The sequence below is a fragment of the Nocardia farcinica genome, from assembly GCF_001182745.1.
GTDB classification, from domain to species: Bacteria; Actinomycetota; Actinomycetes; order Mycobacteriales; family Mycobacteriaceae; genus Nocardia; species Nocardia farcinica.
Window position 1 is genome coordinate 1 of record NZ_LN868939.1, and the last position, 110,745, is coordinate 110,745.

137 protein-coding genes, 7 tRNA genes and 2 pseudogenes (1 of these 146 only partly in view) are annotated in these 110,745 nt (G+C 64.5%); 59 read left to right on the plus strand and 87 right to left on the minus strand.

The features are described from left to right. Positions 1–30 precede the first annotated feature (30 nt). The 9 genes from AMO33_RS30410 (at position 31) to AMO33_RS17015 (ending at position 5,550) form a co-directional block, all read left to right on the plus strand. On the plus strand, positions 31–849 hold the full coding sequence (locus tag AMO33_RS30410) for an N-acetylmuramoyl-L-alanine amidase (RefSeq protein ID WP_082668735.1): 819 nt from the start codon (positions 31–33) through the stop codon (positions 847–849). Between the two features lie 2 nt (positions 850–851). After that, on the plus strand, positions 852–1,115 hold the full coding sequence (locus tag AMO33_RS16995; protein WP_139337597.1) for a phage holin: 264 nt from the start codon (positions 852–854) through the stop codon (positions 1,113–1,115). Positions 1,116–1,118: 3 nt separating this feature from the next. Continuing rightward, complete coding sequence (locus tag AMO33_RS17000; RefSeq protein WP_060593544.1) at positions 1,119–1,448, plus strand: DUF2746 domain-containing protein; 330 nt, start codon at positions 1,119–1,121, stop codon at positions 1,446–1,448. Next, positions 1,449–2,144 (plus strand): hypothetical protein, encoded by a 696-nt coding sequence (locus AMO33_RS31525; RefSeq protein WP_139337596.1) that lies wholly within the window; start codon positions 1,449–1,451, stop codon positions 2,142–2,144. Continuing rightward, the gene (locus tag AMO33_RS17005) at positions 2,141–2,440 is read left to right on the plus strand and encodes a hypothetical protein (protein ID WP_060593545.1); all 300 of its coding nucleotides are present in this window, start codon (positions 2,141–2,143) and stop codon (positions 2,438–2,440) included. The genes AMO33_RS31525 and AMO33_RS17005 overlap by 4 nt, the downstream gene beginning before the upstream one ends. A 1-nt stretch (position 2,441) precedes the next feature. Further along, positions 2,442–3,674, plus strand: a complete 1,233-nt coding sequence (locus AMO33_RS31530) for a hypothetical protein (protein WP_139337595.1) — start codon at positions 2,442–2,444, stop codon at positions 3,672–3,674. A gap of 13 nt (positions 3,675–3,687) precedes the next feature. Continuing rightward, entirely contained in the window at positions 3,688–4,029 is a 342-nt protein-coding gene (locus AMO33_RS31065) for an LtfC-like domain-containing protein (protein ID WP_060593546.1), read from the plus strand. A 479-nt stretch (positions 4,030–4,508) separates the two neighbouring features. Further along, complete coding sequence (locus AMO33_RS32190; RefSeq protein ID WP_174520488.1) at positions 4,509–5,042, plus strand: phage upper tail fiber protein; 534 nt, start codon at positions 4,509–4,511, stop codon at positions 5,040–5,042. 109 nt (positions 5,043–5,151) lie between these two features. Further along, positions 5,152–5,550 carry a hypothetical protein gene (locus AMO33_RS17015; RefSeq protein ID WP_139337594.1) on the plus strand — a complete coding sequence of 133 codons (399 nt, stop codon included), beginning with the start codon at positions 5,152–5,154 and terminating at the stop codon, positions 5,548–5,550. A gap of 36 nt (positions 5,551–5,586) precedes the next feature. Here AMO33_RS17015 and AMO33_RS17020 read toward each other — a convergent pair whose 3' ends face one another. Next, the gene (locus AMO33_RS17020) at positions 5,587–5,778 is read right to left on the minus strand and encodes a hypothetical protein (RefSeq protein WP_060593548.1); all 192 of its coding nucleotides are present in this window, start codon (positions 5,776–5,778) and stop codon (positions 5,587–5,589) included. Positions 5,779–5,925: 147 nt separating this feature from the next. Here AMO33_RS17020 and AMO33_RS17025 point away from each other — a divergent pair, with 147 nt between their 5' ends. Continuing rightward, positions 5,926–7,407 (plus strand): recombinase family protein, encoded by a 1,482-nt coding sequence (locus AMO33_RS17025; RefSeq protein WP_082668696.1) that lies wholly within the window; start codon positions 5,926–5,928, stop codon positions 7,405–7,407. Between the two features lie 95 nt (positions 7,408–7,502). On the opposite strand, the gene AMO33_RS17030 is transcribed toward AMO33_RS17025, so the two are convergent. From AMO33_RS17030 to AMO33_RS33030, 47 genes and pseudogenes are all read right to left on the minus strand, one after another. After that, positions 7,503–7,841 (minus strand): hypothetical protein, encoded by a 339-nt coding sequence (locus AMO33_RS17030; RefSeq protein WP_060593204.1) that lies wholly within the window; start codon positions 7,839–7,841, stop codon positions 7,503–7,505. 254 nt (positions 7,842–8,095) lie between these two features. Further along, on the minus strand, positions 8,096–9,352 hold the full coding sequence (locus tag AMO33_RS17035) for an RNA ligase family protein (RefSeq protein WP_060593549.1): 1,257 nt from the start codon (positions 9,350–9,352) through the stop codon (positions 8,096–8,098). 82 nt (positions 9,353–9,434) lie between these two features. Further along, positions 9,435–10,031 carry a phosphatase domain-containing protein gene (locus AMO33_RS17040; RefSeq protein WP_139337593.1) on the minus strand — a complete coding sequence of 199 codons (597 nt, stop codon included), beginning with the start codon at positions 10,029–10,031 and terminating at the stop codon, positions 9,435–9,437. Positions 10,032–10,635: 604 nt separating this feature from the next. Next, the gene (locus AMO33_RS31535) at positions 10,636–10,806 is read right to left on the minus strand and encodes a hypothetical protein (protein ID WP_159005673.1); all 171 of its coding nucleotides are present in this window, start codon (positions 10,804–10,806) and stop codon (positions 10,636–10,638) included. A 10-nt stretch (positions 10,807–10,816) separates the two neighbouring features. Further along, positions 10,817–11,224: a deoxycytidylate deaminase gene (locus tag AMO33_RS30415; RefSeq protein ID WP_307584754.1), complete on the minus strand. Its 408-nt coding sequence runs from the start codon at positions 11,222–11,224 to the stop codon at positions 10,817–10,819. After that, positions 11,176–11,355 carry a hypothetical protein gene (locus AMO33_RS31540; protein ID WP_139337592.1) on the minus strand — a complete coding sequence of 60 codons (180 nt, stop codon included), beginning with the start codon at positions 11,353–11,355 and terminating at the stop codon, positions 11,176–11,178. Before AMO33_RS31540 ends, AMO33_RS30415 begins: the two co-directional genes overlap by 49 nt. Before the next feature lie 26 nt (positions 11,356–11,381). Then, complete coding sequence (locus AMO33_RS17045; RefSeq protein ID WP_139337591.1) at positions 11,382–11,609, minus strand: hypothetical protein; 228 nt, start codon at positions 11,607–11,609, stop codon at positions 11,382–11,384. Between the two features lie 4 nt (positions 11,610–11,613). Next, on the minus strand, positions 11,614–13,419 hold the full coding sequence (locus AMO33_RS17050) for a DNA polymerase (RefSeq protein ID WP_060593550.1): 1,806 nt from the start codon (positions 13,417–13,419) through the stop codon (positions 11,614–11,616). Next, positions 13,420–13,575, minus strand: coding sequence for a hypothetical protein (locus tag AMO33_RS31545; RefSeq protein WP_159005675.1), 156 nt, complete (start codon positions 13,573–13,575; stop codon positions 13,420–13,422). A 5-nt stretch (positions 13,576–13,580) separates the two neighbouring features. Further along, positions 13,581–13,745 (minus strand): hypothetical protein, encoded by a 165-nt coding sequence (locus tag AMO33_RS31550; RefSeq protein ID WP_159005677.1) that lies wholly within the window; start codon positions 13,743–13,745, stop codon positions 13,581–13,583. A 3-nt stretch (positions 13,746–13,748) separates the two neighbouring features. After that, entirely contained in the window at positions 13,749–14,048 is a 300-nt protein-coding gene (locus AMO33_RS17055; protein ID WP_060593551.1) for a helix-turn-helix domain-containing protein, read from the minus strand. A 146-nt stretch (positions 14,049–14,194) separates the two neighbouring features. After that, a pseudogene (gene thyX, locus AMO33_RS17060) lies at positions 14,195–14,863 on the minus strand (FAD-dependent thymidylate synthase); the annotation flags it as partial. A 440-nt stretch (positions 14,864–15,303) separates the two neighbouring features. Continuing rightward, positions 15,304–15,837 carry a hypothetical protein gene (locus tag AMO33_RS17070; RefSeq protein ID WP_076574148.1) on the minus strand — a complete coding sequence of 178 codons (534 nt, stop codon included), beginning with the start codon at positions 15,835–15,837 and terminating at the stop codon, positions 15,304–15,306. After that, positions 15,834–16,073, minus strand: a complete 240-nt coding sequence (locus tag AMO33_RS33125) for a DUF7427 family protein (RefSeq protein WP_420846022.1) — start codon at positions 16,071–16,073, stop codon at positions 15,834–15,836. Before AMO33_RS33125 ends, AMO33_RS17070 begins: the two co-directional genes overlap by 4 nt. 87 nt (positions 16,074–16,160) lie before the next feature. Beyond that, on the minus strand, positions 16,161–16,595 hold the full coding sequence (locus tag AMO33_RS33025) for an SLOG family protein (protein WP_082668737.1): 435 nt from the start codon (positions 16,593–16,595) through the stop codon (positions 16,161–16,163). Further along, positions 16,592–16,849: a hypothetical protein gene (locus tag AMO33_RS17075; protein WP_060593554.1), complete on the minus strand. Its 258-nt coding sequence runs from the start codon at positions 16,847–16,849 to the stop codon at positions 16,592–16,594. Before AMO33_RS17075 ends, AMO33_RS33025 begins: the two co-directional genes overlap by 4 nt. Before the next feature lie 9 nt (positions 16,850–16,858). Beyond that, positions 16,859–18,904: a ribonucleoside-triphosphate reductase, adenosylcobalamin-dependent gene (gene nrdJ, locus AMO33_RS17080; protein ID WP_060593555.1), complete on the minus strand. Its 2,046-nt coding sequence runs from the start codon at positions 18,902–18,904 to the stop codon at positions 16,859–16,861. Positions 18,905–18,914: 10 nt separating this feature from the next. After that, entirely contained in the window at positions 18,915–19,109 is a 195-nt protein-coding gene (locus tag AMO33_RS17085; protein WP_060593556.1) for a hypothetical protein, read from the minus strand. Position 19,110: 1 nt separating this feature from the next. Beyond that, a complete protein-coding gene (locus AMO33_RS31555) occupies positions 19,111–19,272 on the minus strand; it encodes a hypothetical protein (protein ID WP_159005679.1) in 162 nt (53 codons plus the stop codon). Beyond that, positions 19,273–20,022 carry a hypothetical protein gene (locus tag AMO33_RS17090; protein ID WP_444980011.1) on the minus strand — a complete coding sequence of 250 codons (750 nt, stop codon included), beginning with the start codon at positions 20,020–20,022 and terminating at the stop codon, positions 19,273–19,275. Then, positions 20,007–20,777, minus strand: a complete 771-nt coding sequence (locus AMO33_RS17095; protein ID WP_060593558.1) for a metallophosphoesterase — start codon at positions 20,775–20,777, stop codon at positions 20,007–20,009. Before AMO33_RS17095 ends, AMO33_RS17090 begins: the two co-directional genes overlap by 16 nt. Positions 20,778–21,145: 368 nt before the next feature. Beyond that, the gene (locus AMO33_RS30425; protein WP_082668738.1) at positions 21,146–21,580 is read right to left on the minus strand and encodes a DUF3310 domain-containing protein; all 435 of its coding nucleotides are present in this window, start codon (positions 21,578–21,580) and stop codon (positions 21,146–21,148) included. A 131-nt stretch (positions 21,581–21,711) separates the two neighbouring features. Beyond that, entirely contained in the window at positions 21,712–21,975 is a 264-nt protein-coding gene (locus AMO33_RS17100; RefSeq protein WP_060593559.1) for a glutaredoxin family protein, read from the minus strand. Between the two features lie 5 nt (positions 21,976–21,980). Beyond that, complete coding sequence (locus AMO33_RS17105) at positions 21,981–22,340, minus strand: hypothetical protein (protein ID WP_060593560.1); 360 nt, start codon at positions 22,338–22,340, stop codon at positions 21,981–21,983. Then, positions 22,341–22,736 (minus strand): hypothetical protein, encoded by a 396-nt coding sequence (locus tag AMO33_RS31560; RefSeq protein WP_139337588.1) that lies wholly within the window; start codon positions 22,734–22,736, stop codon positions 22,341–22,343. It lies immediately after the preceding gene. Then, a complete protein-coding gene (locus AMO33_RS30430) occupies positions 22,733–23,227 on the minus strand; it encodes a toprim domain-containing protein (RefSeq protein ID WP_082668739.1) in 495 nt (164 codons plus the stop codon). Before AMO33_RS30430 ends, AMO33_RS31560 begins: the two co-directional genes overlap by 4 nt. Positions 23,228–23,243: 16 nt before the next feature. Beyond that, on the minus strand, positions 23,244–23,642 hold the full coding sequence (locus AMO33_RS32610; RefSeq protein WP_082668740.1) for a CHC2 zinc finger domain-containing protein: 399 nt from the start codon (positions 23,640–23,642) through the stop codon (positions 23,244–23,246). A 220-nt stretch (positions 23,643–23,862) separates the two neighbouring features. Further along, entirely contained in the window at positions 23,863–24,339 is a 477-nt protein-coding gene (locus tag AMO33_RS17110; protein ID WP_060593561.1) for an endonuclease VII domain-containing protein, read from the minus strand. Then, positions 24,302–25,147, minus strand: a complete 846-nt coding sequence (locus tag AMO33_RS17115) for a DnaB-like helicase C-terminal domain-containing protein (protein WP_060593562.1) — start codon at positions 25,145–25,147, stop codon at positions 24,302–24,304. The genes AMO33_RS17110 and AMO33_RS17115 overlap by 38 nt, the downstream gene beginning before the upstream one ends. 2 nt (positions 25,148–25,149) lie before the next feature. After that, entirely contained in the window at positions 25,150–25,518 is a 369-nt protein-coding gene (locus tag AMO33_RS17120) for a hypothetical protein (RefSeq protein ID WP_060593563.1), read from the minus strand. Continuing rightward, entirely contained in the window at positions 25,515–25,868 is a 354-nt protein-coding gene (locus AMO33_RS17125) for a hypothetical protein (protein ID WP_060593564.1), read from the minus strand. The genes AMO33_RS17120 and AMO33_RS17125 overlap by 4 nt, the downstream gene beginning before the upstream one ends. Continuing rightward, positions 25,868–26,224, minus strand: coding sequence for a hypothetical protein (locus AMO33_RS17130; RefSeq protein ID WP_060593565.1), 357 nt, complete (start codon positions 26,222–26,224; stop codon positions 25,868–25,870). Before AMO33_RS17130 ends, AMO33_RS17125 begins: the two co-directional genes overlap by 1 nt. 3 nt (positions 26,225–26,227) lie before the next feature. Next, on the minus strand, positions 26,228–26,995 hold the full coding sequence (locus tag AMO33_RS17135) for a DUF7275 domain-containing protein (RefSeq protein ID WP_060593566.1): 768 nt from the start codon (positions 26,993–26,995) through the stop codon (positions 26,228–26,230). Beyond that, entirely contained in the window at positions 26,992–27,300 is a 309-nt protein-coding gene (locus tag AMO33_RS17140; RefSeq protein ID WP_060593567.1) for a hypothetical protein, read from the minus strand. Before AMO33_RS17140 ends, AMO33_RS17135 begins: the two co-directional genes overlap by 4 nt. A gap of 216 nt (positions 27,301–27,516) precedes the next feature. Further along, positions 27,517–27,801, minus strand: a complete 285-nt coding sequence (locus AMO33_RS17145; protein WP_060593568.1) for a hypothetical protein — start codon at positions 27,799–27,801, stop codon at positions 27,517–27,519. 2 nt (positions 27,802–27,803) lie between these two features. Further along, positions 27,804–28,346 (minus strand): phosphoribosyltransferase, encoded by a 543-nt coding sequence (locus AMO33_RS17150; RefSeq protein ID WP_060593569.1) that lies wholly within the window; start codon positions 28,344–28,346, stop codon positions 27,804–27,806. 90 nt (positions 28,347–28,436) lie between these two features. Continuing rightward, complete coding sequence (locus tag AMO33_RS17155) at positions 28,437–29,225, minus strand: RecB family exonuclease (protein ID WP_060595020.1); 789 nt, start codon at positions 29,223–29,225, stop codon at positions 28,437–28,439. 290 nt (positions 29,226–29,515) lie between these two features. Continuing rightward, on the minus strand, positions 29,516–30,019 hold the full coding sequence (locus tag AMO33_RS30440) for a hypothetical protein (protein WP_076574140.1): 504 nt from the start codon (positions 30,017–30,019) through the stop codon (positions 29,516–29,518). Positions 30,020–30,384: 365 nt separating this feature from the next. Continuing rightward, positions 30,385–30,642: a hypothetical protein gene (locus AMO33_RS17160; protein ID WP_076574138.1), complete on the minus strand. Its 258-nt coding sequence runs from the start codon at positions 30,640–30,642 to the stop codon at positions 30,385–30,387. 83 nt (positions 30,643–30,725) lie between these two features. Further along, entirely contained in the window at positions 30,726–31,037 is a 312-nt protein-coding gene (locus AMO33_RS17165) for a hypothetical protein (protein WP_060593571.1), read from the minus strand. Positions 31,038–31,322: 285 nt separating this feature from the next. After that, positions 31,323–31,553, minus strand: a complete 231-nt coding sequence (locus tag AMO33_RS17170; protein ID WP_060593572.1) for a hypothetical protein — start codon at positions 31,551–31,553, stop codon at positions 31,323–31,325. 31 nt (positions 31,554–31,584) lie between these two features. Then, a tRNA-Lys gene (locus tag AMO33_RS17175) sits at positions 31,585–31,657 on the minus strand. A 14-nt stretch (positions 31,658–31,671) separates the two neighbouring features. Beyond that, complete coding sequence (locus AMO33_RS17180) at positions 31,672–31,878, minus strand: hypothetical protein (RefSeq protein ID WP_060593573.1); 207 nt, start codon at positions 31,876–31,878, stop codon at positions 31,672–31,674. Positions 31,879–31,936: 58 nt separating this feature from the next. After that, complete coding sequence (locus AMO33_RS17185) at positions 31,937–32,308, minus strand: hypothetical protein (RefSeq protein ID WP_060593574.1); 372 nt, start codon at positions 32,306–32,308, stop codon at positions 31,937–31,939. A gap of 530 nt (positions 32,309–32,838) precedes the next feature. Next, positions 32,839–33,174 carry a divalent-cation tolerance protein CutA gene (gene cutA, locus AMO33_RS17190; protein ID WP_060593575.1) on the minus strand — a complete coding sequence of 112 codons (336 nt, stop codon included), beginning with the start codon at positions 33,172–33,174 and terminating at the stop codon, positions 32,839–32,841. A 263-nt stretch (positions 33,175–33,437) separates the two neighbouring features. Further along, on the minus strand, positions 33,438–34,172 hold the full coding sequence (locus AMO33_RS17195; protein ID WP_062954307.1) for an IS5/IS1182 family transposase: 735 nt from the start codon (positions 34,170–34,172) through the stop codon (positions 33,438–33,440). A gap of 61 nt (positions 34,173–34,233) precedes the next feature. Next, positions 34,234–34,641: a helix-turn-helix domain-containing protein gene (locus AMO33_RS33030; RefSeq protein ID WP_060593576.1), complete on the minus strand. Its 408-nt coding sequence runs from the start codon at positions 34,639–34,641 to the stop codon at positions 34,234–34,236. 102 nt (positions 34,642–34,743) lie between these two features. Here AMO33_RS33030 and AMO33_RS31565 point away from each other — a divergent pair, with 102 nt between their 5' ends. Further along, positions 34,744–34,950, plus strand: coding sequence for a hypothetical protein (locus AMO33_RS31565; RefSeq protein ID WP_139337604.1), 207 nt, complete (start codon positions 34,744–34,746; stop codon positions 34,948–34,950). A gap of 525 nt (positions 34,951–35,475) precedes the next feature. On the opposite strand, the gene AMO33_RS17205 is transcribed toward AMO33_RS31565, so the two are convergent. From AMO33_RS17205 to AMO33_RS17220, 5 genes are all read right to left on the minus strand, one after another. Further along, positions 35,476–35,751: a hypothetical protein gene (locus AMO33_RS17205; RefSeq protein ID WP_060593577.1), complete on the minus strand. Its 276-nt coding sequence runs from the start codon at positions 35,749–35,751 to the stop codon at positions 35,476–35,478. Between the two features lie 152 nt (positions 35,752–35,903). After that, positions 35,904–36,230 (minus strand): hypothetical protein, encoded by a 327-nt coding sequence (locus tag AMO33_RS31570; RefSeq protein WP_139337603.1) that lies wholly within the window; start codon positions 36,228–36,230, stop codon positions 35,904–35,906. Between the two features lie 64 nt (positions 36,231–36,294). Then, positions 36,295–36,783, minus strand: coding sequence for a hypothetical protein (locus AMO33_RS17210; protein WP_060593578.1), 489 nt, complete (start codon positions 36,781–36,783; stop codon positions 36,295–36,297). A gap of 99 nt (positions 36,784–36,882) precedes the next feature. Continuing rightward, on the minus strand, positions 36,883–37,173 hold the full coding sequence (locus AMO33_RS17215; RefSeq protein ID WP_060593579.1) for a hypothetical protein: 291 nt from the start codon (positions 37,171–37,173) through the stop codon (positions 36,883–36,885). Between the two features lie 62 nt (positions 37,174–37,235). Further along, positions 37,236–37,496, minus strand: coding sequence for a hypothetical protein (locus AMO33_RS17220; RefSeq protein ID WP_060593580.1), 261 nt, complete (start codon positions 37,494–37,496; stop codon positions 37,236–37,238). A gap of 670 nt (positions 37,497–38,166) precedes the next feature. Between AMO33_RS17220 and AMO33_RS17225 the strand changes: the two genes are divergently transcribed. The 8 genes from AMO33_RS17225 to AMO33_RS30450 all read left to right on the plus strand — a co-directional run bounded on the left by AMO33_RS17225 (position 38,167) and on the right by AMO33_RS30450 (position 40,717). Further along, positions 38,167–38,237 (plus strand) — tRNA-Gln (locus AMO33_RS17225). A 70-nt stretch (positions 38,238–38,307) separates the two neighbouring features. Next, positions 38,308–38,384, plus strand: a tRNA-Gly gene (locus tag AMO33_RS17230). 179 nt (positions 38,385–38,563) lie between these two features. Beyond that, a tRNA-Pro gene (locus AMO33_RS17235) sits at positions 38,564–38,637 on the plus strand. A gap of 41 nt (positions 38,638–38,678) precedes the next feature. Next, positions 38,679–38,750, plus strand: a tRNA-Trp gene (locus AMO33_RS17240). A 23-nt stretch (positions 38,751–38,773) separates the two neighbouring features. Then, positions 38,774–38,860 (plus strand) — tRNA-Leu (locus AMO33_RS17245). A gap of 518 nt (positions 38,861–39,378) precedes the next feature. Continuing rightward, positions 39,379–39,451: transfer RNA gene (locus AMO33_RS17250), tRNA-Asn, on the plus strand. A 675-nt stretch (positions 39,452–40,126) separates the two neighbouring features. Further along, a complete protein-coding gene (locus AMO33_RS33035; RefSeq protein ID WP_390502710.1) occupies positions 40,127–40,312 on the plus strand; it encodes an HNH endonuclease in 186 nt (61 codons plus the stop codon). A gap of 153 nt (positions 40,313–40,465) precedes the next feature. Continuing rightward, entirely contained in the window at positions 40,466–40,717 is a 252-nt protein-coding gene (locus tag AMO33_RS30450) for an Acb2/Tad1 domain-containing protein (RefSeq protein WP_076574168.1), read from the plus strand. Positions 40,718–40,787: 70 nt separating this feature from the next. Here AMO33_RS30450 and AMO33_RS17255 read toward each other — a convergent pair whose 3' ends face one another. Beyond that, entirely contained in the window at positions 40,788–41,111 is a 324-nt protein-coding gene (locus AMO33_RS17255) for a hypothetical protein (RefSeq protein WP_139337602.1), read from the minus strand. 495 nt (positions 41,112–41,606) lie between these two features. Here AMO33_RS17255 and AMO33_RS31575 point away from each other — a divergent pair, with 495 nt between their 5' ends. The 26 genes from AMO33_RS31575 (at position 41,607) to AMO33_RS17345 (ending at position 65,036) form a co-directional block, all read left to right on the plus strand. Continuing rightward, positions 41,607–41,861: a hypothetical protein gene (locus AMO33_RS31575; protein WP_159033819.1), complete on the plus strand. Its 255-nt coding sequence runs from the start codon at positions 41,607–41,609 to the stop codon at positions 41,859–41,861. Continuing rightward, entirely contained in the window at positions 41,791–43,278 is a 1,488-nt protein-coding gene (locus tag AMO33_RS17260; RefSeq protein WP_076574166.1) for a terminase large subunit, read from the plus strand. Before AMO33_RS31575 ends, AMO33_RS17260 begins: the two co-directional genes overlap by 71 nt. Before the next feature lie 20 nt (positions 43,279–43,298). Continuing rightward, the gene (locus AMO33_RS30455) at positions 43,299–44,759 is read left to right on the plus strand and encodes a phage portal protein (RefSeq protein WP_076574164.1); all 1,461 of its coding nucleotides are present in this window, start codon (positions 43,299–43,301) and stop codon (positions 44,757–44,759) included. After that, entirely contained in the window at positions 44,740–45,447 is a 708-nt protein-coding gene (locus AMO33_RS31580) for a VG15 protein (protein WP_139337601.1), read from the plus strand. The genes AMO33_RS30455 and AMO33_RS31580 overlap by 20 nt, the downstream gene beginning before the upstream one ends. 64 nt (positions 45,448–45,511) lie before the next feature. Continuing rightward, entirely contained in the window at positions 45,512–46,105 is a 594-nt protein-coding gene (locus AMO33_RS31585; RefSeq protein ID WP_082668743.1) for a hypothetical protein, read from the plus strand. A 26-nt stretch (positions 46,106–46,131) separates the two neighbouring features. Further along, positions 46,132–46,533, plus strand: a complete 402-nt coding sequence (locus tag AMO33_RS17275) for a head decoration protein (RefSeq protein WP_060593585.1) — start codon at positions 46,132–46,134, stop codon at positions 46,531–46,533. Positions 46,534–46,572: 39 nt separating this feature from the next. After that, positions 46,573–47,586, plus strand: a complete 1,014-nt coding sequence (locus AMO33_RS17280; RefSeq protein ID WP_159005667.1) for a major capsid protein — start codon at positions 46,573–46,575, stop codon at positions 47,584–47,586. 62 nt (positions 47,587–47,648) lie between these two features. Then, entirely contained in the window at positions 47,649–47,900 is a 252-nt protein-coding gene (locus AMO33_RS31590) for a hypothetical protein (RefSeq protein ID WP_139337600.1), read from the plus strand. Between the two features lie 368 nt (positions 47,901–48,268). After that, the gene (locus AMO33_RS31595; protein WP_139337599.1) at positions 48,269–48,604 is read left to right on the plus strand and encodes a hypothetical protein; all 336 of its coding nucleotides are present in this window, start codon (positions 48,269–48,271) and stop codon (positions 48,602–48,604) included. A gap of 2 nt (positions 48,605–48,606) precedes the next feature. Further along, entirely contained in the window at positions 48,607–48,777 is a 171-nt protein-coding gene (locus AMO33_RS31600; RefSeq protein WP_159005665.1) for a hypothetical protein, read from the plus strand. A 251-nt stretch (positions 48,778–49,028) separates the two neighbouring features. Further along, a complete protein-coding gene (locus tag AMO33_RS31605) occupies positions 49,029–49,439 on the plus strand; it encodes a hypothetical protein (protein ID WP_139337598.1) in 411 nt (136 codons plus the stop codon). Between the two features lie 41 nt (positions 49,440–49,480). Then, positions 49,481–50,077: a phage tail tube protein gene (locus AMO33_RS17290; RefSeq protein ID WP_060593588.1), complete on the plus strand. Its 597-nt coding sequence runs from the start codon at positions 49,481–49,483 to the stop codon at positions 50,075–50,077. 118 nt (positions 50,078–50,195) lie between these two features. Next, complete coding sequence (locus AMO33_RS17295; protein ID WP_060593589.1) at positions 50,196–50,516, plus strand: hypothetical protein; 321 nt, start codon at positions 50,196–50,198, stop codon at positions 50,514–50,516. 411 nt (positions 50,517–50,927) lie between these two features. After that, entirely contained in the window at positions 50,928–55,811 is a 4,884-nt protein-coding gene (locus AMO33_RS17300) for a tape measure protein (protein WP_060593590.1), read from the plus strand. A 120-nt stretch (positions 55,812–55,931) separates the two neighbouring features. After that, positions 55,932–56,747: a phage tail protein gene (locus tag AMO33_RS17305; RefSeq protein WP_240327547.1), complete on the plus strand. Its 816-nt coding sequence runs from the start codon at positions 55,932–55,934 to the stop codon at positions 56,745–56,747. Positions 56,748–56,755: 8 nt separating this feature from the next. Further along, on the plus strand, positions 56,756–58,423 hold the full coding sequence (locus tag AMO33_RS17310; protein ID WP_060593592.1) for a Gp37-like protein: 1,668 nt from the start codon (positions 56,756–56,758) through the stop codon (positions 58,421–58,423). After that, on the plus strand, positions 58,424–58,990 hold the full coding sequence (locus AMO33_RS30470; RefSeq protein ID WP_076574152.1) for a phage gene 29 protein family protein: 567 nt from the start codon (positions 58,424–58,426) through the stop codon (positions 58,988–58,990). Positions 58,991–59,054: 64 nt separating this feature from the next. Beyond that, positions 59,055–60,335, plus strand: a complete 1,281-nt coding sequence (locus AMO33_RS32615; protein WP_060593594.1) for an N-acetylmuramoyl-L-alanine amidase — start codon at positions 59,055–59,057, stop codon at positions 60,333–60,335. Between the two features lie 2 nt (positions 60,336–60,337). After that, positions 60,338–60,601: a phage holin gene (locus AMO33_RS17325; protein ID WP_139337597.1), complete on the plus strand. Its 264-nt coding sequence runs from the start codon at positions 60,338–60,340 to the stop codon at positions 60,599–60,601. 3 nt (positions 60,602–60,604) lie between these two features. Continuing rightward, entirely contained in the window at positions 60,605–60,934 is a 330-nt protein-coding gene (locus AMO33_RS17330) for a DUF2746 domain-containing protein (protein ID WP_060593544.1), read from the plus strand. Next, entirely contained in the window at positions 60,935–61,630 is a 696-nt protein-coding gene (locus tag AMO33_RS31610) for a hypothetical protein (RefSeq protein WP_139337596.1), read from the plus strand. After that, a complete protein-coding gene (locus AMO33_RS17335) occupies positions 61,627–61,926 on the plus strand; it encodes a hypothetical protein (protein WP_060593545.1) in 300 nt (99 codons plus the stop codon). Before AMO33_RS31610 ends, AMO33_RS17335 begins: the two co-directional genes overlap by 4 nt. A 1-nt stretch (position 61,927) precedes the next feature. Beyond that, complete coding sequence (locus AMO33_RS31615; protein WP_139337595.1) at positions 61,928–63,160, plus strand: hypothetical protein; 1,233 nt, start codon at positions 61,928–61,930, stop codon at positions 63,158–63,160. 13 nt (positions 63,161–63,173) lie between these two features. Next, complete coding sequence (locus AMO33_RS31090) at positions 63,174–63,515, plus strand: LtfC-like domain-containing protein (protein ID WP_060593546.1); 342 nt, start codon at positions 63,174–63,176, stop codon at positions 63,513–63,515. A gap of 479 nt (positions 63,516–63,994) precedes the next feature. Further along, complete coding sequence (locus tag AMO33_RS32195; RefSeq protein ID WP_174520488.1) at positions 63,995–64,528, plus strand: phage upper tail fiber protein; 534 nt, start codon at positions 63,995–63,997, stop codon at positions 64,526–64,528. A gap of 109 nt (positions 64,529–64,637) precedes the next feature. Continuing rightward, on the plus strand, positions 64,638–65,036 hold the full coding sequence (locus tag AMO33_RS17345; RefSeq protein ID WP_139337594.1) for a hypothetical protein: 399 nt from the start codon (positions 64,638–64,640) through the stop codon (positions 65,034–65,036). A 36-nt stretch (positions 65,037–65,072) separates the two neighbouring features. On the opposite strand, the gene AMO33_RS17350 is transcribed toward AMO33_RS17345, so the two are convergent. Then, positions 65,073–65,264 carry a hypothetical protein gene (locus AMO33_RS17350; RefSeq protein WP_060593548.1) on the minus strand — a complete coding sequence of 64 codons (192 nt, stop codon included), beginning with the start codon at positions 65,262–65,264 and terminating at the stop codon, positions 65,073–65,075. 216 nt (positions 65,265–65,480) lie between these two features. Continuing rightward, positions 65,481–65,768, minus strand: coding sequence for a MarR family winged helix-turn-helix transcriptional regulator (locus tag AMO33_RS31620; RefSeq protein WP_261307352.1), 288 nt, complete (start codon positions 65,766–65,768; stop codon positions 65,481–65,483). 213 nt (positions 65,769–65,981) lie between these two features. On the opposite strand from AMO33_RS31620, the gene AMO33_RS31625 reads away from it, so the two are divergent. Beyond that, on the plus strand, positions 65,982–66,221 hold the full coding sequence (locus AMO33_RS31625; RefSeq protein WP_062954269.1) for a DUF2530 domain-containing protein: 240 nt from the start codon (positions 65,982–65,984) through the stop codon (positions 66,219–66,221). 4 nt (positions 66,222–66,225) lie between these two features. On the opposite strand, the pseudogene AMO33_RS32625 reads toward AMO33_RS31625, so the two are convergent. Beyond that, positions 66,226–68,309 (minus strand): annotated as a pseudogene (locus AMO33_RS32625) (neutral/alkaline ceramidase). Positions 68,310–68,430: 121 nt separating this feature from the next. Between AMO33_RS32625 and AMO33_RS17370 the strand changes: the two are divergent. Further along, positions 68,431–69,057: a TetR/AcrR family transcriptional regulator gene (locus AMO33_RS17370; RefSeq protein WP_011207178.1), complete on the plus strand. Its 627-nt coding sequence runs from the start codon at positions 68,431–68,433 to the stop codon at positions 69,055–69,057. A 13-nt stretch (positions 69,058–69,070) separates the two neighbouring features. Here the strand turns inward: AMO33_RS17370 and AMO33_RS31100 are convergent, their stop codons facing one another. Both AMO33_RS31100 and AMO33_RS17380 read right to left on the minus strand, forming a co-directional pair. Next, positions 69,071–71,914, minus strand: a complete 2,844-nt coding sequence (locus tag AMO33_RS31100; protein WP_107103127.1) for a sacsin N-terminal ATP-binding-like domain-containing protein — start codon at positions 71,912–71,914, stop codon at positions 69,071–69,073. Between the two features lie 44 nt (positions 71,915–71,958). Further along, positions 71,959–72,993 carry a DUF3027 domain-containing protein gene (locus tag AMO33_RS17380; protein ID WP_060593597.1) on the minus strand — a complete coding sequence of 345 codons (1,035 nt, stop codon included), beginning with the start codon at positions 72,991–72,993 and terminating at the stop codon, positions 71,959–71,961. 17 nt (positions 72,994–73,010) lie between these two features. On the opposite strand from AMO33_RS17380, the gene AMO33_RS17385 reads away from it, so the two are divergent. The 3 genes from AMO33_RS17385 to AMO33_RS17395 all read left to right on the plus strand — a co-directional run bounded on the left by AMO33_RS17385 (position 73,011) and on the right by AMO33_RS17395 (position 76,255). After that, positions 73,011–73,784, plus strand: coding sequence for a glutaminyl-peptide cyclotransferase (locus tag AMO33_RS17385; RefSeq protein ID WP_060593598.1), 774 nt, complete (start codon positions 73,011–73,013; stop codon positions 73,782–73,784). 77 nt (positions 73,785–73,861) lie between these two features. Further along, positions 73,862–75,655, plus strand: a complete 1,794-nt coding sequence (locus AMO33_RS17390) for an MFS transporter (RefSeq protein ID WP_060593599.1) — start codon at positions 73,862–73,864, stop codon at positions 75,653–75,655. Between the two features lie 42 nt (positions 75,656–75,697). Next, positions 75,698–76,255, plus strand: a complete 558-nt coding sequence (locus AMO33_RS17395) for a DUF2771 domain-containing protein (RefSeq protein ID WP_011207172.1) — start codon at positions 75,698–75,700, stop codon at positions 76,253–76,255. Here AMO33_RS17395 and AMO33_RS17400 read toward each other — a convergent pair. Continuing rightward, a complete protein-coding gene (locus AMO33_RS17400) occupies positions 76,249–76,665 on the minus strand; it encodes a cold-shock protein (protein ID WP_011207171.1) in 417 nt (138 codons plus the stop codon). The genes AMO33_RS17395 and AMO33_RS17400 overlap by 7 nt on opposite strands. Before the next feature lie 202 nt (positions 76,666–76,867). On the opposite strand from AMO33_RS17400, the gene AMO33_RS17405 reads away from it, so the two are divergent. Together AMO33_RS17405 and AMO33_RS17410 are read left to right on the plus strand one after the other, a co-directional pair. Next, positions 76,868–77,080 carry a hypothetical protein gene (locus AMO33_RS17405; protein ID WP_041559821.1) on the plus strand — a complete coding sequence of 71 codons (213 nt, stop codon included), beginning with the start codon at positions 76,868–76,870 and terminating at the stop codon, positions 77,078–77,080. 382 nt (positions 77,081–77,462) lie between these two features. Beyond that, positions 77,463–78,089, plus strand: a complete 627-nt coding sequence (locus AMO33_RS17410) for a resuscitation-promoting factor Rpf1 domain-containing protein (protein ID WP_060593600.1) — start codon at positions 77,463–77,465, stop codon at positions 78,087–78,089. Positions 78,090–78,165: 76 nt separating this feature from the next. Here the strand turns inward: AMO33_RS17410 and AMO33_RS17415 are convergent, their stop codons facing one another. Further along, positions 78,166–78,354 carry a hypothetical protein gene (locus AMO33_RS17415; RefSeq protein WP_011207168.1) on the minus strand — a complete coding sequence of 63 codons (189 nt, stop codon included), beginning with the start codon at positions 78,352–78,354 and terminating at the stop codon, positions 78,166–78,168. Positions 78,355–78,426: 72 nt separating this feature from the next. On the opposite strand from AMO33_RS17415, the gene AMO33_RS17420 reads away from it, so the two are divergent. Further along, the gene (locus AMO33_RS17420) at positions 78,427–80,724 is read left to right on the plus strand and encodes a helicase-associated domain-containing protein (protein WP_060593601.1); all 2,298 of its coding nucleotides are present in this window, start codon (positions 78,427–78,429) and stop codon (positions 80,722–80,724) included. Between the two features lie 35 nt (positions 80,725–80,759). Here the strand turns inward: AMO33_RS17420 and AMO33_RS17425 are convergent, their stop codons facing one another. Then, positions 80,760–81,287: an LppU/SCO3897 family protein gene (locus AMO33_RS17425; RefSeq protein ID WP_041559820.1), complete on the minus strand. Its 528-nt coding sequence runs from the start codon at positions 81,285–81,287 to the stop codon at positions 80,760–80,762. Positions 81,288–81,548: 261 nt separating this feature from the next. On the opposite strand from AMO33_RS17425, the gene AMO33_RS17430 reads away from it, so the two are divergent. Next, complete coding sequence (locus AMO33_RS17430; protein ID WP_060593603.1) at positions 81,549–82,493, plus strand: coiled-coil domain-containing protein; 945 nt, start codon at positions 81,549–81,551, stop codon at positions 82,491–82,493. Between the two features lie 33 nt (positions 82,494–82,526). On the opposite strand, the gene AMO33_RS17435 is transcribed toward AMO33_RS17430, so the two are convergent. From AMO33_RS17435 to AMO33_RS17450, 4 genes are all read right to left on the minus strand, one after another. Further along, the gene (locus tag AMO33_RS17435; protein ID WP_060593604.1) at positions 82,527–83,933 is read right to left on the minus strand and encodes a M1 family metallopeptidase; all 1,407 of its coding nucleotides are present in this window, start codon (positions 83,931–83,933) and stop codon (positions 82,527–82,529) included. Positions 83,934–84,004: 71 nt separating this feature from the next. Continuing rightward, positions 84,005–84,640, minus strand: a complete 636-nt coding sequence (locus AMO33_RS17440; protein ID WP_060593605.1) for a LysE family translocator — start codon at positions 84,638–84,640, stop codon at positions 84,005–84,007. 27 nt (positions 84,641–84,667) lie between these two features. Continuing rightward, positions 84,668–85,333: a DUF3239 domain-containing protein gene (locus AMO33_RS17445; protein WP_060593606.1), complete on the minus strand. Its 666-nt coding sequence runs from the start codon at positions 85,331–85,333 to the stop codon at positions 84,668–84,670. Positions 85,334–85,373: 40 nt separating this feature from the next. Beyond that, positions 85,374–87,032, minus strand: a complete 1,659-nt coding sequence (locus AMO33_RS17450; RefSeq protein ID WP_060593607.1) for a DNA repair helicase XPB — start codon at positions 87,030–87,032, stop codon at positions 85,374–85,376. 273 nt (positions 87,033–87,305) lie between these two features. On the opposite strand from AMO33_RS17450, the gene AMO33_RS17455 reads away from it, so the two are divergent. Continuing rightward, a complete protein-coding gene (locus AMO33_RS17455) occupies positions 87,306–87,950 on the plus strand; it encodes a LysE family translocator (RefSeq protein WP_060595022.1) in 645 nt (214 codons plus the stop codon). Between the two features lie 145 nt (positions 87,951–88,095). On the opposite strand, the gene AMO33_RS17460 is transcribed toward AMO33_RS17455, so the two are convergent. Together AMO33_RS17460 and AMO33_RS17465 are read right to left on the minus strand one after the other, a co-directional pair. After that, complete coding sequence (locus tag AMO33_RS17460) at positions 88,096–88,650, minus strand: dihydrofolate reductase family protein (protein ID WP_011207159.1); 555 nt, start codon at positions 88,648–88,650, stop codon at positions 88,096–88,098. 44 nt (positions 88,651–88,694) lie between these two features. Next, positions 88,695–89,873, minus strand: a complete 1,179-nt coding sequence (locus tag AMO33_RS17465) for a pyridoxal phosphate-dependent aminotransferase (RefSeq protein ID WP_060593608.1) — start codon at positions 89,871–89,873, stop codon at positions 88,695–88,697. 190 nt (positions 89,874–90,063) lie between these two features. On the opposite strand from AMO33_RS17465, the gene AMO33_RS17470 reads away from it, so the two are divergent. Next, positions 90,064–90,282, plus strand: a complete 219-nt coding sequence (locus tag AMO33_RS17470; RefSeq protein ID WP_011207157.1) for a hypothetical protein — start codon at positions 90,064–90,066, stop codon at positions 90,280–90,282. Positions 90,283–90,351: 69 nt separating this feature from the next. Here the strand turns inward: AMO33_RS17470 and AMO33_RS17475 are convergent, their stop codons facing one another. The 4 genes from AMO33_RS17475 to AMO33_RS17490 all read right to left on the minus strand — a co-directional run bounded on the left by AMO33_RS17475 (position 90,352) and on the right by AMO33_RS17490 (position 93,716). Next, the gene (locus tag AMO33_RS17475; protein WP_060593609.1) at positions 90,352–90,879 is read right to left on the minus strand and encodes an SAM-dependent methyltransferase; all 528 of its coding nucleotides are present in this window, start codon (positions 90,877–90,879) and stop codon (positions 90,352–90,354) included. Between the two features lie 9 nt (positions 90,880–90,888). Beyond that, a complete protein-coding gene (locus tag AMO33_RS17480) occupies positions 90,889–91,971 on the minus strand; it encodes a 3-deoxy-7-phosphoheptulonate synthase (RefSeq protein ID WP_011207155.1) in 1,083 nt (360 codons plus the stop codon). A gap of 273 nt (positions 91,972–92,244) precedes the next feature. Beyond that, on the minus strand, positions 92,245–92,718 hold the full coding sequence (locus AMO33_RS17485; protein WP_060593610.1) for a carboxymuconolactone decarboxylase family protein: 474 nt from the start codon (positions 92,716–92,718) through the stop codon (positions 92,245–92,247). Positions 92,719–92,840: 122 nt separating this feature from the next. Then, positions 92,841–93,716 carry an oxidoreductase gene (locus AMO33_RS17490; RefSeq protein WP_060593611.1) on the minus strand — a complete coding sequence of 292 codons (876 nt, stop codon included), beginning with the start codon at positions 93,714–93,716 and terminating at the stop codon, positions 92,841–92,843. A gap of 85 nt (positions 93,717–93,801) precedes the next feature. Here AMO33_RS17490 and AMO33_RS17495 point away from each other — a divergent pair, with 85 nt between their 5' ends. After that, positions 93,802–95,412 (plus strand): (2,3-dihydroxybenzoyl)adenylate synthase, encoded by a 1,611-nt coding sequence (locus AMO33_RS17495; protein ID WP_011207152.1) that lies wholly within the window; start codon positions 93,802–93,804, stop codon positions 95,410–95,412. Between the two features lie 98 nt (positions 95,413–95,510). Here AMO33_RS17495 and nbtS read toward each other — a convergent pair whose 3' ends face one another. Further along, positions 95,511–96,827 carry a nocobactin biosynthesis salicylate synthase NbtS gene (gene nbtS / locus AMO33_RS17500; RefSeq protein WP_011207151.1) on the minus strand — a complete coding sequence of 439 codons (1,317 nt, stop codon included), beginning with the start codon at positions 96,825–96,827 and terminating at the stop codon, positions 95,511–95,513. Between the two features lie 213 nt (positions 96,828–97,040). On the opposite strand from nbtS, the gene AMO33_RS17505 reads away from it, so the two are divergent. Further along, entirely contained in the window at positions 97,041–99,485 is a 2,445-nt protein-coding gene (locus tag AMO33_RS17505; protein ID WP_050767943.1) for a glycerol-3-phosphate 1-O-acyltransferase, read from the plus strand. Further along, positions 99,482–100,882, plus strand: a complete 1,401-nt coding sequence (locus tag AMO33_RS17510; protein ID WP_060593612.1) for a 1-acylglycerol-3-phosphate O-acyltransferase — start codon at positions 99,482–99,484, stop codon at positions 100,880–100,882. The genes AMO33_RS17505 and AMO33_RS17510 overlap by 4 nt, the downstream gene beginning before the upstream one ends. A 1-nt stretch (position 100,883) precedes the next feature. Here AMO33_RS17510 and AMO33_RS17515 read toward each other — a convergent pair whose 3' ends face one another. The 14 genes from AMO33_RS17515 to AMO33_RS17570 form a co-directional block, all read right to left on the minus strand. Next, positions 100,884–101,585: a polyprenol monophosphomannose synthase gene (locus tag AMO33_RS17515; RefSeq protein ID WP_060593613.1), complete on the minus strand. Its 702-nt coding sequence runs from the start codon at positions 101,583–101,585 to the stop codon at positions 100,884–100,886. A 235-nt stretch (positions 101,586–101,820) separates the two neighbouring features. After that, on the minus strand, positions 101,821–102,006 hold the full coding sequence (locus tag AMO33_RS17520) for a hypothetical protein (protein WP_060593614.1): 186 nt from the start codon (positions 102,004–102,006) through the stop codon (positions 101,821–101,823). A gap of 101 nt (positions 102,007–102,107) precedes the next feature. Continuing rightward, positions 102,108–103,031 (minus strand): hypothetical protein, encoded by a 924-nt coding sequence (locus AMO33_RS17525; protein ID WP_060593615.1) that lies wholly within the window; start codon positions 103,029–103,031, stop codon positions 102,108–102,110. Next, positions 103,024–103,815 (minus strand): hypothetical protein, encoded by a 792-nt coding sequence (locus AMO33_RS17530; RefSeq protein WP_060593616.1) that lies wholly within the window; start codon positions 103,813–103,815, stop codon positions 103,024–103,026. The genes AMO33_RS17525 and AMO33_RS17530 overlap by 8 nt, the downstream gene beginning before the upstream one ends. Positions 103,816–104,138: 323 nt before the next feature. Beyond that, complete coding sequence (locus AMO33_RS17535; protein WP_060593617.1) at positions 104,139–105,260, minus strand: tyrosine-type recombinase/integrase; 1,122 nt, start codon at positions 105,258–105,260, stop codon at positions 104,139–104,141. Next, complete coding sequence (locus tag AMO33_RS17540) at positions 105,260–105,478, minus strand: excisionase (RefSeq protein WP_060593618.1); 219 nt, start codon at positions 105,476–105,478, stop codon at positions 105,260–105,262. The genes AMO33_RS17535 and AMO33_RS17540 overlap by 1 nt, the downstream gene beginning before the upstream one ends. An 8-nt stretch (positions 105,479–105,486) precedes the next feature. Beyond that, positions 105,487–107,169, minus strand: coding sequence for a replication initiator (locus AMO33_RS17545; protein ID WP_060593619.1), 1,683 nt, complete (start codon positions 107,167–107,169; stop codon positions 105,487–105,489). Continuing rightward, positions 107,166–107,750 (minus strand): hypothetical protein, encoded by a 585-nt coding sequence (locus AMO33_RS17550; protein ID WP_060593620.1) that lies wholly within the window; start codon positions 107,748–107,750, stop codon positions 107,166–107,168. Before AMO33_RS17550 ends, AMO33_RS17545 begins: the two co-directional genes overlap by 4 nt. Next, positions 107,747–107,902, minus strand: coding sequence for a hypothetical protein (locus AMO33_RS32095; protein WP_167547535.1), 156 nt, complete (start codon positions 107,900–107,902; stop codon positions 107,747–107,749). The genes AMO33_RS17550 and AMO33_RS32095 overlap by 4 nt, the downstream gene beginning before the upstream one ends. Beyond that, complete coding sequence (locus tag AMO33_RS17555) at positions 107,899–108,096, minus strand: hypothetical protein (protein ID WP_060593621.1); 198 nt, start codon at positions 108,094–108,096, stop codon at positions 107,899–107,901. The genes AMO33_RS32095 and AMO33_RS17555 overlap by 4 nt, the downstream gene beginning before the upstream one ends. After that, on the minus strand, positions 108,096–108,422 hold the full coding sequence (locus AMO33_RS17560) for a hypothetical protein (RefSeq protein WP_060593622.1): 327 nt from the start codon (positions 108,420–108,422) through the stop codon (positions 108,096–108,098). Before AMO33_RS17560 ends, AMO33_RS17555 begins: the two co-directional genes overlap by 1 nt. Next, positions 108,419–109,723 (minus strand): FtsK/SpoIIIE domain-containing protein, encoded by a 1,305-nt coding sequence (locus AMO33_RS17565; RefSeq protein WP_082668746.1) that lies wholly within the window; start codon positions 109,721–109,723, stop codon positions 108,419–108,421. The genes AMO33_RS17560 and AMO33_RS17565 overlap by 4 nt, the downstream gene beginning before the upstream one ends. 1 nt (position 109,724) lies before the next feature. Next, positions 109,725–110,297, minus strand: a complete 573-nt coding sequence (locus tag AMO33_RS30490; RefSeq protein WP_159033820.1) for a DUF2637 domain-containing protein — start codon at positions 110,295–110,297, stop codon at positions 109,725–109,727. Positions 110,298–110,353: 56 nt separating this feature from the next. Further along, on the minus strand, positions 110,354–110,745 hold the 3' portion of the coding sequence (locus tag AMO33_RS17570; RefSeq protein WP_060593624.1) for a hypothetical protein. 52 nt of this gene lie beyond the right edge of the window; the window shows 392 of its 444 coding nt (coding positions 53–444); its start codon lies off the right edge, out of view — the gene reads right to left on this strand; it ends in the stop codon at positions 110,354–110,356.

The following is a 110,745-nucleotide window of genomic DNA, read 5'->3' on the forward strand; positions in this document are numbered from 1 at the left end:
GGCTTTGTGCCCGCCGAAAAAAGGTTGCCTATGTCCAAGCCTGCATTTACCGAAATCGACCGAATGACGGGCGGAGGGCGGAGTAATCGCACCCGCCCACCGGTCAACTTCCTTCTTCACACCGAGGAAGGAAACTCGAGTGCTGAAGCGCTCGCCCGATACTGTGATGGAAGCAACGGAGTCTCATACCACTACACGGTCCGCGACGGCATTGTGTGTGACGTAGTGGATACCGACTACGCGTCGTGGTCCGTCTTGGATGCGAACGCGTACACCATCAATCTGTGTTTTGCCGGGTCGCGTGCAAGCTGGTCGCGTGCTGAATGGCTCATGCGGGAACGCGATATCGAGATTGCCGCGTACCTAGCCGTCCAAGATTGCCGGAAATACGGCATCCCAACAGACGTTATCGCGCCGCCCTATAGGCGAGCGCCGGGCATTTCCGATCACCGATACGTGACCCGGGTTCTAGGTATCGGGACCCATACAGACGTAGGCGACGGATTCCCCTGGGACGTTTTCACCACCTACGTGAACAAGTACGCCGGTACTGGCGAAAGTGAGGATGAATTGAGCTGGGGCGAAATTATCGAAAACAAGGAGGGCCAGAAGGTCAGCCGTGAGGACATGATTAAGTGGATTGACTTCCGCTTGGTTCGTATGGAACGAATGCTTATGGCTGCCCTGGATCAACTCAGCGGTGCTGGCGTCGCAGAGGCCATTCGAGACGGTAAGGCTGCGAAGTTCGACGGATTCGCACAAGGCGGAAATCGGTCTGCCTACGACCTCCAAGCGGCCATTGCCGCGAAGCTCGAAGTTCCCGGAACCAAGGATATGAAGGCGGCCTAGTGATGTACGAGAAGAATTCGGCTATCCGCCTGGTGATCTACAGCGTCGCTGGTGTTGCGTGTGGTGTGCTTATGCTCCTGGGCGTCATTACCGCCGACCAGTCCGACACCATCATGAACGCGGTCGGACCTGCTATCGGCACTCTGATTGCCATGCTGGCCGCTTTCAACGTGAACCGGTCGGATAGTGCCGACAACGCCCCTGCCGCCTCCCCGGCGGAGGATGGTCCGGGCGCTACGGTCGGCGCTTTCCAAATTCGGGAGTGACGTTTGATCGACATTCCCGCTGGCGCTCCTGGCTGGCTGGCCGCGCTGATGATCGTTGCCTACGTCGTATCGCAATGGCTTCAGACGCGCGGCCTCCGGGCCTCCCAGGAAGAGCAGAAGCAGACAATCACCGAAGTTCACGAGCAGGTAGCGAATACGCACGACACAAATCTTCGGGACGACCTGGACGCGATTCGAGATGAGTTCCGGGATTTCCGGGATGAGCATCGAGACTTCCGAGACGAGTACCGCAAGGACATGGCGAGTATTCGCGAGCACCTTCGAGACACGCACGGTCGTCTACGAGAGTTGGAACGACCGAAGGGGATCTAGGTGAGTTACCCCGTAGGCCCTAAGCCCGATGGCGCGTGGCAATTGGGGGACAGTGGCCGGTACGGCCAAGGGATCGAAGAGGATGCCGTACTGGGCATCGTCACCAACGGTGCCAAGACAAAGGCGATCAAGGCCCAAGACGAGCACCGGACCAATGTCCGGGAACGTATTGACAATACGTATTCCATCGCACAGGCGGCTTCCGGGGCCGCCGGACAGGCCGTTACCGAAGCTCAGGCAGCGGTCAACGCTGCCGCTGCGGCTGAAGCTACCGCCGCCACCGCCTACAACGCAGCCTCATACTGGGAAGCTGAATTCGTTGCGGCATCTGCCGCCGTAGTGCTGGGCGAGAATGAGCTACTGATCGGCCTCTGTCAGAACGTACCCGCTGGACTGAAGCGGAAAGTGACAGATATTCACGTCGCCTTGCTGTCGCAGCCGAACGGTATGACGTTCGAGCTGAAGAAGTGGAATGCTGCCGGAACCGTTAATTCCGTGGTCGAGACGTACACGCTGACTGCGAATCAAACCCGCGCGAACTGGCAGATTCTCGGTGGACACGAAGTGTCCAACCGCGAGCGACTATACGTAAACGTCACTTCGGTTACCGGTTCTGTCGCTCCGGTAGTCCTGCAAATTCTGGTCTTCGGCGTCCTGTACGACCCGAATATCCAAGAGCCTTCAGAGGTGGCATGAAAGAGTTTGAAATCATCTCCAACGGCGGAGTGATGGCGGACCATATCCGCATCCCTCCCCAGTTCGAGCCGATCATCAATGATCTTTTCGATGGGCGAGTGTTCGACATGGACACTGCCGCCGTCGTCATCCCGTGCATTGATGACGCAAAGGCGAAACTACAAGCCGACCCGGACCGCTACCGGCAGCACCTAGAGGGCCTAGGGCTCCGGCAGGTGCGTCAGATGCTCGACAGCATGAGGGACATCCTCGTGACGTTCCCGGATGCCACGGTCAGCGGACTAGTGGAGCCGTGACGTGTTTCTTCTAAGGCGCAACCTGCCCCTAGCGTGGGCAGGTTGGCGGGACGAGTTCGACTATCTACCAGGGCCGTTGCAGCGGCCCTGGGTCCACCTGGGCGATGGAGCAAGCGCTTTCACCGGTAGCTCTCTACTCGTCAACGGCAACTTTCTCACCGTCAACGGCGGAGGCCCGTCGTACCAGTGGCAGCCCTTCACCCCGAATTGGGGCCTGGACTTTGAAATCTATTGGCCCGTAGAGGGGCTGGCCTCTCAGGGCTTCTCAACGTACTTCACCGATTCATGGTCGCGGATCGGCGCGTCCTTTCAGAACGTGGTCGGCGTTCGGTTGATGTACGCGCCTGCCGCTGGCGGTAATCAAGTGATGGTCAGCCACTTCCAAAACGTCATGTCCTGGGATGGTGACGCCGCGACATGGGCGTCCCCGGTGCCGTTCGGTGGCAGTGGGAACGTCTGGCTGCGGGTGTGGTGCGAGCGGGACGAGTGGGTTCGGATTTGGGTAAACGGGACCTATGTCGGGTCCTGCATGATCAAGCCATCGTTCAAACTAGGGCCTGATCGTCGCTGTGTCCGATTCCTGAATACCGCGCTGGCAAACGCACAGATGCTCTGGTTGGACCACTACGACCGGCCGTCTTCGATCCCGCCGAAACAGGTGTGGTCGGAAGTCTTCTACGACGACTTCAACCGGCCCGATGGTGAGGCCGGGAACGGCTGGACTCAGATAGGCCAGAATGCGGCGCTCCGAAGCGGAGAGTGGTCGACCATCGGAACTACAGACGGTTCCCGAGGACTCATCCGCGATACCGGGATCACGTCGGGAATGGTCCGTGTGGAAGCCACAGCGGGAACCTTCAGCGCCCCGAAGACCGGTGCGGATTCGTCTCTCATCCTGTGCTCTAACGCGGCTGGCACGGAAGGTCTATCCGCGAACATCTTCGCCGGTTCCCTCTACATTGCTCGCTACTCCGGATCGCTCACCAACCCGTCCATGATCGACTTTGATCAGCTCACCAGCGGAGTATCGGTCAGCCCAGGGGACAAGGTGGCGTTCTGTGTCTATCAGGGTATTGCATGGATCGAAATTAACGGCACTCCACGTTTGTACACAGGCAACGCCCATCGAGTAATACCCCCGACCAATACGTTCGCGGGTCTGCGCGTCAGCCGAGCGTCATTCGCGGACTCGAATTCTTGGAACGATGTCCGAATTTTCTCGGGTATCGGATAAGGAAGGGGCTTCAATGGCTGGACGTAAGATCAAAGCCGAAAAACTGTATCTGATCGTCAATGACGATTTCGAGATCGTCTATACGTGGAAGGTGAACGGCGTTCCCGCGCCGTATCCTACCGGCCACGAACTGTATTACCAGTTCCAGAACGGCACGGATGGCGATTGGTCCGGGGGGACCAAGTGGCCGTTCACCATCACCGGGAGCACGGCGTATTGCCGTGTCGAGTCCGAAGCGGCGCGAGCCGCCATCGAGGACCGGACGCCGTATCAACTGATATTCAAGCACACGGATGAAACCCCGTCCCTCGACCGGGTGCTGCTACAAGGAAAAGTCGAATGGGTGGTGCCGTAGTGATCATCATCGAAGAGTCCGGGACCGCCCCGCCGTCCATCGGACCTGAATCCGTTGCTCCAGCCGAAGGCGTCCTAGTGCCCATGCCCGGCCCACCCGGGCCGAAGGGTGATCCAGGAGTGCCCGGCGAGCAAGGCCCTCCGGGTGACGGCCTTGCGCTGGCCGGACAGGTCCCTACCTACGCAGACCTACCGGCTTCCGCCCCCGATGGGTCGGTGTGGTTGGCAGGCGGGAAGTTGTACCGCCGCACCGGTGGTGCATGGCCTACCGAGTCCGAAGGGACATACCCGGGACCTCAAGGTCCCCAGGGTGTTCCCGGCCCACAAGGTGATCCGGGACCCCAAGGTGATCCCGGTCCACCCGGACCGACAGATTTCGAGCTTCTGACCAACAAACCGAGCACGTTCCCACCAACCGCACACACGCATTCAATCGGGGAAGTCTCCGGCCTCCAGTCGGCCCTAGATGGCAAGGAATCCATGGCTAACCGTGGCGTGCCCGGTGGGTACGCACCGCTGGACTCGTCGGCGCTGATCCCATCGACCTATCTCCCGTCCTACGTGGACGATGTGGTCGAAGGCTCAGCACTGGAGACCTTTCCGACGACCGGGGAAGGCGGGAAAATCTATGTGGCCGTGGACACCGGCAAGATTTACCGCTGGAGCGGGTCCGGCTACGTCGAAATCTCACCTTCCCCAGGGTCAACAGATGCTGTCCCGGAAGGCAGCGCGAACAGGTACTACACCGATGCTCGCGTGACCACGCGCGTTCAAAGCATGTTCGGCACCTCGGCCGGAACCGTCTGCCAAGGCAACGATGCCCGGCTATCGGACTCGCGTCCGCCGACTGCGCACACGCACCCTCAATCGGAGGTCACCGGGCTCACCACAGCGCTTGCCGGGAAGGTGGGCACTGACGGGACCGTGCTCAACGTCGTTCGGCTGACTCAGGCCGCATACGACGCTTTAGGCGCTGGCCGTCCGTCCACCACGCTCTACGTGATCGTGGGGTGATCGGATGCCGACTCGACTAGGCGACGCCACCCCTACGTTCCGGGTGGGTGATTCGAGCGTGTCTCGAATATATGCCGGGGACACAATGGTTTTCGCGTCATTCCTGCCGGTGTCGATGTACAAGGACGGGAATCACGCCATCCCGGGTAATACCTTCACGGACGTTCCGGACTGGATTGCTGATCCGGCCTACACCGGGACCACGTTGGACGGCACGACTGGCCTAGTGGTCGCCAGCAACAAGACCGGAGCGACCATCACGGGCAGCGTGAGGATTCAGAACGGCTCGGCTATCTCAAGGACGTACCGGACCCAGTTGCTCTACAACGGCGCGATCATCGCCACGCACGCATCGGTGTCTGTCTCAGCAGGAAAGACACAGACTTTCACACTCCAGGTGACACAGGATGTGACTGCTGGCGCGATCATCAAGCTCCAGGCGGCAGCGAGCAGTTCGGCCGGCGCTAGTCTTCTCGGAGGTGCGGACTCGTACGTCCGGGTGACATGAGAAAGCCCCTACCTTTCGGTAGGGGCCTTTTTCGTCTTACGGCTCGCGCCGTGGAAGCGGTGTGTCTGTTCGGGTACTCCCCCGGTGCTCGATGGCGTCGAAGATCACCCAGAGCACCAGCACACCACCCAGGACGGTGACCCACCAAGCTTCTTCGAAGTCCGACAGGCCAAGCCACACCATCACCAGACCTAGGACGACAAGGCCCGCACGGAACAAAGATGTCATGCCGGGAGCCTATCGCGCCCAGGGCCTGCACGCATAGCCCGATTCGTGGCCCGACACGTTCCGCCATGTCAGGGGTTTCGTGTTTTCCCAGGTCATTCATTGGAAGTCTGTTTGATTCGGCTGTCCGAGACTGATAGAGTTCCCATTATGGCAGCCACATCACTCCGCGCGCTGGTCGGCGCGCGTGTCTCCGTCCTGAAGGGCGCGGAGAAAGTCAGCAACCTAGCACAGATCGGCACCGGGTCAAGTTGGGTCGTGTCTCGAGGACACCGTATCGTCGGTACGTTCGAAGACCTGGACGTGTCGGCGGACAAGTACACCCCGTTTGATCGTCCAGACCTGGGCCGGTGGCTGACCGATGAGCGCGCCCACGAGTGGGACATGCTCGTCTTCTCGAAGGTCGACCGGGCGTTTCGATCCATCCGGGACACGGTGGACCTTGCTCGCTGGATCGAAGCGCGGAAGAAGATTCTTGTCTTTGCCGAGGACGGGATGGTCCTCAACTACCGCGACGACGTGGACAGTTTCGAGCGTATGATGTCTGAGTTCTTCATCATGGTTGCGAGTTTCTTCGCACAGATGGAACTGAACCGTTTCAAATCCAGGGCCAAGGATGCTCACCGCATCATCCGGCAAACGGACCGATGGGCGAACGGCGTACCGCCGTACGGGTTTTGGACCGCCCCGCACCCGTCCGGTAAGGGTCGGTGCTTGGTCCCGGACCCGGAGGGGCGGCGAGTCCTCCGGGAGGTCATCGCGCCCCGATTGCTCGCCGGAGACTCCTTTTCGTCCATCGTGGCCCATCTCAACGCGACAGGCGTCTTGACGAACATGAACCGGGCGAAGGTGGAGGCCGGAAGGGAGCCGAAGGCTGATCCCTGGACTGTGACGAATCTCCGTGACATGCTGACTTCCCTTCGTACCCAGGGAATCAAGATGTCCCAGGGCAAGCCGGTGCTGACCGAAGACGGGTCGATGATCCGCCTTGCTGATCCGACTTTTGATGACGAGACGTGGACGCGAATCCAGGAAGCCGTTGCGGCCCGGTCCCACTCAGGCAAGCGCCGCGTGAACAGTCCTAACCCGTTACTCAGCGTTGGATTCTGCGGAAAGTGCGGTAGCAATCTCTCGCACCAGGTCCAGCAGAACGTTCCGGGAGGCAAGGAATTCCGGTACTACCGGTGCCAGAAGTGCAAGCTTCGAACCCGTGCCGATGAGGCGGAATTTCTACTAGAGGAACTATTTATCGAGACGTACGGACAGCAGGCGGTCACCCGTCGAATCTTTGTCCCCGGGTCGGACAACTCGCGAGAGCTGGAAGAGGTTGAAGCAGCCATAAAGCGATTGCGAATGGAATCCGACGCCGGACTCATCACAACCGAGGAAGACCAGAATCTCTACATGACCCGTCTTTCGTCTCTCGTTGGCCGCAGGAACGCCTTGCAGGCCAATCCGGTAGTTGCACCTACCTGGAGGGAGGAAACGACCGGAGAGACGAACGCTGAAGTGTGGGCGCGGTCCTCCCAGGAAGAGCGGAGGAAGCTACTCCAGGAACGCGGTATCCGGTTCGTCCTCCACCCCGGCAAGCGTTGGGAACTGGTAGACATCATGGGCGAGAAGATCACATAGCCCCGAGACGACGAAAGCCCCCTACCGGGGTGGTAGGGGGCTCTCTTCGTCTATGATCCTGGTTGACCGGGCTAGGTACCAGCTAGCCCGGTCTCTCAGTTGCCGCTCAGGATGTAGGCCCGACGCCGGTCCTTAAGGTCCCGGTTGATGTCCGCCATTTCATAGCGGTTCTTCTTGGCCTCATAGTCCGCGATCTTCAGGCTCATCGGGGAAAACGTGGTCTGGAGTTCCAGACGCTTACGCTTCACCGTCAAGGCCATCGGATTCGTCGGGTCCAGGTAATCAACGTGCTCATCACTGCCGTAGACGAAGCGGTGAGCCTCGATGCTTTCCTCCGCCAGGGCCTCAATCTCGGCCCAGACCTGGGAAGCTTCCTGGTAACCATCCTCGGACTGAGCAAGCGACTCGTACGCGGCAATCATGTCCTTGATCATGGTCTGACCTTTCACTCTGGAGTTTTCAATGTCCCGTCTTGGTGACATCTAGAAGATTACCCCATCGCTTGTTTTGTGTCAACAATCAGATTGAAAATACCGGTCTAGCTGGGGAAACAGTGAGTCCAAGGGCGCCTTGGAAACGAGAAAAACCCCCTACCGTGCGAGTAGGGGGTTTCTCTGGTATCCGATCGGGTAATCGGGCGTCAGCCGCTCGGGTCGAGAATAGCTGACACCTTCAGGGTAGCACCGGCTTACGCCACTGCCGACTCCAGGTCGACGGTGCCAGCGTCGAGCATCTTCGTTTCGTGCTCCAGAAACGCCGGGCTCTTCGCCTTCAGCAGAAGCGGTGTGATGCCCTCACGACGGATAACGACACCTTCGTCCACGGTTCCGTTCTCGTCCAACGGGACGGCGGTCCGCCATCCGGCATCTCGGTACCTGATGTCCATGAGGTCGTTCACATCGAGGTCCATTGCATAGCCCTCGTACAGCGTGGGGACGACCTCCAGGCCGCGCTCCGCGCAGAATTCGCGGACGGCGGGCCACGACAGATCGACCGTCAAGCCCTGGTCGTTGATCGTTGCCACGCGGTAGACGTAAAGGCGGCTCTGCCCCTTCGGAATCTGGTAGGTGTAGCCCTTCTGGATGGGCTCACCGTCCGGTGTCCACCCCACCAACTCACCGAAGACCAGGAAGCCATCCGGGATCAAACCGTCAAGCTCTCGGCCCTTCTGGGTCCAGATATCCGACTTGTAGAAGTGCCGCTGATTCGGGTCGTTCGCGTCCTTGGTCACCCGGCGCGAGCCGTACACCTGGTCATACTCGGTGGTCTGGACTCGCACACCCATCCGCCGAGCAAGGCGCTCGCGGATCGTCAGCTTGCGGTTCACCAGAGTTCGGCCGACTCGGATACTCGTGCCGTGAAGCTTCTGCGTCACGTACACGTAATCAGCGTCGTTGATCTGATCGGCGTTGCGGAAGTAGCTCGCAGTGCTCAGGTGCTCGGGGAACATCCTCGGGTCGACGCGCCCGGGGCGCTTCGTGACCGGCTGGTTGCCGGTGGCCGTTTTCGGCTCCCGGATCACGTACTTACGGCAGACTTCCTGGCCGTTGATCGTGTCGAAGGTGTCACCTTCCCGAAGGTCGGCCGGGTCGATGCCGAACACTTCCAGCGAGGACAGCGGCATGAAAATCGCGTTCGACCGCTGGCCGCCAAGCTTGATCGCCTTCACCCGGCGGTTGTCCTCCAGGTACCCGGTGACCGTGCCGTCTGCGTTGTTCTCGGCGTGCCGATACATGTTGTTGGCACTGGCGTACTCGTGGGAGAGCTGGACCTCTGCGGGGAAGAAAACCCCCAGGTCCCCCACATTCCAGCCCTTCTGCACGATGGCGGTATGACCGAAAATCGGAATCATGACGATTCGGTCCCGGCCGATAATCGGGACGACGGCGGGCACTCGGGCGACAACCGCCGCGTAGTTCTCGTTTTTCGGCTTGTCAAAGTTCAAAATCGCTACCTCTGTTTCTTGGTTATCTAGTCGCGGATTGGCGGCAGATTGCAGGACATCTATGTTCTCCCCGTGACAAACGTCAGAAATCCCCTGGCTGAACCTGGAAGCACTTCAGATTCAATCGCCGCCACATTGAGACAACCCGGTCCCGGTCATCGAATACACCGAGGACGGTGTATCGGTCCCGAATGTGCTCGTTGAAGATTTCGAGCTTCACCACCGCGTCATCTCGGGTATCGCCCGCCTTGCGCATAAGAAGGGCGTCGACCCGGAAGCCCATAGCCGCAAGCCAGTGCTGAGTAACGTCCCGGCATTCCTCGTTACGACCAGACACGAAAAGGTGCTTCGCATCCGGAATTCCGTCACAGATACCCCAGTGAAGAGCCCGGACGTATACGTCCTCGGCGTCCTCACCTACGCGGCTGTAGTCGTATGGGCTCCGGCCGGTCATGTGCGCCACCGTCCCGTCAATGTCCCAGATATAGGCGTTCTCGCTGCCGATTCCGGTCACAGGCTCGATATCGAGTCGGAATTTGGGTGTGACCGGCTTCCAGTCGCGTAGTGGGTACCGCTTCGCCATGCGGTCGATGACCTTCTCCGGGACGTATCGACCGCCGTTTGCCCGGCGCAGTTCATTGCGCCGCTTACACTCGTCGGGCGGTACCGGGAAGTCCACGCAGACGAACGGAGTGCCTTTACTAGAAACGCGTCATCAATGTAGAAGTTCGCAGTATCGGTGCTTCCAGTGAGCTTGATTGCGACCTTCCGAGAGTCCCCATTAATTGACTCGATCAATCGCAGCCCCCGGAGCTGGACGAAGACGAGTCACACGAACTCGAAGAGGAAGAGGAAGAGGAAGACGCGCTGTAGTAGCCCGAATAGGTGGTGTCGTACGGGGTGCTCGTGTTGCTCGATCCTGCACGGCGGTTCTTGGCCGCCTGCTGGCGTCGCTTGGCGTCACGGAGAGACATGGGGGCATTACCTTTCGATGGAACAGAAAAGCCCGGCTCAGAGGCCGGGCTGGGGAGTATATCTGTTGGGTCAGAACGTTGGAGGGGTGGAGTCGAATCCATCTGAGATTCCTGCCCTATCAGCACACTTGCCCCGATGCACATCCCACTTCGCGCCTTCGGAATCCACGATGTGGTCCCCCTCCCGGATCGACTCGTAACAGATGCAGCACATGCCTGCGAATAGCGGCATGGGAGAACTCATAAGAAGTCCTTCGTGGGTCGTAGTTATCAGGCCGGGTCAGTGCAATCCCAGCAGTTCAGAGCCGGTCACATCAAGTCCGAATCGGCGACGACGTACATTACAAGGAATGATAAAGCCGCCGCAATCACGTTAGCCGACACAAGGGCGGGGTCGTTTCCATACGCAACGACCATCGGGATGCACAGAAGATTCAAGATGCCGAAAAATGCGTTCAGGCCGAAAAGGAAAATACCCATCTTCTAATCCTTAAGGGGTGACGACGCGGGTAATGCCCGCGCCGGAAATCAGCTTGTAGCACGCGTAGCAGGGTGCTCGCGTTACGTAGAGAGTCGCGTCAATGAGGTCTTCCCGATCACAGTGGAGAAGGGCATTCGCCTCCGCGTGGATTGCAATGCAATTATCGTACGAACTGCCGGGCGTGCAGTTGGAAGTACGGCGCGGACAGGTGTGGCAACCTGGCCACCCCGCTGGAGCGCCGTTATATCCAGTGGCCCGGATTCGGTGGTTCCGAACAACGACGGCTCCAACCTTGTCCCGCTCGCAATCCGAGCGGGCAGCGACAGCCCGAGCAATGCCGATAAAGTACTCATCCCAGGTCGGTCGGCTCACTGAAGCACCTTCGGGAATGGCACGCCGGGGTTGGCGGCTCTCCACTCGTCGCGCAGCACGTAAAACTCGTTGGCAACTCGATCAACCTGTGCTTTTGCCTCGCGGAATTTGGGAACCCACTCGTCATTTGCTGCCATCAATGCGGCGGCCCGCTCCCGGTATTCGTCTTCGGTCACTTGTCGTCCCGCCTTTCCGTCATCGCCTAGAAACGGTCTTCTATGTTGCGCTCGATGAGCGCGAGTTGATATTCCCGCATCCGACCGCTCTCGGCTATCTGCGTAGTGGTGCATCGGAAGAATCGGTGCAAGAACTCGTCTTCGGTTACCGGCTCCCAGAACGGCGGCGCATCTTTATCGAGCCAGCCGTCCGGGTCCCAGATCACATGCCCTCTCAATGCCGCCCACACCTGGGGCGGAAGCTTGACACTCAATCTCTCAGCCTTTCATATAGCCATGTCCCCAGGACGGCCCGTACACTTCAGGGTCCGTGTCGATGTCGACACCCCGGAAATTCATCCGCATCAGCCGCGCGATTTCCCGCGCGCCCCACTCCGCTTTTGTGATGGGGACCGATGCGACTACTTCGTCGTGTACGGGTAGGCGTAGGTACGGGGTAAACCCGGCGTCGTGTAGGCGGATCAGGCCCCGGCACGTCACGTCCCGCGAAGTGCTCTGGATCATGTAGTTCAGCGCCGAGTACGCCCGGTCTCGGTCGACCGGGAGCCGACGACCGGTCGGCGTGATGATCCGGCCCGTCTGCCGGGCCTCCGCCTGGAGCTTCACCGAGAGGTCCTTTACGCGCGGGTACCGCGCTTCGAATCCCTCGATCACCCGTTTAGCGACCGCGACCGTGATACCGCCTTGCTCAGCGATGTTCCTCGGTCCAGAGCCGTAGACGTAGGCGAAGTTCACCATCTTTCCGATCTTGCGATCCACACCCGACGCGTCGGCGGTCATCTGGTGTAGGTCAGCGTCGGTAGCGAATGCCTCCCTCATCGTCGGGTCACCGGAAAGCGCCGCGAGAACGCGCAATTCCTGAGCCTTGTAGTCGACGGAGACAATCGTTTGTCCCGGGTCCGCGATGAAGCATCGCCGGACCATCCAATCGCCACTAGGAAGCGTCTGGGCCGGAATACCGGTGATCGACATTCGCGCCGTGCGGGCGCGAAGATGGTTGATGCTCGGGTGTACACGCCCGGCGCTGTCCGCGCCGCTCAGGAACCCGTCAATCCAAGTGGTTCGCCACTTCCTTGCCCGCTTGGCTTCAATCACGGCGGCCGCGAGATGGGCGGGACTCCCGATCGGAGGATCGTCGGTTGCAATGGATTCCAGAAGGGCTTTATCCACCTTGCGTTTACCGGTCGTCGTCCGACCGGGAATCTTCACCCCCAGGTCTTCGAGAGCGTCCGCTACTTGCTCCGTGGAGTTGACGGACTCGACTCCGAAGAACGCCAGTGCGTGAAAAGCGGCCTCTTCTTCCTCGGCCCGGAGCCGGGCCGAGAGGCCCTTGGTGTACTCCAGGTCCAACAGGAAGCCGGTCCGCTCCATCTCAGAACAGATTTCGGCTAGTCGGTGCTCGTATTCGATGAGGTGTCGAGACTCGGGCGGGACCATCGGGTCGAGCTTGCGGCACAGCCTTACGGCTAGAACAGGGTCCATACCGCCGTATCTGTTGAAATCTGGATGATCAAGGTCGATCACAGACCAGATATTCGCCTTCGTGGTCTTGTGCTCTTTGGCAAGGCGAGTCATCAGGCCCTTGACCTCTTCGGCCACCTCCGGCGAAATGTGGACCCGCACAAGTTGTTCTAGGCCGTGGCCGGTGCCGCCTTCCTCCTGGCCCCGGGGATCGACCAGATGAGCAAGGATGCGGGTATCGGTGACCCTGGGCCACATTTCCCGCATCGGCACGCCTAGGTGCTGGTCGAAGACGGCAAGGTCGAAACTGGCGTTGTGGAGGATCATTCTCGGGATGCGGCGGAGGTAGTCCGCTGCGAGCACCCGGAGAGTTGCCGATCTCTCCACGGGCAGGACCCACCCGTCCGTATCAGTCCCGAACTGGACTGTGCGGAGGCGGTCCCCGCTGTACGTGGCAAGGCCCGTGGTCTCGGAGTCGACTCCGATCGGGCCACGGGCCATCTCCTGATCTAGCCACGTGCGGAACGCCTCTACGTCCGCCGCGTTCTCGACTACCCGCGCGGTGACCGTCTCTCGTCCGATCTTATACGGGTAGGTCTTCAATTAGCCCCTTGCCTTGTAGAGGTCAAGCAACCGTTCTGTGAAATCAGCATAGATGTCCGACAGCGCGGAGTCGCCGCTGAGCGCCAGCCCCATAGCCCTGCCAGTACTGCGAAGAATGTCGTCCAGGACGAACTTCGGAATATTGGTGTTCGCCATTTTCGCTATGCCCCCTGCTTCGCCAAATCGAAATGGTCAACGAGCTTGTTGCCGAAATCTAGGTAGATTTTCGCAAGAACGTGGTCGTCTGCCAGGATCGCGTTAACACCAACTGCAAGCGCGTGCTTAATGTCCTCGGGGACGAAATCGGGCGGGGAGGTGTATTTCATGTGTCAGTCCTCTTTGTGGTATTCACCGGAGATGATCCGGCTAATGGTGGCGCGGTTGACCTCGAACGAATCGGCCAACTCCTGGTGCGTGACTCCCGCCGTCTTGGCGAATCGGCGAATGAGCGCAACGTCCCGCTTCGAGAGCTTCTTACGGTTGTCGGTCTTGGCTTTCAGTCGAGTGTTCTCGTCGCTCAGGTTTCGAATGATGGCGTCCTTTTCCATTACTTCCCGCTCCAAGATTTCGATCTTGTCCTGAAGCGCGGTCACCTGGGCGGCATCACCCAGATCAGCTGCAATGCTCACTGACTTCTTCTCTCGTAGTTTCAACCGTTTCGCCTTAAAAACGATTTGGCACTTTTGAGTTCCCGATGAACCTTGTCCAGCTCCGCACGGAGCAACGCGTTTACCTCTTCGAGCGCTCGAATGATGTCCTCGGGGTTGTGGTCCGCGTAGGTGTACGGCTCGTCAGGGATGTCCTGGTAGGTGTGGGGAGCAATCTCCCGGAGCTGACGAAGCAGCTCACCCGCCAATTCGCGGATTTCCGCGTCCGCCGCTTCGTGCCAACGAGCTTTGATGACGTATCTCCATGCGCGGTGGTTTCCGGTAACGACCATCGGGGAATTGGTCATGTTCGGGAGTACCGCCCTAGCGGCTTCACGAGCTTTCTTGCGGGGAAGTCCCGCGTTGGTCAACAGCTCCAAAAGTGAGTTGTACGCGTTGGACGACTCGCGCTGTGCGTATGAAATGTAATTCAACGCTTGACGACGAAGGTCGTCTTGTTCGATTTCAACGAGCGCGGGGGGAATATGTATCCCCAGCGGCATAGGGTCTACGTACCGCTGAGACACCACGCTGAAACTCAGGTGCCGGTGACGCTCCAGTTCGGTCAGGACAGACCGACTCGCCTCGATATAAAACGTGGCACTGGCGTGCTCTAGTACGGATTCGTGACCTACATCAAGAATGTGACGTAGATAGGTCTGGTTCGTCGCTGTCGCCGGATTCGGCCGGTCGAAGCTTTGATAGCAATTCCGCCCCGCGAACTCCGCGAGTTCGTCCGCTGGGTGCTCGGTGGAGAACCGATACGGGCTACCGTCGTGGTGCAGGTTGTAGCCGATTTCCTCAAGGGCTTCACCGTCGATGAAAGTTCGCGCAATCAGTACGGCTTTCAAGCCTTCGCGCCCCCGGGTCGCTGGGCCGCAATCTCGGGCGATACAGAATAGGTCGCCCACGTGATGACTTTGTCAAAGTTGAAGTTCAGCAACGCGGTATCGGTAGGCCGATCGGGGTAGAGGATCAACACCCCATCCGCAACGTCGTGGACTGCGTATGCGTGGGGAACTGTAATCTTGCCGCCCTCGTATACCACCGTAGTGATAGTGACGGAATCGTCGTTGTCGTGGCCCACGCCGGTACGCGGCGGGGTGGAAATTGGAGGCTCAGAAGTAACCACTATGTCCCTTTGCTGTTGGGTGGAAGGCGGGTGGCCCGGGACAACTCACCGGGCCACCCTGGAAACGGGTAGGGCCGTACCTACCCGTTTTGTGTCAACATTCGGTCAGAAGAAAATGGGCTTATCGGTCGAACCGCGCGGAGGGAAGTAGCCCTTCCAGGGCTTCTGCGTCTTCTGCGAAAAGCCCGTCTTGAACTCCCAGCCCGGAGGGCACTCGGGCGAGCCGGGAGGTGCCTGGGTCGCGCCTGCCGGTGCGGCCTGTCGCGGTGCAGGCTGGTTACCACCCTGGGCGGGCTTGTTCGGTGCCAGCTCTACGAACTTGGCCGCCGCCCGGTGAGTCTTGTCCATGAGGTCGAGCAAGTCCTGACCGATCTGCGCCGCCGCGTCGGCGGGGCTGTCGGCGTGGATCACGATCCACGGAGCATCGAAGCCGGTGCCGCCCTTCAGCGTCACCACCACCTTGCCCTCTCCATCCGTCGTGACCGGCGTAGCAGCCTTGGCCGCTGGCTTGCGCGGAGCGGTCTTTTTGGCGGGCTCCGGTGCAGGCATCGAAGAAATCTCAGGCTCCGGGGTAGGTGCAGCGGTCTGTGCCTCGTCCTCGGGGGCAGAGGCGAAAGGGTCGTAAACGTCGTCGGTCAAAGAATCCTCTTTCGAAGGTTCACCACGAGACGGCCCGCCCCGTGGTATGGGTCAATAGCACGCGGCAGCAGGTTGTACAGATGTGCCGCTGTGATCGCACCGAAGGCAATCGTTGCCCACCGGTGCGAAATAAGTTGCCGATCTACTTCCTCGGAAAGGAGTTCACCCGGCTTCGCTGTGATTTCGTGGACTACCACTATCGAGAACAGCAGTGTCCACGCTTGCTTTGCCGTCATTGTCTCCGAAGGGTTCCGGGTGGACACCGTAGTAAAAGAGTGGGACGGCAACCGTCCACCACCAAACAAACAGCTTCTGTCGAATTGTTAGAGTTCTAATACTGGGATTCTCTCCTCTATCGCCCGTGTCATACAGTCACGGGTCCCTGTAGATTTTCCTCGCGGGAACGCTAGACACTCGTTAGCGCCCAGCCTCACCATGCGGTCATTGCGGTAGTTTCCTGCCGCAGGACAGTACATCTGGCCGTCCCAGCGGAACCGTGGCGCGTGATTGCACTCTGGGACACAGTTCCGCCAGTCTGCCGGGTGTCTTTCCTCGTCCACCAGTGCGCCCATATTGGCGCACCAGTCAGAGGCGTGTTTATCGGCCCCTGATTCGCACGCTCCGTGCCGAACAACCATCCGATAACCCCGGACAAGGCAAAAGTTGTATCGGGCGTCTAGAGCGGCCCAGACGGGCCGATAATCCTGGAGTAGCCTAGAACCGGTGACGAGGACCACCCACGGTGGTCCATCGCTCACGAGAGGTTGTCAACCGTAAGAGCGTTGATCAGTTCGTAGATGTCGCTGGTGAATGATCGGAGCTGTCTCCTGCCGGTCGTGTCCCGGTAGGTGATATCCAAGTATGTCTCAGAGTTCCAACATGTCCCTTCGCAGCACTCCCACACCTCTTCGCGCTCTTTCACGCCGAGGACGGTACGAACGTCCGACCAACCAAGCTCTGATCGGACGTATTCAGCTATGGACTCATGGAACTTCTCGCGGTAGTCCGCCAAAGTTTCCCCTTATCGAATCGGGCACGCGCCGTTGGCGCATTCCTCGTCAACTCCGTCAGCCACCGCCGCGACGGTGGAAGCCTCGTATTCCTCCCGGGTCATGGCCTCGTACGGTGCTTGCGGTCGCGACTTCTTCGGAAAGATCGTTGCGCCCTTCAGCCACCCGCCGAAGTCCTCCAGAACTTCCGCGACTTCTTCAGCGGTGTACGCTTCCGGGTCCACGTTCGCGGTGTAGCTGACCGCGTTGTCCGCCCACCAGGTCTGATAGGTCGCCTGCATGTCGAGCATTTCCCTCAACGTGAGTTCGTCTGTGCCCTGGACAATTTCGTCCGCCCGGCCCTCTCCGTGGATGCGGTCGACGGCCTCGACAAGAATGTCCTTGGTAGGGATCGAGACCACGGCGGTGTTCGCCGCGTACTGGTCGTCTTCTACCGCGTACCCCTGCCGGACAAGCTCCGCCATCTGGGCGCGCTGATCCGCGTCCACGGTCGAGAACCTGACCCGCCGAATGAAGTAGCGGGCGAAAATCGGGTGAATGCCCTCCGAGACGCCGGGCATCTTGGCGATAGTCCCAGTAGGCGCGACGGTGCGCTTCTTCACCGGCTCCGGGATACGCAGTTGCCGGGCGTACCGCCGTGCCTCACCGTCCACCACGTCCGCCATTGTCCCCAGAAGCTCTAGGAACCACTGATCATCCGACGCGTCGGAGTACCGCCGCCCGGTCATCGCGAGCATGGAGGCCACACCGAAGTGCCCGACGCCGATACGCCGGTTCCGGTCCAAGACTTCACGAGACTTCGGATCGTTCACCGGAGCAAAGGTTGCCCGGATCAGGAACCGCGTCATCAGCCGGTGAGCTTCCGCCAGGGCGAAACGATCCAGGATACCGCGCTCGTCCACGAATGCTGCGAGGTTGATGTGCCCCAAATTGCACGGCTCCCACGGCTCCAGCGTGATCTCGCCACAGGGATTAGTGCAAACTACGGTGTTGGGCTCGTTGATATTGGACAACGAGGAATCCCAAAATCCAGGCTCCCCGTTATTCACCATGCCATCGGCAATCTCACCGAGTACCGCTTTGGCGTATCGGTGCATCCGATCGTTGTAACTACCCTCCGGCGCGCCGTCGAGTTCAAGGAAGTGCCAGAAATCCGAATCGACCTCCACGGAAATATTCGTGGTCCAGTGAAGACCTGTGTCGGTCTTGGCGCGGATGAATTGTACGATCTGCGGATCACGCCAGTGCATCATTGCCATTCGGGCCGACCGTCGAACACCGCCCGAGACCACGCATTCAGCCAACGCGTGGTCAATCTCCATCGCCCCGATGCCGTCCAGTCGAGCGCCTTGCCTATCGGACAGGATTTCGGCAACCCGGATCAGCATCCGTGCAAGCGGCTCCGGGCCGCTCGCAGTACCGCCGAACGTCTTCAGCCGTGCGCCAGAGGGGCGCACCCGGGACACGTCGTACACCCTGTATCGGTGCTTCACGTCCGGCCGATAGAAGGTCTCCACCAGATCAGCCAGCGCAGCGGCCCAGCCTTCGCGGCTGTCCTCAACCTCCCAGGCTCCCGCCCAGTCGGCCGCATACTGGTCGGACAGGACGCCTGCCTTCTGCATAGACTCGTAATCCGGGTGAGTCGGATCGCAGACGATCTGTACTGATAGCTCCTGTTGAATCTCCGGGTAGTTCTCAAGGTATCGGTTCGAGTAATTCGCCCCGACTCCCCCGCCCTCCATCAGTCGAAGAAAGGTAAAAGTGAAGTGGTCGGCCGGGGCATCAGTCCAGTGACTTACCCAGCAATTGAAGATGCACGGGGAGTTCTTGACTCCCGATGCCCACAGGTGCCGCCCGGCCGGGATGATGCGATGCTGAAGAATGAAGTCCCGCAACTGCTCGCGCTCACCGGGGAAATGATGCCGCTCATCGACAAAGCTCAGATTGCCGTCAACGACCCGGCTAACCGTCTCTTCCCAGGTCTCTTTAGAGCCGTCAGACTTGATCCTGCTATAGGTCCGGTCGTAAATCAGTTTGCCGGTTTCAGTGAATTCCAAGTGCTACCTTTCAATCGTTCGCGATTGTCGCGATAAAGAAGAGGATTACCAGGGACACCACGACCAGCAGGAAGGGAATCCAAAGGGGCGCGGTAATCCACCACCAGGACCAGGCGATGACACCAGTCAGCTTCAGGACCAGGAAGACCAGGAAAAGAGCGCCGCTAAAACCGACTCCACCGCTTCCGGCATTACTCGACTCCATTTCATCCCTTCCTTGCCTTGAGCCCGGCAGAAACCAGCCTGAAAACGCCCTCGAAAATAAGGAACAGAGCGGCCCACAAGGCAATATTCGCCCAGCCCCAGGCCAGTACACCGAGGACTTTCAGCATCACCAGCAAGGCCAGAGCTGGAATGACGAATGACATTTACCTGCCTCCAAAGTCTTCTTGTGCGTACTCGTCCCACTGGTGGATCATCGCGGGTTTCACTTCCGGGTATGACTCTGGCAGGACCCACCCCCGGTAAAGCTCCATTTCCTCACCCCGGAACTCATCATCGAAGACAGTCCGAACGGGCGGCTTCACGTCGACCGGGAACGCCCGCGAACGAGTCCCCGGACCATCCCCTAGGGTTCGGCCAGGTGAGGCGTCGAGTCGGGCGAACTTCGCCCGAACCTGGCGGTTCACTTCCTCGGTGAGCGCTTCCAGCGCCCTGCTCAGCCGCTTCCTATCAGCGTCCGGGCCGGGGTTGATCCGCTCGAAGTAGCGGAGCCGAATAGCCTCCGCGTAGTTCTCGCTCCGCTCCCGCAACGACTCCAGGCCAGCGGCTAAGTCGTCCAGCAACGCACCCCAGAGTGTATGCCCGCTCAGCGCGGCCTTGATGTCGTCTACGGAGTACTGCACTTGGTTCGAGAACCGGGCATTACTGTTCCGGTACCGTGCAGCGATACGGTGTCCCATTCGCGCAAGAAGATTAAGCATCTCCCGGGAGTTCTTACCTGCAAGAACCTTTTGCGTTGCCGGGCTCTCCAGAATCTCTACCCAAAGTTCCTGCGCCAAGTCATCAACACCAACAACCCCTGGCCATTCCGACACCACAGCCGATGCCGCGCGACGCACAGCGGCATTTACAGTTTCGTTATCCAAAACCCCTACACCTTTCACGACACCGACCACGTTTCACCGCCGACGACGAACCGCTTTCGCTCAATCGGGATAATGGACGGTGTGACTGTTTGCCCATCGACCTCCAGGATTCCGAAGCCCTGTTGCCAATTCGCGGTGCCACCTTTCAGGTAGGCGGCCTGCCGCTGGTCCATCAAGTTTCCGACTTCCATACCAGTCACTTGCTGGACAATCTTCCCGTCGAATCCAGACGTGTGAGAGCCGATACCGAGACGGTGTGTATGTCCCATGACGACGGACTTGCCGAACTTCCTCGCAGCATTGAGCGCGGTATTTCCGGCCACCTGGTGAATGCGGATTCCGCCCCGATGTCCGTGGGTCGAAACCCACCCTGGCGCGATGTAGTGGAAATCCGGCAACAGCTCGATACCGAATCCATCGAAGTCACAGAGCGTATCGACATGGAATGCGCGGGTCCCGCTCAGCGCGGGACTGTACTTGTCCAGGTAAGTCCGTGGTCGTTCATCGTGGTTGCCCTCGTGGAACTTCACCGGGCCGCTGTAGACCTCTCGCAGCGGGCCGAAAAGTTGCGACTTGGCCAGCTCTACATCCTGGTAAATCGATCCCTCGAACTCGCCGCGCGTGTCCTTGTTCCAGCGCGACGGCTGCGGGAAGTCGAGAACATCACCGATGAAAACCACTTCATCAGGTTGAGTGTCCCCGATGAAGCGAATGACCGCCCGAGTGGCCTTACGGTCGTGAAATGGAATCTGTAGGTCCGGGACAATGACGATTCGTTTAGTCACTCAACCCCCGGGTACAAGTGTTCAGTAGTTCCCACCGCACGCCCCCAGCTAAATTCGGCGTCCTGCTTCCCCTGGACGAAATTCACCCAGCTGAGCTGCAAATCTTTCAGATCGAAGGTGATTTCAGGACCAGCCCCCAACCGGTGGCATAATTCGGTTGCCTCAACGACAGCCCGGAAACAGTCTGAACCGAAGTCCTCCAGCACGGACGTAGACACGCCCAGGTTATGAAGTGCTGTCCCGACAATGCACACCGGTTCACCCGTGGCACCGTCCACATATTCACATTTAGCAATACGGTCCGGGTGTTGCTTCGCGAGTCGTCGGATTTCCGCGACGAGTGCGCTACCCTCGATAACCATCATTAGTCAGGGCCTTTCCGTAAAAGGTCTGAAGGCGTTCGTGGAACGGGTCCATCTGCCGTCCGCATTTCGGTAGAACCACCAACCATCCCGGTAATCGTTCCGGTCGCCTGCGCTGTCCCACACAGCAAGAACGTCACTGGGAATGTCCTCCAGCCTGGACCAAACTCGGCATCCGGCCGCTTCCTCGGTGTAGGTGTCGGCGGTAGTATCTACCTGGGGGGTATCCACCTTCCTACCCTCGATCTTCTCGATTTCGAATTCGATGAATCGAATTGCCTTGCGCAAGTCCTGGACGGCGGGGTTTCCGTCCTTCTGACCGTTGCGCCAAAGGTATTTGATTGCGGAGCCGACGAAGAACGGGAAGTGCCCGAGGAAGTCCTTTGGCTCGATACCGCTCGGGTGGCTCTGATAGTGACCCGGATTCACTGGATCAGGCATAACAGTCGTCCTCTTCGCACTCGTCAAAGTCGTAATATCCGTCGTCGTAGTCGCCTTCGTAGTCGTCCTCGTAGTCCTCGTGACCGCCGTAAACGAACGCCACCGCGCTACCTTTCGTTTTGTGTCAACATTCAGCCGTGAATAAGGTACTTGAGAGCTTCCAAGTCATCGGACCGATGTCCGGTCCATGCGCCCTGATCGCCATTCACGTTCCACTCGACCACGGGCAATTCGCGGTAGCCCTGTTCGATCAGGGCATCCGCAACCATCGGGTTGTTCGTCGTGTTGATTTCCGCGAAGTTGATTTCGTACTTTCGCAAGTAGGCTTTCGTCGCGGCGCAGGGACCACAGCCGTCCCGGGTGTATACGACGACTTCGTAATAGCTGTCTGTCACTTGGCTTAATCTCTCTCGAACTCGTCACCGTGCCGGATAGACATAACCTCATCGGCGAACCGCCGGAATTGTTCTTTCCGGCCGTACCACTGGGTAGCATGGTCAAACTCACTGAAGAACCGCTTCAGCTCTTCGAGATTGTCAAACCACCGAGCCTCGCGGAGGTATTCGACAGGGCTATTCAACCCGTATCCGATGGTCAGATATCCGAACTTCTTTTTCTGATCAACCCGCCAATAACAGTCCGGCCCCTGGACGATGGCCGTGACACTGCCTTGGTAATCTTCGTCCAGGTCGCGACTGACTACGGTTCTGACGCCCGCCGCATTCAGAATATTCAGAAACCCGTAGGCTCCACTGCTCAACTACCGATCCCCTCCATATTCACGTATTCCACCGGGCCATACTTGGACGTATCGCCCATCCTTCACGCCCCAGACAAACGCGGTATTCGCGCCGAGAGCCCAGAACTCCGCGCCGTGCTTCTCGCAGAGCGCCACCGCGTTCGCCACCCGCTTGTTGTGCTTCACCGTGCCGTCCCCAGGCTTAGGCTTCGGGAACTTTGATCGCCGGAAACTGGTTGACACGCGGGTTGTCACTTGGCATAACTCGTACTCGTGCGGGAGCATTTCATACCCGCGCCGCTTCGCCGCCCGTTCGCGCTCCGCGAGGATGGCAGCCGCCACCTCATCCACCGATTCGGTTCCGTCCAGGCGGAACCGCCCCACGTTTCGCGGGTCCTCGCTCGGTAAGTACTTCACAGTCCCATCCTGTCGAGCAATGCCCTAGCGCCCTGAGCAATGAATATCGAATTGACGTCCTCGCCGGGTGGCATCGGAATTACCTTCCCGTTGGGCAGGCCCTTGCTGACGTTCTCCGCGAATTTCTTACCCGCGTCGTCCCCGTCGTGGAGGATGAAGACGTTTCGGTACCCGAGTAGTGGTGCCTTCCAGTGCTTCTGCCATGTATCCGAACCGGGAGCGCCGACAGTGGGCACTCCCGCAAGGCACATCGTAATGGCGTCTAATTCGCCTTCTACGACACAAACGTCCGGGGAAGGGTCCTGGAGTACCGACGCGTTATAGAGCCGCGTACCGCCGCCCGGAACGGTTAGATATTTCCCGTGCCCCCGGTGCCTCTCCTTGCCCCCGTCCTCCGCCGACTGGAGGCATTCCGGTGCCAGACACCGGAAGCGCATCGACACCACCGTCAGCCTTTTGTCCGGCAGTTTCCGCATGTACGGGATGGACAAGAACCCCCGGTATGTCTCATGACCAGGGAGCGGGTCGGCTACGTATCCGAGAGCGTATCGGCGGTCCGGCGCTCCGTCCGGTAGCAGCCCCCGGCTCTCCAAATACTCTTCTGCCGGGCTTCCTGGCAGGTTGTTCGCGTATTTCCTTGTGGCTTCCTGGAGATATTGTCTCTGCGATGCGCTTAGCCTTTGCAAAGCTCACCCGCTCCTGATTCCTGATGATTCCGTAAACGTCCCCTTTCACCCCGCATCCGTGGCATACGAACGCGTCGTGCTCGTACGAAATGCCCGCGCTCGGTACACGCTCCGCGTGGAACGGGCACAAACATTTGATCCACTCCCGACCGGTGTCCACGGGAGGACACCAATCCGGGTAGTAGTGCTGGATTACGTCCGCAATCGCTGGGCCTGCCATAGGCTCATGCAGCCCTTACCGGTTCGCCTTACCGCGATACTCAGTGAACGGTCCCCACTGGTTGTATAGCGCTTCCTTGCTCGGGCTCGTCGCATTCCAGAATCCGATAACGTCCCTAAATCCCCAGACACCATGCCGCCACTCCCAAATAGCGCCGTCGCGGTCACGAGCACGCACGGAAGTTGGAATGTCGGACAGTCGCCGGTATTGTCTCGCGGGCTTACGTCCCATCACTAACGCCTTTCTGGTTGGGTACCGCCCGCCTGCCGACGACTGCGAAGGCGGGCGGATTGGTGAGGTAGTCAGCCCCGCGCCGCAAGGCAGCGGGATCGTCACGAAGGTGGCCGATTACGTTCAGGTTGCACGGCTTACAGAGCAAGCCCCGGACGTAACCGGTTGTGTGGTCGTGGTCGACGCTGAGCCGCTTCCGGCCCGTGCCCTTGGCGCGGCGGCAGATGTAGCAACAGCCGCCCTGAGCGGCGTAGATGCGCTGGTATTCGTCCTCGGTGATCCCGTAGACCGCTTCTAGGCGGGAAGCGCGGGCGCGTTCCCGCACTGCCGACCGCTTCGCGCGATGATGGGTGGCGCACCGTGGCCCCGGGTGCGGTGCTGGTCTCCGGGTCGTCACGCCTTCGGCAACACAGTCCTTGCACCGGGACCTAGCTGCCAAAGTCGAAATCCTGTTCTGTGTCAACATTCGGCGCTGAAGTAGCGTCCCGAATCTGCATCGTGTCACCAACAAATTCCAGCTCGGCGTACGTCGCACCAGACGCGTCGGCTTTGCCTCCACGATTCTTCACTGTGGAGACACAAAGCGTTTCCTGTCCGAACGCCGATGTGCGCTTGTGGAGGGTCAGGACCATTTCCGGTACGCGGGTGATCTGACCTTTCACGCCGGACAGTGGGATTGGTTCGTTCGCGTCGTTGTACTTGCCGGTCACGTGATGAAGGCCCCACGTACACGCTTCGGTCTGCCGAGCCATCGTGTGAAAGTAGTCCATGAGCGATTCCAGCCCGGAGAACGGATCATCTCCGTCTGCCGATTCAGCCCGGACGTTTGTCACGTTGTCCACGATGACGAGGGCCGGGTAATCCCCGTACACCTCTTCGTAGGACTCCATCAAACTCTCGATGGTGTCCAGGCTCGGAGACGCGTCGTAGCTGAGCCGGATAGGTACCTTCTCCAGGTCCGCCGCATAGGCGGCTAGGTTCCCCTCCAGTACGTGACGCGCGGATTCCTCAAGGGGCAATCCGACAAGGTTGGAAATTGATCGGGTCAGCTGGGTAAAGGCATCGGAATCCGCCGAGAAATACAGGGTGGGGACTTCGGACTGTAGCGCGTAGCTCAGGGCAAACGCGCTCTTCCCAGTCCCCGGACCTGCACAAATCAGGTTCAGCTGTCCTTGTCGGAAAACTGTTCCCTGAGCGGCTAGCGAATGCCAGACCGTAGGTAGTGGCTCCCCCGCTGACCCGCGAACTAGAGCGCTCTGTGTCAGCGTGTAAATTGCTACTCCTTGCCGATCCTCTCGAAGTCGAACACGACCTTTTCGACCGGGCGGACTTCGTAGAAGTCGCCATGATCGTAGGAGACGCCACCGTACGAGTCGTACTCACCTTCCTTGCGGAAATGTCGAGTCGTAAAGTCCGGGTATTCGACCTCGAACGTGATGCCCGCCTTTGCGGTCGACCCGGAGCCGTAACCGTCCCCGTAGTAGTCTGTGCGGTTGTCCTCGATCACGTCCACAACACGCACCTTGCCGAGACCGGTAATAGTCTCCGACGAGGGCCGCCCGTGCATGTGAACCCACCATCCCCACGATTTCTTATGATGGTGGATCAGATAGAACGCCTTGTACAGCTCGTGATCATCACTCACAGGCTAGAACCTCCGTCGATCTTCTTGTACACCGTAGTGACGTGCTTGGTCACAATGACCTGCTCGGCTGGCCGGACCTCGAAGAATCCCCCATCCCAGTCTGTTCCGTCGTAAGACGAGTAATAGCCGTTCTTCTGGAAATAGCGGACATTACCGTCTGGGTCAGTAACGGAGACGATCATTCGGCGGCTGTTGTGCTCAACGATCTGCACCGTGCCGATCTCGTCCAAACCGACCACAGCGTCCGGGAAGTCCTGAAAGAACCAATCCAGACCAGTCCACCCGGTGTATATTTCGTTTTGGCGGAAATCGTCCAAGAGGGATTCGAGTTCCTGAACGGAGTAAGTCACTACCCCACCTTTTCGTATACCGTAACCCAGTGCTTCATAGGCCGGACTTCGTAAAATCCGCCGTCCCAATCGGTACCGTGGAACGAAGCGTAATAGCCGTTCTTTCGGAAGAACCGCATACGATAGGGATTGTCCGAGTCCTGCACCTGAAAAATCAGGTATGCGCTGTCTCCCTGGCCTTCTCCGCCGAAACTCTCGATAACTTTCACGGCCCCGAGTCCGGGGACATCAACCGTCTCGGTTGCTACTGCTACATCGTCCCAGTAAAACCACCCCACATCCCCGTATCCGTCCTCGTATCCAGACAACTTCGCTTCGATGTCGATAACGGAAAGGTCTTTCAGTGTCGCTGTCAATTGCTACCCTTCGAATGGTCTCAGCCTGTCCGACCTGGACAGGTGCCGTTTCACGTAGTCCACATCGGGGATGCGGAACGTCTTGTAGTTCTCCGCCAAGAACCGGGCCGATCGGCCCTTGGTCAAGCTGGTAATCGTCCGACGCAACGCCCAGGCGTAAGCACCGCGAGGACTCGCGGTGTAGTCGGACGGAATCACGATCCGCTCCAGGGCAGTCACATAGACTTCCTCGCGGAAGAGCTGAATCTGTCGCTCTACCGGCATGGCCCAGACCTTCGCCATGTCCATGAGGACCGTCCGGCCGTCCTTGAGGCATTCCTCATAGATCGGCCGATCACCGTAGGCCACCGATTCGTGCAGCGAATCATGGTCGTACTTCCGTTGCACGGCGTCAGAAAAGAACTCGTCAGCCTCCTTGGTGAGGTCGACCACCTTCCGCCCGTGCTCCAGCTCCCAGACCGCATAAAGCAGATCGTGAAGCGGGTCAATCGCCTTCGCCCCGGCGTCCTGGAGGACCACCAGGTCCGCCATGTGCTTGTCCCAGGACCCGTTTCGGAGCTCCCAGTACGCATGACTGAGCTTGATGGTGTACAGCTCATCGAGGGTGGCGAAGCGGGAAGTACCGTCCGGCCACCAGTCGCCCATACTCGGATGCCAATACGTATCCGCCTCTGCCACGGGCTCATCCGTGATCAGGTCCAGGTCTTTAGGCTCCCGCGTAGCGATGCCGTGGTAGCGCATTGCCGTCGACCCGATGACGATCCGCCTCACAGCGCACCGTCCAAGGTCAGATCCTCGTAGCGCCGTTCAGCCTTCTTCAGCCGCCTACGGGCGGCGTCAAGCTCTTCGGCGAAGATTGCCACGATGCACACACCGGCCATCAACAGCAACCCACCGATGGCCACACAAACCCACCCGTAGGTACTTCCGCCCACGCCGACGAACGCGCCGGTCGTCGCTACAGGGGCACCGATGGCCGACGCGCAAAGACCGACCCGCACACCGGTGCGGAGGTACACCACTTCGTCCCGTGCGTCGTCCAGGTCCCGAAGGGCCTTCCGTGTCTCCCGGTTCATCGTTGTGTCCTCCCCTTCCTTGGCGCTCCGGGTTCGGTGCATGACAGCTTGTGTCGCCCGGACATGTGGCACTGCGGGCACTCCGCATCGGCGGGCCGTTCGTGTTCCCGGAGGAAGCGGACGGCATCGCGTAGCACGGTGGCGTATTCCTCGGCAGCGTCGAGGTTGTTGTTCAGGCCGATACTGCGGACAATGGCGTCAGCCTGCTCCCAGGTCTCAACGGCCATAGCGGGCCGCCAACGTGCGGTACAAGTTCAGTTCGCGCCGAAGACGTTCACATTCGTCCCGAGCTTCCAGCCAGAACAAGCCCGCGAACATGGCGACCACGATTCCGGCCACGACCAAGACACCGAAACCGCTACTCACCGAAGCGGAGAGCGGGCCGGTGATGGTGAGGGTGCTCAGCGCGCCCCAGGTAATGGCGGCGTTCTGGAACCGCCGATGCTCAGCCGATTCCAGCTCGGCGCGGTACAGCCGAATGTGGGTGTCAAACGAACCCATGATTAAGCCGCCTTCCTAATGAGGGGTGTCAGGCTGCCGTGAATCGTCTTGGCAGGGGGGAGTTCGGCCGGGGTAATCAGACCCCATGTACTGCTGACCCGGTAGTCGTGTTTCTCGTACAATTTCAGTTCTTCTTCCAGGTCGAAAGGGAGCCTTAGCGAAGGCCCCACGAGTTCGTAGAGCCACGCACCGACGAATTCCGTTTCCCACCGGTTGGCTTCCGAGGCATATGACACATGGCAAAAGACGTTGTTGAACGTGCTACCGGTGTCAATGAAGTCATCTACGAACAGCCACCGCCGCCCAAGATTGCCTTCGAACTCGCTACTGGAGTGACTACCGTCCCCGGGCTTGCGGATGATCAGGAAATCCACATCGAACCATTCAGCCAACCTCGGCACCACGAGGGCACCAGAAAGGCCGGTGCCGACTACGGTGTCGAACTCCAGCCCGTCAAGGTCCCGATTCGCCTTCCGGCGCAGTACGCCGGTGTTGTACGCCTGGTCCATGTACCCGGCCCGAAGGTCCAAACTCGTCCGTGCCATGCTTCTTCCTCTGTTTTGTGTCAACATTGGGCGATAAAAAATACCCCTGTCCAACACAGACAGAGGCTATTGCTTGTTTTGTGTCAACATTTACGCCTGAGAAAAAGCGCATGAATATGCCACTGCACAAAACATGCACTTCTTAGGCTCCGGGTCTGGGTCGAATCGCTCCGCCCGAATGTTGTCCGCCAGCTCGTGAAACTTCTCGGCAACCCGATCACGCGACCACTCGCTGAGATCGTACGGGAAAGTCGGCTTTCCGCTTACGCCCATCCAATAATCGCCAGTATCGGGCGGCTCGATGTCGTAGGTCTCCGCCAGCGCAACACCGTACGTGCCGAGCTGGAAGTCATCGCCGGGAACCTTGCCGGTCTTGTCGTCTCGGACGACGACGTACCCGCGCCGATCAATCACAGCGTCAATGAATCCGCGTACGCGCACCCCGTCTAGATCAATATCGAATTCGAGTTCGATGCCGGGGGTGCCATCGGGGGCAATCCAAATGACCTCTTCCGGGTGGCGTTCGTACCATGCCGGGTATCGGGGAATCTGCTCTAGGCCGATATGGTATCGGCGCTCTACATCCTGCGGCCCCCGGTAAGGGCCGGACGGAAACCACCATTCCATGTTTGGCGTGTCCTCGGTGTATTTCGCAATCTCCCGGGCGTACTCAACCAGGAATAGGGCTTTCATCTCCTCGACAGTCATCGAGCGTCCAGAGCGCTCGTAAGCCTCGAAAACGGTGTGCTCTGCTGACCCTTGCGCCAGCCACGCGGCGGGCCTCTGCCAAACCTTGTCAACCCTTGCCAGCTTCCACGCGTACGGACATTCCTCATATGTCTTGTACTGGGAAACGCTTAGGCTGCGTTCGCCTTCGATGGTATGACACCTCCAATCCTGTACATGTCGCGAATCCCGCGACCACCACACATTGCCGTGTCCTCCTTTTCCTCGGAGGACACGAGCGTGTGAGGGAAGTCCGAAAGAAAGGCGACCACCGGCGCATAAAGGTACCCATCGACCTTTACGTGTATCGACCTGTAAGCCATTAGCAACAAGCCGTGTGCTGTCGCTAGCAACTGCACATCTAGAAGTCCGTCGATGGACGTATCGACGTTCCTTGCTATAGCTTCTGCGGCCATCTCTAACACAGTGGTTGTATCCCCTCGTTACGGAACCACATCCGGCAGAACGTAGACTGTTCGCGCGTAATCGGTCAGCGTCGTGTATTCATTCACTCGGATGATAAGGTTCCCGTCTTTTTCTTCGCGCGGTCGGTAGGCCCACCCGCCCTTAGAGCTGACACCCTCCACGGGAGGTAGGTTCGGGTCGTATTCAACGACCCAGTTGTTTTCGATCAGCTTTCGGTAAAACGTTCTGAGACGTTTTATCCTGGCCTCGCTCATCCCCTTCCCCTTGGTGAACATGTATTCCCCATGATCACGCAACCGCTGATATGGGTCCTGTTGGAAAATAACTGGAACCTCAAACGGGAAATCCTTGTTTCCCAGCTCCCGAGGACCCGGCTCCCGGGCCGTCATACCGTGGCGCTTGAGTGCGACGGAAACGGCGGCCCGGGTTACTCCCTTAATGTCTGCGATCTCCTGCTGAGTGAATCCCGCTCGCAAGAGCGCTTCGACTTCATCAAGCGACAGAATCGGCTGCCTACCCATGTCCTTGTTACCTTTCCAGCCTAACGTGACCCATTGTTTACACACAACAATGCGCCACGCACGCGTTCGGCGTCAAGTACATAGGTTGTCAAGTGGTGTAGCTTACCCCCGCCTTTCTTAAGCTCTAGCGTTATCCGGTTAATCCGTTGAATGGAGCTTAGAACATGTGTTCGATCTAGAACAAGCAGGATCGAAACATACTCGCGGTTGGTCAACCCCCCTATGTACTGCCATCCGTAGCGACCTGGGCTAACGCCCAGCATCTCCCCATTGCCTGTGACCAAGATCACGGTTTAGAGCCGTGATCCCGTGTCTCTCGATGCGGTGGAGAGACCTGACCCCACCTAGGGACCGAAGAGCCCCAGTCAACCCACGGCGTCACCGCGAGTCTCCAGGTACTTCGCGCCTGCCAGCAGGGCAGCGGCAACGGCGCGTGCTTCCTCCGGGCTACCGAGGATCGACGGAATGCCGTCCAGCGCAAGGCGATTGTCCGACTTCCTGACGACTACCCGGCACCGGTCCCACCGTCCTTCACCCGCGTCGAAGTACTTGAAACCGTCCTGGTCTACTTCGACCGGCGGGAGCGTCACGACGGCGTTCGCCATGCTCGCTTTCGTTTCCATCTGGTTCCTTTCTCGTTCCTACTGGAGTGGGAAGCCGGGGAGTCGAACCCCGGCACTGGGCGGCCTGTCCGCCTTCCCTGTTACTAGCCCTTCGGCCTGTTCCCCTCCAGCGCTGCACGCAGCTCCGGGGGAAGGTCAGAACAGGCAGGGTTGATCGTCGTCAAGTTGCCCAGGCCCCCGGTCTTACGCCACAACCGACCGGTGACCATGATCTTGTCGACTTCCCAGCCTGAGCCTTCATCGAGGTAGACGAAGCTGCCATAGGCAGGGTCCACGGACCTCCCAGTCTCGGATTCCTCGATCGCCCGGTCTCGCGACAACTCGCTAGCTTCATCGAATCTGAAATAGACTTCCTGGACTTTCCCGTACACCTGGAAATCCGGGTAGAGACTCACGGACTAGTCACCTTCCTGGCTGCATGACCGACCCTTATCGGTCAGCTCCGCCACCCACGACCGCACAGCGGGCGGTCTGGACATACCTTCCTCGTGCATGGTCGGTGCGTAGTACACATCGACCTTGCACAGCCCGCGCGCCTCCAGCGCGCGGACCGTCGACAACTGGAACCCATGCCCATCGGTCAGATGGGCGTATTCCGGCCCTCTAGGACCCTCGTACAGCGGCTTGGTTTCCCGTAGGTACATGTACCCGTAGGCAATCCCGCTGAGCGGCTGTGAGCTTCACGCTCCGGCCGCTTTATCGTTGAGCATCATCAACACCGCCGCGTGGTCCCATTCGGCTGCGATGAGGTCAGAGACCACCTTGGATCGGTCGGCCACGACCTTTACCCCGCTCGTCACCATTGCGAGCCGATCGGTCACAACTACCTTTCCGTAGTCGATCCCGATTGCAAGGTCGTCACCCCAGCCCGAAAGAACTTCGAGCAGATGCCTAACTTCGATCTTGTCCATGCTGGTTTCCTTTGTTGTAGGTTGTCCTGCGTGGACCGCCCGGGGCTCGAACCCGGAACCCACCGGTTAAAAGCCGGTTGCTCTGCCAATTGAGCTAGCGATCCTGCCTAGTTACTGACTACACCACGTCGGACTTGCGGAGTCCACGCATCGACGCGATCCGGTCTCGCGCGTGGTCCCGAACCTGGGTGAAGTGGTCAATAACTTCATGCTTGGCTTCCTGAAACGTGGTCGCGTACTCGTCATCCTCGTCGGCCCGAACAATCTCCGGGTAAGACTCGTCCGACCAATCGGCCTTGTAACGGTCTGCACCCTTACGAGGCACCTACGTACTCCCTCCCTGTTCGGAGAGAACCGGAGCCCGTAGGCTCCGGTTCGTCCTGCTAGCCGAAGATGACTTCGCCATACACCGCGAGCTGAAGAACCACGTCCGCGTCGCTGGCGTCCATGTCGCACTCGTCTACGTTGAAGATCAGGTTGTTGCACTCTTTTCGGAGCGTTTCCCTGTGGCCCGAGTCCTTTCGGGCAACCACCCGAACCGCCCTCATGAGATCGGTGTGACCGATTTCCTTGGTCACGGTGGCTTGCTCGTCCTTCGGGTGTTCCGCCGTTACGGTGTATCTCCAGTCGTCCGGGGCTTCCGAACTCGGGTCGAAGTTCGGTTCGAACGACTTCCACCACGTGTAGTAGTTGGGGATTCCCGCACCGAAGATGATCGTATCGGTGTCGCGCGGAGTGGCCGCCTTGATTGCCATTGTCGACCTTTCTCGATATTGGTTGGTCGTGGTCGGTCGGGTAACGCCCCCGACGCGCGATCGGTTCTGACCGATCGGTCGCGCCCGACTTCGGGCCGACCTCCGCTGATTCGATAACGGGCGCTTGTGCCCGCCACGGTACCGCGCCTAGCGCGTCCATACCGCTCGAATCTTTCGGCTCACTCTATGTAGTTCTCAAGTTTCGTGCGGAGCCCGGTCCCTGTCGGCTTGGCCTCTAGTTGTTCCGTCCCGCTGTTGTCTCCAACTTTAGCGCGTGGATCGTTTTGTGTCAACATTGAATTTCGTTCCTTGTTGCGCCCGTAGTGTTGCTGCATCAGCTCTCGAACCCTGCGTGCTTTAGGGCTCCCGGTCGCCGGGGGAAACTCGCTGTCTCGCGTTTTCCGATCCGCTCTGAAGTTGTGCCGATAGCTTCGCACGATTCTTGTTTTGTGTCAACTTATCTGACAAAGACCCTGGTCAGGGCAGCAAAAAGGGCTCCCCGAAGGGGGCCCGATAGGTGCGTCCTGGGTCTACGCCTCCCCGGTGGCCCAGTCGAGTATCCAACGCCGGTAGCCCTCCAGCGCGCCGACGACAGGCACCGCGAGCACTTGCGGGGTGTCGTACGGGTGCAGCTCTCGGACACGCTCGACCACCCGGTCCACGAGCGCGGCGCTCGTGTGCAGGATTAGCAACGCCTCTTCCTCGTCCTCGATCTCGCCTTGCCACGCGTAGACGGAACGCACGCCGCCGATGATGTTCCCGCACGCGGCAAGTCGCTCCCGGACCAACGTCCGGGTGATGTCGGCTAGGTGCTCGTCGTCCTCGGCGGTGATGGAAATGCTTACGATGTCGACACTTTCGGCCATGCCAGCCAGTCTCCCCTACTCTGCCCGATCTCATGCATAAGGGCCTCCAGGTGGTCGCGGTGGCGTGCGATCCCGGCCCATCCTCGAACGGCCGGGCCTTGCGTAGAGAGGCCGATCCAGCCGCCGAGCATGTGAAGTCCGTGCGGGTGTATCGACATGTAGAGCACGCCTTTCGAGCGCGTAGCGCCGTCCTTGGCGCGGTACCACCCTAAGGGTTGTCCCGTAAGTCCGACCCGGCGATGACGACCTGCCCCTGGCTGGGGTCAGCGGGCGTGGGCGAGGTTGGCCAGGGTGGCGACTCCGGCCATCGCGACAGCGACACCGTTGCCACGTAGACGGCAGTCCCGCAGGATCTTCCAGGTCTTCATCCGGGAGAAGGTGTGCTCGACACGAGCACGGACCTTGCGATGGGAGGCGTTGTGGGCCTGTTTCCACTCCGGTAGGTCCCGGCCCGGGACACGGCGGTGCGGGATGATCGCGCTCGTGCCCTGGTAGCCGCCATCGGCGATCACCACCGCGTTGCGGCAGGCATGGGCCGCGCCTGACTCGCCGTAGGCGCGGCAATCGTTGCGGTTGCCCGGCAGCGGCCGGCCGAGAGCGACGACGAGTTCGGTGTCGGCGTCGATGACGACCTGATGATTGGTCGAGTACCGGTAGTTCTTGCTGGGTGCAGCCACATCGTGGTCCCGGGTCGGGACCAGGGTGCCGTCCACGATCAACACCGCGCCATGCGGAAACCGGACACGGGGACGTAAACCCAGGGCCGGGCCGAGATCTTCGATCACTCTGGCCGCGGCGGACTTCGATACCCCGAACACCGCTGCCAGCTGCCGCATCGTGAGGTTGGTGCGCCAGTAGGTGGCCACCAGCAACACCCGGTCCTCGAAGCACAACCCCCAGGGCCGGCCCCGCAACGGCCGGTCGGCGCCCTCACGCCGCAACCGCGTGATCAGGCGGGCGAACTTGCGTGGCCGCAGCCCACTGAACAACTCCACCATCACCGGATCGGCCGCCGAGATCACCGCCACGGGAACACGATAACGGCTGGCGCTCAACAACTTACGGGACAGCCCTTAGAAGCACCTCCGAGTCCCACATACGAGCCTCACCGACCCAGGCGTACGAACCGTCTTCGACAGACCGGGCGCGGTCGCCATCGAGCTGTAGGAACTCGCCATCTTGGCGAATCCGTAGCTCATGGAAGTCCACACGCGGAATGTCGTCTTTGAGGGTCTGCCACGCCGCCCACCAATCACCGGACAGGTCTATTGGACCCGGCATCTTGCCCGCCAACTCCGTGAGGGACACCCCGTACGCCTCTGAGATGCGTACGGCCTGGGCCAAGGTCAATTCCGCGTCGCCGGACTCCAGACGCGAGACCTGCCGCTGTGTCAGCCCTGCCGGTGCTCCCCACTCACCTTGCGGTCGGTCCCCGCGTAATCGCCGGATCGTCTCGGGGGTGCTCACGGTCGAATCCTTCCTACGAACCTCTTCCCCCCAGGGTAGGGCGTGACGTACTCTCAGACAATCTTGTCTAGCTCAGACGAGAGTGTCTAACAGGGGAATCGGATGCACTCGACCAGCACGGTACTACCCAGACGAACCGCCTTCACCGGCCCGCCCCAGCGGCACGACGGCCCGCCGCTGGAAGTTCTGGCGCTGGTGGCCTTCCATCTGCGCTACGGGGAAGCGGCCGACGAACGTCCCGGGGCCGGGGTGAACCATCCCCCAGTCCCGGAGACCATCACCAGAGCGCCGGGTGACGGTGGGAAATGACCGCCCGGGAGCATCGCACATACGCCGATGGCGTCGAAGTGCTCTGGAGCGTGGACCACGGCGTGATCCGTGTCCACCAGATCACCTACCCAGACGGGCACGTGGAAGTTCTCGGCCTGCCCACTCTCGGGGAGTGCTGCGACATCATGCCGCGAGCGACGTGGAACCGGGTTCGGTCCCACTACGAGAACGAGATACGACCACCCGGCCCGGCAGCACGGCAGATCGAAGCCACCCGCGAGCACTGGAGGCGAAGCCGTGGGCAATGAGTCACCAGTACCCGCCGACCCGGACGTTCGGCTCGCTGTGCGAATCGGCGGAGCCCGGCCCGTCACGCTCGTCTATCGGGCCTGTCTCACTGCCGCACTCACTTTCGCCCAGGACAACGCCTTACACCGCTACGTGGACGCTGTAGCCGTGAGCCCTATCGGCCTAGGGAAATACCCGCGCCTGCCGAATGAACGGCTCTACGTTTGAGATAGGGGGTAAAAGAAAACCCCCGGACCGGAGTCCGGGGGTTCTCGTTCATCGGCGTCCTAGAAGTTCCTCCAGGGCCGCCATGATCGCGGAGTGTCGGGCGTCTGCCTCTCGGCGGTACCCGGCAAGTTCGGTCTGTACCTCCGTGATCCGCTGATCCACGTACGACCGGAGTTCGCTTACCCCCGCGTGGAGGTTCCCGAACTCGTCCATGATCGCAGCGTGCCGAGCCTCGAGTCGGTCCCGCTCGTCCCCGTGCTGGGTGATGATCCCAGCGACCAGGGTCTCAAGGTTGGTGACGCGGCTCTCGATAGGTGCAGGCATGGTCGCGTGTCCTCTCGCTCGGTGGGTAGTCTACCGGTGACCGGGCCAGCTAGACCCTGGCCCGGTCCTCCCGGCCTACCGTGTCCCACTCTGGAATTTTCAATCTGCTGTCGTAATGACAAAGACGACTTTACCCGGCGGCTCGTTTTGTGTCAACTTACCGCGCGGTGTTTCCGATGGCGCGGGTATCGACCACGCTCACGCTTGACCGGAGGACGGCCGGAAATGTCGTAACCTTCGCCCGCAAGCGCCAGAAGCCGCCTGCCGAGATTTCGAGCGTTCTCCATAGCCGGGACCCAGTAATGGCCGCATCGTCCGCCAGAGGGGTAAATAGACACCAGGAATCCGTCATCCTCGGCAAGGCTGATGTGGACGGCTCCCACCTCATCGGAGTAGAGCAGCATTCCACCTTCGAAACCGATTCGGTGCCCGTGGTACCGGTAGCCGTCGAGCGCGTCATAGGCGCGGATGAATCGCATTTTCGTTCCCCTGGTGTGTTCTGGTCTGAGTAGCCAATGCGGGCCGCGCCCCGAAGGGCGCCGATCAGCTCGCGGCCGTCTCGCGGTGTTTCTTCGCCCGCCAACGTGCCTCGGTGCGATCGGCGGCGGGCTCTGACCAGCCGCACAGACACTCAGCCTTGGCGTGCTTCGTGTTGACGTACACGCCGCGTGCGTCGTGTCGATGGTTGGTCACCCGCTCGATCGTGCGGGTACGGTGCGCGCCGGTGCCCGTCCAGCGGCTGCCCTGGGGCGCGGGCGGGTCGCTGGACGGTCGGGGCGATCCTGCGGCCTCCCAGAGCGCGCGGCCGTTGGCGATGGCCCACAGGGCCGCGCTGACGTTGTTGCCTGCCACGCACCGGCCGTCGGCGTAGAGCCCCGCGCGGTGCCGGGCGTTGGCGAACTCGAGCAGCTTGCGCGATGCGCGGGCGAGGGCCTTGCCGCCTTCGGGCATCACGTCGTCGAGGTCGGTGGGGTAGGTGATGCGGTCGGATTCCTCGATGCCCCAAACGACTTCATACTGTGTGACGGTCATGTGGCGCTCCTTCGGTAGGGGTGAGAGCCGGGGCAGTGTGCCCCGGCCCGGGACGGGTGGCTCGGTGAGGTCAGTTCACGCGCCGACCACACAAGCGGCTCAGGCCGACCGGCGCAGACCGCGCTTGTAGGTCGCGTGCATGAAGTAGTCGACCTGATCACCAGGGCAAACCTCACCGACGACAATCGGGTACCCGAACGCGTGCGTGAGCCCGTGATCCTTGGCGATCCGCTGAATAGCCGTCTTCTCGTCGTCGGTAAACGGCGTGTCAAACGACCGCGAAATGACCTGGATGCAATCCTTGGCCCCGGGCGCGACGCGGCAACGCCCGTTGATGCCCTCCGCCTTGAGCTGAGAGCGGATCGAGGCGGCAATGGTCTTGGCGTCCATGTGATCGGTCCTTTCGTCGGTGATGCATCGACTTTATGTCAACGTCTGTTTTGTGTCAACATTCAGGCCGCAAAATTTGGCGCTAGATTGAGCAACGCCTCAACCTGGGTTTGCCCGGCATCGACGGCGTAGGCCAGCGCATCGGGATCAACGCGACCTCCGCGCCGGGAAATCTCGGCGGTCAACCAGATCAGTGTCAGCTCCTCGACTTCGCTCAGCGGGCGGGCTTCCTCGCGCGCCTCCAGGGCGCGGGCGGACCGGATGATGTCGGAGGTGGGAACCCCGTCCAGCAGGGACGAACGGGGCGCGAGCGTGGTGGTCATGTGGTCCTCTCGTAGGTCTGTCGGGCGGCTCGCCCGGGGTTGCCGATGACGGTAACCCCTAGTCTGTTTTGTGTCAACAAACGCGACAGAAGTGTTCGGGCCAGGACTCCAAAATCCCAGGTCGCCAAGATTCTTGGTGTGAAGTTCATCACACCCTTAGATGGCGACCTGGGGAAACGCTGAAAAGTCCGGGTGTTGTGACACCCATATACATATGTAAGGGAGGAACGACCGAAGGGAGTTCCGACCGACCTAGATAGATACCTATCTAGGCCGGACCTTCGAGGGTCCGGCCCTGAAGAGGTCTATAGAGAGACAGCGCCTAGAAGCGCTGTCGTTGGTAGGTAGTTCTTAGCTGTAGCCGTAGTCAGAGAACGGAGGCTACAGCCTAGGGGCTTCGCCTCCGAACATCACCAGGACCGGCCCAGGAAGGCCGGTCCAAATACACCCGGGTAAAAGAAGGTCTTCCATGTCTGCCGATATCTCTGTCGATACCGTCCTAGAGATTGCCACCGTGGCAATCAAGATCGTCGCGTTTGTCGCTCCGCTGATTCTGTCGCTGTTCTGAGAGTTCCCCCGGAGGGTTGAGCATCTGGCCCGGTTGTCTGCTGTCCGCTACCCGGCAGACCCGGGAAACGCTCCCCTCCGGGGCTGTTGGGTATCGACCATTTCCCCCGTCGTCTAACGGCAGGACTGCCGACTTTGGATCGGCCAACGAAGGTTCGAATCCTTCCGGGGGAGCGGAAGCCGACATAGCTCTAGCGATCGGCAGCGGGTCACGCCACCACGAAATCGTGCGGCTAGAGCATCTGGAAGCGTAGTGTTCAACGGTCAGCATATCTGACTTCCAATCAGACGGAGCGGGTTCGAATCCCGTCGCTTCCTCCAAGCGGCCTTGAGGACCGTCTAGGTAAGAGTACCGGCGCAAACCCAAGAGACGGACAAGGGGACCGGTACCGCCGCCAAAACAGGGCCTCCGGTGTAGCGACGTACGCGCTGTGTATCTGCCTCGTGCAGATACACCCCGGAGGACATACAGATATGCCACCGTAGAAGCGGTGGCGTACTTGGGCGTAGTTCAGCTAGGTAGAGCGCTGGCCTTGGGTGCCAGATGTCGGGGGTTCGAATCCCTCCGCCCAGACGACACACCCCAGCTGAGAGGGTCTGAATATCTCAGCATAAGGGAACGTAGTTTAATCGGTAAAACGGTGGTCTCCAAAACCACAGTAGGAGGTTCGAAACCTCCCGGTCCTGCAACGTGGGCCAGTGATCAATAGGCGCTAGTGGCGGAACTGGTAGACGCCCCGGATTTAGGTTCCGGTGTCCGTGAGGGCGTGGGAGTTCGAGTCTCCCCTAGCGCACCACACGGCGTATTTGCTCTGATGGTATGGGCGGTCTGACTTTCAATCAGAACATTCACCGGTTCGATTCCTACCGGCCGGACGAGAAGGGTAGTAATGCCTGGTCTTAGGTACAAACACAATTACAACTACTCGTGCGGTTGCTGTCACTCGGCAACCGGATGGAACGATAAGCGCTCCAGAGCCGCAGAGAAGCGGCAAGTACGCGCCTGGAGGTCCGAGTACGAAGACGGCCGGAACGTCGCTCTGTGTGCCAGTGACGGCCTGCCTTGCTGCTGCAACAACGAATGCCCACCCGGCGAGTGTGCCGGGTGGCAGAACAGGCAGAGATGACGAAGCGAGAAGCTATCTCGGAAGTGATATGCGCGTTCCTCCAAGTGTGCGGAGAGTTCTGCTGTAGCCGATGCACCTGCCTCGAAGAGGCACACCAGACGCTCTACGCACTAGGCGTCTCTCGTGAGGAAATCGAGAGCGTTTCAGGAATACGCATAGCGTAGGCCAATAGTCTACGCAATACCTAGTGACCCGTAGCTCAGTTGGCAGAGCAGCGCCCTGTTAAGGCGCAGTGCGTAGGTTCGAGTCCTACCGGGTCAGCACTTACCCCCGGGTCTATTCGGGATACCCCCGGTATCACGGGTACCCCCACCACATAGCCGGGGGCTCACATTCTTCTATCGCGGCACCTTCGGTGCCTTGAAGCCATCGAGGTAGCGTCCATAATGAGCCCTAGTTATTCTATAGTGCGTTTTCCACTCAGTGTGCCTAGTAGGTCTGGAATTCGTGTCCGGTTGTGGGATTCCGATTGGACGTGCATCTATGACAGTGATACGGATGGCACCACCGTAGAGGAAGCCCTCACAGATCAGGGGCAGTCATTCTGGGTGGGACGTACTATCGACTACCCGAACGGTCGCCGGACGTTGGGATATGTACGACGCACGGTCTACGGGCTGGAAGTACAACACGACTACCTAACCCGAATAGACCAACTATTGGCCTGGTCTCTACCGGACATCAGCTTTGACGTAGACGTAGACACGGCTACCTCGGCGCTCTACGTAGACACCGCCTCTGCGTATCGGGCATACGCGCAAGGGCGGTGCAAGGGACCGGAGTACGGCGGCTATGCGTAAACGCCGTACCCAGAAGCCCCGGGCAGGACTGGACAGCCGTGCCTACCGCAAGGCAACGGCACGCCTCCGGGCACGGTCCCAGGTGTGCCACATCTGCGGCAACCCCATCGACGTGACCCTGCCCTACACAGACCCGATGTCGTGGACTGCGGACCACATCATCCCCCGCTCCAAGGGCGGGCATCTCCTGGGCGAGATGAAGGCAGCGCACAGGCGCTGCAACTCCCGGCGTGGCAACCGGCCCGACAGGATCGAACAACTACCTACGTCCCGGGCATGGTTGTCCACCGGGGACCTGGACACAGACACCGGTCGCCGGTAGCGACCGCTACCCCAGGGGGTACACCCCTCCCCCTGCCTGGATTGTCAGTCCCTCAGTCATACGGGTCTCTCACGCACACGTAGGGGGATGGGGGGTACCTGGAGTACCCCACGGGGGAAATAGACGCTTAGAGAGCCAATGAGAGGCCATTAAATGACTCGTCCACACAACCACCTCGAGGACGTCAGCAACCGCTTCATGTATCACCCGCCGAAGGACAAGGAAGCGGCCGACTTGCACGGGGTAGTGCGGGAATACCTCGGCAGGTTGGCGGTGCTCTTCGCGGTGGTTCTTCCCTATGGCCGGGAGCAATCCACGGCTATTACCAAGCTCGAAGAGGCAATGTTTTGGGCCAATGCGGCTATTGCACGGGACAGCGGAAACCGAGATGTCACAGCCGCCTGAACACCGGTGCGCTGGCGCTGCCCAGGAATGACGAAAGCCCCGCCGAAGCGGGGCCTTACGGTCTAGCTCATCACCATTCGAAATCTCGGAGAACTTCGGTCATGTCAGGCGGATCAGGGTACATCTTTTCGATCTCGTCTATATCGCCCCCGTTTACCAGATGTGTACACACATCAATGTGGAAATTCATCTCGGTCTGAATACGGGCAATCTCTTTCCCGCAATGCTCTTCCATGCAAGCGGCCTTCAGGGCTTCGTATGAGTCGCCCCGATTCTCGGCGGCCTCGCCCTCGCGAGCGGCGCGCTGCATCCATTCCTGGTAGTTGCTTTCGTTCCTCTGGCACTCCTTGATCATTTCCTGGGCCTTTTCGATGAGCTGTTCACGAGACTTCATATTGTCCCCTCCTGGTGTCTGAGCCGCTGAAATTTCTACGCGACCTAACGATGATGATAGCCCCGCTTCGGCGGGGCTACTCGGATCACTCGCTCCGGGCCGCTGCGGACATAGCGTCCGCGCGCTTCTGAGCCGCCGACTCCGTTTTGAACACTTTCTTGAGCATTCGGAACGATCCGAACGTCTCCATTACGCGAAACGTGCCGTCCGGCATCGTGACTACCTTGTACATTCTGTGCCTCTCTCGTTGTTGGTGACCTAACCATATATCGACACTCGTTTTGTGTCAACTTATCAGATTGGAGAAAGCGCCGTGAGCGCGAATGCACGCGCCGTTAGGCGCTGGACCAAGCTCCGTGAAGCTCGCCGGATGAGGGCAAATGTCATCTACATTGGCCCGGCTCGAACCGGTAGCCAATGGGAAGTTCGATGGAACGACGCACTGGACCGTGTGAGATTCCAACGAATGATGTCGGCAAGGACGTACCTCGGCCGATGACAGACCTTACTACCGCCGTCGAAGAGGGCGGCCGAATCGAAATTCTCAAGGCGCTACGAACGCGCCTTATTTCAGCAATGGATCAGGCATCACCCGGAGTGGTGCCGCAATACGCAAAGCAAATCGCGGACCTCACCCGCGAGATTGACGAACTGAACCCAAAGGAAGAGGTGGACGAGGTTGCCGACGCTGCAAGCGAGTTCGCCGACGCAATCCAGAGCGGGAAGCCGAAGCGCGCCAAGAAGTCGTAAGGTCTACGGCTGTCAGACGCCGGTTATCCGCATCGAAGACACCTGGAACACCAAGCCAGCGGATAAAGGGATCGCGTGGGTTGGCGCTCATGGTCTCGTTCTCGATCCCTGGCAAGAACTGGTTCTACGTTCGTGGCTTTCATATGAGAGTGACGACAAGTTCAGCCATTCGCGTTGTGGCCTCTCCGTCCCTCGACAGAACGGCAAATCGGCCCTTCTAGAGGCACGGGCGCTGATCGGCATGGTGCTTCTCGGCGAACAGATTCTCTTCACCGCGCACAACACGACGACGGCACGGACATTCTTCCGCCGTCTCAAAGGCTTTTTCGAGGACCCGCGATACCGGGACCTAAACAAGCTGCTGAAGCGCAACGGCATCAAGGAAGCACCTGGACATGAGGCTATCTGGCTGAAGAACGGCGGCAGCCTCCAGGTGCTCGCGCGGCACAAGGGCTCTGGCCGTGGGTTCACTGTCGACGTAATCATGTTCGATGAGGCTCAGGAACTCTCTTCGGAGTCGTGGGATGCTCTGAGCCCCGCGACGAGCGCGGCACCGCTCCAGAATCGGCAATTGATCCTGTGCGGTACTCCGCCGTCCGAAGTGATGAATTCCGAGGTCTTCACCAATTTTCGGTCGGATTGCCTGAGTGGCGACGCCGTGAACGTCTCCTACCTGGAATGGTGCATCCCGGACGGGGCCGACATCAACGACCCGTCGAACTGGGCATTGGCCAATCCGGCTCTCGGCTACCGCCTGAGCATCAAGACACTCGAAGAAGACCGTACGGGCTACTCGGACGAGGGCTTTGCCCGCGAGCGCGGCGGCATGTGGTCGGCTGCGGCCACGGACGCCGTGATCGACGCCGAGTCGTGGCGCGCGGTGTCGGATGGTGGTTCGCAACCGCTGGACCCGGTTGCTTTCGCGGTCGACATCTCCCCGGATCGCGGGATGGCCTCCATTGCCGTGTGCGGTGCTCGAACGGATGGCCTCTATCACGTGGAGGTCATCGAGAACAGGCGGGGGACCGATTGGGTGGTCCCCTACCTTGCTGCCCTGGTGGCGCAGTGGGGTCCTATGGCCGTCGTAGTGGACGGCCCGGCTTCCTCGTTGGTCCCTGAGCTGGGGACTTTAGAGGTCCCCGTTTTGAAGCTGGGCAAGGAAGAATTCGCGTCCGCGTGTGGACTCTTCTACGACTCCGTAATGAATAGATCATTGCGTCATCCGAACCAACCACTTTTCAATACGGCCATCGAGGCCGTCCGAAAGCGGCCTCTAGGCGATACATGGGCCTGGGGCCGGAGGGATACGGACACAGATATTACGCCCGTGGTGGCCGCTACTTTGGCGCTCTACGGCTTTGCGTCCGGTCGGCCTGTCGCTCGTAAGAAGCGGGTACGAAAGGCCGTCATTCTTTGAATTAGAGGGGTATACCAGCGTTGTCAGTAGACATCACGCTTCCCTCCCTGACGCTCAGCGACGACGAGTCAAAGCTAGTCGGGCAGCTTCGCGGACGTATTCAGAAGTACGCGAAAAAGAACGCGCTGAAGCATGAATATTACGAGGGCAAGCAAAAAGTAAGGCAATTGAACATTGCCGTGCCTCCGAGCCTGCAAGAAATCGCAGTCTCGGTGGGTTGGCCCGGCACGGTCGTAGATGTGCTGGAAGAGCGGCTAGATTGGCTGGGCTGGACATCTCCGAATGATGATGTCCTGGGGCTTGATGAAATCTACCGGGATAATTTGCTCGGCATGGAGTCGTCGCGAGTCCATCTTGAGGCCCTGATTACCGGTACCGGATTCGTCACGGTCGGAAAAGGTGACCCGTCCAACGGGGAGCCGGAAATTCTCGTGACCGTAGAATCGGCTTCCACTTGCACAGCGGTTTGGGACTACCGTACGCGCCGGGTAAGCGCGGCTCTCTCACAAACCGTTGATGAAACAGGCACCGTGCTTATGGAAAGCCTGTATCTGCCAAACGAGACGATTATTTTCGAGCGGCAGCATAACAAGTTGGTCGTCGTGGACCGCCAGCACCACAAACTGAACCGGGTACTTGTTTCGCGACTGCGGAACCGGGACCGGGCAATCGACATGGAAGGCCGGTCCGAGCTGACGCGGCCGGTGTTGTATTACACCGACGCTGCCTGTCGAACGATGCTCGGAATGGAAATCAACCGAGAGTTCTACCAGGCTCCCCAGCGGTATGCACTGGGCGCTGAGCCCGAGCAATTCGGGGTGTCCGAGGACTCTTCGGACGACGAGCGAGTTCTAGCGGGATGGCGGGCGGCTATGGGCCGCTTGAATATCATCCCGGCAACCGACGACGGGGAAATCCCGGAGATGGGTCAATTCCCGGCCTCTCCGCCCACACCCGGAATCGACATGGTTCGCTTCTATTCGCAGATGATTTCTAGCGAGTCTGGTATTCCGCCGACCTACCTGGGATTCGTGACCGACAATCCGGCTTCGGCGGACTCCATCCGGCAGCTCGAATACCGATTGGTGAAGCGCGCGGAGCGTCGACAAATCGCCTTCGGACAGTCCTGGCGTGAAGTCGGATATCTCGCCCTTTTGGTGCGAGATGGTGAGGTGGACCCCGACGCATTTCGGGCCATTGAGCCTAGATGGAAAGATGCCAGTACACCTACGCGTGCGGCTGCGGCTGACGAGGCACTGAAGTTGACGAGTGCGGGGATTTTGACGCCGGATTCCGGCGTGACGTACGACCGTATCGGCTTGTCGATTCAGGACCAGGAACGCATCAAGAATGACAAGCGGCAGGCGAGAGTAGCCGAGCTATTGCAACGGCTTCCGAATGCAGCTAATCAGGCGCGGCAGAGTCCGAATGTGGCGAATTTGAGCGCTCAGAGGGTGGACGATGCCACCGACAGTAATTGATCCGAGCCTGATTGAAGGATATCGCGCTGGTCTGAGTGACCTTTCAGCGACGATGATTCAGGACCTCGACCAGATGCTAGGTGCCGCCGCCGAGCTGGACTCGGCGGGCGGTGCTCGGTACGTCCGGGACGCATACCCGGAGGTCTGGACACCTTACGGTGCAGCGGCCGGGGAGCTGTCGAGCGCGTTCTACGCCGCTACCGCTCCCCCGGGAACTCCACCCAGTGGCCTGTACGTCCCACCTGCTGAGCTGCCTTCGGCAGCGGCGCTGTCGGGGCAGGCCGAGTGGGCGCTAGCCCGTCCCGCTGTCCTTGCGGCCCTGGTGGGCGTGGCACAGCGGGACATGTGGGGGGTTGCTCGCCAGACGATCACGAACAGCGAGCGTGGTACGGCCTGGGCTAGGCACGCGTCGGCGAATGCGTGCCGTTTCTGCCAGGTCCTCGCCACTCGTGGCGCGGTGTACGGCAGCAAAAAGAACGCCACCGGCGAATCCCTTATCGGCGGCGATAGCGACAAGTACCACAAAAACTGCCACTGCGTAGCCGTCCCGGTACACCCCGGGTCGACTTATGAGCCACCCGATTATGTGGCCCAGTGGAAAGAAGAATACGAGACCGCCGCGACTAACGCCGGGTCTCGGAATATGAAATCCATCATGGCCGAATATCGGCGGATGGATAGCCAGTGATTTTACGCCGACGCTCAGCGGTCAATGGGCGGTTTTCATACTGACGAGTTTACGGAGTTCTTTCATGCCTATTTCTGCACTTCCGATTCACCCCGTTACCGGCGTTCGAGCCCTGGGCATCGGCAAGCGTGGGCCCATCTGGCCGATTATTGGAGGGTCGGGGGACATTACTCCGCCGGACGCGGGCGATAAGACCGGCGACGGCGGGAGTTTTGAGCCGATCATGTCTCAGGACGTTCTAGATCACATCATCCGGGATCGCCTGGCGCGTGAAAAGGCGAAGTACGCAGATTATGAGGCGCTGAAAGCGAAGGCGGATGCCTACGACGCTGCGGAGGCTGAGAAGCTTTCCGAGATTCAGAAGGCGGAGAAGGCGGCCCGTGATGCGCAGGAGGAAGCGGAGAAGCTTCGCGTCCAGAACTTGCGGCTGACGATTGCCGGTGAAAAGGGAGTGCCCGCCCAACTACTTTCGGGCAATACTCGCGAGGAAATCGAAGCGTCTGCGGACGTGCTTCTTACGTGGCGCGGAAATGCCGAGCCGGAAAAGGGCGGAGTGACGCCGAACCCCCAACAGGGTCGGCAGTCGAACACCAAGCCGTCCGGCAGGGCCGCTGGAGCTGCTGAAGTCGAAAAGCGTTTCGGCAAGAAGCTCAACTAATTACCCATTCTGAGAGGTATTCATAGATGACCAGTATTTCGGTCAAGACTCTTCCCACTTATCGGGGTGAAAACCGCTCGTGGCTGCAATCGGCCCACGGCACCGACCCCAACGCCAACCCGAACGTGACCCTGGACGTGTCGCTGTTCACTCAGGCAACCCACTACCCCGATGGTTTTGTCCCTTCGGGAATGGTGCTCGGCAAGGTCACCGCGACCGGCCTCTACGGCCCGTATGACAACAGCGCTACCGATGGCCGCGAAGTGGCAGCCGGTCACCTTTACGGCTCGCTGCCAGTTGAGGGCGAAACCAAGGTCGGCGGGGCTCTGGTCGTGCATGGATTCGTGGACGCCGCGAAGCTCCCCGCGAATAGCGGCCTGGACGCGAACGCGCGTGCCGATCTGAAGCTCATCATTTATACCAACTGATCGGGGTTTTTCTAAATGCCTATTTTCTATGATGCCCCCGTGGAGCCGGACGCTCTGACTACTGTGGTCAAGAATGTCCCTACCCCGGAGGGTAATGCTCTGTCGCGGCTTTTCCCGACCGAGTACAAGCCGACCAACACGATTGACTGGTCGGAGATCATCCTGAAGAACCGCACCGCGAAGTACCGCGCGTTCGACGGCCGAATCGTCGTGTCGGAGCGGGACAGCGGTTCGAGCAAGCGAGTGAAGCTTGCTCCCCTGTCGACCTCCATCGGCATGGGTGAGTACGAACGCCTACAACTCGAATTCGCTTCGATGGGTGGCACCTTCACCGAACGTCTGGTCAACGCCATTTACAACGACGGCGTTCGGCTGACGAACGAGATTCTTAACCGCATCGAACTCGCCTGGGGCGACGTTCTTCTAGACGGCAAGCTCACCATCAGCGAGAACGGTTTCAACTCGGAAGCCGATTACGGTCTTCCAGGCAATCATGTTGCGACGGCCGGGACTCTGTGGACCGACCTGACCAATTCGAAGCCGCTCACGGATATTGCCGCGTGGTCTGACACCTGGAATGACACCAACGGTGATGTGCCGGGCAAGCTGCTCACCTCTCGCAAGAACATCCGTCTGATGCAGCGCAACAAGGAAGTGATCGACGCCGTTTTCGGCGCGACCGCCGGGCGTACCCGTGTCACTCTCGCGGAGCTGAACACTTTGCTGGAGTCGGAGGGGCTTCCGTCGCTGCTGCCGTCGTATGACACCAAGCTTCACGTGGACGGCGTGGACACTCGTGTCCTGCCGGACAACAGGGTGATCATGCTGCCGGACAACGTCCGGGACCTGGGGTACATGGCATACGGCATGAGCGCTACCGCGCTGGAGCTGCTAGACGCCAATCAGACCGATTACAGCTTTGAGGAAGCGGCCGGAATCGTCGGCGTCGTCGTCAAGGAAGGGCCACCGTTCAGGCAGTTCACCTACGTGGATGCGGTGGGTCAACCGGTCCTCGAGGACGCTAAGAAGCTGTTCGTTTCGACTGTTTCCTGAGCGAATGTTGACACAGAACGGCGGGAGCCTTTCGGGGCTCCCGGTCGGGAGAGGTTGAAAACGTGGCGAAGATTCGCGCAGACCTGGAAGGCGTCGTTTACGCATTCCGGGCCAGTGGGGAAACCGTGGTTCTCAAGGCCGGGGATGAAATCCCCGCCGATATCGCGCTCGGGTCGCATCTGGTCGACAGCGGCAAGTCTGCACCGAAGCCGGTGGAGCCGACAGCGGAACCGGCCGAAAACAAGGCCCAGCCGCGCCGTGGACGGCCGCGAAATGCTTCGGCGGTAAATGATGCCACTAGCGACGAGAAGTGACGTAGAAGAGCGTCTAGGCCGAAGTTTGACGGACTCGGAGAATGCCCGCGTGGACGGGCTTCTTGAGGAAGCCAGCGACCAAGTTGTCGGGTATCTGGGTCCGGCCCGGCTGGACCCGGTTCCCGGTGCGGTCACCCGCGTTGTGTCGCGGATGGTGGCCCGAATGTTCGAGTCCCCCAACACAACGCCGTCCCTCCAGGGACAACAGATGACGGCGGGGCCTTTCCAAATTTCGAACACGTTCACGGCTGAGTCCCGTTCGGGCTCCCCGTGGCTGTCGAAGGCGGACCGGATCGCTTTACGACGGGTCAAGCTCGGTGCCTTCTCGGTAAGGACGTGGTGACCCCATGTTCCCTACCCCGTACACCGTGCAGACCAGGACGTACCGGCAAGGACCTGGGCGCGATCCTCGCGGATCGCTGATCGAGTCGTGGGATTTCCCGGTGTCTCAGTCGGTGATCGGCTGGGCGGCTCCGCAATCGACGGAGCCGAAAGTGATCGGACATGATCGCGTCGTCATTGAAGTTGAGCTATTCGTCCCGCCCGGTTTCCGGGTCGGGCCTAAAGACCGGGTGATCATCCCGGCAACGGGCGTGATGCCCGCAAAGGAATATTTTGCAGTCGGCTACCCGGAAGACTTCTGTTTCGGCCCCTTCGCCTTTCAACCCGGATACGTAGTCAACCTGATTCGAGCGGAAGGCTGAAAATGGGAGTGAAGGTTATCGACCGGGACGGCAAGTTGTATGAGTTCAAATCGGCCGCTGGCTTCAAGACCGAGGAAGAGCACAACAATTTGGAAGTGATCGGCTCTGACGGCCGGATTGTCGCAGCCTGGTCGGGCGGAGCCTGGTCCGGGGCGGTGATGCTCGATGGCTAGCAACGTCCGAATCAAGTGGAATCATGACGGCTTTTACAAGCTCCGCACCGGTCCGGGAGCACTGGCCGAAGTGGATTCCCGCGCCAAGCGAGTAAAGGCCGCTGCCACTGCCCAAGGTGGTGGTAAGTACGAGGTTCGTACGGTGGTCGGTGAGCGCAACCCCCAGGGTCGCGCCCGCTCGTCGGTGACGACCGCTGATTTCCGGGCGAGACGCAAGAACGCCCGGCATCACACTTTGCTGAAGGCGCTAGATGCTGCTCGGTAGTAGACGACATCCCGCCGTGCTCGTCACTATCGCCTATCTGACACCCCGGGTTTCTGTCCCGGTCATGGACCGTGTGGACAGCGACAGGCCGCAATCATTCATCCGCGTAACGCGCGTTGGTGGACCGAAATTGAACATGGTCACCGATGGTCCGATGCTCACGTTTGATTGCTGGCACCCGGTGAGTGCAGAGGCGCTGGCCTGCCGCGTCGCTGACATTATCGAGGGCTCTCCGGGCGAAATGGTGCCGTACGTCGATGACGACGGCAACGCGCAAACCGCTTGGATTTCGTCATGCGAGGAAGTAGGCGGACCGGTCCAGCTTCCCGACGATCAGGTACCCGATTGCGACCGGTGGACTTTCACGGCGCGTCTCGGAATAGCGACAAACATTTAAATCATAGAGGCACTTCGGTGCCTTCGAATTAGAGGATACCTATGCCTACTGATACTAGTAAGGTTTACGTCCCCAGCGCGCCGAAGGTGAAGGGCGTTATCTATCGCGCACCGCTGGGCACTGCCCTACCGACTGACGCGGTTACTGCGCTGGCTGCGGCGTACGTCGACCAGGGCGGCATTTCGGATGCCGGAATCGTCAACGCTATGGCGCGTGAAGTCCAGAAGATCAAGGATTTCGGTGGAAAGACCATCGCGACTCCGCAAAGCGACTACTCGGAGACTCTGAAGGTCGAATTTGTGGAGGCTATCAACCTGGAGACGCTGAAGACCGTCTTCGGTACTTCCAATGTGACCTTTACGCCAGCCACCGCAAATAAGGGTGCGCTGATCACCGTGGATCACAACTCGGCCCCGCTGCCGGAATCGGTCATTGTGACCGAGACCGTCCAAGGCACCGGCGTGCGTCGGCAGGTTGCTCCTATCGCGAAGCCGATCACCGTCGATGACGTGTCGCAGGTGTCGACCGACGCTGTGAAGTACGCAGTTACTTTCGAGTGCTTCGAATACGTGGATGGCGATACGGCTTTCCACATTCGCGAGTTCATTGATGATGGCGTTTTCGCCACCACTCCGTAACGACTTCCTAGTCACTGTTTTTCTGCCCGGACAAGGTTAATCCCTTGACCGGACCGTTGCCCTTGTCCGGGCGGGAACGGGTCCGGTCCCCTCAAACTTCTATCGAAAAGGTCTGGTCATGGCTGTTGATACTGTTCCCGCTTCCAAGGCTTCTAAGCGTGAAAACCGCTACTCGTTCCGCCTCAAGGACGGCGGAAAGGTCTACTCGGTGCCTAAGCTGCAATACATGTCGGGTGATGGCTCGAAGTTCATTGCTGAGCAACTGGGCAAGGGACTGGACGAGGTTTCTTTTACCCGTCGTCTACTGAGCATTGAATGCCCCGAAGCGGCTGCCGAACTCGACAGCCTGCACGCTGACCAGGTGCTCTGGCTGTCGGAGCGCTGGACCGCCGCGAGCGCTATCACGGTGGGGGAATCGGAAGGCTCTGCCGAGTCCTAGAGGACTACGGGGAGCCTATCGAGGCTGACCTACTGATACGCGGCTTTCACCTGCATGACATCGGCACAGAGCGCCTGTCATGGGCAGAATTCCGGTCACTCCTCAAATGGGGTTTTCCGCCAACCCCTGACAGTGCGCTCTACCGCGCTAGGTACCCGAAATCGTGGTATTGGACGCCGGAATTCGACATGTGGGCACTAGCCATCTACACGCTGCAAGGTGCCAATTGGCAGCGGGCGGGCGGAAAAGGCGAGAAGCCGGAAATCCTCACGCGACCAAGTGAGGGCAATGAATCTGAATCTGAATCGCAAGGCTACGACCTTAGCGAAATCCGCGCAGAGCTTCAGCGTCGCAGAAATGCGGCTCAGGCTCGCGCAACTGCTGACTAATGGACTATGGGAGGGCTGACGCGTGACGACGCAAGGCGCTGAAATCGCGACCGCGTATGTGTCGCTGGTCGTGGAGTCCTCCAAGGTCCCCGGTCAGGTACAACAGTCGCTCAGTGGCTTGGAGCCGCAGGCGACTCGTACCGGTGAGGGCATGGGCTCGCGGCTGGCCGCTGGTCTGGGCTCGACGCTGAAAACTGCCGCGACGGGTGTCGGCCTGGTGGCCGGTGCCCTCGTTGGTACAGCCCTGTCCAAGGGCTTTCAGCGCATGGTCGCGATTGACGACGCCAAGGGCAAGCTAGCCGGTCTAGGGCACACGGCCGAAGGCGTAGCGACCATCATGGAGTCCGCTATGGCTGCCGTGCGTGGCACGGCCTTCGGCATGGGCGAAGCCGCCACCATTGCGGCGTCTGCTGTTGCTGCCGGTGTCAAGCCGGGCGAGGAACTAACTCGGTACCTGAAGCTCACCGCCGACGCCGCGACTATCGCGGGTGCGTCGCTGGGTGAAATGGGCTTCATCCTGAACAAGGTCACCACGAGCGGAAAAGCATATACAGACGATCTGAATATGCTTGCCAATCGTGGTATTCCTATTTTTCAGTGGCTTCAAGAGGAATATGGCAAGTCCGCTGAAGAGCTGTCCGAGATGGTCAAGTCGGGCAAGGTCGACGCTGAGACTTTCCGCAAGGTCATCGAGGAAAATATTGGTGGTGCCGCGCTGGAGTCCGGCAAGACTCTTCGCGGCGGGTGGAAGAACTTCCAAGCGGCCCTAGGCCGTATCGGTGAGGCGGTCCTAGCGCCATTCCTGCCGATGACCAAGGAAGCACTGAAACTCTTCACCGGGTGGGCCGACAAGGTAACCCCAATCGCCAAGCGGGTAGCTACCAGTGTCGCCACCAACCTTACCGAGATGGGACAGGCGTTCCAGACACACGGTAAATCGATTACGGGCGCGGCCTCGAACTGGGAGAAGTTCGGTGTCAGGGCGCGGCAAACCGTCGACGGTATCCGTGGAGTCTTCTCCATCCTGAAGGATGGGAAGTATCTCGGTGAAGGCATGACTTTCGGCTTCGAGGAAGATTCGAAGCCGGTCGAATACCTATTCCGCATCCGCGAAGCGGTAATTTCGCTGTGGAATGCGATCCGGTCCAAGGACCTGTCTGGGGTTCGTGACTTCTTCGACGCCCTACGCGGCGGAAAGGTTGACGGGAGCGGGTACACCGAGGTCAAGGGCATCGGTGAGACGCTGGCCGAGACCTTCAAGAAGCTTGGCGATGCGGCGCAAACCGTTGGACGCTCTCTAGCGTCGATCCTTGGTGACGCCGGTGTCGTCGGCTCCGTGGTGCTGGAGCACTTCGCCCGAACCCTAGCCCTGGTGGCTGATAACACGTGGCTGGTCGCGGCGGGCCTTACGGCGTACGCCGCTGCGATGACCACCGCGAAGGCGGTGCATGTCGGCTTCGAGGCGATGACGGCTTTCCGAAATCTGCTGTCTCCGGCCACGATTGCCGCTCAGGCCGCGTTGTCCCGCGCGCTCGTCATGCACAATGCGGCCATTCGCGCCTACCTGGCGAGTATCGGCCAAGAGGTCCCGGTAACCCAAGGTGCGATCCGCTCGCGTCTGGCGTCGGCCCGTGCGTTCGCGCAGAACGCCTACAACGCGAACCTGGCAACGAACGCACTCACCCGATGGGCTGGACAGGCGGCTGCTGCCGCTACCTCCACCAACGCACTTACCGGTGCGCTGTATCGCAGTAGTGCTGCCGCGATGGCGGCTGCCGGTCGGCTCCAGGCGTACGCCACGGCCGGACTAGCGACTGTGGGCCGAGGACTCTCGTCCGTTGTCAACATGCTCGGCGGTCCGTGGGCTATCGCGCTGGCCGGTGCCTTTGCGGGCTATATGGTCTACCAGGGCCATACGAGCAAGACCCAGAAGGTACAAGACGCCTTCACACAGTCGGTGGTCGCAAGCGAGAAGGCCCAGCGAAAGCTACAGAGCGCGCTCAATGAAACGGGCGGCAAACTGGATGCGAAGGCCATCCAGGAAGCCGGAAACCTAGTTCAAGCCCGCATCTCCGCGATCCAGAAGATTGCGGACGAAGGGCATTCGGCCTGGGAGTCGTTCAAGAACGAGTTTTCTACGAATGCCTGGATGCGACTTGGTGCGCCTGCACCGCCTATCGACAATTCTGGGTACGCACAGACGCAACGTGCCATTGAGCAGAATAACACTCTGCTGGACGTCCTGAATCAGCAAAAGCTAGACGTAGATGATCTGGGCAAAGTCGTCGCTGAAGGCGGCGACGCATACAACCAGTTCATCAACGCGCTCAATTCTGCCGGTGACTCGGGACAACGTGTTGCACAGATATTCCAGGATACTCGCTCGGATATCGTGTCTATGCTCGACGCGGCGCGAAATTCGACGCCAGGGCTAGGCTCGCTGACCGAAGCGGTAGAAACCCTGTCTAGCTCTTCTGCGGAGGCTGACGACCGCGTGAGCGCCCTTAAAAAGGCGCTTGATGCTCTGTCGGGTAAGCCGGTGGAGCTAGAAGACGCGATGCAGTCCTACAACGACGCGATCCGAGACGTTATCGGGTCGACCTCTGACAAGTGGGACACGTCGAAGGGATTCGGCGCGGAGCTGATCGACGCCGCGACTGGTGGCGTGAATACGCTCACCGAAAACGGGTCGAAGCTCCGTGACGTTCTCAAGGAACTTCGGGACGAGACCGCCCAAGTGGCTGCCTCCGGTGGCGATATGGGACCGGTGTTCGAGCGCAACGCTCAGGTCTTGCGGGACCTGGGTAGCGCGGTCGGGCTAACCGAGGAACAGATTGTTCAGCTCGCGGAATCGGTCGGCTACATGCCGGACCAGATCACTACGTTGGTCAATCTCCGTGGTGCGAGCGACGTTACACAAAAGCTGACCGTGATGCGGGCCTTGATGGACGCAAACCGTGAAGGTGTCACCATCGACACCAAGCTCACCGGGTCGGCTGAAGTTATCGCGCAGCTTCAGGCTGCCGGGGCGAAGGTCACGGAGGTCACGGGCAAGCCGGGAGTTTTCTCGGTGGAGGCACCGGACATTCCGAACGTCATTGCCGAAATCGACAAGCTGATTGCGAAGCAAATTCCCGACAAGGTGGTCCGGGTCCGGGTTCAAAACGAAGTCGGCAACGAGGCATTTCTACAAATCCCGGAAGCCGCTCGTCCACGTCCGCTACCCGCACGTGCGGGTGGCGGGACGATTCCCGGATTTGCTACGGGCGGGACCATCCAAGGCCCGGGTACCGGTACGTCGGACAACATCCTAGGTATTGATCCGACGACGGGAAGGCCCACCGCCTGGGTATCGCCGGGTGAAGAGGTCGTTAAGGAGAAGTCCGCCCGGAAGTGGCGCGGACTGCTGAAGATGATCAACCGGGATGCCCCGGAGCTGCAACAACTACAACAACTTCCGATGTACGCCGCAGGCGGAAGTGTCCCTTACGGCGTGCAAAAGGCAGTCGAAGCCGCAAGGTCTGTCGAAGGCAACAAATACGTGTGGGGCGGGACCGGGCCGACCAACTTCGATTGCTCTGGATTCGTCGGCTGGCTTCAGCAAATTCTCATGGGCATCGAAGGCTCTACCAAGAGGCTCTATACCACGTACAGCCTATTGGACGGCAGCACAGCCGGACTGGAGCCGGGCCTAGGCCCCTCTGGGACATACTTCCGTGTTGGTGTCTCGCAAGAGCACATGGCCGCGACACTGGCCGGGCAGCCGGTCGAATCCGGTGGGGCGCATGGCACTTCGGGAATCGGTGGTAGTCGTGCTGGCGCGACGGATTCACAGTTTCCGTTCAAGTTCCACCTGCCTAACAGCCTGATCAAGGGCTACCTAGAGGGTGGTGGAGGCATCAGTGGCGGGACGCTCATCGAGTGGACCGCCGAGGATGAGCGGGAACTAGAGCGGCTCCATATCGCTGTCCAGAAGGCGAAGGAACGTCGCGATGAGGTCTACGCCGACGCGGAATCGTCTCCGTCTGATCGTCGCCTAGCGGACCTGGACGTTGCCGACGCCGAAGACAAGGTGATCGAGAAGCAGCGGCAGAAGGACCGTCAAGGGCAGATCGACGGCGGCGAACGGATCGCGCCTGAAGCGCCTGAGCTGAGCCGGATGTACTCCGAGGAGGAAGCCGACCGGATCAGCAAGCTAGCCGCTGTCCAGGCGGCGCGAGAGCGCCGGAACGAGGTCTACGACGACCCCACGTCGACCGCCATCGACAAGGCCCAGGCGGACGCGGAGTACTCCCGTGCGATCCAAGAGGCTCAGGCCCCGGATGAGGACGAGAAGACCCCGGCCCAGACCGTCCGGGACATCTTCACTAATGCAGCTTCCAATGCTGCCGGTGCCGCGTTCGACGCGTTCAAAGAGCAGTTGCCGGACAAGGTATCGGGCTCGCACTGGTGGGACGTGGCCGATCAAGTCGTCGCGCTCGCCAATGAGGACGACGACGAGGACGACGCGAGGAGCGTCACCGGCTCTACGCACTTCAATCCGGCCGAAGTTCTTCAACAATTGGGATTCATCCCCGGCCCCGATGGTGAGGCCCCGGACTGGGTGAAGAAGGCCCGCGCCAAGGCACCGAAGGTGTTCGATAACGGCGGCTGGCTGGAGCCCGGAGAGATGGGCATCAACCTTTCCTCCAGGCCAGAGCCGATTTTCTCCAGCCCCGAGCAACTTCGCCAGTTCGCCGGGTCGACCCTGGACGCTCCAGCGTCCCAGGGCATCAGCCGCGAGGAATTCGAACGCGCACTACTCGCCCGACCGAACGTGACCGTGAATACGGATCGCGTGAGCGAAGGCATCCGAAAGGTGCGTTCGGAGAACTCCCGCGCGGTTCGCACCTATATGCGGAGGTAATTTTTGGATACAGGACTCAATTTCGAAATTGAGTCTTGGCGCGGAAACGACTTCTTCCCGATCTACGGGGAGAACGCCGGGTCCCGGGGCGTGATCCTGGGACCCGGCCCGCAAGGTCTGATGGACGAGCCCGTCGAGACGATTTGGAACGCTACCGCGTATCAGATCGGCTCTACTCCCGGTGGCTACCGTGTCGAAAAGCGCGACATCACCCTGCCCCTGGAATTCGTCCGAACCGACGACGAGACGTTTCAGCGCAACGACTCAGAATTTCGCAAGGCTTTCCGGCCAGACAAGGACTCCAAGCTCTGGTGCCGCACCGACGAGTGGGGTAGCCGATGGCTTGATCTACGGCTCACCAGCGAGCCCGAATATGTCCTAGACCTTGACCCTTTCAAGCGGCAGTACGTTCACGCGGATTATTTCCTGACAGCGGGATTCCCCCGCTGGCGACAACCAGACGTCACCGCAAAGTGGATCAACCCGACCGATACCACTAACGGCACATGGTCGTATGGCACGGTCACGGTGTCGAATCCCACCGACACAGAAATGTGGTTGGTGTGGGTTGTACAGGCGTACCCGGGTGCGGTCTACGAGCTACCGGACTTCTCTTTCGGAGACGACAGGTACGAGCGTCCCGACGCGGACGCTCAGCGCAAGATCAAGCTTCCCGCACTCATCGCGGGCGAGCACCTGCGGGTCAACACCGATGAGCAACAAGACCAAGTGGTCTCGAATATCGACACCCAGGTCTACCAGCGCATGAAGGGCGTGCGATTCCTATACCCGATTCCTCCCTATCTGGGGACTCGGAATCACCCGACCGTGAAAAAGCCGGTCGTGCTGCCGGTCGGGGTCAAGGGTGCGCCCGCTGGCGTGGGTGTGCAAGTCCGTTGTCCGTTGAATTGGTCCCGCCCGTGGGGCCTTGATTAGAGGTTTCTATGACGGCTCCAGTCGAGACAATCGACTTTGACGCCGTATTCGAAGAGATTACCGAACGTCTCAAGAGGGACGCCGAGAGGCGGCTACGGCCGCCCCTGGTGCGTCTCTGGGATGGTGATTGGAATCTTCGCGGATACGTCAAGCAAGAATACGAGGCTAGTTTTCAGTGGCTACTCAATGAAACCGGTACTGCGGTTATCGAGATGCCGCTGGATTACTACCTGTCCCGCTGGCTGGTCGACATTGACGAGCGGCAGACCACGAACGTCCACATTACGTGTGACAAGGAAGGCGCTCGTTGGTCCGGCAGCATTGACGAGCTGAAGATTATCAAGGACTCGGAAGGTAAGCGGTATGTCCGCGCCACCTTCAAACACGATTACGAGCACCTGAAGCACATCCTCGTCTATTCGAATCCGTTCCTACCCCCCGAGGTGCAGTTTCCAAAGCTTTGGATTCTGTTCGGAAAAGCTCGGTGGGCGCTAAAGACCACCCTATTTGTAAATCTACTACGCCTAGAGTCTTCCCTCTGGACGCTACCGGACAATCCAATGGACCCGTCGAAGTGGTTCAATTTGGATCAGACCACATGGACCCAGGTTGTCAAACCGGACCTGACGCCGGATAACACAATCGGTGCCTTGGTTCACGGCCGATTCAAGTACATGCACGACGTGTCGAAGAAAGTGGCCGAGGATGCTCAGCTCACCTGGGAATGCCGTAGGTGGTTGGAAGGTGATGAGCCGCCTTGGCCGGGCGCGAACGTGCGTCACGGCTGCCTCGTGTGGGACCTCATCGACAATTCCGGGTTCGCCACGGGGACGAGCTTCGGCGGTGACATTTTCGGCGGCCTCACGCACGCCGTAACGGACTTTTTCGTCTCGTCTGGGGACAACTACTTGTCCGACGTGCGTAGGACGCTTCCAGACCCGAATATGCCGCCGGAGTACTTCCAGCCGGGCTACAAGGGCACGCTGCCGGAAGTCCCTGGCGTCATCTTCTACGAGTCCACCAAGGGTGGAGGGGTAGAAACCTCCGAATTCAGCTGGAGGCCCGCGACGGATGTCGGGGTCGTCTCCGGTGGTAAATCCATGCCCGGCGTGAATGAAATGATCAGTATAGCCGTGCAGGCTGTATTTGATCTGACGGCCGCGATACCAGGAGTTCCGCCCCTTGGCGGAATCGCTGACACGGCACTGAAGCCTATCTATAGTGACGTTTTTCTGGCCTTCGGCAAGTGGAAAGACCCAGCACGGGCACAACGGCTCTCTACCCAGGGATTCCACTACTTCGAGAAATTCGCGGATGGTGGGGACAGGGCGTACACAATCGCGTGGCTTCTCGCCATGCGAGCGGGCCTCTGGGAAACCCGGGAAACGACATCCCACAAGATCACCGTACAAGACGGTGCCAGTGGCTACTTCGTCGGCCAGAAGGGCTACGGCCATTTCTTCATCGGTGACCGTATCGGCTCCACCGTACAGGGAATGGCACCGGGCCGAATCTTCGTGGATCGCGTATCCGAGCTGACGCTTTCCTGGTCTCGTACCGAGTCCCCTCACTGGGACATCATCGTCGGCGCTCGCGAGCCCGAGGACCCGGTGGTCAAGGCGTGGGAGAAGTTCGAGGAAATTCTAAGCATTCTTCACGATTTGGGAGTCATCTAAGTGGCAAGACCTACGTACGAGAATTGCCAACCGGCCGAAGGCGAAGAGCCGAATCCCCGACGTATTTTCCGGTGGGCTCTCGCTGTACTGCCGTTCGTCGGCTCCACTCCGCTACTCGTCCAGGACGAGGCACAGGAACAATGGTCGCAGCTTCTCTGGGACCTGGGTTTCCGGCACCACCCGGAGTTGCAGACCAAGAAGGTTCGAACTCCGTGGCGCGGCCAACAAACGTACCTGAACGGTGCGGCAGAGATCGTGGATGTCGACGCCGAGGAACCGGACCCTATGACGATCCCGGACCCGCTGGCGTACACGCCGCATGAGCAGGCCGTAATGGCCGAAAGGCTGTATCACGCGGGAATGCTCGGTGACCGGGTACCGAAGTGGGACCCGGACGCTACGGCCTCTGAATCGAACGGAGAGCCGTTCAATCCGTCCGACCATAGTGTCAGTACGGTCAACGGATATCTAATGGCCTGTAGCCCTGCTGAAGCCCGCCGCGTGATCGCGGCGGAAATGGTCGGCAAGAAGCGCGACGGAATCCTTCGGAAGAACCGAGGAATCTAGAAACGAAAAACCCCGGACCGAAGTCCGGGGGATTCCTCGATATTTCTCAAAAGATCGAGGACAGATGAGCAAGAAAGATGAGTACGCCCTAGCCATCCTGGCCGAAGGGCGTCGGCGGGGCATCACGCCCCGAGGAATCGTGATCGCGTTCGCGACGGTGTACGTGGAGTGCGATTTCATCATGTACGCCAACGAGAAGGTCCCTGAGTCCCTACGCCTACCACACGAACGTGTGGGACGAGATGGCTTCTCGGTGGGCCTGTTCCAACAGCAGATCGTTCGCGGCGCGGGCGGGGCTTATTGGTGGGCCGACTGCGCAACATGCATGGACCCGACGCTCAGCGCGGGTTTGTTCTTCGAGCGGCTGGCCCGTCTTGATTACAACTCCAACGAGCATTCCCCGGGCTGGTACGCCCAGGCAGTCCAGCGGTCCGCATACCCACACCGCTACGACGAGCGGATGAAAGACGCGCAAGCCCTTTACGACCGCCTAGCGGGCTTTGTGCCCGCCGAAAAAAGGTTGCCTATGTCCAAGCCTGCATTTACCGAAATCGACCGAATGACGGGCGGAGGGCGGAGTAATCGCACCCGCCCACCGGTCAACTTCCTTCTTCACACCGAGGAAGGAAACTCGAGTGCTGAAGCGCTCGCCCGATACTGTGATGGAAGCAACGGAGTCTCATACCACTACACGGTCCGCGACGGCATTGTGTGTGACGTAGTGGATACCGACTACGCGTCGTGGTCCGTCTTGGATGCGAACGCGTACACCATCAATCTGTGTTTTGCCGGGTCGCGTGCAAGCTGGTCGCGTGCTGAATGGCTCATGCGGGAACGCGATATCGAGATTGCCGCGTACCTAGCCGTCCAAGATTGCCGGAAATACGGCATCCCAACAGACGTTATCGCGCCGCCCTATAGGCGAGCGCCGGGCATTTCCGATCACCGATACGTGACCCGGGTTCTAGGTATCGGGACCCATACAGACGTAGGCGACGGATTCCCCTGGGACGTTTTCACCACCTACGTGAACAAGTACGCCGGTACTGGCGAAAGTGAGGATGAATTGAGCTGGGGCGAAATTATCGAAAACAAGGAGGGCCAGAAGGTCAGCCGTGAGGACATGATTAAGTGGATTGACTTCCGCTTGGTTCGTATGGAACGAATGCTTATGGCTGCCCTGGATCAACTCAGCGGTGCTGGCGTCGCAGAGGCCATTCGAGACGGTAAGGCTGCGAAGTTCGACGGATTCGCACAAGGCGGAAATCGGTCTGCCTACGACCTCCAAGCGGCCATTGCCGCGAAGCTCGAAGTTCCCGGAACCAAGGATATGAAGGCGGCCTAGTGATGTACGAGAAGAATTCGGCTATCCGCCTGGTGATCTACAGCGTCGCTGGTGTTGCGTGTGGTGTGCTTATGCTCCTGGGCGTCATTACCGCCGACCAGTCCGACACCATCATGAACGCGGTCGGACCTGCTATCGGCACTCTGATTGCCATGCTGGCCGCTTTCAACGTGAACCGGTCGGATAGTGCCGACAACGCCCCTGCCGCCTCCCCGGCGGAGGATGGTCCGGGCGCTACGGTCGGCGCTTTCCAAATTCGGGAGTGACGTTTGATCGACATTCCCGCTGGCGCTCCTGGCTGGCTGGCCGCGCTGATGATCGTTGCCTACGTCGTATCGCAATGGCTTCAGACGCGCGGCCTCCGGGCCTCCCAGGAAGAGCAGAAGCAGACAATCACCGAAGTTCACGAGCAGGTAGCGAATACGCACGACACAAATCTTCGGGACGACCTGGACGCGATTCGAGATGAGTTCCGGGATTTCCGGGATGAGCATCGAGACTTCCGAGACGAGTACCGCAAGGACATGGCGAGTATTCGCGAGCACCTTCGAGACACGCACGGTCGTCTACGAGAGTTGGAACGACCGAAGGGGATCTAGGTGAGTTACCCCGTAGGCCCTAAGCCCGATGGCGCGTGGCAATTGGGGGACAGTGGCCGGTACGGCCAAGGGATCGAAGAGGATGCCGTACTGGGCATCGTCACCAACGGTGCCAAGACAAAGGCGATCAAGGCCCAAGACGAGCACCGGACCAATGTCCGGGAACGTATTGACAATACGTATTCCATCGCACAGGCGGCTTCCGGGGCCGCCGGACAGGCCGTTACCGAAGCTCAGGCAGCGGTCAACGCTGCCGCTGCGGCTGAAGCTACCGCCGCCACCGCCTACAACGCAGCCTCATACTGGGAAGCTGAATTCGTTGCGGCATCTGCCGCCGTAGTGCTGGGCGAGAATGAGCTACTGATCGGCCTCTGTCAGAACGTACCCGCTGGACTGAAGCGGAAAGTGACAGATATTCACGTCGCCTTGCTGTCGCAGCCGAACGGTATGACGTTCGAGCTGAAGAAGTGGAATGCTGCCGGAACCGTTAATTCCGTGGTCGAGACGTACACGCTGACTGCGAATCAAACCCGCGCGAACTGGCAGATTCTCGGTGGACACGAAGTGTCCAACCGCGAGCGACTATACGTAAACGTCACTTCGGTTACCGGTTCTGTCGCTCCGGTAGTCCTGCAAATTCTGGTCTTCGGCGTCCTGTACGACCCGAATATCCAAGAGCCTTCAGAGGTGGCATGAAAGAGTTTGAAATCATCTCCAACGGCGGAGTGATGGCGGACCATATCCGCATCCCTCCCCAGTTCGAGCCGATCATCAATGATCTTTTCGATGGGCGAGTGTTCGACATGGACACTGCCGCCGTCGTCATCCCGTGCATTGATGACGCAAAGGCGAAACTACAAGCCGACCCGGACCGCTACCGGCAGCACCTAGAGGGCCTAGGGCTCCGGCAGGTGCGTCAGATGCTCGACAGCATGAGGGACATCCTCGTGACGTTCCCGGATGCCACGGTCAGCGGACTAGTGGAGCCGTGACGTGTTTCTTCTAAGGCGCAACCTGCCCCTAGCGTGGGCAGGTTGGCGGGACGAGTTCGACTATCTACCAGGGCCGTTGCAGCGGCCCTGGGTCCACCTGGGCGATGGAGCAAGCGCTTTCACCGGTAGCTCTCTACTCGTCAACGGCAACTTTCTCACCGTCAACGGCGGAGGCCCGTCGTACCAGTGGCAGCCCTTCACCCCGAATTGGGGCCTGGACTTTGAAATCTATTGGCCCGTAGAGGGGCTGGCCTCTCAGGGCTTCTCAACGTACTTCACCGATTCATGGTCGCGGATCGGCGCGTCCTTTCAGAACGTGGTCGGCGTTCGGTTGATGTACGCGCCTGCCGCTGGCGGTAATCAAGTGATGGTCAGCCACTTCCAAAACGTCATGTCCTGGGATGGTGACGCCGCGACATGGGCGTCCCCGGTGCCGTTCGGTGGCAGTGGGAACGTCTGGCTGCGGGTGTGGTGCGAGCGGGACGAGTGGGTTCGGATTTGGGTAAACGGGACCTATGTCGGGTCCTGCATGATCAAGCCATCGTTCAAACTAGGGCCTGATCGTCGCTGTGTCCGATTCCTGAATACCGCGCTGGCAAACGCACAGATGCTCTGGTTGGACCACTACGACCGGCCGTCTTCGATCCCGCCGAAACAGGTGTGGTCGGAAGTCTTCTACGACGACTTCAACCGGCCCGATGGTGAGGCCGGGAACGGCTGGACTCAGATAGGCCAGAATGCGGCGCTCCGAAGCGGAGAGTGGTCGACCATCGGAACTACAGACGGTTCCCGAGGACTCATCCGCGATACCGGGATCACGTCGGGAATGGTCCGTGTGGAAGCCACAGCGGGAACCTTCAGCGCCCCGAAGACCGGTGCGGATTCGTCTCTCATCCTGTGCTCTAACGCGGCTGGCACGGAAGGTCTATCCGCGAACATCTTCGCCGGTTCCCTCTACATTGCTCGCTACTCCGGATCGCTCACCAACCCGTCCATGATCGACTTTGATCAGCTCACCAGCGGAGTATCGGTCAGCCCAGGGGACAAGGTGGCGTTCTGTGTCTATCAGGGTATTGCATGGATCGAAATTAACGGCACTCCACGTTTGTACACAGGCAACGCCCATCGAGTAATACCCCCGACCAATACGTTCGCGGGTCTGCGCGTCAGCCGAGCGTCATTCGCGGACTCGAATTCTTGGAACGATGTCCGAATTTTCTCGGGTATCGGATAAGGAAGGGGCTTCAATGGCTGGACGTAAGATCAAAGCCGAAAAACTGTATCTGATCGTCAATGACGATTTCGAGATCGTCTATACGTGGAAGGTGAACGGCGTTCCCGCGCCGTATCCTACCGGCCACGAACTGTATTACCAGTTCCAGAACGGCACGGATGGCGATTGGTCCGGGGGGACCAAGTGGCCGTTCACCATCACCGGGAGCACGGCGTATTGCCGTGTCGAGTCCGAAGCGGCGCGAGCCGCCATCGAGGACCGGACGCCGTATCAACTGATATTCAAGCACACGGATGAAACCCCGTCCCTCGACCGGGTGCTGCTACAAGGAAAAGTCGAATGGGTGGTGCCGTAGTGATCATCATCGAAGAGTCCGGGACCGCCCCGCCGTCCATCGGACCTGAATCCGTTGCTCCAGCCGAAGGCGTCCTAGTGCCCATGCCCGGCCCACCCGGGCCGAAGGGTGATCCAGGAGTGCCCGGCGAGCAAGGCCCTCCGGGTGACGGCCTTGCGCTGGCCGGACAGGTCCCTACCTACGCAGACCTACCGGCTTCCGCCCCCGATGGGTCGGTGTGGTTGGCAGGCGGGAAGTTGTACCGCCGCACCGGTGGTGCATGGCCTACCGAGTCCGAAGGGACATACCCGGGACCTCAAGGTCCCCAGGGTGTTCCCGGCCCACAAGGTGATCCGGGACCCCAAGGTGATCCCGGTCCACCCGGACCGACAGATTTCGAGCTTCTGACCAACAAACCGAGCACGTTCCCACCAACCGCACACACGCATTCAATCGGGGAAGTCTCCGGCCTCCAGTCGGCCCTAGATGGCAAGGAATCCATGGCTAACCGTGGCGTGCCCGGTGGGTACGCACCGCTGGACTCGTCGGCGCTGATCCCATCGACCTATCTCCCGTCCTACGTGGACGATGTGGTCGAAGGCTCAGCACTGGAGACCTTTCCGACGACCGGGGAAGGCGGGAAAATCTATGTGGCCGTGGACACCGGCAAGATTTACCGCTGGAGCGGGTCCGGCTACGTCGAAATCTCACCTTCCCCAGGGTCAACAGATGCTGTCCCGGAAGGCAGCGCGAACAGGTACTACACCGATGCTCGCGTGACCACGCGCGTTCAAAGCATGTTCGGCACCTCGGCCGGAACCGTCTGCCAAGGCAACGATGCCCGGCTATCGGACTCGCGTCCGCCGACTGCGCACACGCACCCTCAATCGGAGGTCACCGGGCTCACCACAGCGCTTGCCGGGAAGGTGGGCACTGACGGGACCGTGCTCAACGTCGTTCGGCTGACTCAGGCCGCATACGACGCTTTAGGCGCTGGCCGTCCGTCCACCACGCTCTACGTGATCGTGGGGTGATCGGATGCCGACTCGACTAGGCGACGCCACCCCTACGTTCCGGGTGGGTGATTCGAGCGTGTCTCGAATATATGCCGGGGACACAATGGTTTTCGCGTCATTCCTGCCGGTGTCGATGTACAAGGACGGGAATCACGCCATCCCGGGTAATACCTTCACGGACGTTCCGGACTGGATTGCTGATCCGGCCTACACCGGGACCACGTTGGACGGCACGACTGGCCTAGTGGTCGCCAGCAACAAGACCGGAGCGACCATCACGGGCAGCGTGAGGATTCAGAACGGCTCGGCTATCTCAAGGACGTACCGGACCCAGTTGCTCTACAACGGCGCGATCATCGCCACGCACGCATCGGTGTCTGTCTCAGCAGGAAAGACACAGACTTTCACACTCCAGGTGACACAGGATGTGACTGCTGGCGCGATCATCAAGCTCCAGGCGGCAGCGAGCAGTTCGGCCGGCGCTAGTCTTCTCGGAGGTGCGGACTCGTACGTCCGGGTGACATGAGAAAGCCCCTACCTTTCGGTAGGGGCCTTTTTCGTCTTACGGCTCGCGCCGTGGAAGCGGTGTGTCTGTTCGGGTACTCCCCCGGTGCTCGATGGCGTCGAAGATCACCCAGAGCACCAGCACACCACCCAGGACGGTGACCCACCAAGCTTCTTCGAAGTCCGACAGGCCAAGCCACACCATCACCAGACCTAGGACGACAAGGCCCGCACGGAACAAAGATGTCATGCCGGGAGCCTATCGCGCCCAGGGCCTGCACGCATAGCCCGATTCGTGGCCCGACACGTTCCGCCATGTCAGGGGTTTCGTGTTTTCCCAGGTCATTCATTGGAAGTCTGTTTGATTCGGCTGGGCCAATCTGAAATTCATCCCGCTGTCGCTGTTCCCGCTCGGCCGCGAGATCGTCGACAGCGACCAGCCTTTCGGCGCGCGCTGACTCGGCCGCTACTCCGACTCGGCGACGATCTGCTTCATGATCGCCACCGCCTGCTCGAGCACGTCGAGCTGTTCGCCGGTGAGGCCGGACAGCTGCTCGGTCATCCATGCCTCGCGGGCACTGGCCTCGTCGGCGATCAGGGCGCGGCCCGACTCCGAGAGCGAGACGATGATCTGGCGGCCGTCGGTGGGATGCGGCTTGCGCTCCACCAGCTTCAGATCCGACAGCGAGGCGATCACCCGCGTCATCGACGGCGGCTGCACCCGTTCCTTGGCCGCCAGCGCGCCCGGTGTCATCGCGCCCTCGCGGGCGAGCGTGGCCAGCGCGGAGAGCTGCGTCAGCGACACCGGCGAATCGGTGCGGCGACCGCGCAGATGCCGCGTGAGCCGGACCACCGCCAGCGACAGCTCGCCGGCCAGGGCTCTCACATCCGATGGCGTCGTCACCCGCCAAACGATACGGGAACCGCCGGCGTCGCTGCGCACGATCTGTCCCGCTACGCTGGGGTGGTGACCCCGAACGTGCCGCAGATCCCGCCGCGGCTGACCGACCCGCGGCCCGTGCTCGCCGTCGGCAGCCTGCTGTGGCTGGTCGCGCTGGTCGTGGTCTGGGTCGGCGGCCCGCGGTGGGAGGCCGCTCGCCCGGTGTGCGTCATGGGCCTGGTCGTCGGCCTGATCGGCCTGGTGATCTTCCTGATTCAACGCCGCGCCGCCCGGCGCGGGGACAAGGGCGCCCAGACCGGGCTCTGAGCGCTCACGCGATGTCGAATTCGTCGGTGACGCCGGTGACCGGATGCCTGCTGCCGTCGGGGGCGAGCCGACCGGCGAAGTGCACGAACCGGTATCGGCCCGGTGCGGCGTCGGCGGGAATGTCCCAGGTGAACCGGGCGATCGAGGTGGCCGTGCCGGTCTTGCGCCAGTGGAAGCGGACCGCCCACTCCCCCTCGTTGGCCACGCGCACCCAGCCGTCCGCCGTCCGGCGCTGCACCTCGAGGAAGGTGCCGTTGCGGCGCGTGTCGTGTTTCGGGTGGGCCGAGACGAACTCGGCCACCACCTGCTCGCCCGCGCGTAGCCGGGCGCGGGCTGGACGAGCACGTCGCCGAAGGTCAGGTCGGGCAGGGCGGTGTCCGGTCCGGGTGCGGGCACCAGATTCGGTTGCAGGTGGGACACGTCGCGCGGGGCCGGGCCGCGCGCGACCGTGCCGTCGGTGGCCAAAGCCGTTGCCAGCCGGGTGAATTCCTGCTGATAGGCGGGCAGTGTGTAGCGGCCGAACAGCGTCGAGCCGCCCTCGTACTGCTGGGCGTCGTACTCCTCGGGCGTGGTGACGTACTGGTGGTAGGCATTGGCGTAGCCCTGGAGCAGCACCTGCTCGAGGTCGACACCGAGCGCGGCGGCGACCGCGCGGCGCACCCGCAACCCCGCCACGATGGTGAACTCACCGCCCGCGGCCGCCAGGTACAGCTCGCCGATGCGCACCAGCTGGATCGGCACCACGTTCGGCACCCACGGCACCGGCGGCAGCAGTCCGAGCGGGGCGGCGATGACCTTGGGGGCCTGGGCATCCGCCAGCCAGGACGGTGCGGGGCGACGGGGGTCGCCGAGCGCGTCGATCAATGGATTGCGCACGCCCTCGGGGATGGGCGCGCCGGGCAGCCCGGGACCGTCCTCCACACTGCCCGCGATCAGCGAGACGCCCGCGGCGGCGGGCGCGGTGCGCCGCGGCTGCCCGTCCGGGGTGAACCGGCCGTCGACGGCGATGTCGGCCAGGTCGATGTAGCACAGCAGCGACTGGACCGGCCCGCGCACCGGAGCGGCCTGGGCCAGTGCGGCTTTCGAGGCCGCGTGCTGGCGTTCGCCGATGATCCGGGTGTTGGCGAACTCGTCGTCGGTGGGCCCGGAACCGGGGCGCAGGTTCAGGTTCGGTGACATGTCGCCCGCGTTGGTCTGGGCGAAGGCGGCGATGAATTCCGGTGCGCCGTCGAGGTATCGCACGCCGTGCTCGATGTGCTCGTGCGCGAAGGCGGCATAGCCCTTGTTGTCGGAGCTGATCAGCCGGTTCTGATTGGTCATCGAGGTGTTGTGGGTGGCGAACCAGGTGATCGCCCCGACCTCCCTGCCGCCCTTGCGGATCGACAGTGCGGTGACCGCCGGATCGATGGCGCCGGGGAAGTGCGCCCGGTCCTCGGCCGGATTGCGTTCGAACGCCACCCGGGAGCGGTTGACGCTCGCGTCGTGCAGTTCGGCCCGGCCGAGCGCGAGGGTGGCCGGGGAGAGATCCTCGTGCGCGGCGACGATCGCCTCGACGATCCCCTGCACCTCGGCGTCGTAGACCTGCTGCTGGAAGCCGAGCACCGACAGGTTGTAGGCGTAGTCGTGGCTGGCGCCGCCGCAGGTGGCGTGCGAGTGGGTGGAGGTGAGCAGCACGTTCTGCTCGGTGTAGCGGTCGCCGAAGCGACGGGCCAGTTCCAGCAGCACGCCGCGGTGCACCGACTGGACGATCATCCCGTTCTCCGCGACCGCGAACACCACCCTGGCCGCACCCGCCTCGAAGACGAACGCGCGGGCCCGCGGCCGCAGGTGGATGCCCGCGGTGTCCTGGCCGAACTGCGAGTAGCCCATCATGCCGCACTCAGCGGCGGGACCGGTGATGTCGGAGATGCCGAGCCCGACCCGGTATCCGGAATCGGGTGCGGCGAGCGCGGGCGCGGCGGCGACGCCCTGGCCGACCGTGCCGACCGTCCCGGCCGTGGCAAGCGCGACCGTGCCGACCGCGCTGCGCGCCAGCAGGGTTCGGCGGTCCAGTCCCGCGCGCTGTTCGCCCTCGATCGTCCTGGTCATCCGGCCTCCCTCCAGCCATCCGGTCATTCAGGCAGCGAACCACACAACTGGACGCTCGTCCAGTGCCGGAATCCAGCGGGGAGAATTGACTGTGCGCGTCACGAGCGCTTAACTCGCTGGGGTGTCCTCCCGATTGAGCGTCGAAGAACGACGGGCCCACCTTATCGAGGCGGCCATCGGCCTCGCCGAGAAAAAGGGCGTCGCGGGCGTGACCACGCGCGATGTCGCGCAGGCGGCCGGCGTTTCGCTCGGAGTTGTGCACTACTGCTTCGAGAACAAGGACGCGCTGATGACCGAGCTGGTCAAAGCGCTGTCCATGGAATTGCGCGATTCCGTGGACGCCGACGAAACGGTGTGGCAGGACGTCGGAAGCGGAAAAGATGCGCTTCAGAAATTGGTTCGTGCCGGACTGGAACTGATGTGGTTGAACATCGAAGCCACCCCGGAACGCCAACTGCTCACCTACGAAACCACCACCTACGCCCTGCGCGAAGGTGAGCAGACCCCGGCGAAACTGGCCATCGCCCGGGAGCAGTACACCTTCAACGATTCCACCGTCGCCGACATCCTCGACCACGCGCGCGACGCGACCGGCACGCAGTGGTCGGTGCCCGTGCAGACGTTGAGCCGGTTCACCCTCAACGTGATCGACGGCCTGGTGCTGCGCTGGCTGGTCGACAACGACAGCGCCGCCGTGCGCGACCAGCTCGACCTCCTGGCCGAAATGGTCGCGGGGTACGCCGCCTGACCCGACCGCGCGCTCAGCCCAGGAGTTCGGGCGCCCGCACGTGCGTGGTCGTGCCCGTCCGCCACCACGGCACCTCGACCGTGCCGCGTACCGCGCCGTCCAGCCGGACCCGCAACTCCTCGTGCAGGACGAGATCGCCGTCCGCGGGGGCGGTCAGCGTTTCGCGCAGCACCACGGCGAGCGGTTCGGCCGCCCAGGTGGTGCGCCTGCCCTCGCCGAGCACCTCGGCCGTCACCGCCTCGGAGACCAGCGGGAGGTCCAACAGCGCGGCCAGCGAGTCGGCGGTGTCCGCGGCTCCGGCGACGAGCCGGTTCGGCGCCACCGCCAGGCCGAACCAGGGCGCGTCGAGCACCATCGCGTCGGCGGGATCGACGGCCGCGCCGGACAGGGCCCGCACCCGCTCGGGCGGTTCCAGGTCGCTCACCTCGAGCCGGCCGGCCTGCACGGCGGCGGCCAGCCTGCGGTGGGCGGCCGCGACGACGCCCGGCTCGGGGCTGCGATCCGGGTCGGCGAGGGCGGCGAGCAGCGCCTCGGCGAGATCGAGGTCCAGCGCTTCCGGATCGGCCAGGACCGGGCGCAGGGCGGCGAGTTCGGCCGGATCGAAGCCCGCGGCCGGGAAGTCGGGCAGCAGACCGGTGAATTCGGGATCGGCCGGATGCCGATGGTGGCCCAGCGGAATGCCGTCGAGGTGGGCGTGCCTGCGCAGCCACCAGGGTGTGTAGCCGCGGGGATCGGCCAGCAGGGGCCGGGTGCGCGGGTCGGCGGCCAACAGCCGCAGGGCGCGCGGCCAGGCGCGGTCGTCGATCAGGTCCAGGTCGCGAACCGCGACGAGGGTCGGCGGATCCTCGTCGAGCGAGGCCCACCAGGTCTCCTCGTCGTCGAGGTGGTGGTCCGGGCCGGTCGGGTCGGTCTCGGTGACGAGGGTGAAGTCCCAGCCGACCCCCACCGCGCGCAACGCCTCGGCGCCGTAGGCCTCGACCATCGCCGGGGCGACCGTCCCGAACGGCGCGTCGGCGACGAGCAGGTCCCGCAGCGGGGCGTCCGGCAGCAGCAACTCGTCGGCGGGCAGTGTGCCGCCGCTGTCGTCGGGCAGTTCCAGCATGCCGAGCCAGCCGGGCCTGGCCTCCGGCGCGACGTTCGGCGCCAGCCGCAGCACGGCGTCGACGGTGTCCTCGTCGTCGGGGCGGTCCTCGAGCTCGGCGCGCAGGGCCGGGTCGGTGAGCAGGTCCGCGGCCGTCGCCGACCGCGCGCCCAGCCGCGACAGCAGCGGATGCGCCGCCTCCGGATGCACCAGCCGCGCCCAGTGCAGTGGCACGACCTCCGCGAGCTGGTCGTCCAGCAGGACCGTGCGCGGGCCGGTGACCAGCCTGCCGTCGGCCAGCGGCACCGCCAGCGCCCCGAGTTCCTCGGCCGCGAGCGGATCCACCACGAAGGGCTCCAGCGCCGCGTAGAACTCCCGCCACCACGACGGCGAACGCTCCAGGCCCGCCGACAACTCCGCCAACCTGGCCAAGCCGAGGCGGTGGACGTCCAGCACCGCCAGCTGTTCGAGGTAGCGGGGGGTGGACAGCTCCGGCGGGACGAGCGGACCGGTCAGCTCACCGAGCACCGACGCGAGATCGGCGGTGAGGCCGGGCAGGACGCTCGCGCGGGTGGGGACGGCGACGCCGTGCCGGCCGGAGCGCGGCGAACCGTCGGGGCCCGGCTCGGGTCCGGTGATCCCCCGGTAGGCGAGGTCGGGGGCGAATCCGCCGGACGGAAGGACGTCCTCGGCGCGGCGCGATCGCGCTGTCTCGGGCGCGCCGAGGACGGGCAGCCAGGCGCGCGTGCGCAATTCGTGCAGCAGCGCCTCCCGGATCAGGCTGTCGGCTTCGCTGCGGGCGAAGCCGGGGGCAGGCACCAGGACGAGGCGGTCGAGTTCGGGGAGGGCGCGGGCGAAATCGGCGTAGCCCTCGGCGAGTTCGCGCACGCGGGCGCCGGGCAGCAGGCGACGGCGGTCCGGCTGCATGGGGATGTCGGCGATCAGCAGGGCGGGCAGCGAGAGTTCCTCGTCCGAGCGGGTCGGGGCGCGCAGCACGTCCGGGGTCGCGGGGACCGGACGGCCGTCACGAACCGGCAGGAGCCAGCGCGCTCGGCGGGTTCGGAACTGCCACCACCGGCTCTCCCCCTCCGGGCCCGCGATCCGAACGTCCTCGATCCCGCCCGCGCCGTCGCGATCACCGGGCAATGCCACGGGAGCCGACCGGACGGTGAATTTTTCTGCGCCGATGTGTATTTCGCGCAGATCGGGGAGCTCCAGCAGGAGGTCGACGGCTTCGGCGCGCATGGCGGACAGCAGGGCGGCGGCATCCACGCCGGGGCGGAGCCGGAGCACGACCTCGGTGTCGGCGTCCGGGGCGGGTGGCGTGGCGGCGGGCCAGGCCAGGCGCAGCACCGGGGGCGCGGTGATCGTCGCGGTGATGCCGGACTCGCGGAGGGCGGCCCGGGTACGGTCGAGGGAGAAGTGCAGACCGCCGTGCCGGGAGCGCACTTCGATCTCGTCGCTCACCGAACGGACGGCGGTGAAACCGACGCCGAAGCGGCCGACCGCGGTGCCGGTCTTGCCGGAGGCACGCAGGGCGGTGAGCGCGTGCACACCCGAAAGATCCAGCGGTGCACCGGTGTTGGCGATGTGCAGCTCGGCGCCGTCGATCCGGACCCACACGGCGCCTGGCACGCCGGCCCGGGCGGCGGCGTCGGCGGCGTTCTGCGCCAGCTCGGTGAGCAGCCGGTCGCGGTAGCCCGCGCGCACCAGATCCGCTTCGGTGGCGGCGTCCTCCCGCAACCGGGTCGGGGAATCCCGCCACGCCGCGAGCACGCCCGCGCGCAGCCCCGCCGTCCCGAACGGATCCGCCGAGCCGCTCAGCTCTGCGCCGATGACGACGCCTCCGGCCGCACCGCGCCCGGCGCCTCGCCCCCGAGCGCGATGCGCGGCGCCGAATCCTCGTCCACCGGATCGGCGGGCGCAGCGGCTTCCTCGCTCGGTGCGGGGTCGGCGGCGACGTCGCCCGAACCGCCTTCGGAGCCAGGCGCTTCCGATTCGCCGGCGGCCGTGGCAGCCACCGCGCCGACGCGGGCGGAGGCGCCTGCGGCCGTCGTGTCCCCGGACGCGGCCTGCGTGCCACCGGACTCCCCCGCGTCCCCGCGCAGTTCCTCGACCGGGATGACGTCGACGGCCGCGTCGTCGTACGCCTCGTATCGGGGCGATCCGTCGCCGGTGGGCAGTTCGACGTCGGAATGCGCGCCGCAGCCGTATTCGACGTGGACCACGTGCCCGTCGGCACCCATCGCGTTGCCGCACACGCCGAAGGCGGCGCGCAGCGAACCGGCCAGCGGCAGGTAGAAGCCGCAGGTGCCGCAGGTGGCGGGCGCCGCCTTGGCCATCTCGGTGTCGGGGCCGTGCTCGGCGTACCAGCGCTCGGCGGCTTCGAGGCGGCCCTCGAGGCTCATCACCTTGGTGCGGCCGAGGCCGACCTCGCGGGCGAGCTCGTCGATCTCCGGATCGCCGTTGGCGACGTAGCCGGGCACCAGGCGCGGGTCGTCGGCGGGCGGGGCCAGCAGGTCGCCGGGGGCGAGGTCGCCCGGGCGGATGCGCTGCTCCCACGGCACGAATTCGGGTGCGACCAGTGCCTCGGGGCCGGGCAGCAGCGCCGACTCGCTCACCGTGGCATGCGCGGCGCCGGGCGGCGCGGCCACGACCACCGCCCACTGCCAGCCGCGATAGCCGGGCAGGGTGGCTTCGAAACGGTGGGTCGCGGCCGTCTCGTCCTCGGCCGTGACGCCGAGGTAGGCGCCGACCGCGTCCGGTTCCAGCTCCACGAGCGCACGGCGAGCCAGGTCAACGGCATCGGCCAGGACGGGCCGCACGTCGGGCTCGGAAACAGAAACTGCGCTCACGGCCTACATTTTGCCGTATGGAACGCAATCGGCGTTCGTCGGCCGTCGCGGTGCTGGTCGGCGCGCTCGTCGCGGCCGGATGTGGCCGGCCCGCCGACCCCGCACCCCGGCTGCGGATCGAGGTGGTCGCCACCCGGCCGCACGATCGGACCGCCTTCACCCAGGGCCTCGAGGTCGCCGACGGCGTGCTCTACGAGGGCACCGGGCTCACCGGCCGCTCGTTCGTGCGCGCCACCGACCTGGCCACCGGCGCGGAACTGGCGCGGGCGGACGTGCCCGGCGAGTACTTCGGCGAGGGGATCACCAAGGCCGGCGCGACGCTGTGGCAGCTCACCTGGCGCGACGGGGTGGCCTTCGCCCGGGACCCGGCCACGCTGCGGGTGCTGCGCGAGGTCCGCTACGAGGGCGAGGGCTGGGGACTGTGCACGCGCGGCGACCGGCTGGTGATGAGCGACGGCAGCGACACGCTCACCTTCCGCGACCCGGAGACCTTCGCCGTCACCGGCACCCGCACGCTGCGCGACCGGCGCGGCGCCCGGCTCAACGAACTGGACTGCGCCCCCGACGGTTCGGTCTACGCCAACGACTATCCGAGCAACCGCATCCTGCGCATCGATCCCGACACCGGCGAGGTCACCGGGGTGGCCGACACCGGCGGCCTGCTCACCCGCGCCGAACGCGCCGACGCCGACGTGCCCAACGGCATCGCCGCGCTACCCGGCACCGACCGGTTCCTGCTGACCGGCAAGTACTGGCCGACGATGTTCGAGGTCCGCTTCGTTCCCGAGTGAGGGTGGGTTCGCTCACCTTCGCGCGCCACGACGAGCGCGGGTGAACCGCCGACCGCGTTGTACGCCAGAATTGAGGGGTGACTACTCCGCGCGATCCCTACGGTCCCGAGCGTGGTCCGTGGGATGACGAGGAGACGCCGCCGATCGAACGGCATCCCGGCTACGACCGGTATCCCCCGCCCAACGCGCCCACGCGGCGCCGCAGGCCGTTGCCGCCGCTGGACCCCGACCGCTACACCGCGCCGCCGCCCTTGCGCCCGCTCGGGAAACGGGGTGGACCACCGGAACACGACCCGGGGACTCGGGGATCGACGAGCCGGGTCGACAAGCCGGTGCGGCGGACCTCCCCCCAGCTTCCGCCACCCACCGCTGCCGTGGACGAGCAGGCCGAGACCGGCCCCGGCGCGCCGCGCATGCCGCGCAAGCTGACCGTCACCAGGGTCGCCGCGATGCGCTCGCGTCAGCTCACCGAGAAAGGCATCGCCACCTTCCAGCGCGCCGCCAAGGCCGACGGTGCCGACAAGTCCGGGCTCACCGCGCTGACCTACGCGACGATGGCGAACTTCGCCCTCGACGCCGCCATCGCCGTCGCGCTGGCCAACACCCTGTTCTTCGCCAGCGCGACCGCGGAATCGAAATCGAAGGTCGCGCTGTATCTGCTCATCACCATCGCGCCGTTCGCCGTCATCGCACCGCTCATCGGCCCGTTGCTCGACCGGTTGCAGCGGGGCCGCAGGCTGGCACTGGCCACCTCCTTCGCTGTGCGCGCGGTGCTGGCCGTGGTGTTGATCCTGGAGTTCGACACCTGGGCGCTGTATCCGCTGGCGCTGTGCATGATGATCGGCAGCAAGTCGTTCTCCGTCCTCAAGAGCGCGGTCACACCCCGGGTGCTGCCACCGGAGATCGATCTGGTCCGCACCAACTCCCGGTTGACGGTCTTCGGCCTGGTCGGCGGCACCATGGGGGCGGGCGCGGTGGCGGCCCTGGTGGCGGCGTTGGCCGGGTCGACCGGCGCGCTGGTACTGGCCGGGTTGATCGCCGCGGGCGGCGCCTATCTGAGCCTGCGCATTCCACGCTGGGTGGAGGTGACCGAGGGCGAGGTGCCCGCGACCCTGACCTATCGCGGCGACGACACCCGCACCGAGGTGCTGGCGCCCGGTGCGGAATCGGCGGTGCCGCCGCGCAAGCGCCGCCAGCCGCTGGGCCGGGCGGTGGTGTCCGGGTTGTGGGGCAACGGCACGATCCGCGTGCTCACCGGCTTCCTCACCTTCTACGTGGCCTTCGTCGCCAAGGCCACCGAGCACCGTCCGTTGCAGCAGGCCACCATGCTCGGCGTGGTGGGCGCGGCCGCGGCGATCGGCAATTTCACCGGCAACGCCACCGGCGCCCGCATCCCGCTGGGCAGGCCCTCGGTGATCGTCATCGGCTGCACGTCGGCCTGCGCGGCCGTCGCGCTGTTCGCGGTGTTCACCGACAACCTGCTCGGCGCGGCGGTGGCGGCGCTGGTGGCGGCCGCGGCGAGCGCGCTGGCGAAGGTCTCGCTGGACGCCTCCATCCAGGACGACCTGCCGCCGGAGTCGATCGCCTCCGGGTTCGGCCGGTCGGAGACGGTGCTACAGCTGAGCTGGGTGATCGGCGGCGCGGCGGGGGTGCTGCTGCCGACCGACTACTGGAAGGGCTTCGCGGTGGTGTCGGGAATACTCGTGCTGGGGCTGATCCAGACATTCCTCAGCTACCGCGGCCACAGCCTGCTGCCCGGCCTCGGCGGCAATCGGCCCCAGCACGCCGAACAAGAAGTCCCGGCGGCGCACACCGCGCGCGGGCAGACCACGACCAGCCGACCAGCGACGGGAGATCCGATCCGTGAGTGAGCCGAGCAGCTCCAGCCGACCGACCGAACCGGGGACGCGCTCGTGAGCCGCGGCCGGGGACGCCTGATCGCCGCGCTGGTGGGCGCGGGCCTGTTGCTGCTCGTCGCGGTGGTGGCGGGCACGGTGGCGCTGGCGGTGCGCGACGCGCCCGACCACGATCCCGAGATCACCGCCTACGCGCACGGCCGGGCGGTGACCGTGCCGCCCTACCAGTTCTGCGACCTGCGCCTGCTCGACGAGGAGCGGCTGGAGATGTCGAACTGCAGGCAGGGCGAGCCGGTCGAGCTGGAGGTGCCGCCCGGCTACCCGTTGCAGCTGTCGCTGCCGCGCGACATCGCCGACGCGCCGTGGCTGGCCTACCTGGTCTACGCGCTGCCCGACGACACCACCGTCACCGAGGTGATCAGCCACAAGGACCACCCGAAGGGCACGCCCGCGCTGACCATCGATTCCCAGCCCGCGCCGGAACTGCGTCTGGTGGGTGTGGAGATCCAGCTACCGGTGCCCGCGATCGACGAGTTCGGCCGCGAGACCACCGTCCCGCACGCGTCCTGGAGCATCAGCACCCAGCCGCGCGCGGGCGAGGCCGGCGATCAGTGATCCAGCTCCCGCGCGACGGCGCGCACGACCTCGGAAATGGTGCGCGCCGTCTTGCGGTCGGGGTAGCGACCCTTGCGCAGGTCCGGCTGCACCTTCGTCTCGAGCAGGGTGATCATGTCCTCGACCATGCCGTGTAGCTCGTCGGGCGTGCGGCGCGGGCCGGAGGGCTCCTTGCGGCCCCGGTCCTGGCCCTGCCGCAGCGACGGCGGCGCCTCGATGAGCTTGAGGCTCAGCGCCTGCGGGCCGCGACGGCCCGCGGCCATTCCGAACTCGACGCGCTGCCCCGGCTTGAGCCCTTCGACCCCTTCGGGGAGCGCCGAGGAGCGGACGTAGACGTCCTCACCCTCGTCCTGGGAAAGGAAGCCGAAGCCCTTTTCGACGTCGTACCACTTAACCCTGCCGGTCGGCACTGCGCTCACCCGTTCATCGTTCGACACTCGAACCCATCTGGTCCGAGCACATCCGTCTGCTCGAAGCCACCGCGCGAGAGCCGCGCGGGACAACTTCGGCCAGTTTGCAAAAGAACGCGCCCCACAAGCGGTGCAGGACGCGATCGGTGTCGAGTCTACCCCGGTGGCGATACGCCGAGCACATCAGTTTTACGGTGCTGCGGTGACGAACTCTCGACAGTCGGCCACCTGGTTGCTCAAGCTGGCGCTCACCCTGTTCACCGTCGGCCTGGTGGCGATCATCGCGATCTTCCTGACCCCGATCCTCACCGACGGCGAGCCGGGCCTGTGGCTGTATCTGACGGCCATGCTGACCCCGCTGGGTTTCCTCTGCGCGATCGTGTTCGCGCTGTGGTCGGGCCGCCGCGCCCGCTGAAGGCCGCCCTCCGGGATACCCGCGCGGTGATCGTTACCGATCGTATTGTGATCCTCCTCACATAACGGCGAGGTAACGGCGCGGGCACGGCGGCGCAAGGCCCGCCAGACCCCACTTCTAGCTGCGCAGACGCCCTCCGTGAGCGTCCGATAACGCCCTGAGACCGGTCCGTACACGCCGGTTACCAAATAGTGATTTTTCGCGGCGATCGTCGTACGGTCTATCCCAGCCGGGGACACCCGGCACCACCGGCCCGCCGCACCGAACCTCGCCCCGCGGGTACCGGACCCCGACGGAGCCAGGGGCGAGGGCGGGACGGACGACCTCTCAGTCCGAACCCGAGCGAATCCTCGCAGGTGCGTACGAGAGGAAGACACCCGATATGAGTGGACGCCATCGCAAGCCGACCTCCACCGGGCGCACCGTTGCGAAGGTCGCCGTCACCGGCGCGATCTTCGGCACCGCCAGTGCCGCCCTCGCCGGAAACGCCAGCGCGGCTCCCGACTCCGACTGGGATCGCCTCGCGCAGTGTGAAGCAGGCGGCAACTGGGCCATCAACACCGGCAACGGTTACCACGGCGGCCTGCAGTTCTCGCCGAGCACCTGGACCGCCCACGGCGGCCAGCAGTACGCACCCACCGCCAACCAGGCCACCCGCGAAGAGCAGATCGCGGTCGCCGAGAAGGTGCTCGCCTCGCAGGGCTGGGGCGCCTGGCCGTCCTGCTCGGCCGCGCTCGGCCTGAAGAGCAGCGCCACCCCGCGTGAGGTGCCCAGCGCCCCCGAGACCCCGCGCTGGAACCCCGCGCAGCCCGCACCGCAGGCCGTGCCCGACGCCAACCAGGAACTGTTCCAGGCCGTCGACCGCGCCATCGCCACCGTGCAGCAGCAGGGCGTGCAGATCCCGCAGCCCGCGCTGGACTTCTTCAACGCCGCCAAGGCCAACAACGTGCAGCTCGACCCGCACGTGGTCAACTTCTTCGAGGCGAACAAGGGCCTGCTGCCCTCGTAATCCTCCCCCGAACACGAATCAGGCCCCCGCCTTTCGAGGCGGGGGCCTGATTCGTATCCGCGACACGCGCCCCGGATCAGCGGTTGATCACCGTGTAGGGGTGCCGGTACGGCAACTGCTCGGCGGGCACCGGGAATTCGGTGTCCTCCCCGAAGGGTGAGAGATTGCCTGCCCGGCTGGCGGCAAGCTCGGTGACCGCATGGTCCCCGTCCGCCACCTTCGGCCAACCGTTGTCCACATAGGGCTTCTTCGATTTGTTCACCACAAGGTCATTCTGACATGGGCAGAATCCGCCGCGCCGCCGGAGCGCGACCGAGCGGGTCGTAGGCTGGTCAGGATGAGCGCGACCGATTCACTGGCGGGATGGCTGGGATCCCGGAGCGATGCCCGACTGGTGGCGCTGCTGCAGCTGCGGCCGGATCTGGCGGTGCCGTTGCCCTCCTCGATGACGGTGCTGGCGGCCAGGGCCGAACAGCGCGCGTCGGTGTTGCGGGCGACCGAGGAGCTGGACACCCTCGACTTCGCGATCATCGAGAGCCTGGCCGTGCACGGCACCCGGCAAGCCCCCGGCGACGGCACCCCGCTCACCCGTAAGGCGCTGCACGCGCACCTGAAAGGACGGGCGACGAAGGCGGCGGTGGATGCCGCGCTCGAACGCCTCACCGACCGCGCCCTGGTGTGGACCGACGGCGAGGCCCTGCACCTGGTGCCCGCCGCGGCCGAGGCGCTGCCGTGGCCGATGGGCAGTGCCACCGAACTCTCCGACGCGCTCACCGAGCCCGAGGTGCACGCCGCGCTGGCCGAGATCACCCCGCCCGAGCGCGCGCTGCTGGACAAGCTGGCCACCACCGGTCCGCGCGGGCGCACCCGCGATGCCGCGCCCGACGCGCCCACGGACCGCCCGGTGCCGCGGCTGCTGGCGCGCGGGCTGCTGCGCCGGGTGGACGACGAGACCGTCGAGCTGCCCGTCACGGTCGGGCAGCTCCTGCGCCGGGAACCGGTCACCGCGCCGAGCGTGCTCACCCCGCCGAAGCCGCCGTCGACCAAGTACACTCCCGCCGAGGTCAACGCGGTGGCCGCCGGCGAGGTCGGCGAGCTGCTGCGGCACTGCGCCGACATCCTGGCCGCGCTGAGCGAGTCGCCCGCGCCCGCACTCCGGGCGGGCGGTCTCGGGGTGCGGGAACTGCGCCGCATCGCCAAGCAGACCGGCATCGACGAGACCCGCGCCGGATTGCTGGTCGAGGTGCTGGCCGCGGCGAAACTGATCGAGAAGGGCATCCCCGAGCCGCCCCCGGACATCGATTCCGTGGACGACTTCTGGGCGCCGACCCCGGCGTCGGACGGCTGGCTGGAAAGCCCGCCCGCCCGGCGCTGGACGGTGCTGGCGATGGTCTGGCTGGATCTGGACCGGATGCCGTGGATGATCGGCATGCGCGACACCAACGACAAGCCGCTGGCGGCCCTGTCGGTGGAGTTACGGGTGCCGCACGCGCCGCGCGACCGCAGGGCGATTCTCGGGCTGCTGGCCGAGCAACCGACGGGCACCGCGCTCGATCCTGCGGATCTGGGCCGGGTGCTGGCCTGGCGGCAGCCGCGGCGGCGCAGGCAGTTCCGACGCGAGGCGGTCGAGCACACCCTCGCCGAGGCGGCAGCGCTCGGCTTGCTCGGCCGTGGCGCGCTCGCCTCCCCCGCCCGTGCCCTGCTGCACGGCGCGGCCACCAGCGCCGCCGACGCCGAGGCCGAGATGGCGGCGGCACTGCCCGAGCCGGTGGACCACGTGCTGGTGCAGGCCGACCTGACGGTGGTCGCGCCCGGCCCGCTGGTGCCCGAGCTGGCCCAGCGCATCGCCCTGGTCGCCGACGTCGAATCTGCGGGCGCGGCAACCGTCTACCGCATCGGCGAGAGTTCGGTGCGGCGCGCGCTCGACGCCGGGTTGACGGCCGCGGAACTGCACGCGCTGTTCGCCACCCATTCGCGCACGCCCGTACCGCAGGCGCTGACCTACCTGATCGATGACGTCGCCCGCCGCCACGGCCAGCTGCGGGCGGGCATGGCGCAGTCGTTCGTGCGCAGCGACGATCCGGCGCTGCTGGCCCAGGTGCTGTCCGCACCGGTGGCGGGCGTGCTCGCACTGCGGGCCGTCGCGCCGACGGTCGCCATCTCCCAGGCCCCGCTCGGCGAGGTGCTCGAACAACTGCGCGCCGCGGGTTTCGCACCGGCGGGCGAGGATTCGGCGGGCGGGATCGTCGACCTGCGCCCGCGCGGTGCCCGCATCGCGACCCGGCCGAACGCGCGGCAGAGCTACCGGCCGAATCCGCCCACCACCGAACAACTCGAACTGCTGGTGGCCGAACTGCGCGCGGGCGAGCGCGCGGCGAGTGCCCGCGCGGCCCGGTCGGTGCGCACCGACGGCACCAGGACGAGCACGGCCGCCACACTCGCGCTGCTGCAGTTGGCGGCGCGGGTGCGGCGGCCGGTGAACATCGGCTACGTCGACGCGCAGGGCGTCGCGTCCCAGCGGGTGGTCGAGCCGTTGAAGGTCGGCAACGGCCAGCTCGACGCGCTCGATCCGGTGACCGGCACGGTCCGGCACTTCACGTTGCACCGGATCGCGTCGGTCGCCCTGCTGGAGTGACTCGTGCGCCGGATCGCCTCAGGCGCTGGAGTGTCTCAGGCGTTCGGCTTGCCGAGGCAGAACAGGGTCTTGGGGTCGGAGACGACGAGGAATTCGTCGCCGCTCTCGCAGAGCAGTTCGTCGGTCTGGCCGTCGATGCGCTGCAACACCTTGAAGGTCGCCTCGGTCGACGAGCAGTCCACCCACATGTACGGCGAGGTGCTGACGTCGTTGTAGCAGTTGTCCTGCGCGAAGTTCGGGGCCAGGCACATGAAGGTGGTGCCGCCGCTGGGCAGCTGCTCGGTGTAGCTGGTGTACTCGTTCGACGCGCACTGGGTGGCCTCGTCGAAGGTCTGGTGCACCTTGTACACGGCCTTGGGCGAGGAGCAGTCGATGGGCTCGCCTTCGGTGGCCGTCGGTGAGTTGTCGGTGATGTTGATGCAGTCACCGACCTTCGTCTTGGCGACGTCGGATTTCGTCGCGTCATCGATCACCGAACAGCCGCTCATCGCCACCGCGAGGGCGGCCGCCGCCAGGAGGGCGAGCACGAGCCGTGCCAGCAGCCTCGTTCCTGGGAACTTCACGTGGAAACCTCTCTCACCGAAAGCGTTCACGCTGGTCGTGAACGCGGAGTGAGGATACCCTGACCCCGGCCCGGCCTCAGATGCTCAGTCCGTACATCCCCAGCAGGGACAGGCCGAGCACGCGCGGAAGCAGCTGGCCGAGCAATTGGTATCCGAAGTAATCCACTGACAAAGCCTTTCGCAGAACGTCCACTATGTGGACGTATGTCCAATTCTTGGACTGTGTCGTCGCCCGGAGCCGGGTCGTTACGCTTGGCAAGTATGACGCTCGAAGACGTCGCCGTCGACTTGTACGGGATCGACCCGTCCGAGTTCGTCGCCGCCCGCGCCGAGCGGGTCGCCGCGGCCAAGAAGGCGGGCGACAAGCAGCTCGCCGCCGCCATCGGCAAGCTGCGCAAGCCCACCGTCACCGCCTGGACGGTGAATCTGCTGGCCAGGACGGTTCCCGACGAGGTGAACGCGCTGCTCGCCCTCGGGGACGCACTGCGCAAGGCGCAGCGGGAACTGTCCGGCGACCAGCTGCGCGCCCTCACCGCACAGCGCCAGCAGGTGGTCTCCGCGCTGGCCCGCCGCGCCGGTGCCATCGCCGAGGAGCACGGAAAGTCCGTGGGCGAGAACGTTCTTCGCGAGGTCACCCAGACCCTGACCGCGGCACTGGCCGATGCCGAGGTCGCCGAGCAGGTACGCAGCGGCACGCTCGCCACCGCCGCCAGCTACGAGGGTTTCGGCCCGGCGGGCCCGGAGCTGGTGGCGCTGGACGGGGGCGCGTCCCCGAAGACCGAGCGCCGCACCGGTTCTCGCGACCGCGAGCCCGCGCGCCGCGACACCGGGAGCGAGGGCGGCACCCGGGCCGAGCGGAAGGCGCGCGACGCGCAGCGCAAGGCGCGCGAGGCCGAGGAAGCCGCGCGGCGCGAACTCGACGAGGCCCGCCAGGAACTCGACGACGCGCTCGAGGCCGTGGAATCCGCCCGCACCGCACTGGATTCGGCCAAAGCCGAGGCCGAGCAGGCCGCGCGCACGCTGGCCGACGACGAGGCCAGGATCGAGGAACTGCGCGCCGAACTCGAACGCGCCGAACAGCAGCGACAGTTCGCCCGCACCGCCGATCGCGCCGCGCAGGACGAACTCCGCACCGCCCAGCGGCAATTCGATCGGGTCGAGCGCTGGGCGCGGCGGGCGCGCGCCCGCGTGGAGGACCTGTCCTAGCCGTGCCCGACCGTGGTCGGCGCACCGGTCCGCTCAGCGGTCCGGCGTGCCCAGCGTCCCCGGATAGAGGTATTCCGCCGGTGGCGGCGCGGTGTCGTTCAGCCAGGCGGTGAAGAAGCCGGTCAGGTCGGTGGCGCTCTTCGACTGCAGGAAGGTGCGCAGTTCCGGCATGGACGCGTTGCCGTAGGCGTGGGTGGCGAGGAATTCGCGCAGCGCGGGGAAGAACACCTCGTCCCCGAGCTGTCTGCGCAGCGCGTGCAGGAACAGCGGCCCGCGATAGTAGACCGAGGTGAATTCCCGCCCCGCGCCGGGATTCTCCAGGGGGATCTCCCAGAATCGTGGAGTGTCGTGGAACTCGGCGACGGTCTCGCGATAGCGGGCGTCCACGTCCACGCCGTCCATCCGCTCCGGCCACAGATAGTCGGCGGTGTAGCTGGCGAAGCACTCGTTGAGACAGATGTCCGACCAGGACCGCACCGACACCGAATCGCCCCACCACTGGTGTGCGATCTCGTGCACCACCGTGGCCAGGTCGGTCCACGGCGCGTACACCGGACGGGTCTGGGTCTCCAGCGAGAACGACAGGTCGGCGTCGACGTAGATGCCGCCCGCCGCGTCGAACGGGTAGGGCCCGAACAGTTCCTCGGTGAAATCGAGGATCTCCGGCAGCCGCTGCTCGGTCGCCCGGTTGCGCTCGGCCGCCGGGGCGAACGCGCTCAGAATCGGGGTGCCGTTCGCACGGGCCTGTTCCAGGAACGAGAACCGGTCGATCGCGATCGTGGTGAGGTAGCCGATCACCGGGTACGCGGATGCCCAGCCGACCGTGCGTGACCCGTCCCGGACGGTGTTCTCGGTGCGCACTCCGTTCGACACCACCTCCCACTCGGCGGGGACGGTGGCGTGCAACGCGAAGGTGGCCTTGTCGCGCGGCGTGTCGTTGAGCGGGTACCAGGTGCTCGCCGAATGCGGCTGGCCCGCGGCGAACGCACCGCCGCTCGGCGTGAGCGTCCACCCCGCGCCCGCGGTGTCGGCGGCCGGTCCGGCGTAGTGCACGGTCACGGTGAACGGGAGGCCGGGCAGCAACGGCAGCAGTGGCGTGACGGTCAGTTCGTGCTCGCCGTGCCGCTCGAAGGCCGCGGGCTGGTTGTTCACCGTCACCGCATCGACCGGCGGACCGCTGTAGTCGAGGTTGAAGGCGCGCAGTAGCTGGGTGGCGACCGCGTCGATGCGGGCGGTGCCGTCGAGCCACCGGCTGGGCGGGTCGTAGCCGATGCGCACGTCGTAGTGGCGCACGTCGTAGCCGCCGTTGCCGTCGAGCGGATAGTAGGGGTCGTCCAGCCCGGGCGCCCCGACGAACGGATCGGCCCCGGCCGGGGCCGCGCCCGTACCCGTCAGCACCAGCCCCAGCGTCGCGACACCCGCGAGAACCGCCCAGCGCACCCGCCACCACCCCTTCCGACCGTGCCCCGCGCCGGTGCGGTCGCACCGGCTCGACCAGCACGGTAGCGGGTTCACTTCGCGGTACCGGTCAACGCCACCGACGCGCCGAGGCCGACGATCATCGCTCCCCCCGCGCCGCCGACAGCTTCCAGCCGGCGCGGCGAGCGCGCGAACCAGGACCGCGCCGAGGCCGCCAGCAACGCCCAGGCGCTGTCGGAGACCAGTGCGATCGTCAGGAACACCGCGCCGAGGATCAGGAACTGAACCGGCAGCGAACCCGCGGGATCGGCGAACTGCGGCAGCACGGCCGAGAAGAACACGATGGCTTTGGGATTGGTCACCCCGACGAGCACGCTCTGGCGGAACACCCGCGCATCGGGGCAGGCCGCGACCGGCGCGCCGAGCGCGGTGTGCAGCGCCTTGCGCTCACGAATGGCCTGCACGCCCAGGTGGATCAGGTAGAGCGCGCCCGCGATCTTCACCACCGTCAGCGCGACCGCCGAGGCGGCCAGCACGGTGCCGAGCCCGACCGCGACGACCAGCAGGCACACCAGCACGCCCGCGGCGTGCCCGACCACCGACACCAGCGCGGCACGGCGGCCGAGGGCCAGTGCCCGGCCGATCGCGAACAGCACGCCCGGACCGGGGATCACCACGATGAGGGTGGCCGCCGCCGTGAAGGCCAGGAGGTTCGCCACGGGCACCATCTGCCCATGATGCCGCACCGGCGGCGGTCAGGAACCGAGGTCGGGCAGATACCGGTTGTCCAGCAGCAGGCGCTTGGCCGCGGTGCGGCGCACCCGTTCGGCGAGATCCAGGTTTTCGGTGAGCAGCCGCCATTCGACTTCGGTGATGGCGGCGCGGGCCCTGTCGATCACCGCGGGGTCCCTGGTGGCCCAGGCGATCGGCATCGCGCTGACCGACTGCCTGCGCTCCCCCACCCGGCGCGGCGCGCCGTCGGTGCGCACGGTCACGGCGGGCACCCGCTCCCCGCGCCGCTTCGCGTGCCCCGGCAACTCGCGGACCTTGCGGGTGACCAGGGCGTAGCGCGGATCGGCCGCGTCCGGCCCGGAGACGTCGACCAGCGCCAACAGCACCAGGGCGCGCGGGCGGGTCTGCGAGACCACCGCGGGCACGAGTTCCCCCTCGGCGTAGAGCCGTTCGATGCCGAACCGGTGCGGCGCCCACAGCGCCACCCACAGCGCCGTGACCGCGCACAGGGCGAAGGCCACGGCCAGCAGGTAGGACCACGGGTGGTCGAGCCGGATCAGACCGGCGGTGATCAGCGCCGCCGCGATCGCGGTGGCGATCGCGAGCACGCGCCTGCGACGCATGGCGGCGAGCACTTCGTTCACCGCGTGTGCATGTCCGCGGTCCACCGCGAATTCGAAGCGTCGCACGTACCCTTCCTAGCACACGTTGCGGAGGATTTGCCTCCGCTTATCCGATGGCGGGGCCGAGCAAATCGTCGGCATCGGTGATGCGGTAGGCGTAGCCCTGTTCGGCGAGGAAACGCTGGCGATGCGCGGCGTATTCGGCGTCGAGCGTGTCGCGGGCGACCACCGAGTAGAAGTGCGCCTGACCGCCGTCGTGCTTGGGCCGCAACAGCCGGCCCAGGCGCTGCGCCTCTTCCTGCCGGGAACCGAAGGTGCCCGAAACCTGCACGGCCACCGAGGCTTCCGGCAGGTCGATGGAGAAGTTGGCCACCTTGCTCACCACCAGCACCGGGATCTCGCCGCGCCGGAAGGCGTCGAAGAGCGCCTCGCGCTCCTTGTTCTTCGTCGACCCCTGGATCACCGGAGCGTCCAGCGCCGCGCCCAGTTCCTCGAGCTGCTCGAGATAGGCGCCGATCACCAGGGTGGGCGCATCCGGATGCTTGGCCAGAATCGACTCGACCACGGGGATCTTGGTGCGCGCGGTGGAGCACAGCTTGTACCGCTCCTCCGGCTCGGCGGTGGCGTAGGCCATGCGCTCGGCGTCGGTGAGGGTCACCCGCACCTCGATGCACTCCGCGGGCGCGATCCAGCCCTGCGCCTCGATGTCCTTCCACGGCGCGTCGTACCGCTTGGGCCCGATGAGGGAGAACACATCGCCCTCGCGACCGTCCTCCCGCACCAGGGTGGCGGTCAGGCCGAGCCTGCGCCGGGACTGCAGGTCGGCGGTCATCCGGAAGACCGGGGCGGGCAGCAGGTGCACCTCGTCGTAGATGACCAGGCCCCAGTCCCGGCTGTCGAACAGCTCCAGGTGCTTGTACTCGCCCTTGGTGCGGCGGGTGATCACCTGGTAGGTGGCGATGGTGACCGGGCGGATCTCCTTGCGTTCACCGGAGTACTCGCCGATCTCGTCCTCGGTGAGCGAGGTACGCGCCAGCAACTCGCGCCGCCACTGCCTGCCCGCGACGGTGTTGGTGACCAGGATCAGCGTGGTCGCCTTGGCCTTGGCCATGGCCGCCGCGCCGACCATCGTCTTGCCCGCGCCGCACGGCAACACCACCACGCCCGAGCCGCCCGCCCAGAACGAGTCGGCGGCCATCTCCTGGTAGTCGCGCAGCTTCCAGTGCCCGCCCTCGTAGTCCAGTTCGATCGGATGCGCTTCGCCGTCGACGTAACCGGCCAGGTCCTCGGCGGGCCAGCCGATCTTGAGCAGCATCTGCTTGATGCGGCCGCGTTCGGAGGGGTGCACGGCCACGGTGTCGTCATCGATGCGGGCGCCGAGCATCGGCGCGATCTTCTTGTGCCGCAGCACCTCTTCCAGCACCGCGCGATCCAGGCTGACCAGGGTCAACCCATGCGCGGGATGCTTGACCAGCTGCAACCGGCCGTAGCGGGCCATCGTGTCGACGATGTCGACCAGCAGCGGCTGCGGCACCGCGTAGCGGGAGTAGCTGACCAGCGCGTCGACCACCTGCTCGGCGTCGTGCCCGGCCGCGCGCGCGTTCCACAGCGCCAGCGGCGTGATGCGGTAGGTGTGCACGTGCTCGGGGGCGCGCTCGAGCTCGGCGAACGGCGCGATCGCCTGCCGGGCCATATCGGCCGACTCGTGGTCGACCTCGAGCAGCAGGGTCTTGTCGCTCTGCACGATCAGCGGACCGTCGGTCACAGTCTCTCCTCGTCGTCGGCACGCCGGGCAGGGTCGGCCCGCGCACTCGTGATTCGCCGCCCATTGTCCCCGACCCCACCGACAGGCCCCGCGGCACACTCTCCCCTCTCCAGCGTCCGACGTGCGCGTTTTGTTCCGCGGGCCAGAGATGCGCGGGCCAGAGATGCGCGAGCCGGGATGCTCGGTCCAGACATGCGCGGGCCGGGAATGCGCGGTCCAGCGATGTCCGACTGGACCGAGACGGGCACCACCGGGCCGGGCCAGGATCGAGACATGATCGAGAGTGCGGCGGTGCTCGGTGTCGCGGCGGCGGCGCTGGCGATGGTCCTCACGCCGGGACCGAACATGATGTACCTGGTGTCGCGGACCGTGGCGCAGGGCAGGCGGGCCGGGCTGGTGTCGCTCGGCGGTGTCGCGGCGGGATTCGCGGTCTATCTCGCGGCCGCCACCGCCGGCCTGACCGCCGTCTTCGCCCTGGTGCCCGGCCTGTACCTGGCGGTGAAGCTGGCCGGCGCGGCCTACCTGCTGTGGCTGGCGTGGCGGGCGCTGCGTCCCGGCGGCGCCTCGGTGTTCGAGCCCGCCGACCTGCCCGCCGACCCGGCCCGCAGGCTGTTCACCATGGGCCTGGTCACCAACCTGCTCAATCCCAAGATCGCCGTGATGTACATGGCGCTCATCCCGCAGTTCGTGGTGCCCGCCCGCGGTCATCTCTGGTTGCAGAGCCTGAGCCTGGGCGCCGTCCAGATCACCGTCGCCCTGGCCGTCAACGCCCTCATCGTCCTCGGCGCAGGCACCCTCGTGGCCTTCCTCACCCGCCGCCCCGCCTGGCTGCGCACCCAGCGCTACCTGATGGGCACCGCCCTGGCCGGCGTCGCCGTCGCCCTCGTCACCGACCGCACCCGCCCGACCCCCGCATAACACCGGTCCGGGCACCGCCGCGAGCCCACCCGCGGCGGTGCCCGGACCGCGGCTGTCGACGCGCGACGTCGCGCGTTACCGGACCTACCGCCCGCGACTGCCGTCGATCGCTCCCGACGGCGCCGAGCCCGGCACCTGATCCCGATCAGGCGGGGGCGGCGAGGCGGTAGGTGAGCATGGCGAACTGGCCGACGGTGGTGGACTTGGTCAGGGTGAGGCGGTCGGCGAGGATGCGGCGGGGCAGGAGGGGTGCGCCCGCGCCGAGGGTGACGGGGGCGTAGGCGAGGATCAGTTCGTCGAGCAGACCCGCGTCGGCGAACTGGCCCGCCAGATCCCCGCCGCCGACCACCCAGATGTTGGCCCCGCCCGCGGCCTCGCGCATGCGCTCGTGGACGGGCCGCACGTCCTCGGCGACGAAATGCAGGTTCGCGCCGGGAACGCGCGGCAGCTCGCGGTGGGTGAACACCCAGCAGGGCGTGTCACCGTAGCTCTTCACCCAGTTCTCCGGCGCGTCGTTGGCCAGGATCCATTCGTAGGTGGTGGCGCCCATGCACATCGCACCGACCCCGGCGAAGAACGTCTCGGTCTCGGCCTCGGCGTCCCCCGCACCCGGCACGGCGAACAGCCAGCTCAGCGAATTGTCCGAATCGGCGAGGAAGCCGTCGAGGGTGGTGGCGGTGTAGAACTGCGTCGTCGTCATGCAGCGATCGTCGCAGCAAAACCTGACAACGAGCGGCAAGGTTTTCAGCCGACTCGCGCGCCCGCCCGCAGCCGCCGCACGCCCTCGTCGAGGGTCCGGTCCTGCTTGCAGAAGGTGAAGCGCACCAGGTGGTTCCAGGCGGCGGTGTCGTCGGCGAACACACTCACCGGCACCGCCGCCACCCCCAGCGTGCCGGGCAGGGCGCGGCAGAACGCGAGTCCGTCGGCGGTGCCGAGCGGGGTGACGTCGGCGCACACGAAGTACCCGCCCCCGCTCGCGCGCACCCCGAAGCCGGTCTCGGCCAGCGCCGCCGACAGCCGGATCCGCTTGTCCGACAGCGATTCCCGCATCCGGGCCACCCACTCCTGCTCCTCGGTGAGCGCATGCGCGACGGCGGGCTGGAACGGTCCGCCGCCGACGAAGGTGAGGAACTGTTTGGCGGCCAGCACGGCATCCACCAGGTAGGCGGGCGCGCAGACCCAGCCGATCTTCCAGCCGGTCACGTTGAAGGTCTTGGCCGCGCTGCTGACCACGATGGTGCGCTCGGCCATGCCGGGCAGCGTGGCCAGGCTGATGTGCTCGTTGTCGTCGTAGACCAGGTGCTCGTACACCTCGTCGGTGAGCACGAGCAGGTCGTGCTCGCGGGCCAGTTCGGCGATCGCCGTCAGGTCGGCGCGGCCGAGCACGGTGCCGGTCGGGTTGTGCGGGGAGTTGACCACGAGCATCCGGGTGCGCGGTGTGACGGCCGCGCGCAGGCTGTCGAGGTCGAGCACGAAGCGGTCGCCGTCGGCGACCAGGTGGGCGGTGCGGCGGTGGGCACCCGCCAGCGCGACGGCGGCGGCGTAGGAGTCGTAGTAGGGCTCGATGAGCACCACCTCCTGGCCGGGTTCGACCAGCCCGAGCAGGGCGGCGCTGATCGCCTCGGTCGCGCCGACCGTCACCAGCACCTCGGTGTCGGGGTCGTACTCGGTGCCGTAACGGCGGGCGCGGTCGGCCGCGATCGCCCGGCGCAGCACCGGCATGCCGCGGCCCGGCGGGTACTGGTTGACGCCGTCGGCGATGGCCTGCCGTGCCACCTCGAGCATCCCGGCGGGGCCGTCGGTGTCCGGGAAGCCCTGGCCGAGGTTCACCGCCTCGTGCCGGACCGCGAGTTCGGTCATCTCGGCGAAGATCGTGGAGGCGAAGGGGCGCAGGCGCTCGACCGTGGCGGGGCGTGAGGGCATATCCGGAGGGTAGTCGGGTTAGCCGGGCGATCGCCAAAGTTGCGAACAGATAGCGAAAGGCTATATTTCACATTCAATTTCGCGCTTCTACCTGCGCTGTTGTGGATTGACCGAGCGACAGCTAGCCTCTGCGTGTTCTACCTCACAACACAGCCGCCGCCCCGGCGGCGGTGCATCGAAAGGGGCGCACATGGCCGCCTATCTCGACCTGTTGCTGCATCCGGCCGCGTCGGAGGTCGCCGGAACGGTACTCGGTCTGGTTCGCGAAGTGGCGCACGATCTGATCGCGGGCACCGGTGACTGGTTCACCGGCTCCTCCACCGGAGACGCGGGCCTGGGCTCGTCCACCCCCGACGGCGGTGTCGGCTCCTCGACCGGTGACTGGTTCACCGGCTCGAGCTACCCGTGATCCTTCCCGAACGAGCCGGACGACGGTGCCGCACGGAGTTCTTCGTGCGGCACCGTCGCCGTTTCCCGGTCAGGACGGCCTCGCCCGCACCGCCAGCAGCGCACCACGCGTGCGGACCTCGGACCCGAAACCCGCCGCGGCCAGATGCTCGACGAGCCGGTCGGCGGACGGAACCGGGCCCTCCGACACCACGCCGTAGCCGTAACCGAGCAGCAGCGAACCACCTGGCGCGAGCAACGCGCGGATCAACGCGAGCTCGGCACTCGCCCGGGTGGTCCAGAACAGGTTGACGTTCACCGCGAGAATCCGGTCGAAACCCGCGGGCGCGTCGAAGTCGGCGCGGACCCGGCCGGCGTCGAGGGCACGGAAGTCGAGGTGCGCCACCGTGATCCGGCCCGACTCGATGGCGGCGGCGTACCTGCGGGCGGCGCGGTCGACCGCGCTGGCCGACCGATCGATGCCGACGACCCGCCCCCGAACCAGCCGCCGCGCCAGCTCCCCCAGCGAGGCCCCGGATCCGGGGCCGATCTCGAGCACCAGATCACCCTCGCCGAGGTCGAGCATCTCGGCGAACCAGCCGAACCGCTCGTCGCCCATCGCGCGAGGCTAGCGCGCCGCGACGGCCTCGGCCAGGCGGTCGAGCTGTGCGGCGGTGGTCTCCCAGTCCAGGCAGGCGTCGGTGATCGACTGGCCGTAGACCAGATCCGCCGACCGGCCGAGGGTGAGGTCCTGGCGGCCCGCCACCAGGAAGCTCTCCAGCATCACGCCGACGACCTCGCGCTCACCGCCCGCGATCCGCTCGGCGATGTCGGCCACCACGTCGACCTGCTTGTTGTGGTCCTTGTTGCTGTTGCCGTGGCTGGCGTCCACGACGACCCGGCGCGCCAGCCCGGCCTTCTCCAGCCGCAGGCACGCCTCGGCCACCGAGGCCGCGTCGTAGTTGGTGCCGTTGCTGCCGCCGCGCAGGATGACGTGGCAGTCCGGGTTGCCGGTGGTGCGGATCAGCGCGGCGCGCCCGTCGAGATCGGTACCGGGGAAGACGTGGCTGGCCGCGGCCGCGCGCACACCGTCGACCGCGACCTGGACGTCACCGTCGGTGCCGTTCTTGATGCCGACCGGCATGGACAGCGCGCTGCTGAGCTGGCGGTGCACCTGGCTGGCCGCGGTGCGCGCGCCGATCGCGCCGTAGGACACCAGATCGGCGATGTACTGCGGGGTGATCGGATCGAGGAACTCGCACGCGACCGGCAGGCCGAGCGCGGTGATGTCGACCAGCAGCTTGCGGCCGATGCCCAGACCGGTGTTGACATCGAAGGAGCCGTCCAGGTGCGGATCGTTGACCAGGCCCTTCCAGCCCAGGCTGGTGCGCGGCTTCTCGAAGTACACCCGCATCACCACGTGCAGGCGGTCGTCGAGTTCGGCGGCCTTGGCGGCCAGGCGCCGGGCGTAGTCGAGGGCGGCGGCGGGGTCGTGCACCGAGCACGGGCCCACGATCACCATCAGGCGGTCGTCGGTGCCGTCGAGCACCTCGACGGTGGCCTTACGGCCCGCCCGGACGGTATCGGCGAGGTCGTCGGTGATCGGGTGCACCATGCGCACCTCGGCGGGCGAGCGCAACGGGCTCACCGACAGGGTGCGCTGGTCGTCGAGATCGGAATGCCGCGCGTCGACATCGGCTGCGGTAGTCATCGTGTGTCGGTTTCCTTTTCGTCAGGCCGACCCACGGAAGATTGCGAACACCGTCGAGCCGGTCCATCATCCGGCTCGGGGTGGAAGAGTCAGCGCATGTGGTTGCCGCAGACCGACCCACCCAGGGCCGGCTTGCTAAACCAGAAATACGCGCGCTGCACGACGAAGACTGTACCAGGCACAGGCAGCCGGGTGACGCGGGGGCCAACGGAGGACGCCGATGGCCCCCGCGAATTCACCCTCAGGCAGTGCCCGATGTCGCCCGAGCGACGCTCACGCGAACTGCCCCGGCACGTATCCGCCCGCGGGGGTGCGGGTGATGACGTTGATCCGGTTGTAGGCGTTGATCAGTGCGACGACCATGATCAGGCCCGCGATCTGATCGTCGTCGTAGTGCTTGCGCACCTGCGCCCAGGTCTCGTCGGACACGCCCTGGTGGGCGTCGGCGAGCCGGGCCGACTCCTCGGCGAAGGCCAGCGCCGCCCGCTCGGCCTCGGTGAACACCGTCGCCTCCCGCCAGGCGGCGACCAGGTTGAGCCGCACCGGATCCTCGCCCTCGTGCACCGCGTCCTTGTAGTGCATGTCGACACAGAACCCGCAGCCGTTGACCTGGCTCACCCGCAGCAGCACCAGTTCCTGCGTCGACCGCGGCAGCGTGGTCTCCCCGACCACCATGCCCGCGTTGTTGATCCGCTTGATGAACTTCGCGCCGGCCTGCTGCCCCATGAAGTCGAACCGCTGTTCCATGACCTGCTCCTGTCACGTCTCCCGCCCGGTCCGTCACCGGGCGTGTATACCGAGACGACGACGTGGCCCGCCGGACTGTGACACCACGAATTGTGAGGCCCGTCACAGCAACCGGAGCGCGGTCAGTCGAACGAGTAGGTCACCCCGGTGAGCCGTTCCGACAACGCCCACAGCTCGCCGGCCACCCGCTCGTCGCGGGAGGCCTTGGTCGAGCCGCAGCGGCCCGGGTAGCCGCGCATGCCGCCGAGCCCGGTGGGGCCGTAGAAGGCGCCCGGCTCGACGGGCATGGTGGCCGCGAACAGTTCGGGCAGCGCGCCCATCTCCGCGGTCTGCGCGAGGATGCGGTTGCCCACGTTCATCACCGAATCGAGGAAAGTCTCGGTGTGCGACTGCAATTCGGTGGCCGCGTAGCCGGGGTGCGCGGCCACCGACAGGATGGGCGAGCCCGCCGCGCTGAGCCTGCGCTGCAATTCGTACGCGAACAGCAGATTGGCCAGCTTGGACTGACCGTAGGCGAGCCAGCGCTGGTAGCGGCGCCGCTCCCAGTTGAGATCGGCCAGGTCGATCCGGCCGACCGCGTGCGCGCCGCTGGACACCGTGACGACCCGGTCGGTGATCTTGTCCAGCAGCAGCCCGGTCAGCGCGAAGTGACCGAGATGATTGGTGCCGATCTGCATCTCGAAACCGTCCGCGGTGGTGCGGTGCGGCACCGCCATCACACCGGCGTTGTTGATCAGCACGTCCACCCGCTCGGTACCCGCGGCGAAGGCCCGCACCGAGGCCAGATCCGCCAGGTCCAGTTCGCGGACGGTGGCCCGCGCGCCGATCTCGGCGGCCACCTTCTCCGCCTTGGCGAGGTTGCGGCAGGCCAAGACGACGTCCGCGCCCGCCCGTGCCAGCGCGCGAGCGGCGACCGCGCCGAGCCCGCTGTTGGCCCCCGTGACGATGAACGTCCGACCGCTCTGATCCGGGATGTTCGCGGTGTCCCAACGGCTCATGCGGCGAGTGTAGCCCGCCGGGGTCCGCGCCGCCGAGGACTGAGATAGGGTTGCCTAACCAAATATCCGGACCTGTGAGGCAACCGTGACGACAACCACCGACCATCGGGACGGCTACGTGCCCTTCCCCGCCGAGACGGCCGAGGCGTACCGGGCCGCGGGCTATTGGACCGGCAGGCCGCTGGGCGACCTGTTGCGCGCCACCGCGAGCGCCCATCCCGGCCGCACCGCCCTGCTCACCGACGACGGCGCCCGCGACTACGCCTGGGTCGACGCCGAGGCCGACCGGATGGCCCACGGCCTGCTCGCGCTGGGCATCGCCCCGGGCGACCGGGTGGTCGTCCAGCTCCCCAACGTGCCCGAATTCCTCACCGTGCTGTTCGGTCTGCTCCGCGCCGGCATCATCCCGGTGCTGACCCTGCCCGCCCATCGCCGGGCCGAGATCGAGCACCTGGCCACGCTGTCGGAGGCCGTCGCCTACATCATCGCCGACCGGCAGGGCGATTTCGACTACCGCGAACTGGCCGCGACCGTGTGCGACAACGTCCCGAGCCTGCGGCACGTGCTCGTCCTCGGCGACGCGGGCCCGTTCACCGACCTGAGCGGCATTGCCCGCGACGGCGATTCGCTGCCCGAGATCGACCCGAGCGACATCGCGCTGATGCTGGTCTCCGGCGGCACCACCGGCCTGCCGAAGCTGATCGCGCGCACCCACGATGACTACGTCTACAACGCCACCGCCAGCGCCGAGCTCTGCGAACTCACCGCCGAGGACGTCTACCTGGCGACCCTGCCCGCCGCGCACAACTTCCCGCTGGCCTGCCCCGGCATCCTGGGCAGCGTGAGCGTCGGCGCGGCGGTCGCCTTCGTCACCGATCCCAGCCCGGAGAACGCCTTCGCCGTCATCGAGCGCCACCGGGTGACCGTCACCGCCGTGGTGCCGCCGCTGGCCCAGTTGTGGTGCGCGGCCGTGGAATGGGAGGAGGCCGACCTCGGTTCGCTGCGGCTGCTGCAGGTGGGCGGCGCGCGCCTGGCCGACGTGAACGCAAGGGAGGTCACCCCCGCGCTGGGCGCGACGTTGCAGCAGGTGTTCGGCATGGCCGAGGGCCTGCTCAACTACACCCGTCTCGACGACCCCGAGGATCTGATCTGCACCACGCAGGGCCGCCCGCTCTCCCCCGCCGACGAGGTGCGCGTCGTCGACGGCGAGGGCAACGACGTGGCGCCCGGCGAGGAGGGTGAGCTGCTGACCCGCGGCCCCTACACCATTCGCGGCTATTACCGCGCCCCCGAGCACAACGCCCGCGCGTTCACCCCCGACGGCTACTACCGCAGCGGGGACCTGGTGCGGGTGCTGCCGTCGGGACACCTGATCGTCTCCGGGCGGATCAAGGACGTCATCAACCGCGGCGGGGAGAACATCTCCTGCGACGAGCTCGAGGAGCACCTGCTCGCGTATCCCGCCGTGCGGCACGCGGCCGCGGTGGGGCTGCCCGATGCCGCCCTCGGCGAAAAGGTCTGCGCCGTGCTGGTCGTCGACGGTGACATGCCGAGTCTGGCGGAGGTCAAGAAGTTCCTGCTCGGCCGCGGCCTGGCCACCTTCAAGCTGCCCGACGTGCTGCGCCAGGCCGACACCCTGCCGCTCACCGCGGTCGGCAAGATCGACAAGAAGGTGCTGCGGGCCACCCAGTCCTGACACCCGTCGCCGAGGCCGACTCCTGAGACCGACGACGGGCGGCGCACCGGAAAGGTGCGCCGCCCGTTGTGGTTTCGCCGGTGTCGTCTTCGGGTGTCTCAGGCCTTGACCACGTAGGGCGCGATGCTGCCGAGCTTTTCGCAGGTCTCCTCGAATTCCCGCTCCGGCCGCGACTGCCCGACCACACCCGCGCCCGCGCGCAGCCACGCGCCCTCGGCGGTCTGGTAGACCGCCCGCAGCACCAGCGTCGCCTCCAGCGCGCCGGTGGTCGGCGAAACGGTCACCACCGCACCGGAGTACAGCCCGCGCGGTGCGCCGTCGAGCCGGAAGACCGAGTCGACGCCCTCGCGCTTGGGGATGCCCGACGCGGTGACCGACGGGAACAGCACTTCCAGGGCATCCCAGCTGGAGCGGTCGGCCGCGAGCCTGCCGCGCACGGTCGAGGCCAGGTGCTGCACGCTGCCGCGCTCGCGCACGGCCATGAAGTCCGACACCGCGGGGGTGCCCGGATCGGCGACCGCGCTGATCTCGGCGAAGGAGGTCTGCACCGAGATGGCGTGCTCCACGATCTCTTTCGGGTCGCTCACCAGGTCGGCGCGGGCGGCCATGTCGACCTCGTGGCCGCGGCCGAAGGCGCGGGTGCCCGCCAGCGGCTCGGTGGTGACCACCCGGTCCTCGTCGACGGAGGCGACCAGTTCGGGGCTGAAGCCCGCCGATTCCAGGCCACCCAGCCGCAGCAGGAACGAGCGCGCGGGCGTGTTGTTCGCGCGGCCGAGCCGGTAGGTGGCGGGCACGTCGACGGTGAAGGGCAGGTCGACCTTCCGCGACAGGATCACCTTCTGGTAGCGGCCCGCGCCGATCTCGGCGACCGCCTCGGCCACCCGGTCCCGATAGCCGGTGGGATCGATGCGCACGTCGATCGGATGCGGCTGCGGCAGCTCGGTGTCCTGGGCGGCCGCGATCAGATCGTGGATGTCGGCGGTCTCCGAGGGCGTCGCGCCGCCGATCCGCACGCCGGACTCGTCCACGACCACCTCGATGCGCGGAATCATCAGGTGCGCCAGCGAGGTCCGCTCGTCGACGTGGTCGGTGGCCGCGAGCGCCCACGCGCAGAACTCGAAACCGATCCAGCCGTAGGCCTTGGCCGAACCCGCGGGAAGCATGCCGAGCGCGCGGTCCAGGGCGCGCGCGGGCGAGCCCTCCCACCGCGACACCGTGGTCTCGCCTTCCCACGTGACCCGCAGTTCGCTGGCGTCGAGTTCGATGCTGCCGATCGGGTCGGCCGCGAACACCCATTGCCCGGGGCGCTCGTACATCACGTATTCGCCGAACCGGTCCGCCGACGCCAACCGGGACATCGCTGCCGCCGGATCGGTCACATACTCAACGCGCGAGCGCTCGTCCGTGGTCGACAACGATCCTCCAAAGGTTAAGCTGACCTAACTTGTGAGAGGTAAGGTTAGCATTACCTCGGTGTCGCACGGGTGTGCCCGGGACCACAGCGGAGACCGCGGCACGTCCCCGCAACGCACCCGCTCCGGCGAAGTCGCGGCGCGCGCGGGACCCGGCGCGCGACAATGGGGAGCCCGCCGGGATGCCCGGCACGGCAGACAGACACGGAGGCCCCCATGATCGATCACGCCGGCGTTCCCGACACCACGGACGCGGGGCCACGGTCGGTGGTGGCCCTGGTCGACGCGAGCTCCGGGGTGGAACGCGAGCTGATCGGCACCTGGGTGGCCGAGGGCGGCGTCGCCCGCGAATGCGGCACCGGCGCGCCCGTCACGCAACTCGATCTCGACGCGCAGGCCGTCGCCGCCCGGCTGGTCGGCCGCCGCGACGATCCGCTGGTGGTGCCGGTCCGGGTGCTGTGGCTACCGCCCGAACGCGACGGCGTGCGGCGGATGAGCTTCGCCGACCTGGCGCTGCTCACCAACCCGCGCAAGCCGAATCGGCTGGTGCAGCGGCGGTTGGTGCGCAAGGCGCCCGACCGCCACGTCATCCTGACCGGTCAGCCCGCCCGGCTGAGCGAATTGCGCGCCAACAACCCCGAAGCCGCCGCGCTGCACGCCGCGGGAACGAGCGAACCGTTCGCCCGCGCGATCGTGCGCGCCGCGGTGGTGGCACTGGAGCGGGCCGAGCGATCGATCATCGGCGACCGGTACAAGGTGCCGCGGCTGGTGGCCGAGGAGATCCTGGATTCACCGGACTTCCTCCGCAGGCTCGAACTGATCGCCGACCGGATCGGCGCCGATCCGCAGGAGGTGTACCGCCGCGCGGAGAAGGCGCTGCACGAACTGGTCGCCGCCCAATCCCGGTTCGTGTCGGACCTGTTCACCCAGGCCATGCGGCCGGTGCACGCCTCGACCTGGAAAGTCGACACCGACTCCTCCGGCCTGGCGCAGCTGCGCGCGCTCAACCGGCGGTATCCGCTGGTGTTCCTGCCCTCGCACCGCTCGTATGTGGACGCCTTTGTGCTCGGTGACGTGCTCGCCCGCAACGACTTCCCGCCCAACCACGTCATCGGCGGGGCGAACCTGCGGTTCTGGCCGATCGGGCCGATCGCCCGGCGCACCGGAACCGTGTTCATCCGCCGCAGTTTCGGCGACGACGAGGTCTACAAGGCCGTCGTCGAGGAGTACTTCGCCTACCTGTTGACCAAGCGCTTCAACATGGAGTGGTATTTCGAGGGTGGTCGGACCAGAACCGGCAAACTGCGCCCGCCCCGCTACGGCCTGTTGAACTACCTCGCCTCCGCGGTGCGCACCGACCGCATCGAAGACGTGATGCTGGTGCCGGTCTCGATCACCTACGAACGGCTCAACGAGCTCGGCGCCATCGCCACCGAACAACTGGGCGGCACCAAGAAACCCGAGGGCCTGACCTGGCTGGCCCGCTACATCCGCAGCCAGCAGCATTCGGCCGGGCACGTCTACGTGCGCTTCGGCGATCCGCTCTCCGCGCGTGAGCGGCTCGCCGCGCACGGTGACCCGCTGCACGCTCCGCCGCTCACCATCCCGCTGCACGGCGGCGACGGGCAGCAGGCGGGCGCGACACAGGCCGACGCCGAACTCGCCGACCGCGAGCGACGGGCCGTGCAGCGGTTGGCCTTCGAGGTCGCCGTCGGCATCAACAAGGTCACCCCGATCACGGTGAACGCACTGGTCACGCTGGCTCTGCTGGGGGTCGAGGAACGCGCGCTCACCCTCGGCGAGGTGCGCACCCTGCTGGCGCCGGTGATCGACTACATCCGCAAACGCGAGCTGCCCTCGGGCGAGCTGGACGCGTTGTGCGACGAGCGCTCGCTGGCCGTTGTGCTGGAACAACTGTCGCTGGCCAAGGTGGTGACCGTCTATCGCGGCGGTATCGAGCCGGTGTATTCGATCGAGAGCGGCGCGCATCTGGAGGCGGCGTTCTACCGCAACAGCGCGGTGCACTGGTTCGTCAACCGGGCCATCATGGAACTGTCCATCCTGGCCGCCGTGGAGACGACCGGCACCGACGAGTTGCGCGCGGGCTGGGACGAGGCCTTCCGGCTGCGCGACCTGCTGAAGTTCGAGTTCTTCTTCCCCGACCGTGCCGAGTTCACCGCGCAGCTCACCGCCGAGATGCTGCTGGTCGACCCGGACTGGAACGGCCGCCGCCGCGACACCCTCGGCAGCGAGATCGTCGCCAAGCTGCGGGCCTCGGGCTTCATGATGGCCCACCGCGTGCTGCGCTCGTTCTTCGACGCGCAACTGGTGCTCGCCGAGCGGCTGGCCGACAAGGACCCGGCCACCCCGATCGAGCGGAAGGAACTCATCGCCGAATGCGTGGCGGTGGGCCGACAGATGCTGCTGCAACGGCGTCTGCACAGCCCGGAATCGGTGTCGACCGAGTTGTTCGCGTCCGCGGTGAAACTCGCCGACAACCACGACCTGCTCGGCCCAGCCGACCCCGAGGACACCGCCGAGCGCGCCGACCTGGCCCGGCGCCGCGCCGAATTCGCCGAGCAGTTGCGCGCGATCGGGGCCCGTATCTCGCTGGCGGCCACGCTCGACCCGTCCAACACCCTCGGCCCGGTGACGCGATGAGCGTGCGGCAGGACGAGCTGCTCGCGGCCGTGCGCGCGGCACCCGAAGGCCCCGCGGTGCTCGCGGTCTTCGATCTGTCGGCCGTACTCGACGAGACCCCGCCGCCGCGGCGCCTGCTGCCCCGGCGCACGGACCCGGTCGCGCGGGTGCTGCTCGACGGCCTGCGCGGCGGCATGGACGACGGCCGGTACAGCCGGTTCCTGCACCGCGCCTGCACGACGCTGGCGGGGCGGCGCCACGAGGAGATCACCGCGGTCGGCCGCCGGCTGTTCCGCAGCAGGGTCTACGGGCATCTGTATCCCGAAGCCTGGCAGCTGGTCCGGGCCCACCGCGCCTGCGGGCACACGGTGGTGCTGGTCGGCGAGCAGACCCGCTACCAGCTCGCCCCCGTCGCCGAGGAACTCGGCATCGAGCATGTGCTGGGCACCACCCTGGACACCGACAGCGACGGCGTGCTCACCGGCCAGGTACGCGGAAAGGCGCTGTGGCGCGGCGACAAAGCCGAGGCCGTCCGCGCCTTCGCACAGGCGCGCGGCCTGGATCCCGCCCGCGGCTGGGTCTACACCGGTAACGCGGGGGACACCGCGCTGCTCGGCCTGGCCGGTCACCCCGTTCCGGTGTGCCCCGAGCCCGCGCCGATCGACGCGGCGTCGTTCCGCCGCAGGCGAAACCCGCGGCCGGTGGACTACGCGCGCACCGTCGCCGGGTTCGCGGCGTTGCTGGGCGGTGCGTCGGCCGGTGTGCTGGTCAAGGCGCCCACCCGGCGGCGCCGGGCGATGGCCGACGGGCTGATGGCCCTCGGCACGCGGGCCACGCTGGCCACCCTCGGCGTGCGAGTACGGGTGAGCGGGGCGCACAACGCGCGCTCGCCGCGGCCTGCGGTGTTCCTGTTCAACCACCAGAGCCAATTCGACGTCATCATCGTCCCGTACGTGCTCGGCGGCGGGGTCACCGGCATCGGCAAGAAGGAGCTCACCCGCAATCCGGTGTTCGGACCGCTCATGCGGTTCGTCGGGGTCACCTTCATCGACCGCTCCAGCACCGAACGGGCCAGGGCGGCACTGGCCCCGGTGGTGGACACGTTGCGCAGCGGGTTGTCGATCGCCGTCGCGCCCGAGGGCACCCGGTCCTACAGCCCGGAGGTGGGCCCGTTCAAGAAGGGCGCCTTCCACATCGCGCTCCAGGCGGGTGTGCCCGTGATCCCGGTGGTGATCCGCAACGCGGGCGACATCGCCTGGCGCAACTCGATGATCGCGCGCAGCGGCACCGTCGACGTGGCGATCCTCGACCCGATCGACGTGCGCGACTGGGATCCCGCCGACCTCGACGAACGCGTCGAGCAGGTCCGCCTGCTGTTCCTGCGGACGTTGCTGGACTGGCCGGAGCCGGACCGTTGACTCAGACCGAGCGGCCGAACAGCAGCTTCCACGGCATCAGCGCCGACTCCAGCTGCACCTTCAGACTCATCTTGGACGCGCCCTTGGTGCGCTCCTCGAAGCGGATCGGCACCTCGGCGATGGTGATGCCCTTCTTGACCGTGCGGTAGTTCATCTCCACCTGGAACGAGTAGCCGTTGCTGCGGATGGAGGCGACGTCGATGGCACGCAGCGTCTCGGCCTTCCACGCCTTGAACCCGGCGGTCGCGTCCTTGACGCCGAGCCGCAGGATCAGGTTGACGTAGAAGTTCGCCCAGGCCGACAGGGCCTTGCGGTACCACTTCCACTCCTCGGCGGTGGAACCGCCCGGCACGTAGCGGGAGCCGAGCACCACACCGGCGTCGGTGTCGCGCAGCTTGTCCAGCATCGCGGGGATGACCTCGGCGGGATGGGAGAGGTCGGCGTCCATCTGGATCACCACATCGGCGCCTTCGTCGAGCGCGCGGGTGATGCCCGCCACGTAGGCCCGGCCGAGGCCGTCCTTCTCGGTGCGGTGCAGGACCCCGACGACATTCGGCAGATCGGCGGCCAGCTTGTCGGCCACCTCCCCGGTGCCGTCCGGCGAGTTGTCGTCGACGACGAGGATGTGCAGGTCCGACACCGGCAGCGCGGTCAGCCGCGCCACCGCCACCGGCAGATTCTCCCGCTCGTTGTAGGTCGGCACAACAACGGTAACCCTCAAGGGTCGCCCTCCCTGCTCACCTGGTCCAGCTCGCGGGCCCACGCCGGACCGCCGAGCAATCGTCGATTTCTGAGAAACCGTACTTGATCCACCTGACGAGGACCTGAGCGGCCGCGACCCGGCCGGCGCCCCGGCGCCGGACCAAGATCAAGTCACCGACCTGCGACGACGCCGCCGCACCGGTGTGGCCGGTGAAAAGGGTTGCGCCGCAGCGGCGCTATCGGTCGCCCTCGCGCCAGGCGCGGTCGCGGGCGTCCTCGTACTCGTTGCGGGCCCGGGCGATCTCGAGCGCGCGCTCGGCCGTCGCGCGGTCCGGATAGGGCCCCATCCGGTCCCGGAACCAGCACTGCCTGCCCCGCTCGGCACGCTGGTGCTTCAAGCAGTAGTACCACCGTTCAGCCATACCCCCAGCATCCCACCTCGGCGGTTCGCTGGGTCGGGTTCGCGCCAGGTGCGGCGCGCCCTCGACATGCGGGTCACCACCGTGCGGGCGCCGGGCGCGGATCAGCACGCCGGGCGCGGCCCCGCGTCGGTACCGGAGTACTCGACCCTGGTGGCCCCGATACCCGACCGCGGCAGGACCACCGCGGTGCCCGTGCCGGGCTTCCAGGTGCGCGGGAGCAGGACGAAGTTGTCGGCGGTGCTCATCACCAGCACCAGGCCCTCGTAGCGGTAACGGTAGGCGGCGGCCGGGTCGGTGCAGGCGGTGGCGGTGACGTCCGGCACGGCGAGTTCGAGGTTCTTCTCGCTGTAGACGGTGACGCCGGGCTCCTTCGCCAACCGTTCCGCGATGTAGGTGGCCGCCCGGCCGGTGCCGACCGCCATCGAATAGTCGGTCGCACCCCAGAAGAACGCGCCGCCGACCAGCAGCAGGACCAGGCCCCATTCCAGCGGCGCGACCGAGCGGTCGACCGCACCGCGCTCGCCGTCGGCGCGGTGCAGCGGCGACTGGCGCGCCCGCACCACCACCCGCAACAGCAGCACACCCGCGATCAGGCAGGCGGGCGCGACCGCGAGACGCCGGTTGCCCCACCATTCGAACAGCAATCGGGACGCGCCGTTGGCGATCAGCAGCACCGCGAGCCCGGCGAGAACGACGAGCAGCCACGGCGGCCACGGCGCGCGGCGCACCCGGTTGGGCAGCACGCCCCAGCCCCACAGCAGCGCCAGCGCGGTCACACCCACCACCGCCAAGGGCACGAACAGCCCGTCGGCGCTGCGCATCACGTAGTCGGTGGTGCTCAGGCCGAGCACATCCGACTTCACACCGAGGTAGCCGCAGAACCCCCGCGCGTGGAAGAAGCCCCAGTAGAACAGCAGACCGGCCAGCAGCGTGGCGGGCGCGACGAACTGGCCGACCACGTGGGCGACCTGGGAGAGGCCGGCGAAGGTGGAATTGTCGCGGACCGGGGCCGGCTCGTCAGCCATGGCCGGGCTCCGTAGCGGCGGGGGTGCCCTCGGGAAGCCGATTCGCCGGTTCGGTCGGGCCCGGTTCGATCGGGCCCGGTTCGATCGGTTCGGTCGTGGTCGCCCGGGGCGGGGTCGATTCGGGTGGGGTCGATTCCGGCGGGGTGGATTCGGGTGTCGACGGCCCCGTGTCGGTGGTCGGCCCCGCGGTGGTGACCGCGGCGCGGCACGGCACGCCGTACACGGTCACCGTCTCGCCGGGGGCGGCGGTGGCCTTCGGCCCGATACCGCCCGAGGGGAAAGGCCGGTCGATCCCGTTGACGCCCGACGCGCTCGACAGCAGCACGGTCCCCGCCGGGTAGGTGGTCTCGTCGCCCGACGGGTTCGGGCATTCCGGCTCGACGGCCGCGGGATCGACGACCACCCGCACCTGAACGCAGTCCGCGGGCAGCCCTTGCGCCCGGCACCCGACCGCCACCCGGCCCGCCAGCACTTCCGCCACGGACTGGGCCGTGTTCTGGAAGCTGAACTGGTACTCCCCCAGATCGACCGGCAGCCCCTTCGCGACCCGTCCCTGCTGCTGCCCGCCCGGATTCCCCGGTGCGCCCTGGGAATTCCCGCCTTCCGGCATCCCCGGCGCCTGCGGCCCACCCTCGGAGTCGTCCTGTGTCACGGCCCCCGCACCGGCCCGGGTGACCGGCTCCCGTCCGGCCGGACTGCCGTCCTCCGCGCACCCGAGCACCGCCACCCCGATCACCGCCAGCACTCCCACCACCGCGCCGCGCACCACCATCGCCTCCTCCACCGAGGACGGCTCGGACCGGCACCCGCGAGTGCGGCCCGGCCGGATCGGCGCCGTAGCGGAGATCACCACAGAGTGCGCCGAATCACACCGACGACGGTAGGGAGGCGGACTCGTCCGCGAACGCGTACCGCACTACTCGATTCCAGAACCCCGCCCGGCGCATCCAGCCCCGGAGACGAAAAAGACCACCTGTCACCAGGTGGTCTTCTCGGTGGCCAGGGCCGGGATCGAACCGGCGACCTTCCGCTTTTCAGTCAGGCACATAATCGCAGCTCAGCGATGCCGTTTGCTGGGTCGTGCATCATCCGTGCATCAGTGGCCGGTCAGTGCTTCACGATGATCGAGCGAGGCAGCTGCACGGCGTTGGCGCGCGCAGCCAGCTTGCTCAGCTCGGCGGCGACCTCCTTGTCACGGCCATCGACCGCGTGCAAGTACCGGATCGCCGCAGCGTTGGACGAGTGCCCGAGCCGCTTTTTCAGGTCGGCCAGGTTCGCCCCGGTCAGCGCGGCCAAACTCTGGCCGGTGTGCCGCAGGTCGTGAAAGGTCACGTCAACACCGACCTTGCTGCGCGCCCGGACGAATGCCTGGTAGATCGCGTTCCCCCGCATCCGCTGTCCGTCACGGCCGACGAACACCCATTCACGCCCCGCCCACTGTTCGAGGTGGGACACCAGGTACGACCGCAGATGCGGCGGGATCGACACGGGCCGTTTCCCGGCGTCGGTCTTGGGGTCCTTATCGAAGGCGGCGCCGGATTCGAGTAGTTCGACACGGGTCCGCCGAACCCACACCTGATTGGTGGCCAGGTCCACGTCCGTGACCGCCAGCCCGATGATTTCGCCACGACGCAGACCACACCACGCGGCCAGCAGCACCGCAGCCCGATACCGCGGCGTGATGGCATCGACCAGCGCAGCGACTTCCGCGACGCTCGCAACGTTGCGTTCCTTCGCTCGGTCCGAACCCGCACCTTTGATCGTGCACGGATTGACCGTGATCGCGTTGTCCCGGATCGCCTGATTCATCACCGCCCGTAGGAACCGGTAGGACTGCTGGATCGAGGTCCGACCGCCCGAGCCCGCGAGCGCCTTGGCGTGCCACGACCTCACCACCGGCGCCGTGATCGCCACCAGTGGCTTGTCCAGCAGCTCCGTCATGTGCAAGCGCATGTTGCGCAAGCAGGTCTCCTGCCAGCGTGCGCCCACGTCCGGATTCTCGGCCAGGTAGGCCCTGGCGTAGTCCTCGAACCGTTGCCGACCCAGCTGCTCATCCAGCCAGGCGCCGCGGCTGATATCGGCCTCGACCTTGACCAGGTAGCGGTCCGCATCGGTCTTCGTGCGGAAGGTGTTCGGTGCGGTCTGCCGCTTGCCGTTCGGGCCAATGAAAGACGCCTGGAACTTGCCGGACGGCAGCTTACGAACCGTGCCGAAGCGACGCCGCCCCATCAGGCCACCACCCGGCCACCGCTCCAACGCACCGCCACAGGTTCCACCCGTCCGGCCTGGGCGAACGCCTCCAGGTCCGAGACCTTGAACCGCACGTGCGTGCCTACCTTGTAGAAGGTGATTCGCCGCTCAGCGACCAGACGCCGGATGAACCGCTCACCCGTGCCCAGATACTCCGCGGCGCCCTCCACGTTCACATACTCCGATCGTGTCTGCATCCTTCCCCCTACGCTGCTACCGCGATTGCCGAACTGTGTTGTGCCGCCGCTGGTCCCGCTGCCAGCAGTGCACGTGTGTATTCCGCTCGCCAGGCTGTTCGTTGGGCGATGGCGGACATGATCAGGTGATCCCGAGGCGGGGCGGACTGGTCGCCAGGCTCGACCGGGCGCACGATCCAGTGCGAGGTATCCGGCTTGCTGATACCCACAGCGGCGAGCAACTGCCGAACAAACTCCGCGCGGTCGGCCTTGTGGTCGGGCAGCGTCTTCCCGGACCAGCGGCGGGAGACCAGCACTCGGCGGCCGGGCAGGCCGAGGGTGTCACGGCGGTGGGCCTTGCCCTTGCAGCGGCCGGCCACGGTCTTGTCGCTGGCGCCCTTGGGCACGATGCCGTACCGCAGCCACACCGGGCAGCGCGGCGAGCACGGGGTGTGCTGAAGCTCGGCGTGCAGGCGGTCGTAGTGGGCCGCCGTGCGGGCCGAGGTCGTGTCCAGTACCTCGCTGACCGACTTGGTGAGGTACTTGGTCACGTAGCCGATCGCGCGATCGGCCTTCTCCCCGGGGATGTAACCCTTCATGTGGCCGGGGTCCATGCGTTCGCCGAACCGCACCGTGTAGGCGGGTTCGAGGTCGTCCACGCTGTCGAGGATGTCCAGGGCCTCATCCCAGCCCGTCAACGGCCGGCGGGTATCCGGGTCCACGAAGGTCATGAGCCGGTGATCCCAGACCGGGAGCCGGTCACCGGAATACACCTCGTGCTCGGGGTCGAAGTGCGGCCACCACACCTGGTGATAGGTCGCCGCGGTCACCATCCGCAGAATTTCGCGGGAGATCGCGCCGCGCAGTAGCAGGTGCAGGTGCGGGGCGCCGCGTTTCTGCGGCTCCACAGTGGCGAAGTACTGCACGTCATAGCCGACGCAGCGGCGGAGATTCTGAATCCAGCGGTCCACCAGCTTGGAGAAGAACACGATGTCGCGGGCAGCGCGGGCGTAGTCGTAGGTCTCCGGATCACGCGGAGACCCGTCCGAGCACGGCTTGCCGTCCTGGTCGATCGCGCCGTCGCGGTTGATCGGACCGTAGGACGGCATGGTGAGCGTGACCATCATCGAGGACCGGTAACCGCCGATCACCTGACCGACCGTGCGCCGTTCGATGCGCTTGCGGGGCAGGTTGGGCACGTCCTGGCGGCGCTTGGTCGACCGCACCCGCCGAGCCCGCGGTTTGGCCTCCAGCGGCGGCAGAGGGCCACGGAACCCGAGTTCCCTTATCTCGCAGTCGATTTCGGTCACCACGTCGGCCAGGGCGTCGGCGAGCTCGGTGTCGCCGTCCTCGCGTGCCTGCCCATAGTCGGCCACCGCATCAGCGCGCGCGGCCAGCAGGTCGGTTTGCTGCTCGGAGGGCTCGCGCGTCTCATCGATCGGTTCGGTGTCGGCGTGCCAGCCCTCCCGGCACTGGGTCATGCGCAGCCAACGAGCACGGTCCGCGCACGGCTTGCACACGCTGGCGATTGTCGACTTGCACGGGGCCGCCAGGTAAGTCGTCTGCCCGGTCATCGGGTCGACAGCCCTCATCGTCACCGGCCGCACGCACACCCCGAACCTCTCGGCCGTGGCCTGCGCGACGTCGGTGAAGTCGGGCAGGGCGCGACGCTGGGCGGCGGTCAGGCGGGGCGGAACCTCGGTGGTGGTCACGCGGCGTCCTTCCCGAAGCGGATCGCGGCGTCGAGGTGGGACAAGACGACCGGTGCGGTGAGCGTGTCGGTGTAGTGGAAGGTCAAAGCGATAAGGCCGGGACCGGCAAGGCCGACCTGGCAGTCGTGCGCGCCGACGAATCGGGCGAGCATGTCGGCGCGGTTGTCGAAATCGGCTGGGCAGTGCCCGGGCAGCATTCGCACGATCACGAGGTCGTCGGTGTGGCCGACCCACACATCCACCAGGCGAGGCACACGCATGCGGGTGCCCTCGCAAATGACCAGGTTGCAGGCAGTCGCCAGGCGCGTCCAGCGTCGCCGGTACCGGACCCAGGCCACGACGTTGGCGCGGGCGGGGCCGGTGATCCAGCGCTCGAAGGTCTGCGGGCTCCTGCCTCGCCACAGCACCATCCCCGCGACAGCCACACCAGCCACCCCCACGCCCGCCAGCGGGTGCACGAAAACGCCGGCCGCAACAGAGACAGCGACAGGGGCCGTGGCGAGAATCCCGGCCAGGAAACCGGTAGCAAAGCAGCGCACCGCCAGGCCGAGCCAACCCAGCATCGCAGTGTTCGTGGTCATCGCAGGTCCTTCGGGTCGAAAAGAGACAACTGATCGGGGCAGGGAGCGTGCAGGTCGGTCGGCGTGCGCCGCTTGGTCCGTGTGACCTTCTCAGCGGCAGCGCGCACGATCGGATTCACCTGTGGCGCAGCGGGTTTCGGCTTGCGGGTCATGCCGCCCACCCGCCGTCACCGTCGTCGTCGTAGTCGAAGCCATCAGGGGTCCAGGCCGGGGCCGTGCCGGTCTCGACCAGGAGCCGGACCGCGACCGCAGCCGGGTCCAGGCCGCGGGCTTCCCACCGGCAGCGGCGGCGGGCCGCGAGGTCGATCACGGTGGCGTCGATCTCAGTCGAACGGTGGTTGCTCATCACAGAACCTCGGTTTCGTTTTCGGGGACGCCGCAGCGGGTGCAGGCGCGGGTATGGGTCATCTCGCCCAGCGGCCACACGGTCGTGGTCCAGCGGGCCGGGAAGTCGTGGCCGTGGTCCTGGCACTCGCGAGTGGCCAGGCAGGCATCACAGACCACGCGGTCACCGTCATAGACCCAGCCGATACCGGCACGGCGGGTCAGGTAGCCGATGGCCTCGCTCGTGGTGGCGAAGCAGGTCAGGGACCCGCCCCGCTCGGTGTAGACGTCACCGCAGATGTCGCAGTAGACGACCACGTGAGATTCGGTCTGGAAGCCGCGCTTCATGCCGCCGCCGCCCCGTCCTCGCCAGGGATGTAGTCCGGATCGAACTCGCTGTAATCCTCTGTGGGACCGGTGATTTCGGGGGCAGGCGAGTAGGCGTCCACGATCGCGTCGGCGGCCTCGTCGGAGACCCAGAACGCTCGCACCCGCACGAACTCCGCGGTGCCGTCTTCGCCGACATAGCCGACACCGGGCGTGCGCTCGCTGATCTTGTCGCAGCGTGCCCCGCGATCACGGGCGCCCTGGCCGTGGACCATCGCCACCTGCGTCGGCTCATCCAGGCGCAGCCCGATCCGGATCGGGAAAAGCTGCCGGTTGGGCATGGTTTCCTTGCTCGGGTCCTGTAGCGCCGCGACCATCGACACCGCAGCCGCGCGGCCCTGCGACAGGATCAACCCGGTCAGGCGGCGGAACTCCTTGGCCTGGTCAGGCTCGGCATAGGCCGACAGCGAAGCCGCCTCGTCCACGATGATCAACACCAGCGGCTGCTCCGAGGTCGGGCGGTGCTTGCGGATGCCGTGGGCGCGCATGTGCGCCAGACGCTCTTGCAGGACTTCCACCGCTTCGCGCAGCATCGCCAGGATGGATTCGGTGTCGGTGGCGAACCGCACGAACAGCTTGTTCTCGCCGCGCCCGAACTCCACGCCGCCCTTCGGGTCGGCCATCCACACATCCACCAGGCCGTCACGGATCGCCGGGCCGACCCCGGCCAGCACCGACCACAGCACCGAGCCCTTACCCGACCCCGTCGCACCCGCGACCAGGATGTGCCCGTAGAGCACCCGCAACCGCCACACGTCATGGGCCTCGGTCACACCCACCGGGACCGCCTCCAAGTCCACCCCGTGATGGACCACACCCGGCGCCGGTGCCGGAGCCGCCAACGTGTCGAAGGTCTTGACGTGAAGACGAACCCAGCTCGGCGCAGGCGACGACACTGTCACCTCGGGCACCGAGAAATAGGTAGCGAACTGGCTCAACACCTCGTCGTTGGACCAGTCCGAGAACGACTGACCGCCCAACATCATCACGTCGACATCGACGCCGTGCTCGGCGTAGTCCCAACGATCCACGAACGGCCAGCCGCCCTCAATCGAACCCAGACCCAAGGCAGCGAACATGAGATTCGTCTGGGCACGGTCGCCCAGAATCAGGGCCGCCGGCCGCAGCTCAGGCGGGGCAGCAGCCACGATGTCATCCACACTCACCGGACGCGGACCAGTCCCCAAATGGCGCATCCAGGCCAGCCAGCCCGCCCCAGCCAGCGCACCGCCAGCAGCGGCAATCGTTGCAACAGTCGACATTTCAACTCCTAGGACCCACGACCGGCCGGACCGGGCGCGGAGGTTGAACCACCCGAGGTGGTGTTGCGATCGGTGGTGTTGCGATCGGTCGCACCGGCACCGGGGAGACCGCGACAGCCTGCGGTGTCGGCACAGACGCAGCCGCAGGCCGAGGTGTCGGTGTCGGCGCAGCAGCCGGAACGACAGACGGGGAATCCGCCACCGGTTCGGACTGCTCAGACGCTCGGCGGGTACGCAGCAGCACCGCCAAGCCGTGGGTATCGATCAGCAGCGCAGCTGGAGCAATCACCGCCAGCAGCGCAGCGAGATAGCCGTGACCGGAGACCAGGGAATGAGCGACGTTGCCGCCGATCGAGACCGCCGCACCCGCGGCGAGGACCCCGGTAAACCAGCGGCGCTCCGGCGAGTCCGCGAGGGCGAGTACCGCAATCGTGGCTTGAATGATGGTGCCGTCCACGATCACCGGGAACAGCCACGCCAGATGTGTCGGAGTATGGGCCTTGATCGCCAGGTCACGCAGGGCCGCGAACGACAACACGAACGCGGCCCCACCAATGGCCAGGACAACGAGCACAGCGGACCAGCGAGCCCACCGAACTCCCTTGGACTGCTGATCCGCCGCGCTCATCGTCACGCCACCCGGGACTCAGCAGCGGACTTGCCACGCGCACCCGAGGTGTCCCCCTTGATGCCACCGGCGTAGAACACGAACCCCTGGTACTTGAACTCACCCTGACCCATCACCCGAGGCTCGGCCAACAGACCCTCCAACTCGATCTGCCGCATCCCCGGCAGCACCTCCGGCGTCGACGGCACCGGCTGAACCTCCGACAGGAAGATCAGCTGAAAGCTCGCCCGCTTGGCGTTGGTCTCCGACGGATCGGTCACCGTCGCCTTCCACATCGGCAGACGCGACCCCGCGCCGGTCTTCGGGTTGTAGTCGATCTGCTGCTCGGGGACCGCGTTCCGATCCGGGTTGTACTTGATCAACGGCTCGATCTGGCCGACCAGCACGAGCCCCT

Excerpts from the sequence above, each read along its gene's own strand:
- AMO33_RS30410 (WP_082668735.1), top strand. The coding sequence starts at position 31 with ATGTCCAAGCCTGCATTTACCGAAATCGACCGAATGACGGGCGGAGGG.
- AMO33_RS16995 (WP_139337597.1), top strand. The coding sequence starts at position 852 with ATGTACGAGAAGAATTCGGCTATCCGCCTGGTGATCTACAGCGTCGCT.
- AMO33_RS17005 (WP_060593545.1), top strand. The coding sequence starts at position 2,141 with ATGAAAGAGTTTGAAATCATCTCCAACGGCGGAGTGATGGCGGACCAT.
- AMO33_RS31065 (WP_060593546.1), top strand. The coding sequence starts at position 3,688 with ATGGCTGGACGTAAGATCAAAGCCGAAAAACTGTATCTGATCGTCAAT.
- AMO33_RS32190 (WP_174520488.1), top strand. The coding sequence starts at position 4,509 with ATGGCTAACCGTGGCGTGCCCGGTGGGTACGCACCGCTGGACTCGTCG.
- AMO33_RS17020 (WP_060593548.1), bottom strand. The coding sequence starts at position 5,778 with ATGACATCTTTGTTCCGTGCGGGCCTTGTCGTCCTAGGTCTGGTGATG.
- AMO33_RS17025 (WP_082668696.1), top strand. The coding sequence starts at position 5,926 with ATGGCAGCCACATCACTCCGCGCGCTGGTCGGCGCGCGTGTCTCCGTC.
- AMO33_RS17030 (WP_060593204.1), bottom strand. The coding sequence starts at position 7,841 with ATGATCAAGGACATGATTGCCGCGTACGAGTCGCTTGCTCAGTCCGAG.
- AMO33_RS31535 (WP_159005673.1), bottom strand. The coding sequence starts at position 10,806 with ATGGGTATTTTCCTTTTCGGCCTGAACGCATTTTTCGGCATCTTGAAT.
- AMO33_RS31545 (WP_159005675.1), bottom strand. The coding sequence starts at position 13,575 with ATGGCGAACACCAATATTCCGAAGTTCGTCCTGGACGACATTCTTCGC.
- AMO33_RS31550 (WP_159005677.1), bottom strand. The coding sequence starts at position 13,745 with ATGAAATACACCTCCCCGCCCGATTTCGTCCCCGAGGACATTAAGCAC.
- AMO33_RS33125 (WP_420846022.1), bottom strand. The coding sequence starts at position 16,073 with ATGACGGCAAAGCAAGCGTGGACACTGCTGTTCTCGATAGTGGTAGTC.
- AMO33_RS17085 (WP_060593556.1), bottom strand. The coding sequence starts at position 19,109 with ATGGAGTCGAGTAATGCCGGAAGCGGTGGAGTCGGTTTTAGCGGCGCT.
- AMO33_RS31555 (WP_159005679.1), bottom strand. The coding sequence starts at position 19,272 with ATGTCATTCGTCATTCCAGCTCTGGCCTTGCTGGTGATGCTGAAAGTC.
- AMO33_RS30425 (WP_082668738.1), bottom strand. The coding sequence starts at position 21,580 with ATGCCTGATCCAGTGAATCCGGGTCACTATCAGAGCCACCCGAGCGGT.
- AMO33_RS32610 (WP_082668740.1), bottom strand. The coding sequence starts at position 23,642 with ATGGCAGGCCCAGCGATTGCGGACGTAATCCAGCACTACTACCCGGAT.
- AMO33_RS17110 (WP_060593561.1), bottom strand. The coding sequence starts at position 24,339 with ATGTTGACACAGAACAGGATTTCGACTTTGGCAGCTAGGTCCCGGTGC.
- AMO33_RS17140 (WP_060593567.1), bottom strand. The coding sequence starts at position 27,300 with ATGAACCGGGAGACACGGAAGGCCCTTCGGGACCTGGACGACGCACGG.
- AMO33_RS17145 (WP_060593568.1), bottom strand. The coding sequence starts at position 27,801 with ATGGGTTCGTTTGACACCCACATTCGGCTGTACCGCGCCGAGCTGGAA.
- AMO33_RS17150 (WP_060593569.1), bottom strand. The coding sequence starts at position 28,346 with ATGGCACGGACGAGTTTGGACCTTCGGGCCGGGTACATGGACCAGGCG.
- AMO33_RS30440 (WP_076574140.1), bottom strand. The coding sequence starts at position 30,019 with ATGGGTAGGCAGCCGATTCTGTCGCTTGATGAAGTCGAAGCGCTCTTG.
- AMO33_RS17160 (WP_076574138.1), bottom strand. The coding sequence starts at position 30,642 with ATGGAAACGAAAGCGAGCATGGCGAACGCCGTCGTGACGCTCCCGCCG.
- AMO33_RS17170 (WP_060593572.1), bottom strand. The coding sequence starts at position 31,553 with ATGGACAAGATCGAAGTTAGGCATCTGCTCGAAGTTCTTTCGGGCTGG.
- AMO33_RS17185 (WP_060593574.1), bottom strand. The coding sequence starts at position 32,308 with ATGGCAATCAAGGCGGCCACTCCGCGCGACACCGATACGATCATCTTC.
- cutA (WP_060593575.1), bottom strand. The coding sequence starts at position 33,174 with ATGGCCGAAAGTGTCGACATCGTAAGCATTTCCATCACCGCCGAGGAC.
- AMO33_RS17195 (WP_062954307.1), bottom strand. The coding sequence starts at position 34,172 with ATGGTGGAGTTGTTCAGTGGGCTGCGGCCACGCAAGTTCGCCCGCCTG.
- AMO33_RS31565 (WP_139337604.1), top strand. The coding sequence starts at position 34,744 with ATGCACTCGACCAGCACGGTACTACCCAGACGAACCGCCTTCACCGGC.
- AMO33_RS17205 (WP_060593577.1), bottom strand. The coding sequence starts at position 35,751 with ATGCCTGCACCTATCGAGAGCCGCGTCACCAACCTTGAGACCCTGGTC.
- AMO33_RS31570 (WP_139337603.1), bottom strand. The coding sequence starts at position 36,230 with ATGCGATTCATCCGCGCCTATGACGCGCTCGACGGCTACCGGTACCAC.
- AMO33_RS17210 (WP_060593578.1), bottom strand. The coding sequence starts at position 36,783 with ATGACCGTCACACAGTATGAAGTCGTTTGGGGCATCGAGGAATCCGAC.
- AMO33_RS17215 (WP_060593579.1), bottom strand. The coding sequence starts at position 37,173 with ATGGACGCCAAGACCATTGCCGCCTCGATCCGCTCTCAGCTCAAGGCG.
- AMO33_RS17220 (WP_060593580.1), bottom strand. The coding sequence starts at position 37,496 with ATGACCACCACGCTCGCGCCCCGTTCGTCCCTGCTGGACGGGGTTCCC.
- AMO33_RS33035 (WP_390502710.1), top strand. The coding sequence starts at position 40,127 with ATGTCGTGGACTGCGGACCACATCATCCCCCGCTCCAAGGGCGGGCAT.
- AMO33_RS30450 (WP_076574168.1), top strand. The coding sequence starts at position 40,466 with ATGACTCGTCCACACAACCACCTCGAGGACGTCAGCAACCGCTTCATG.
- AMO33_RS17255 (WP_139337602.1), bottom strand. The coding sequence starts at position 41,111 with ATGAAGTCTCGTGAACAGCTCATCGAAAAGGCCCAGGAAATGATCAAG.
- AMO33_RS31575 (WP_159033819.1), top strand. The coding sequence starts at position 41,607 with ATGACAGACCTTACTACCGCCGTCGAAGAGGGCGGCCGAATCGAAATT.
- AMO33_RS31580 (WP_139337601.1), top strand. The coding sequence starts at position 44,740 with ATGCCACCGACAGTAATTGATCCGAGCCTGATTGAAGGATATCGCGCT.
- AMO33_RS31585 (WP_082668743.1), top strand. The coding sequence starts at position 45,512 with ATGCCTATTTCTGCACTTCCGATTCACCCCGTTACCGGCGTTCGAGCC.
- AMO33_RS17275 (WP_060593585.1), top strand. The coding sequence starts at position 46,132 with ATGACCAGTATTTCGGTCAAGACTCTTCCCACTTATCGGGGTGAAAAC.
- AMO33_RS31600 (WP_159005665.1), top strand. The coding sequence starts at position 48,607 with ATGGGAGTGAAGGTTATCGACCGGGACGGCAAGTTGTATGAGTTCAAA.
- AMO33_RS31605 (WP_139337598.1), top strand. The coding sequence starts at position 49,029 with ATGCTGCTCGGTAGTAGACGACATCCCGCCGTGCTCGTCACTATCGCC.
- AMO33_RS17290 (WP_060593588.1), top strand. The coding sequence starts at position 49,481 with ATGCCTACTGATACTAGTAAGGTTTACGTCCCCAGCGCGCCGAAGGTG.
- AMO33_RS17295 (WP_060593589.1), top strand. The coding sequence starts at position 50,196 with ATGGCTGTTGATACTGTTCCCGCTTCCAAGGCTTCTAAGCGTGAAAAC.
- AMO33_RS17305 (WP_240327547.1), top strand. The coding sequence starts at position 55,932 with ATGGACGAGCCCGTCGAGACGATTTGGAACGCTACCGCGTATCAGATC.
- AMO33_RS17310 (WP_060593592.1), top strand. The coding sequence starts at position 56,756 with ATGACGGCTCCAGTCGAGACAATCGACTTTGACGCCGTATTCGAAGAG.
- AMO33_RS32615 (WP_060593594.1), top strand. The coding sequence starts at position 59,055 with ATGAGCAAGAAAGATGAGTACGCCCTAGCCATCCTGGCCGAAGGGCGT.
- AMO33_RS17325 (WP_139337597.1), top strand. The coding sequence starts at position 60,338 with ATGTACGAGAAGAATTCGGCTATCCGCCTGGTGATCTACAGCGTCGCT.
- AMO33_RS17335 (WP_060593545.1), top strand. The coding sequence starts at position 61,627 with ATGAAAGAGTTTGAAATCATCTCCAACGGCGGAGTGATGGCGGACCAT.
- AMO33_RS31090 (WP_060593546.1), top strand. The coding sequence starts at position 63,174 with ATGGCTGGACGTAAGATCAAAGCCGAAAAACTGTATCTGATCGTCAAT.
- AMO33_RS32195 (WP_174520488.1), top strand. The coding sequence starts at position 63,995 with ATGGCTAACCGTGGCGTGCCCGGTGGGTACGCACCGCTGGACTCGTCG.
- AMO33_RS17350 (WP_060593548.1), bottom strand. The coding sequence starts at position 65,264 with ATGACATCTTTGTTCCGTGCGGGCCTTGTCGTCCTAGGTCTGGTGATG.
- AMO33_RS31620 (WP_261307352.1), bottom strand. The coding sequence starts at position 65,768 with ATGACACCGGGCGCGCTGGCGGCCAAGGAACGGGTGCAGCCGCCGTCG.
- AMO33_RS17385 (WP_060593598.1), top strand. The coding sequence starts at position 73,011 with ATGGAACGCAATCGGCGTTCGTCGGCCGTCGCGGTGCTGGTCGGCGCG.
- AMO33_RS17410 (WP_060593600.1), top strand. The coding sequence starts at position 77,463 with ATGAGTGGACGCCATCGCAAGCCGACCTCCACCGGGCGCACCGTTGCG.
- AMO33_RS17420 (WP_060593601.1), top strand. The coding sequence starts at position 78,427 with ATGAGCGCGACCGATTCACTGGCGGGATGGCTGGGATCCCGGAGCGAT.
- AMO33_RS17430 (WP_060593603.1), top strand. The coding sequence starts at position 81,549 with ATGACGCTCGAAGACGTCGCCGTCGACTTGTACGGGATCGACCCGTCC.
- AMO33_RS17440 (WP_060593605.1), bottom strand. The coding sequence starts at position 84,640 with ATGGTGCCCGTGGCGAACCTCCTGGCCTTCACGGCGGCGGCCACCCTC.
- AMO33_RS17455 (WP_060595022.1), top strand. The coding sequence starts at position 87,306 with ATGATCGAGAGTGCGGCGGTGCTCGGTGTCGCGGCGGCGGCGCTGGCG.
- AMO33_RS17460 (WP_011207159.1), bottom strand. The coding sequence starts at position 88,650 with ATGACGACGACGCAGTTCTACACCGCCACCACCCTCGACGGCTTCCTC.
- AMO33_RS17465 (WP_060593608.1), bottom strand. The coding sequence starts at position 89,873 with ATGCCCTCACGCCCCGCCACGGTCGAGCGCCTGCGCCCCTTCGCCTCC.
- AMO33_RS17470 (WP_011207157.1), top strand. The coding sequence starts at position 90,064 with ATGGCCGCCTATCTCGACCTGTTGCTGCATCCGGCCGCGTCGGAGGTC.
- AMO33_RS17475 (WP_060593609.1), bottom strand. The coding sequence starts at position 90,879 with ATGGGCGACGAGCGGTTCGGCTGGTTCGCCGAGATGCTCGACCTCGGC.
- AMO33_RS17480 (WP_011207155.1), bottom strand. The coding sequence starts at position 91,971 with ATGACTACCGCAGCCGATGTCGACGCGCGGCATTCCGATCTCGACGAC.
- AMO33_RS17485 (WP_060593610.1), bottom strand. The coding sequence starts at position 92,718 with ATGGAACAGCGGTTCGACTTCATGGGGCAGCAGGCCGGCGCGAAGTTC.
- AMO33_RS17490 (WP_060593611.1), bottom strand. The coding sequence starts at position 93,716 with ATGAGCCGTTGGGACACCGCGAACATCCCGGATCAGAGCGGTCGGACG.
- AMO33_RS17505 (WP_050767943.1), top strand. The coding sequence starts at position 97,041 with ATGATCGATCACGCCGGCGTTCCCGACACCACGGACGCGGGGCCACGG.
- AMO33_RS17510 (WP_060593612.1), top strand. The coding sequence starts at position 99,482 with ATGAGCGTGCGGCAGGACGAGCTGCTCGCGGCCGTGCGCGCGGCACCC.
- AMO33_RS17520 (WP_060593614.1), bottom strand. The coding sequence starts at position 102,006 with ATGGCTGAACGGTGGTACTACTGCTTGAAGCACCAGCGTGCCGAGCGG.
- AMO33_RS17525 (WP_060593615.1), bottom strand. The coding sequence starts at position 103,031 with ATGGCTGACGAGCCGGCCCCGGTCCGCGACAATTCCACCTTCGCCGGC.
- AMO33_RS17535 (WP_060593617.1), bottom strand. The coding sequence starts at position 105,260 with ATGGGGCGGCGTCGCTTCGGCACGGTTCGTAAGCTGCCGTCCGGCAAG.
- AMO33_RS17540 (WP_060593618.1), bottom strand. The coding sequence starts at position 105,478 with ATGCAGACACGATCGGAGTATGTGAACGTGGAGGGCGCCGCGGAGTAT.
- AMO33_RS17550 (WP_060593620.1), bottom strand. The coding sequence starts at position 107,750 with ATGACCACGAACACTGCGATGCTGGGTTGGCTCGGCCTGGCGGTGCGC.
- AMO33_RS32095 (WP_167547535.1), bottom strand. The coding sequence starts at position 107,902 with ATGACCCGCAAGCCGAAACCCGCTGCGCCACAGGTGAATCCGATCGTG.
- AMO33_RS17555 (WP_060593621.1), bottom strand. The coding sequence starts at position 108,096 with ATGAGCAACCACCGTTCGACTGAGATCGACGCCACCGTGATCGACCTC.
- AMO33_RS17560 (WP_060593622.1), bottom strand. The coding sequence starts at position 108,422 with ATGAAGCGCGGCTTCCAGACCGAATCTCACGTGGTCGTCTACTGCGAC.
- AMO33_RS17565 (WP_082668746.1), bottom strand. The coding sequence starts at position 109,723 with ATGTCGACTGTTGCAACGATTGCCGCTGCTGGCGGTGCGCTGGCTGGG.